At 58.9% G+C, this 108,779-nt stretch carries 115 protein-coding genes, 1 tRNA gene and 1 other RNA gene (2 of these 117 only partly in view); 65 read left to right on the top strand and 52 right to left on the bottom strand.

Annotated elements, in window-relative coordinates:
* The 3 genes in view from C8N31_RS01220 to C8N31_RS01210 are tightly spaced (each overlapping or abutting the next) and all read left to right on the top strand, a layout consistent with a single transcriptional unit that may run on beyond the window.
* Nucleotides 1-216: the end of a GNAT family N-acetyltransferase gene (locus tag C8N31_RS01220; protein ID WP_025047127.1), read on the top strand. The gene continues 255 nt to the left of window position 1, outside the view; the window shows 216 of its 471 coding nt (coding positions 256-471); its start codon lies off the left edge, out of view; the stop codon is at nt 214-216.
* Nucleotides 213-695: an RNA pyrophosphohydrolase gene (locus C8N31_RS01215; protein ID WP_025047126.1), complete on the top strand. Its 483-nt coding sequence runs from the start codon at nt 213-215 to the stop codon at nt 693-695. The genes C8N31_RS01220 and C8N31_RS01215 overlap by 4 nt, the downstream gene beginning before the upstream one ends.
* Nucleotides 692-1,168 (top strand): hypothetical protein, encoded by a 477-nt coding sequence (locus C8N31_RS01210; protein ID WP_025047125.1) that lies wholly within the window; start codon nt 692-694, stop codon nt 1,166-1,168. The genes C8N31_RS01215 and C8N31_RS01210 overlap by 4 nt, the downstream gene beginning before the upstream one ends.
* Here C8N31_RS01210 and C8N31_RS01205 read toward each other — a convergent pair.
* From C8N31_RS01205 to nth, 3 genes are read right to left on the bottom strand one after another with little or no spacing between them, the layout of a single operon-like run.
* The gene (locus C8N31_RS01205) at nt 1,165-1,758 is read right to left on the bottom strand and encodes a GNAT family protein (protein WP_025047124.1); all 594 of its coding nucleotides are present in this window, start codon (nt 1,756-1,758) and stop codon (nt 1,165-1,167) included. The genes C8N31_RS01210 and C8N31_RS01205 overlap by 4 nt on opposite strands.
* Nucleotides 1,755-2,750: an adenosine kinase gene (locus tag C8N31_RS01200; RefSeq protein ID WP_025047123.1), complete on the bottom strand. Its 996-nt coding sequence runs from the start codon at nt 2,748-2,750 to the stop codon at nt 1,755-1,757. The genes C8N31_RS01205 and C8N31_RS01200 overlap by 4 nt, the downstream gene beginning before the upstream one ends.
* Nucleotides 2,747-3,391, bottom strand: coding sequence for an endonuclease III (gene nth, locus C8N31_RS01195; RefSeq protein WP_025047122.1), 645 nt, complete (start codon nt 3,389-3,391; stop codon nt 2,747-2,749). Before nth ends, C8N31_RS01200 begins: the two co-directional genes overlap by 4 nt.
* A gap of 110 nt (nt 3,392-3,501) precedes the next feature.
* On the opposite strand from nth, the gene C8N31_RS01190 reads away from it, so the two are divergent.
* From C8N31_RS01190 to C8N31_RS01180, 3 genes are all read left to right on the top strand, one after another.
* Nucleotides 3,502-4,371 carry a bifunctional helix-turn-helix domain-containing protein/methylated-DNA--[protein]-cysteine S-methyltransferase gene (locus C8N31_RS01190; RefSeq protein ID WP_025047121.1) on the top strand — a complete coding sequence of 290 codons (870 nt, stop codon included), beginning with the start codon at nt 3,502-3,504 and terminating at the stop codon, nt 4,369-4,371.
* A 123-nt stretch (nt 4,372-4,494) separates the two neighbouring features.
* Nucleotides 4,495-5,163: a YiaD family glycine zipper/OmpA-like lipoprotein gene (locus C8N31_RS01185; RefSeq protein ID WP_025047120.1), complete on the top strand. Its 669-nt coding sequence runs from the start codon at nt 4,495-4,497 to the stop codon at nt 5,161-5,163.
* Between the two features lie 115 nt (nt 5,164-5,278).
* Complete coding sequence (locus C8N31_RS01180) at nt 5,279-5,815, top strand: NADPH-dependent FMN reductase (RefSeq protein WP_025047119.1); 537 nt, start codon at nt 5,279-5,281, stop codon at nt 5,813-5,815.
* On the opposite strand, the gene C8N31_RS01175 is transcribed toward C8N31_RS01180, so the two are convergent.
* Entirely contained in the window at nt 5,812-6,228 is a 417-nt protein-coding gene (locus C8N31_RS01175) for a VOC family protein (protein WP_025047118.1), read from the bottom strand. The two genes, C8N31_RS01180 and C8N31_RS01175, sit on opposite strands and share 4 nt — an antisense overlap.
* A gap of 26 nt (nt 6,229-6,254) precedes the next feature.
* On the opposite strand from C8N31_RS01175, the gene C8N31_RS01170 reads away from it, so the two are divergent.
* Nucleotides 6,255-7,052, top strand: a complete 798-nt coding sequence (locus C8N31_RS01170) for an HTD2 family dehydratase (RefSeq protein ID WP_025047117.1) — start codon at nt 6,255-6,257, stop codon at nt 7,050-7,052.
* 4 nt (nt 7,053-7,056) lie between these two features.
* Here the strand turns inward: C8N31_RS01170 and C8N31_RS01165 are convergent, their stop codons facing one another.
* Nucleotides 7,057-8,088, bottom strand: a complete 1,032-nt coding sequence (locus tag C8N31_RS01165; RefSeq protein WP_037917763.1) for an NAD(P)/FAD-dependent oxidoreductase — start codon at nt 8,086-8,088, stop codon at nt 7,057-7,059.
* Between the two features lie 61 nt (nt 8,089-8,149).
* Here C8N31_RS01165 and mnmC2 point away from each other — a divergent pair, with 61 nt between their 5' ends.
* A complete protein-coding gene (gene mnmC2, locus C8N31_RS01160) occupies nt 8,150-8,824 on the top strand; it encodes a tRNA (5-methylaminomethyl-2-thiouridine)(34)-methyltransferase MnmC2 (RefSeq protein ID WP_025047115.1) in 675 nt (224 codons plus the stop codon).
* Nucleotides 8,824-9,702, top strand: a complete 879-nt coding sequence (locus C8N31_RS01155; RefSeq protein WP_025047114.1) for a DMT family transporter — start codon at nt 8,824-8,826, stop codon at nt 9,700-9,702. Before mnmC2 ends, C8N31_RS01155 begins: the two co-directional genes overlap by 1 nt.
* On the opposite strand, the gene C8N31_RS01150 is transcribed toward C8N31_RS01155, so the two are convergent.
* The gene (locus C8N31_RS01150) at nt 9,658-11,631 is read right to left on the bottom strand and encodes a lytic transglycosylase domain-containing protein (RefSeq protein ID WP_025047113.1); all 1,974 of its coding nucleotides are present in this window, start codon (nt 11,629-11,631) and stop codon (nt 9,658-9,660) included. The two genes, C8N31_RS01155 and C8N31_RS01150, sit on opposite strands and share 45 nt — an antisense overlap.
* Nucleotides 11,632-11,759: 128 nt before the next feature.
* Here C8N31_RS01150 and dapA point away from each other — a divergent pair, with 128 nt between their 5' ends.
* Together dapA and C8N31_RS01140 are read left to right on the top strand one after the other, a co-directional pair.
* Complete coding sequence (gene dapA / locus C8N31_RS01145; RefSeq protein WP_025047112.1) at nt 11,760-12,635, top strand: 4-hydroxy-tetrahydrodipicolinate synthase; 876 nt, start codon at nt 11,760-11,762, stop codon at nt 12,633-12,635.
* Between the two features lie 100 nt (nt 12,636-12,735).
* Nucleotides 12,736-13,902, top strand: a complete 1,167-nt coding sequence (locus C8N31_RS01140) for a M20 aminoacylase family protein (RefSeq protein WP_025047111.1) — start codon at nt 12,736-12,738, stop codon at nt 13,900-13,902.
* Between the two features lie 29 nt (nt 13,903-13,931).
* Here C8N31_RS01140 and C8N31_RS01135 read toward each other — a convergent pair whose 3' ends face one another.
* The 9 genes from C8N31_RS01135 to C8N31_RS01095 form a co-directional block, all read right to left on the bottom strand.
* Nucleotides 13,932-14,405 carry a GNAT family N-acetyltransferase gene (locus C8N31_RS01135; RefSeq protein ID WP_037917756.1) on the bottom strand — a complete coding sequence of 158 codons (474 nt, stop codon included), beginning with the start codon at nt 14,403-14,405 and terminating at the stop codon, nt 13,932-13,934.
* 5 nt (nt 14,406-14,410) lie between these two features.
* A complete protein-coding gene (locus C8N31_RS01130; RefSeq protein WP_025047109.1) occupies nt 14,411-15,283 on the bottom strand; it encodes a dimethyl sulfoxide reductase anchor subunit family protein in 873 nt (290 codons plus the stop codon).
* A complete protein-coding gene (locus C8N31_RS01125) occupies nt 15,283-16,029 on the bottom strand; it encodes a 4Fe-4S dicluster domain-containing protein (RefSeq protein ID WP_025047108.1) in 747 nt (248 codons plus the stop codon). The genes C8N31_RS01130 and C8N31_RS01125 overlap by 1 nt, the downstream gene beginning before the upstream one ends.
* Nucleotides 16,030-16,108: 79 nt before the next feature.
* Nucleotides 16,109-18,928, bottom strand: a complete 2,820-nt coding sequence (locus tag C8N31_RS01120) for a molybdopterin oxidoreductase family protein (protein ID WP_025047107.1) — start codon at nt 18,926-18,928, stop codon at nt 16,109-16,111.
* An 18-nt stretch (nt 18,929-18,946) separates the two neighbouring features.
* Nucleotides 18,947-19,945: a phosphate acetyltransferase gene (gene pta, locus C8N31_RS01115; protein WP_025047106.1), complete on the bottom strand. Its 999-nt coding sequence runs from the start codon at nt 19,943-19,945 to the stop codon at nt 18,947-18,949.
* A 40-nt stretch (nt 19,946-19,985) separates the two neighbouring features.
* Complete coding sequence (xsc, locus tag C8N31_RS01110; RefSeq protein ID WP_025047105.1) at nt 19,986-21,764, bottom strand: sulfoacetaldehyde acetyltransferase; 1,779 nt, start codon at nt 21,762-21,764, stop codon at nt 19,986-19,988.
* Nucleotides 21,765-21,881: 117 nt separating this feature from the next.
* Entirely contained in the window at nt 21,882-23,345 is a 1,464-nt protein-coding gene (gene pdxR / locus C8N31_RS01105; protein WP_025047104.1) for a MocR-like pyridoxine biosynthesis transcription factor PdxR, read from the bottom strand.
* Between the two features lie 257 nt (nt 23,346-23,602).
* Nucleotides 23,603-23,866, bottom strand: a complete 264-nt coding sequence (locus tag C8N31_RS01100) for a YMGG-like glycine zipper-containing protein (protein ID WP_025047103.1) — start codon at nt 23,864-23,866, stop codon at nt 23,603-23,605.
* A gap of 138 nt (nt 23,867-24,004) precedes the next feature.
* Nucleotides 24,005-25,396, bottom strand: coding sequence for an aminotransferase family protein (locus tag C8N31_RS01095; RefSeq protein WP_025047102.1), 1,392 nt, complete (start codon nt 25,394-25,396; stop codon nt 24,005-24,007).
* Nucleotides 25,397-26,120: 724 nt separating this feature from the next.
* On the opposite strand from C8N31_RS01095, the gene C8N31_RS01090 reads away from it, so the two are divergent.
* The 3 genes from C8N31_RS01090 to C8N31_RS01080 all read left to right on the top strand — a co-directional run bounded on the left by C8N31_RS01090 (nt 26,121) and on the right by C8N31_RS01080 (nt 29,308).
* Nucleotides 26,121-27,122: a taurine ABC transporter substrate-binding protein gene (locus tag C8N31_RS01090; RefSeq protein WP_025047101.1), complete on the top strand. Its 1,002-nt coding sequence runs from the start codon at nt 26,121-26,123 to the stop codon at nt 27,120-27,122.
* A gap of 108 nt (nt 27,123-27,230) precedes the next feature.
* Nucleotides 27,231-28,037, top strand: a complete 807-nt coding sequence (locus tag C8N31_RS01085; RefSeq protein WP_025047100.1) for a taurine ABC transporter ATP-binding protein — start codon at nt 27,231-27,233, stop codon at nt 28,035-28,037.
* A gap of 5 nt (nt 28,038-28,042) precedes the next feature.
* Complete coding sequence (locus C8N31_RS01080; RefSeq protein ID WP_107992341.1) at nt 28,043-29,308, top strand: ABC transporter permease; 1,266 nt, start codon at nt 28,043-28,045, stop codon at nt 29,306-29,308.
* 175 nt (nt 29,309-29,483) lie between these two features.
* On the opposite strand, the gene C8N31_RS01075 is transcribed toward C8N31_RS01080, so the two are convergent.
* Nucleotides 29,484-31,541: a DEAD/DEAH box helicase gene (locus C8N31_RS01075; RefSeq protein ID WP_025047098.1), complete on the bottom strand. Its 2,058-nt coding sequence runs from the start codon at nt 31,539-31,541 to the stop codon at nt 29,484-29,486.
* A gap of 216 nt (nt 31,542-31,757) precedes the next feature.
* On the opposite strand from C8N31_RS01075, the gene C8N31_RS01070 reads away from it, so the two are divergent.
* The 5 genes from C8N31_RS01070 (at nt 31,758) to selD (ending at nt 40,412) form a co-directional block, all read left to right on the top strand.
* Nucleotides 31,758-32,300, top strand: a complete 543-nt coding sequence (locus tag C8N31_RS01070) for a MarR family winged helix-turn-helix transcriptional regulator (RefSeq protein WP_025047097.1) — start codon at nt 31,758-31,760, stop codon at nt 32,298-32,300.
* A 160-nt stretch (nt 32,301-32,460) separates the two neighbouring features.
* On the top strand, nt 32,461-33,192 hold the full coding sequence (locus C8N31_RS01065) for an ImuA family protein (RefSeq protein WP_025047096.1): 732 nt from the start codon (nt 32,461-32,463) through the stop codon (nt 33,190-33,192).
* Nucleotides 33,086-34,630, top strand: a complete 1,545-nt coding sequence (locus C8N31_RS01060; RefSeq protein WP_445515032.1) for a Y-family DNA polymerase — start codon at nt 33,086-33,088, stop codon at nt 34,628-34,630. Before C8N31_RS01065 ends, C8N31_RS01060 begins: the two co-directional genes overlap by 107 nt.
* Nucleotides 34,631-34,794: 164 nt before the next feature.
* Complete coding sequence (locus C8N31_RS01055) at nt 34,795-38,106, top strand: error-prone DNA polymerase (protein WP_025047094.1); 3,312 nt, start codon at nt 34,795-34,797, stop codon at nt 38,104-38,106.
* A 134-nt stretch (nt 38,107-38,240) separates the two neighbouring features.
* Nucleotides 38,241-40,412: a selenide, water dikinase SelD gene (gene selD / locus C8N31_RS01050; protein WP_231476714.1), complete on the top strand. Its 2,172-nt coding sequence runs from the start codon at nt 38,241-38,243 to the stop codon at nt 40,410-40,412.
* On the opposite strand, the gene mnmH is transcribed toward selD, so the two are convergent.
* From mnmH to C8N31_RS01035, 3 genes are read right to left on the bottom strand one after another with little or no spacing between them, the layout of a single operon-like run.
* The gene (gene mnmH, locus C8N31_RS01045) at nt 40,390-41,442 is read right to left on the bottom strand and encodes a tRNA 2-selenouridine(34) synthase MnmH (protein ID WP_051544566.1); all 1,053 of its coding nucleotides are present in this window, start codon (nt 41,440-41,442) and stop codon (nt 40,390-40,392) included. The two genes, selD and mnmH, sit on opposite strands and share 23 nt — an antisense overlap.
* 25 nt (nt 41,443-41,467) lie before the next feature.
* On the bottom strand, nt 41,468-42,445 hold the full coding sequence (locus tag C8N31_RS01040; RefSeq protein WP_025047091.1) for an ornithine cyclodeaminase family protein: 978 nt from the start codon (nt 42,443-42,445) through the stop codon (nt 41,468-41,470).
* Nucleotides 42,442-43,317 carry a PhzF family phenazine biosynthesis protein gene (locus tag C8N31_RS01035; protein WP_025047090.1) on the bottom strand — a complete coding sequence of 292 codons (876 nt, stop codon included), beginning with the start codon at nt 43,315-43,317 and terminating at the stop codon, nt 42,442-42,444. The genes C8N31_RS01040 and C8N31_RS01035 overlap by 4 nt, the downstream gene beginning before the upstream one ends.
* 31 nt (nt 43,318-43,348) lie before the next feature.
* Between C8N31_RS01035 and C8N31_RS01030 the strand changes: the two genes are divergently transcribed.
* A complete protein-coding gene (locus tag C8N31_RS01030) occupies nt 43,349-43,684 on the top strand; it encodes an ArsR/SmtB family transcription factor (protein WP_025047089.1) in 336 nt (111 codons plus the stop codon).
* A 12-nt stretch (nt 43,685-43,696) separates the two neighbouring features.
* Here the strand turns inward: C8N31_RS01030 and C8N31_RS01025 are convergent, their stop codons facing one another.
* The 3 genes from C8N31_RS01025 to C8N31_RS01015 all read right to left on the bottom strand — a co-directional run bounded on the left by C8N31_RS01025 (nt 43,697) and on the right by C8N31_RS01015 (nt 44,834).
* On the bottom strand, nt 43,697-44,083 hold the full coding sequence (locus C8N31_RS01025; protein WP_025047088.1) for a GFA family protein: 387 nt from the start codon (nt 44,081-44,083) through the stop codon (nt 43,697-43,699).
* Between the two features lie 258 nt (nt 44,084-44,341).
* Nucleotides 44,342-44,417, bottom strand: a tRNA-Ala gene (locus tag C8N31_RS01020).
* Nucleotides 44,418-44,507: 90 nt separating this feature from the next.
* On the bottom strand, nt 44,508-44,834 hold the full coding sequence (locus C8N31_RS01015) for a TIGR02300 family protein (protein WP_025047087.1): 327 nt from the start codon (nt 44,832-44,834) through the stop codon (nt 44,508-44,510).
* A gap of 111 nt (nt 44,835-44,945) precedes the next feature.
* Here C8N31_RS01015 and C8N31_RS01010 point away from each other — a divergent pair, with 111 nt between their 5' ends.
* On the top strand, nt 44,946-45,632 hold the full coding sequence (locus C8N31_RS01010) for a M48 family metallopeptidase (protein WP_025047086.1): 687 nt from the start codon (nt 44,946-44,948) through the stop codon (nt 45,630-45,632).
* 11 nt (nt 45,633-45,643) lie between these two features.
* Nucleotides 45,644-46,480: a GNAT family N-acetyltransferase gene (locus C8N31_RS01005; RefSeq protein WP_025047085.1), complete on the top strand. Its 837-nt coding sequence runs from the start codon at nt 45,644-45,646 to the stop codon at nt 46,478-46,480.
* Nucleotides 46,481-46,491: 11 nt separating this feature from the next.
* On the opposite strand, the gene C8N31_RS01000 is transcribed toward C8N31_RS01005, so the two are convergent.
* On the bottom strand, nt 46,492-46,809 hold the full coding sequence (locus tag C8N31_RS01000; protein WP_025047084.1) for a DMT family transporter: 318 nt from the start codon (nt 46,807-46,809) through the stop codon (nt 46,492-46,494).
* Between the two features lie 92 nt (nt 46,810-46,901).
* On the opposite strand from C8N31_RS01000, the gene C8N31_RS00995 reads away from it, so the two are divergent.
* A complete protein-coding gene (locus C8N31_RS00995; RefSeq protein WP_025047083.1) occupies nt 46,902-47,552 on the top strand; it encodes a GntR family transcriptional regulator in 651 nt (216 codons plus the stop codon).
* Here C8N31_RS00995 and C8N31_RS00990 read toward each other — a convergent pair.
* Nucleotides 47,549-47,860 carry a hypothetical protein gene (locus C8N31_RS00990; RefSeq protein WP_025047082.1) on the bottom strand — a complete coding sequence of 104 codons (312 nt, stop codon included), beginning with the start codon at nt 47,858-47,860 and terminating at the stop codon, nt 47,549-47,551. The two genes, C8N31_RS00995 and C8N31_RS00990, sit on opposite strands and share 4 nt — an antisense overlap.
* Nucleotides 47,861-48,168: 308 nt before the next feature.
* Here C8N31_RS00990 and C8N31_RS00980 point away from each other — a divergent pair, with 308 nt between their 5' ends.
* Nucleotides 48,169-48,624 carry a GNAT family N-acetyltransferase gene (locus C8N31_RS00980; RefSeq protein ID WP_025047080.1) on the top strand — a complete coding sequence of 152 codons (456 nt, stop codon included), beginning with the start codon at nt 48,169-48,171 and terminating at the stop codon, nt 48,622-48,624.
* Between the two features lie 3 nt (nt 48,625-48,627).
* On the opposite strand, the gene C8N31_RS00975 is transcribed toward C8N31_RS00980, so the two are convergent.
* Together C8N31_RS00975 and C8N31_RS00970 are read right to left on the bottom strand one after the other, a co-directional pair.
* The gene (locus tag C8N31_RS00975; protein ID WP_025047079.1) at nt 48,628-49,590 is read right to left on the bottom strand and encodes an acetyl-CoA carboxylase carboxyltransferase subunit alpha; all 963 of its coding nucleotides are present in this window, start codon (nt 49,588-49,590) and stop codon (nt 48,628-48,630) included.
* A gap of 72 nt (nt 49,591-49,662) precedes the next feature.
* The gene (locus C8N31_RS00970; protein ID WP_025047078.1) at nt 49,663-50,262 is read right to left on the bottom strand and encodes a LysE family translocator; all 600 of its coding nucleotides are present in this window, start codon (nt 50,260-50,262) and stop codon (nt 49,663-49,665) included.
* 73 nt (nt 50,263-50,335) lie between these two features.
* On the opposite strand from C8N31_RS00970, the gene C8N31_RS00965 reads away from it, so the two are divergent.
* A complete protein-coding gene (locus C8N31_RS00965; protein WP_025047077.1) occupies nt 50,336-50,788 on the top strand; it encodes an Lrp/AsnC family transcriptional regulator in 453 nt (150 codons plus the stop codon).
* Between the two features lie 173 nt (nt 50,789-50,961).
* On the opposite strand, the gene C8N31_RS00960 is transcribed toward C8N31_RS00965, so the two are convergent.
* A complete protein-coding gene (locus C8N31_RS00960; RefSeq protein WP_025047076.1) occupies nt 50,962-51,918 on the bottom strand; it encodes an L-malyl-CoA/beta-methylmalyl-CoA lyase in 957 nt (318 codons plus the stop codon).
* Between the two features lie 244 nt (nt 51,919-52,162).
* Here C8N31_RS00960 and dgcN point away from each other — a divergent pair, with 244 nt between their 5' ends.
* Genes dgcN through C8N31_RS00945 form a run of 3 tightly spaced genes read left to right on the top strand, consistent with a single transcriptional unit; the run spans nt 52,163 to nt 55,055 of the window.
* Nucleotides 52,163-53,164: an N-acetyltransferase DgcN gene (gene dgcN / locus C8N31_RS00955; RefSeq protein ID WP_025047075.1), complete on the top strand. Its 1,002-nt coding sequence runs from the start codon at nt 52,163-52,165 to the stop codon at nt 53,162-53,164.
* A 58-nt stretch (nt 53,165-53,222) separates the two neighbouring features.
* Nucleotides 53,223-54,188: an N-acetyl-D-Glu racemase DgcA gene (gene dgcA / locus C8N31_RS00950; protein ID WP_025047074.1), complete on the top strand. Its 966-nt coding sequence runs from the start codon at nt 53,223-53,225 to the stop codon at nt 54,186-54,188.
* A 6-nt stretch (nt 54,189-54,194) separates the two neighbouring features.
* Nucleotides 54,195-55,055, top strand: coding sequence for a D-amino-acid transaminase (locus C8N31_RS00945; protein ID WP_037917746.1), 861 nt, complete (start codon nt 54,195-54,197; stop codon nt 55,053-55,055).
* Here the strand turns inward: C8N31_RS00945 and C8N31_RS00940 are convergent.
* Nucleotides 55,052-55,495 (bottom strand): DMT family transporter, encoded by a 444-nt coding sequence (locus C8N31_RS00940; RefSeq protein WP_025047072.1) that lies wholly within the window; start codon nt 55,493-55,495, stop codon nt 55,052-55,054. The genes C8N31_RS00945 and C8N31_RS00940 overlap by 4 nt on opposite strands.
* A gap of 60 nt (nt 55,496-55,555) precedes the next feature.
* On the opposite strand from C8N31_RS00940, the gene C8N31_RS00935 reads away from it, so the two are divergent.
* A complete protein-coding gene (locus C8N31_RS00935) occupies nt 55,556-56,014 on the top strand; it encodes a MaoC family dehydratase (protein ID WP_025047071.1) in 459 nt (152 codons plus the stop codon).
* 23 nt (nt 56,015-56,037) lie between these two features.
* Here C8N31_RS00935 and C8N31_RS00930 read toward each other — a convergent pair whose 3' ends face one another.
* Genes C8N31_RS00930 through C8N31_RS00920 form a run of 3 tightly spaced genes read right to left on the bottom strand, consistent with a single transcriptional unit; the run spans nt 56,038 to nt 57,454 of the window.
* Nucleotides 56,038-56,349 carry a DUF1244 domain-containing protein gene (locus C8N31_RS00930; protein WP_025047070.1) on the bottom strand — a complete coding sequence of 104 codons (312 nt, stop codon included), beginning with the start codon at nt 56,347-56,349 and terminating at the stop codon, nt 56,038-56,040.
* Nucleotides 56,350-56,363: 14 nt separating this feature from the next.
* Nucleotides 56,364-56,705 carry a 5-carboxymethyl-2-hydroxymuconate Delta-isomerase gene (locus tag C8N31_RS00925; RefSeq protein ID WP_025047069.1) on the bottom strand — a complete coding sequence of 114 codons (342 nt, stop codon included), beginning with the start codon at nt 56,703-56,705 and terminating at the stop codon, nt 56,364-56,366.
* Between the two features lie 11 nt (nt 56,706-56,716).
* Nucleotides 56,717-57,454, bottom strand: a complete 738-nt coding sequence (locus C8N31_RS00920) for an N-formylglutamate amidohydrolase (RefSeq protein WP_025047068.1) — start codon at nt 57,452-57,454, stop codon at nt 56,717-56,719.
* 122 nt (nt 57,455-57,576) lie between these two features.
* Between C8N31_RS00920 and pyk the strand changes: the two genes are divergently transcribed.
* From pyk to rplT, 5 genes are all read left to right on the top strand, one after another.
* Entirely contained in the window at nt 57,577-59,022 is a 1,446-nt protein-coding gene (pyk, locus tag C8N31_RS00915; protein ID WP_025047067.1) for a pyruvate kinase, read from the top strand.
* 30 nt (nt 59,023-59,052) lie between these two features.
* On the top strand, nt 59,053-59,277 hold the full coding sequence (locus C8N31_RS00910) for a hypothetical protein (protein ID WP_025047066.1): 225 nt from the start codon (nt 59,053-59,055) through the stop codon (nt 59,275-59,277).
* Nucleotides 59,278-59,367: 90 nt separating this feature from the next.
* Nucleotides 59,368-61,002, top strand: a complete 1,635-nt coding sequence (locus tag C8N31_RS00905) for an EF-hand domain-containing protein (RefSeq protein ID WP_025047065.1) — start codon at nt 59,368-59,370, stop codon at nt 61,000-61,002.
* A gap of 119 nt (nt 61,003-61,121) precedes the next feature.
* Nucleotides 61,122-61,322, top strand: coding sequence for a 50S ribosomal protein L35 (gene rpmI / locus C8N31_RS00900; RefSeq protein WP_025047064.1), 201 nt, complete (start codon nt 61,122-61,124; stop codon nt 61,320-61,322).
* Between the two features lie 15 nt (nt 61,323-61,337).
* Nucleotides 61,338-61,703 (top strand): 50S ribosomal protein L20, encoded by a 366-nt coding sequence (rplT, locus tag C8N31_RS00895; protein ID WP_025047063.1) that lies wholly within the window; start codon nt 61,338-61,340, stop codon nt 61,701-61,703.
* 79 nt (nt 61,704-61,782) lie between these two features.
* Here rplT and C8N31_RS00890 read toward each other — a convergent pair whose 3' ends face one another.
* Nucleotides 61,783-62,370, bottom strand: coding sequence for an NAD(P)H-dependent oxidoreductase (locus tag C8N31_RS00890; RefSeq protein WP_025047062.1), 588 nt, complete (start codon nt 62,368-62,370; stop codon nt 61,783-61,785).
* Nucleotides 62,371-62,472: 102 nt separating this feature from the next.
* Here C8N31_RS00890 and C8N31_RS00885 point away from each other — a divergent pair, with 102 nt between their 5' ends.
* The 6 genes from C8N31_RS00885 (at nt 62,473) to C8N31_RS00860 (ending at nt 69,024) form a co-directional block, all read left to right on the top strand.
* Complete coding sequence (locus tag C8N31_RS00885; protein WP_025047061.1) at nt 62,473-63,051, top strand: TetR/AcrR family transcriptional regulator; 579 nt, start codon at nt 62,473-62,475, stop codon at nt 63,049-63,051.
* Between the two features lie 74 nt (nt 63,052-63,125).
* Nucleotides 63,126-64,199 (top strand): phenylalanine--tRNA ligase subunit alpha, encoded by a 1,074-nt coding sequence (gene pheS / locus C8N31_RS00880; RefSeq protein WP_025047060.1) that lies wholly within the window; start codon nt 63,126-63,128, stop codon nt 64,197-64,199.
* A 287-nt stretch (nt 64,200-64,486) separates the two neighbouring features.
* The gene (locus tag C8N31_RS00875; RefSeq protein WP_025047059.1) at nt 64,487-65,257 is read left to right on the top strand and encodes a type 1 glutamine amidotransferase; all 771 of its coding nucleotides are present in this window, start codon (nt 64,487-64,489) and stop codon (nt 65,255-65,257) included.
* A 36-nt stretch (nt 65,258-65,293) separates the two neighbouring features.
* Nucleotides 65,294-66,097 carry a CE1 family esterase gene (locus tag C8N31_RS00870; RefSeq protein WP_025047058.1) on the top strand — a complete coding sequence of 268 codons (804 nt, stop codon included), beginning with the start codon at nt 65,294-65,296 and terminating at the stop codon, nt 66,095-66,097.
* Nucleotides 66,098-66,162: 65 nt separating this feature from the next.
* The gene (gene pheT / locus C8N31_RS00865; RefSeq protein WP_025047057.1) at nt 66,163-68,562 is read left to right on the top strand and encodes a phenylalanine--tRNA ligase subunit beta; all 2,400 of its coding nucleotides are present in this window, start codon (nt 66,163-66,165) and stop codon (nt 68,560-68,562) included.
* 15 nt (nt 68,563-68,577) lie between these two features.
* The gene (locus C8N31_RS00860) at nt 68,578-69,024 is read left to right on the top strand and encodes a YtoQ family protein (RefSeq protein ID WP_025047056.1); all 447 of its coding nucleotides are present in this window, start codon (nt 68,578-68,580) and stop codon (nt 69,022-69,024) included.
* Nucleotides 69,025-69,026: 2 nt separating this feature from the next.
* Here C8N31_RS00860 and C8N31_RS00855 read toward each other — a convergent pair whose 3' ends face one another.
* The gene (locus C8N31_RS00855; protein WP_025047055.1) at nt 69,027-69,728 is read right to left on the bottom strand and encodes a glutathione S-transferase family protein; all 702 of its coding nucleotides are present in this window, start codon (nt 69,726-69,728) and stop codon (nt 69,027-69,029) included.
* A 147-nt stretch (nt 69,729-69,875) separates the two neighbouring features.
* Between C8N31_RS00855 and mscL the strand changes: the two genes are divergently transcribed.
* Nucleotides 69,876-70,310, top strand: a complete 435-nt coding sequence (mscL, locus tag C8N31_RS00850; RefSeq protein ID WP_025047054.1) for a large conductance mechanosensitive channel protein MscL — start codon at nt 69,876-69,878, stop codon at nt 70,308-70,310.
* A 64-nt stretch (nt 70,311-70,374) separates the two neighbouring features.
* Here mscL and C8N31_RS00845 read toward each other — a convergent pair whose 3' ends face one another.
* The gene (locus C8N31_RS00845) at nt 70,375-70,656 is read right to left on the bottom strand and encodes a DUF1330 domain-containing protein (RefSeq protein ID WP_025047053.1); all 282 of its coding nucleotides are present in this window, start codon (nt 70,654-70,656) and stop codon (nt 70,375-70,377) included.
* An 86-nt stretch (nt 70,657-70,742) separates the two neighbouring features.
* On the opposite strand from C8N31_RS00845, the gene C8N31_RS00840 reads away from it, so the two are divergent.
* A complete protein-coding gene (locus tag C8N31_RS00840) occupies nt 70,743-71,639 on the top strand; it encodes a LysR family transcriptional regulator (protein ID WP_051544565.1) in 897 nt (298 codons plus the stop codon).
* Here C8N31_RS00840 and ald read toward each other — a convergent pair whose 3' ends face one another.
* Nucleotides 71,640-72,758 (bottom strand): alanine dehydrogenase, encoded by a 1,119-nt coding sequence (gene ald / locus C8N31_RS00835; protein WP_025047051.1) that lies wholly within the window; start codon nt 72,756-72,758, stop codon nt 71,640-71,642.
* 139 nt (nt 72,759-72,897) lie between these two features.
* Between ald and C8N31_RS00830 the strand changes: the two genes are divergently transcribed.
* Together C8N31_RS00830 and C8N31_RS00825 are read left to right on the top strand one after the other, a co-directional pair.
* Nucleotides 72,898-73,356: an Lrp/AsnC family transcriptional regulator gene (locus C8N31_RS00830; RefSeq protein WP_025047050.1), complete on the top strand. Its 459-nt coding sequence runs from the start codon at nt 72,898-72,900 to the stop codon at nt 73,354-73,356.
* A gap of 146 nt (nt 73,357-73,502) precedes the next feature.
* Nucleotides 73,503-74,465: a PAS domain-containing protein gene (locus C8N31_RS00825; RefSeq protein ID WP_037917743.1), complete on the top strand. Its 963-nt coding sequence runs from the start codon at nt 73,503-73,505 to the stop codon at nt 74,463-74,465.
* Between the two features lie 88 nt (nt 74,466-74,553).
* Here C8N31_RS00825 and rpsU read toward each other — a convergent pair whose 3' ends face one another.
* Complete coding sequence (gene rpsU / locus C8N31_RS00820; RefSeq protein WP_007118112.1) at nt 74,554-74,760, bottom strand: 30S ribosomal protein S21; 207 nt, start codon at nt 74,758-74,760, stop codon at nt 74,554-74,556.
* Nucleotides 74,761-74,874: 114 nt separating this feature from the next.
* Between rpsU and C8N31_RS00815 the strand changes: the two genes are divergently transcribed.
* The 4 genes from C8N31_RS00815 (at nt 74,875) to C8N31_RS00800 (ending at nt 77,591) form a co-directional block, all read left to right on the top strand.
* Nucleotides 74,875-75,573: a COQ9 family protein gene (locus C8N31_RS00815; protein WP_025047048.1), complete on the top strand. Its 699-nt coding sequence runs from the start codon at nt 74,875-74,877 to the stop codon at nt 75,571-75,573.
* Between the two features lie 86 nt (nt 75,574-75,659).
* Nucleotides 75,660-76,394: an energy-coupling factor ABC transporter ATP-binding protein gene (locus tag C8N31_RS00810; RefSeq protein ID WP_025047047.1), complete on the top strand. Its 735-nt coding sequence runs from the start codon at nt 75,660-75,662 to the stop codon at nt 76,392-76,394.
* Nucleotides 76,369-76,965, top strand: a complete 597-nt coding sequence (locus C8N31_RS00805; RefSeq protein WP_025047046.1) for an energy-coupling factor transporter transmembrane component T family protein — start codon at nt 76,369-76,371, stop codon at nt 76,963-76,965. The genes C8N31_RS00810 and C8N31_RS00805 overlap by 26 nt, the downstream gene beginning before the upstream one ends.
* Nucleotides 76,966-77,045: 80 nt before the next feature.
* The gene (locus tag C8N31_RS00800) at nt 77,046-77,591 is read left to right on the top strand and encodes a biotin transporter BioY (protein ID WP_025047045.1); all 546 of its coding nucleotides are present in this window, start codon (nt 77,046-77,048) and stop codon (nt 77,589-77,591) included.
* Here the strand turns inward: C8N31_RS00800 and C8N31_RS00795 are convergent.
* Together C8N31_RS00795 and C8N31_RS00790 are read right to left on the bottom strand one after the other, a co-directional pair.
* Nucleotides 77,580-78,683, bottom strand: a complete 1,104-nt coding sequence (locus C8N31_RS00795; RefSeq protein WP_025047044.1) for a thiolase family protein — start codon at nt 78,681-78,683, stop codon at nt 77,580-77,582. The two genes, C8N31_RS00800 and C8N31_RS00795, sit on opposite strands and share 12 nt — an antisense overlap.
* Entirely contained in the window at nt 78,680-79,918 is a 1,239-nt protein-coding gene (locus tag C8N31_RS00790; RefSeq protein WP_170116150.1) for an AMP-binding protein, read from the bottom strand. Before C8N31_RS00790 ends, C8N31_RS00795 begins: the two co-directional genes overlap by 4 nt.
* A gap of 129 nt (nt 79,919-80,047) precedes the next feature.
* Here C8N31_RS00790 and C8N31_RS00785 point away from each other — a divergent pair, with 129 nt between their 5' ends.
* Nucleotides 80,048-81,034 carry an NAD(P)H-quinone oxidoreductase gene (locus C8N31_RS00785; protein ID WP_025047042.1) on the top strand — a complete coding sequence of 329 codons (987 nt, stop codon included), beginning with the start codon at nt 80,048-80,050 and terminating at the stop codon, nt 81,032-81,034.
* A gap of 280 nt (nt 81,035-81,314) precedes the next feature.
* On the opposite strand, the gene C8N31_RS00780 is transcribed toward C8N31_RS00785, so the two are convergent.
* A complete protein-coding gene (locus C8N31_RS00780) occupies nt 81,315-81,959 on the bottom strand; it encodes a ribonuclease T2 family protein (protein WP_025047041.1) in 645 nt (214 codons plus the stop codon).
* Nucleotides 81,960-82,086: 127 nt separating this feature from the next.
* Here C8N31_RS00780 and C8N31_RS00775 point away from each other — a divergent pair, with 127 nt between their 5' ends.
* The 3 genes from C8N31_RS00775 (at nt 82,087) to C8N31_RS00765 (ending at nt 85,509) form a co-directional block, all read left to right on the top strand.
* Nucleotides 82,087-82,860 (top strand): DUF1013 domain-containing protein, encoded by a 774-nt coding sequence (locus C8N31_RS00775; RefSeq protein WP_025047040.1) that lies wholly within the window; start codon nt 82,087-82,089, stop codon nt 82,858-82,860.
* A gap of 127 nt (nt 82,861-82,987) precedes the next feature.
* A complete protein-coding gene (locus tag C8N31_RS00770) occupies nt 82,988-84,085 on the top strand; it encodes an endonuclease/exonuclease/phosphatase family protein (RefSeq protein ID WP_025047039.1) in 1,098 nt (365 codons plus the stop codon).
* Nucleotides 84,086-84,330: 245 nt separating this feature from the next.
* The gene (locus C8N31_RS00765; RefSeq protein ID WP_025047038.1) at nt 84,331-85,509 is read left to right on the top strand and encodes a type III PLP-dependent enzyme; all 1,179 of its coding nucleotides are present in this window, start codon (nt 84,331-84,333) and stop codon (nt 85,507-85,509) included.
* Nucleotides 85,510-85,637: 128 nt separating this feature from the next.
* On the opposite strand, the gene recR is transcribed toward C8N31_RS00765, so the two are convergent.
* Nucleotides 85,638-86,231, bottom strand: coding sequence for a recombination mediator RecR (gene recR, locus C8N31_RS00760; protein WP_025047037.1), 594 nt, complete (start codon nt 86,229-86,231; stop codon nt 85,638-85,640).
* Nucleotides 86,232-86,298: 67 nt separating this feature from the next.
* On the bottom strand, nt 86,299-86,643 hold the full coding sequence (locus C8N31_RS00755) for a YbaB/EbfC family nucleoid-associated protein (RefSeq protein WP_025047036.1): 345 nt from the start codon (nt 86,641-86,643) through the stop codon (nt 86,299-86,301).
* Nucleotides 86,644-86,812: 169 nt separating this feature from the next.
* Here C8N31_RS00755 and C8N31_RS00750 point away from each other — a divergent pair, with 169 nt between their 5' ends.
* Nucleotides 86,813-87,418 (top strand): histidine phosphatase family protein, encoded by a 606-nt coding sequence (locus C8N31_RS00750; protein ID WP_025047035.1) that lies wholly within the window; start codon nt 86,813-86,815, stop codon nt 87,416-87,418.
* Between the two features lie 6 nt (nt 87,419-87,424).
* Here the strand turns inward: C8N31_RS00750 and C8N31_RS00745 are convergent, their stop codons facing one another.
* Nucleotides 87,425-89,170: a DNA polymerase III subunit gamma/tau gene (locus C8N31_RS00745; protein ID WP_025047034.1), complete on the bottom strand. Its 1,746-nt coding sequence runs from the start codon at nt 89,168-89,170 to the stop codon at nt 87,425-87,427.
* Nucleotides 89,171-89,237: 67 nt separating this feature from the next.
* Nucleotides 89,238-89,600 (bottom strand): YidH family protein, encoded by a 363-nt coding sequence (locus tag C8N31_RS00740; protein WP_025047033.1) that lies wholly within the window; start codon nt 89,598-89,600, stop codon nt 89,238-89,240.
* 63 nt (nt 89,601-89,663) lie between these two features.
* Between C8N31_RS00740 and ypfJ the strand changes: the two genes are divergently transcribed.
* Nucleotides 89,664-90,515, top strand: a complete 852-nt coding sequence (gene ypfJ, locus C8N31_RS00735) for a KPN_02809 family neutral zinc metallopeptidase (protein WP_025047032.1) — start codon at nt 89,664-89,666, stop codon at nt 90,513-90,515.
* Between the two features lie 10 nt (nt 90,516-90,525).
* Here ypfJ and C8N31_RS00730 read toward each other — a convergent pair whose 3' ends face one another.
* Nucleotides 90,526-91,080 (bottom strand): TetR/AcrR family transcriptional regulator, encoded by a 555-nt coding sequence (locus C8N31_RS00730; protein ID WP_025047031.1) that lies wholly within the window; start codon nt 91,078-91,080, stop codon nt 90,526-90,528.
* 87 nt (nt 91,081-91,167) lie between these two features.
* Between C8N31_RS00730 and C8N31_RS00725 the strand changes: the two genes are divergently transcribed.
* A complete protein-coding gene (locus tag C8N31_RS00725) occupies nt 91,168-92,046 on the top strand; it encodes an alpha/beta hydrolase family protein (protein WP_025047030.1) in 879 nt (292 codons plus the stop codon).
* Between the two features lie 33 nt (nt 92,047-92,079).
* Here the strand turns inward: C8N31_RS00725 and ffs are convergent.
* An RNA gene (gene ffs, locus C8N31_RS00720) (signal recognition particle sRNA small type) lies at nt 92,080-92,177 on the bottom strand.
* A gap of 37 nt (nt 92,178-92,214) precedes the next feature.
* Nucleotides 92,215-94,050 (bottom strand): bifunctional metallophosphatase/5'-nucleotidase, encoded by a 1,836-nt coding sequence (locus tag C8N31_RS00715; protein ID WP_025047029.1) that lies wholly within the window; start codon nt 94,048-94,050, stop codon nt 92,215-92,217.
* A 156-nt stretch (nt 94,051-94,206) separates the two neighbouring features.
* Between C8N31_RS00715 and nudC the strand changes: the two genes are divergently transcribed.
* Genes nudC through C8N31_RS00700 form a run of 3 tightly spaced genes read left to right on the top strand, consistent with a single transcriptional unit; the run spans nt 94,207 to nt 96,548 of the window.
* Nucleotides 94,207-95,175 carry an NAD(+) diphosphatase gene (gene nudC, locus C8N31_RS00710; RefSeq protein WP_025047028.1) on the top strand — a complete coding sequence of 323 codons (969 nt, stop codon included), beginning with the start codon at nt 94,207-94,209 and terminating at the stop codon, nt 95,173-95,175.
* Between the two features lie 59 nt (nt 95,176-95,234).
* Nucleotides 95,235-95,702, top strand: coding sequence for an SRPBCC family protein (locus tag C8N31_RS00705; protein ID WP_025047027.1), 468 nt, complete (start codon nt 95,235-95,237; stop codon nt 95,700-95,702).
* A gap of 45 nt (nt 95,703-95,747) precedes the next feature.
* Nucleotides 95,748-96,548 carry an endonuclease/exonuclease/phosphatase family protein gene (locus C8N31_RS00700; protein WP_025047026.1) on the top strand — a complete coding sequence of 267 codons (801 nt, stop codon included), beginning with the start codon at nt 95,748-95,750 and terminating at the stop codon, nt 96,546-96,548.
* 3 nt (nt 96,549-96,551) lie between these two features.
* Here the strand turns inward: C8N31_RS00700 and C8N31_RS00695 are convergent, their stop codons facing one another.
* Nucleotides 96,552-97,394, bottom strand: coding sequence for a prephenate dehydratase (locus tag C8N31_RS00695; RefSeq protein ID WP_025047025.1), 843 nt, complete (start codon nt 97,392-97,394; stop codon nt 96,552-96,554).
* A gap of 128 nt (nt 97,395-97,522) precedes the next feature.
* On the opposite strand from C8N31_RS00695, the gene C8N31_RS00690 reads away from it, so the two are divergent.
* From C8N31_RS00690 to C8N31_RS00665, 6 genes are all read left to right on the top strand, one after another.
* Complete coding sequence (locus C8N31_RS00690; protein WP_025047024.1) at nt 97,523-98,023, top strand: c-type cytochrome; 501 nt, start codon at nt 97,523-97,525, stop codon at nt 98,021-98,023.
* A 154-nt stretch (nt 98,024-98,177) separates the two neighbouring features.
* Nucleotides 98,178-100,106, top strand: a complete 1,929-nt coding sequence (locus C8N31_RS00685; RefSeq protein ID WP_025047023.1) for an extracellular solute-binding protein — start codon at nt 98,178-98,180, stop codon at nt 100,104-100,106.
* A gap of 9 nt (nt 100,107-100,115) precedes the next feature.
* On the top strand, nt 100,116-101,207 hold the full coding sequence (locus C8N31_RS00680; RefSeq protein WP_025047022.1) for a microcin C ABC transporter permease YejB: 1,092 nt from the start codon (nt 100,116-100,118) through the stop codon (nt 101,205-101,207).
* Nucleotides 101,207-102,313, top strand: a complete 1,107-nt coding sequence (locus tag C8N31_RS00675) for an ABC transporter permease (protein WP_025047021.1) — start codon at nt 101,207-101,209, stop codon at nt 102,311-102,313. The genes C8N31_RS00680 and C8N31_RS00675 overlap by 1 nt, the downstream gene beginning before the upstream one ends.
* Nucleotides 102,310-103,890, top strand: coding sequence for an ABC transporter ATP-binding protein (locus C8N31_RS00670; RefSeq protein WP_025047020.1), 1,581 nt, complete (start codon nt 102,310-102,312; stop codon nt 103,888-103,890). The genes C8N31_RS00675 and C8N31_RS00670 overlap by 4 nt, the downstream gene beginning before the upstream one ends.
* Nucleotides 103,891-103,941: 51 nt before the next feature.
* On the top strand, nt 103,942-104,715 hold the full coding sequence (locus tag C8N31_RS00665) for a DUF2189 domain-containing protein (protein WP_025047019.1): 774 nt from the start codon (nt 103,942-103,944) through the stop codon (nt 104,713-104,715).
* A 2-nt stretch (nt 104,716-104,717) separates the two neighbouring features.
* Here the strand turns inward: C8N31_RS00665 and C8N31_RS00660 are convergent, their stop codons facing one another.
* The 3 genes from C8N31_RS00660 to C8N31_RS20245 are packed head-to-tail and all read right to left on the bottom strand — an operon-like array spanning nt 104,718 to nt 105,658.
* Complete coding sequence (locus tag C8N31_RS00660; RefSeq protein WP_025047018.1) at nt 104,718-104,975, bottom strand: DUF6552 family protein; 258 nt, start codon at nt 104,973-104,975, stop codon at nt 104,718-104,720.
* 1 nt (nt 104,976) lies between these two features.
* Nucleotides 104,977-105,504, bottom strand: a complete 528-nt coding sequence (locus tag C8N31_RS00655) for a cysteine hydrolase family protein (RefSeq protein WP_037917728.1) — start codon at nt 105,502-105,504, stop codon at nt 104,977-104,979.
* Between the two features lie 7 nt (nt 105,505-105,511).
* Nucleotides 105,512-105,658 (bottom strand): hypothetical protein, encoded by a 147-nt coding sequence (locus C8N31_RS20245; protein ID WP_156026870.1) that lies wholly within the window; start codon nt 105,656-105,658, stop codon nt 105,512-105,514.
* A 100-nt stretch (nt 105,659-105,758) separates the two neighbouring features.
* Between C8N31_RS20245 and C8N31_RS00650 the strand changes: the two genes are divergently transcribed.
* On the top strand, nt 105,759-106,640 hold the full coding sequence (locus C8N31_RS00650; RefSeq protein WP_025047017.1) for a LysR family transcriptional regulator: 882 nt from the start codon (nt 105,759-105,761) through the stop codon (nt 106,638-106,640).
* A gap of 22 nt (nt 106,641-106,662) precedes the next feature.
* Here the strand turns inward: C8N31_RS00650 and C8N31_RS00645 are convergent, their stop codons facing one another.
* The gene (locus tag C8N31_RS00645; RefSeq protein WP_025047016.1) at nt 106,663-108,111 is read right to left on the bottom strand and encodes a D-alanyl-D-alanine carboxypeptidase family protein; all 1,449 of its coding nucleotides are present in this window, start codon (nt 108,109-108,111) and stop codon (nt 106,663-106,665) included.
* 264 nt (nt 108,112-108,375) lie between these two features.
* A protein-coding gene (locus tag C8N31_RS00640) for an HAD family hydrolase (RefSeq protein WP_025047015.1) crosses the window boundary here: on the bottom strand, nt 108,376-108,779 show its 3' portion. The gene runs 304 nt beyond the window's last position; only the last 404 of its 708 coding nucleotides appear in the window; the start codon falls outside the window, past its right edge; the stop codon is at nt 108,376-108,378.

Here is a 108,779-nt window from a genome sequence, read left to right as displayed (position 1 = left end):
CGCGGCGAGGCGCAGGGCCGGGGACTGTTCCGGCGCCTGTATCAGATGCTTGAGAAATCCGCGCAGGATGCCGGGCACGGGCGGCTTTGGACCCACGCCAGCCTGATGGCGCAGCCTGCCTTTCTGGCGGTTGGTTTTCGTGTTATCCGGCATGAAAGCGTGGCGCGGCTTGGTGAAACACTGGACCGCGCGGAGATGGAGAAAGCCCTGCAATGACACCCGATGAAATTGCCAAACTGCCCTATCGCCCCTGTGTGGGCGTGATGCTGATCAACGCGGATGGTGCCGCCTTTGTCGGACAGCGCAAAGACCGCGATCAGGATGCATGGCAGATGCCGCAGGGCGGTGTCGAAAAGGGCGAAGATCCCCGCGATGCCGCGTTGCGCGAGCTGGAAGAAGAAACCGGCGTGACCCGTGATCTGGTGCAGGTGGTGGCTGAAACCGCCGGTTGGGTGCCTTATGATCTGCCGCATGACATTGTTCCGCAGATCTGGAAAGGTCGGTTTCGGGGGCAGGAACAGAAATGGTTCCTGATGCGTTTTGAGGGCCGAGATGATCAGGTGAATATCAAGACTGAACATCCTGAGTTCTCGAAATGGCGCTGGTTGCCGATTGCTGATCTGGTGCCTCAAATCGTGCCGTTCAAACGTGCGGTCTACGAAACAGTTCTGGCTGAGTTTGAGCCGCATCTGTGATCCGCATTCTGGCATTTCTCGTTGCGATCTGTGCCCCTTGGCCCGCGCTTGCGCTGTCTTGTGCTGAACCTTCCGTCGCGCGCGGGTTCCACGCTGCCAGCGCCGCGCCCCAGACCTATGTTGTGGTGCACGGGCAGTTGTCTTTTGATGAGGGTGAATTGCCAAAAGGCATGACAGACCCCGCACCGCCCAAACAGACTGAGATACCGGCCCGGATCACCGGCCAATCCTTGTCGATGGCGGGGTTCATCCATCACTTTGACCGCGAGATCACGCTTGAGGTGCTTTGCTTTGGCCCCTGGTGCGGCGGTGCTGTGGATGGCATGGACGTGCTGGCCTTTGTCGAAAAGGCGGATGGCCGCTACACGATGTCAATCGATCCGTGCGGCGGCTTTGTTTTTCCCAACCCGAGCCCGGATCAGATCAAGGTGATCCAGCAGTGTTTTCGCGGTGAAAGTTGTCCGCTGGACTAGTCGAAAATCGGAACATGCGGTGCAGCACTGCGGGGCAGGATGCCGTCCAAACGGGGGTCATCGCGCACTTCGATCTGTTGGGCGCAGGGGGTAAATCCGCTGCGGATATAGAACGGCAGGGCTTGCGGGCTGTCCATCGTGCAGGTGTCGACGTGAAAGCGGGTGATGTCCTGCGCCCAAGCGAGCGAGATCGCTTGGTTCATCATGAACCGCCCTGCACCGCTGCCGATGAGATTGGCGGTCAGTCCAAAATAGGCCAGTTGACATGCGCCGTCTTGGCGAAAGTCCAGCTCCAGCAGAGCCTCGTCCTGACCATCCAGTCTGAGCGTATAAATAGCGACCTTTGGATCGGATAGGATCGCCTGTAGATCGGCCTCATTCATCTTGAGCCGCCCGTGCCAAAGCCAATCAAGGCTGCCAACACGGGTGAACAGATCACGGTATCGGTCCAGATCAGGTTTGATCTGCTCAAAAGAAACGCCCTCGGGCGCTGGCACAGGGCGTGCTGGCGCAGGGGCCAGCATTTCCAGATGGGTCGCAATTGTCGCGATCTTGCCGCGTGGAATATCGTACAGCCCGTCCTTAATCATGCGCCGATCAACCCTTCGGCGCGGAAGGCGGCCAACATATCTTGCTGTGGACGCGGGCCGATATGGCTGATCACTTCGCCTGCACAAAGATTGCCCATGCGTCCGCAGACTTCCAACTCGCAGCCACGCGACAGGCCAAACAGGAAACCGGCGGCAAATTGATCACCTGCGCCGGTGGCGTCTACCGGGGTCACGGATTGCACAGGCACGTCCACCCGTTGGCCATCGCGGATCAGGCTGACGCCATCGCCGGACCGGGTGCACACTACAATCGGGCACATGTCGGCGGTTTTGGACAGGGCCAATTCGGTGTCATCGGTTTCGAACAACGACTGCATCTCGGCCTCGTTGCCGATCACATAGTCCAGATCATGTTTGATCAGAGACAGGAAATCATCACGGTGACGTTCCACGCAAAACGGATCAGATATCGCGATACCTGCCTTGCCGCCGCCCGCTTTGGTGGCACGTGCGGCCTCGCGGAAGGCGGTTTTGCCCGCGTCGTGGTCAAACAGGTAACCTTCAAGGAACATCAATTTGGCATTGCCCGACACTTCGGTCGGCACATCGCCTGAATTGAGGCCCGTGGAAATGCCAAGGTAGGTGTTCAGCGACCGTTCCCCATCAGGCGTGACAAAGATCATGCACCGCGAAGTTGGCGTATCGCCATTCGCGACAGGCGGGTTCACAAAATCAATGCCGTGATCCGTCATTGCATCGGCATAGAAATGACCCAGCGCATCATCGCGCACCCGCCCGATAAAGGCGGTTTGCATGCCAAGCGCACCTGCGCCCGCAATTGTATTGGCAACCGCGCCGCCGGGTGTCTGAACACGTTCGTTCATCGCGGCATAAAGAACTTCGGCGCGTTCCTGTTCGATCAGCTGCATGATGCCTTTTTCGATGCCCATATGCCCCAGAAAGCTGTCGTCAGTTTGGGTGATCACATCAACAACGGCATTCCCGATGCCAACAAGTTCGTAGGTCTTCATTCAGTTTTGTCCTCAAATTGGCAAAGGTCACGGATGATGCAGGTGCGGCATTGCGGTTTGCGGGCCTTGCAGTGGTAACGGCCATGCAGGATGAGCCAGTGATGCGCGTGCAGCTGGAAATCAGCAGGAATGTTGTCTTCAATCGCACGCTCGACGGCGTCTACCGTTTTGCCCGGCGCAATGCCAGTGCGGTTTCCGACGCGGAAGATATGGGTATCAACGGCCTGTGCCGGTTGCTGCCACCACATGTTGAGCACCACATTGGCGGTCTTGCGGCCTACACCGGGCAGCGATTGCAGCGCTGCGCGGCTGTTTGGCACCTCGCCGCCATAATCATCCACCAAAATCTGGCTGAGTTTCATGACGTTCTTGGCTTTCTGGCGGAACAGACCAATGGTCTTGATATGTTCGGTCAGTCCCTCAAGCCCCAGATCCAACATCTTTTGCGGGGTATCCACGATCTGAAACAAGGCGCGGGTGGCTTTGTTAACCCCTGCATCGGTGGCCTGCGCCGACAATGCGACCGCCACGACAAGGGTGTAGACATTCACATGATCTAACTCGCCCTTTGGTTCGGCGTCTGCCTCCTGAAAGCGGGTGAAAATCTCGCGGATGGTATGATAATCAAGCTGTTTTGCCATGGTATCGGTATGCGCGGAATGGGGCCGGGGGGCAAGTCTTGGCCGCGCTTCAATCGCGAAGGCGCAAGTTTCGGGTCGCTTGGTGCGGCCTGTCTGCCTAGATTGGACGCATGACACAGATCACACCCATTCCCACGCCCGCCTCTGATGATGGCTATCATTTTCAAGTGATGCGTCGCGCCATTGACCTGATTGACGCCTCCGAAGACATGATGCCGCTTGAGCAGCTTGCGCAAAAGATGGGCATGTCGCCCGCGCATTTTCAGCGGATATTCTCGCGCTGGGTCGGCGTGTCGCCGAAGCGGTACCAGCAATATCTGATGCTGGGGCAGGCCAAAGAGATGCTGCGCAGCAATGCCACGACGTTGCAGGCCGCGCATGAGGTTGGCCTGTCCGGCACAGGGCGTTTGCATGATTTGTTCCTTCGTTGGGAATCGATGAGCCCCGGTGAATTTGCCCGCAAGGGGGATGGGCTGACGATCTATTGGGGTTGGTTTGACAGCCCCTTTGGGCTGGCACTGGTGATGGGCACGGAAAAGGGCATCTGCGGTTTGGCCCTGGCCTCAGAGATGGGCGAAGACGTTGCGATGCAGGATCTGACCTCGCGCTGGCCCAATGCGACCTTTGTCGAAGATCCGATGATGCTGCGTCCATGGGTGTTGACGGCCTTTGGCGCAAAGGACAGCGGGCTGGACAAGGCGCCCTTGTTCCTGATCGGTGCGCCGTTTCAGATCAAAGTTTGGGAGGCGTTGTTGAGCATTCCGTCTGGTGAAGTCACAACCTATTCCGACATTGCCGAAACCATCGGCAATCCGCGCGCGGTCCGGGCGGTGGGTACGGCGGTGGGGCGCAATCCGGTGTCGTGGCTGATCCCGTGTCATCGCGCATTGCGCAAATCCGGGGCGCTGGGCGGTTATCACTGGGGCTTGCCGGTCAAACGCGCGATGCTTGCATTCGAGGCCGCCCGCGCCGAGGCCTGAGCCGATGCGCGGGTTTGCGCCGACTTATTTTTCCCCCTGACTTTTTTCCGCTCAGCACCGTTATATATTGCCACATATCAAGATGCCCTGCCCGAACGGGGCCAGCAACATGAAGGCAGTAGTATGATTTCTTCCAAGCTCACATTGGCCAGCGTTTTGGCCGGCGCATTGGCGCTTTCCGCTTGTACCGATCCGGGCCGGTTCGGTGCGCAGCCCGGTGATCCCAATCAAAAGACAAAGAACGGCGCCTTGATTGGCGCGGGAGCAGGTGCCTTGCTGGGCGCGCTGTCCAAGGGTGACGGCAACCGCGGCGATGGTGCCCTTAAGGGTGCATTAATCGGTGGTGCATTGGGCGCGGGCGTTGGTTATGCGCTGGACAAGCAAGAGGCCGAGTTGCGCCAGCAGATGGGCAATGACGTGGTGATCACCAACACCGGTGATCGTTTGATCGTGACATTGCCGCAGGATATTCTCTTTGCTGTGGACAGCACTGCCGTCCAACCGGGGCTAATGGGTGATCTGCGGACCCTCGCGAACAGCCTGCAATCCTACCCCAACTCAACGGTTCAGGTGATCGGTCACACAGACAGCGATGGCGATGCCGCCTATAACCAACAGCTTTCCGAAGGGCGGGCCTATGCGGTGGCCAATGTGCTTTATGGCAATGGCGTGCCAACCGGCCGTGTACAGGCCTTTGGTCGGGGCGAAAGCCAGCCGATCGCAAGCAACCTGACCCCGGCTGGCAAGGCGCAAAACCGCCGGGTTGAGATTGTGATCTTGCCCAACGCCTGATCGGGCTCACCTCTGCAAATTCGCACAAAGCCCCTGCATTTCGCGGGGGCTTCTTGCATTTTTGCGAGGATGAACGAGATAAAGGGGACAGAGAAAACAAAATGGAATGTTTGATATGACCTCCCCCAAGTTGCTTGGCATCTCCGGCTCTTTGCGCCGAGAGGCGACAAATACCAAATTGCTGACCGAAGCGGCGCGGCTGTTTGGCAACAGCGAATACGCATTGGCCGACATCAATTTCCCACTGTATGACGGGGACGATGAGGCCAGCACAGGTGTGCCTGCCGCCGTGCAAAAGGTCGCCGATCAGATCGCGGCGGCGGATGCGGTGATCCTGTCGACCCCCGAGTATAATGCTGGCCCCTCAGGCGTTCTGAAAAACGCGCTGGACTGGATAAGCCGGGCCGAAGGCAACCCATGGAACGGCAAACCAGTGGCGGTCATGTCTGCGGCGGCGGGCCGTGCGGGCGGCGTGCGGGCGCAGATGGTTCTGCGCGGCTTCATGGTGCCGTTCCGCCCGATGATCCTGCAGGGGCCTGAAATTCATCTGGCGGATTCTTCCAATGCCTTTGATGAAAACGGCCATTTGATTGGCGAAATGTACGCCCGTGATCTAACGCAGCTGATGCAAAACCTGCGCGGCTTGATTTAGACTTGCGACACCGAAATCTCGATCAGGTTTTGGTCGGGGTCACGGATGTAGATCGAGACAAGCGGCCCTGCCGCCCCGGTGCGGGGGACGGGGCCGTCTTCTATTGTGACATCACGCGCGGCCAGATGGTTTTGCCAGTCTAGGATTGGGGTTTGGGTCAGGAAGCACAAATCTGCGCTGCCCGGAGTGGGGCGCTGTGCCTTTGGTTCAAATTCCTGCCCTTGCTGGTGCAGGTTGATTTTTGACGCGCCAAACTTCAACGCCTGCCGGATCTCGCCTGTCGAGGTTTCGAACTCTTCGGAACGCATGCCCAGTACATCTTGATAAAAGGCGACGGTTGCGGGAATGCTGGCCACGGTCAGAACCAGATGATCAAGCCTATCCAATGTGAATGTGGGTTCGGATTGCGACATGGGTTTTCCTTCGTTAGACCAATGCCATGAACCCTGCACAGCCCAAACAGACAAGTCAAAGCGATGTCATGGACAGTGCCCGCGCTGCTGCGATGCAAGTGGCGCTGGGGCAAAGGCCGACCATCAGTGCAGGCGATGCATTGCCGCCGTTCTTTCACCAACTCTATTTTTGGGATCCGCAGCCGCCTGAGGGGCTTGGCCGGGATGGTCATCCGCAGGTTGGCGGATTGATCCCCGATATGGGATTGCCGCGGCGGATGTGGGCCGGGGGACGGTTGCAGTTTCAAACCCCGCTGCGCACGGGTGTTGAAGCGATCAAAACATCACACTGCGAAAGCGCGACGCGCAAGGACGGGCGCACCGGGCCGCTGGCCTTTGTCACGATGCGCCATGACATTCATCAAAACAATGTGCTTTGCCTTACCGAATGGCAGGATCTGGTGTACCGCGAAGATCCCGCGCCGGATGCGATCAAACCTGTGCCGCCTGTCGCCCGGATGGATGAGGAAAGCCGAGTCGCGGCATCCTTTTCCTCCACTCTGCTTTTTCGCTATTCGGCGCTGACGTTCAACGGGCACCGCATACACTATGATCTGGACTATGCCCGCGAGATCGAAGGCTATGACGGATTGGTCGTACACGGCCCGCTTTTGGCGCAAAAACTGATGTTACTGGCAGAGGCCGAACTTGGCCCGCTGACCACGTTTCAGTTCCGGGCAACCGCCCCGCTGATGCATTTTGAGACGGCTGCGTTTTGCCGCGAGGGGCGCGATCTTTGGGTGCGTGGGCCGGATGGACGGCAATGTATGCAGGCCCGCGCGTAGTGCCTTAAAGGTTATCCTCAACGCGGAAGCCGTCCGGAATGGCGTCACGCCCCTCCAACATGAAATCGGCCATAACCTGTGCCACCTTTGGGGCCATGCCAAAGCCGATTTTGAAGCCACCATTGGCGATAAAATGACCGGGCCGGTCGGGCCAGGCGCCCAGCATCGGTGCGCGGCTGCGGGCGCGGGGGCGGACACCCGCCCAACGTTCCAGCACCGGGGCAACATGTAATGCAGGGATCGCTGCCCGCGCCGCATCAATCACGACATCCAGCTGCGCATCGGTCTGACCGGGCGTGTCATACTCCCGCTCGGAGGTGGAGCCGATTGCGACAGTGCCATCATAGTGCGGGATCACATGCACACCGCCTGCGAAAAGCTGCGGCAAACCCCGCGCATCATAGCGCAGCAATGCCGCCTGACCCTTGACGCCATTGCCGACACTGCGGTGGTGGTTCGAGGTCATCTCAAGCAAGCCCGCCATCCCGGTGGCCCATAGCACCTGCCCGCGATCAGGCGCATTGGTGGTGATCTCGGCCCCCTTGGCGGTGAGGGCTTTCACCAAGGCATCGCAAGCCTTACGAGGATGCGCCAAAGCGCTGAGCGTGTCGCGGATCAGCAGGCCGGACGGGGTTGTTGGCGCCCATTCGGTATCGCTGGCTGCAATGACCTCCCAGATGGCGTTGTCTTGCCAAAGAACCTTGGCTGTTTCGACGCGCCGCTGTGCCAAAGCCAGAGCGGCGTCATCGTTGATCGGCTGCAAACGGCCAGTGCGGGCGTAACCTGCCGATCCGCCACCTGCGGCCTCAACCTCCGACCAAAAGCCTTCGGCCATCAGAAGGCTGTCCAATTGGAATGCTTTCTTTGGGTTCCAGTTTTCGGGCACATGCGGGGCCAATGCGCCGACCAAGCCGCCGCTGCTGCCGGCCGCGGGGCCGCTTGGATCAACCACACAGACCTTGGCGCCGCGCTGTACGCAGGCCCAGGCCACCGAGAGGCCAAAAATCCCTGCTCCGCGCACTGTGATTTCAACCATTGCCAAGCTCCGTTCCTTTGCGCAGTGTCGGCGCGTTGTCCCTCCTTTACTTGGTGTCGCCGTGCAGAACCAGACAGATCAGATCCTTTGGCGCGATGGTGAGGTGCCGGTTTCGACCCGCTTTGATGATCCGTTCTTTAGCCTTGAGAATGGCGTGGCCGAGACAGAGCATGTGTTTCTGGCGGGCAATGACCTGCCGGAACGGTTTGTGGATGGCTTCCAGATTGCCGAGCTTGGCTTTGGTACAGGTTTGAACCTTCTGGTGGCATGGGATGCCTTCGCAGCCAGCGGCGTGGCGGGGCAGCTTTGTTTTACCAGTTTTGAAGCGTATCCGATGTCGCCGGAAGATATGGCGCGGGCCCATGCGGTCTTTCCCGAATTTGGCGGCAAACGTGACCTGCTAACCAAGGCGTGGACGGGGCAGGGCGGTGTGATTGACCTGCCGGGCGTGCGGGCAGAAGTGATCGTTGGGGACTCGCGTGAGACACTTCCGCGCTGGGATGGGATGGCCGATGCGTGGTTCCTTGACGGGTTCTCACCGGCCAAGAATCCTGAGCTCTGGTCGGCAGAATTGATGATGGTGGTGGGCGAGCATACGCAAGCGTATGGAACGGCTGCAACCTATACCGCCGCAGGCTTTGTGCGGCGCGGTTTGGCGGATGCTGGCTTTGCGGTCGAACGGGTTTCGGGGTACGGGCGCAAGCGGCATATGACCCGCGCAAAGATACAATCGTAATGAACCAATCCAACAACATTCCGCTGGGCATTGCCTTGATGGTGGCCACCACATTTGTGTTCGCGGTGCAGGATGGATTGTCGCAGCATCTGGCAGGCGAGTATAACGTTCTGATGGTGGTGATGATCCGCTATTGGTTCTTTGCGGCCTTTGTGATTGCCATTGCTCGGCGCAATCCGGGGGGCATGCGGGCCGCGGCGCGCACCCGGCAGCCGTTGCTGCAAACCCTACGCGGCGTTCTGCTTGCGGCGGAAATTTGTGTTATGGTGGAAGCGTTTACAATTCTTGGTCTGGTGGAAAGCCATGCGGTGTTCACCTGCTATCCATTGTTGGTTGCCGCGCTCTCTGGTCCGGTGCTGGGCGAACGGGTCGGCTGGCGCCGTTGGGCGGCGATTGGTGTAGGGTTCATTGGGGTGTTGATCATCTTGCAGCCGGGCATGTCGGTCTTTGATCCGGCGGCGGTGATCCCGTTGTTGTCTGCGACGATGTTCGCCGTTTACGGATTGCTCACCCGCTACGTGGCGCGGCGCGACAGCACCGCCACCAGCTTCTTTTGGACAGGGGTGACCGGTGCGATCGCCATGACATTCGCTGGCGTATGGTTTTGGGAGCCGATGGCCGCAACAGACTGGATGTTCATGGGATGTCTATGCGTAACAGGGGTCACTGGTCATTGGTTGTTGATCCGCTGTTACGAGGTTGCAGAGGCCAGCGCGGTGCAGCCCTTTGCCTATCTCCAACTGGTCTTTGCGGCCTTGATCGGGATCAGCTTTTTTGGGGAAACCATCCGCAGCAATGTCGCCATCGGGGTAGGATTGATCGTGGCGGCAGGGCTATTCACCTTTTGGCGCGAACGGCAAAAGGCTGCGGCCCACTAGTTCCTCAGAAAACGGGATCGGCAACGGATCTTTGCCCAGTCTCGCGCGATAGATCGGCAGGCTTTCCGTGACCCGCATGACGTAGTTTTGCGTTTCACGGAACGGGATCATTTCGACCCAATCGACGATATCAATCTGACCCTTGCGCGGATCACCATAGGTGGCCATCCAACGGTCCGGCCTGCTGGGCCCCGCGTTGTAAGCGGCGGCGATCATGGAGACATTGCCATCAAACCGCCCGGCCATCTGCGACAGATAGGTCGCCCCCAGCTGTGCGTTGTGGTCCGGATCAGCGGTCAGTCTGTCGGTGGTGTGCAGACCCGAAATGCCCAGATCAGAGGCGACATCGCGAGCGGTGGCGGGCATCAGTTGCATCAAGCCGCGTGCGCCCGCGTGGCTGACCACCACGGCATCAAATTCACTTTCGCGCCGGGCGATGGCGAGGTTCATCTCGGGCGCCATTGGCAGGTCAAGCTCCAACAGGGGATGCAGCGGATAGTACGGCGCGGCGATGGTCAGCCCGCGCCGCGCCGCCCGCTTGCCAATCATGACGGCAAGGTGCGGTTGGTCCAAATCAATGGCGGCTTGCCCCAACTGCGCCAACCCGGTTTCATCCAACCCATCTGCCAGATGCAACCAGAACCGTTCGGCAAGCGAGAGCTCGCCCGAGGCTTGCAGCAAGATGCCTGCCTCGAACCGCGGGTCCGAGGCAAAGGCAGCCGCACGCCAATCGGGTGACGGCTCCGTGCCGGCAAGTCTTGCGTCAAACGCCAATCCGCCCCGCTCTGCGGCCAACAGCCCGTAGAAGGATGTCTGGAACTTCGCGCCCTCGGCATAGGCCTTTTGAGCGCCGTCTTTGTCGCCCATCGCCTCAAGCGCCCGGCCCTGCCAGTATCCGGCACGGCCTTGTGAAATCGGCGATTGCACCACGCTATCGTGGTTGAGGAAATGCTGGTGTGCCGCTGTGGGGTCTTTGAGGAACCGCAACGCCAGATAGCCCGACAACCATTCAAGATCGGCATAGTCGGACCCTTCGATCAGGAAGTGTTGCGATGCCAATTGATAGGCCCGCTTGCCATTGCCTGCGCGCATCTCGGACCGGGCCAAGGCACGGCGGCGATTGCTCCATGCGGAGGGTTTTCCCAAGGCTTTAGCACTGGTGGATTGCGCAAGGAGCAGTTCTTTTGCCGATCCGCCGAGGCCCTTGCGAATGCGCCATTCGAAACGGTCGTGCTGCAACCCCGGGTCATTGGCATGCTGGGGTGGCAAGGCCTCGATCAGCGTGTTCACCTCACGCGACAGGCGTTGCAGCGCGATGCGGGTTTCGGCGAGGGCAACCAAATCGGTGCTGACCAGATCAAACAGCCGGCGTGCGGCGTCATGTTTGCGCTTCCACAACAGGGCCTCCAACCGGGCGGCGTGATGAGGTTTGAGCAAGGCGGCATGATCGGCGAGAAACAGGATTTGCGCAGGCCGGTCCATGTCCAAGCTGCGCCATGTGCGGATCACCAAATCATCCGCTTTGTCTTTCTGACCATCACGGCTCAGCGCGGCGGCGTAAGCCAGCACACCCAGTGGGGTTTGCGGCGGGTGGTCTTTGAAGAACCGCAGGATTTTGGGGTCGCCTTGCCCGATCACCACGGTTTCGGATTGTTTGCGCAGATATGCCTCTCCGGGCCAGTTGTTTCGGCGACTGAGAAACTCGGTGATCTCGGCGTAGCTGCCGCGCCCGGCACGCAGGTGATGCCATGTGACAATATCGGCGGCTATCTGCCCATCACGGGCCGCGATCCGGCTGGCGTTGTCCCAATTTCCGCTGCGCATCGCCTCCAACGCTTTGGCCAAGGGGCGGGGCCGTTCGGCCAAAGCGGGCACAGCAAGCATAAAAACAAGCGCGAAGAGCGTCAGAATGCGTGTCATTGCTTGCATTTCCCATGGGTCAGAGGCTAGAGCCTTGAAACATATACCGTAGCGCACCGTAATCAAATCACACCCGCGCCAATGGTCATTCAGAAGTTCGGCAATTCTGCCGACCAGCACAACAAAGGAGCGTGCACATGTTTACAGGTTCTATGCCTGCCCTCGTCACGCCGTTTCGCAACGGCGAGCTGGATCTGGAGACCTTGAAGAAACTTGTGGAGTGGCACATCGGTGAAGGCAGTGATGGCCTTGTGCCGGTTGGGACAACAGGCGAATCGCCAACCTTGACCCACCGCGAGCATGAGATTGTCGTGGAAGAGGTGGTCAAAGCCGCTGCTGGCCGGGTTCCGGTCATTGCCGGTGCTGGGTCCAACAATACTACGGAAAGCATCCGTTTGGCCCGTCACGCCGAATCTGTTGGCGCCGATGCGGTTTTGGTGGTGACGCCCTATTACAACAAGCCAACCCAGCGCGGTTTGATCGCGCATTTCACCGCTGTGCATGATTGCTGCGACCTGCCTGTGATCATCTACAATATTCCTGGCCGGTCCGTTGTGGATATGACGCCAGCGACCATGGGTGAATTGGCCAAGCTGCCGCGCATTGTGGGCGTGAAAGATGCCACCGGCGATCTGGCGCGGGTCTGCGATCAGCGCATGACATGCGGTCCCGATTTCATCCAATTGTCTGGCGAAGATGCCACTGCCCACGGGTTCAACGCCCAAGGCGGCACGGGCTGTATTTCGGTTACGGCCAATGTGGCCCCCGCGATGCTGGCCAAGATGCAGGCGGCTTGCGCCGCTGGCGATTATCGCGCCGCGCTTGATATTCAGGACCGTCTGATGCCGCTGCACAAAGCCATCTTTACCGAGCCGGGTTTGGTGGGTGTGAAATACGCCATGTCCAAGCTTGATCTGTGTTCTGATGAGGTGCGACTGCCCCTGACTGCCCTGTCGGACGAGACCAAAGTGATGGTTGATGACGCGATGCGTCATGCGGGTTTGACCAACTAATTCAGGCATATTGGCGGGGTAATCCCCGCCTTACGGTTCCGGGTTGCGGTTTGCTGGGCTTCGTCCCACCATGCGCGGAAAACAACCCGGAGCCTTTTTCATGAATATTCTGCCCACCATCGCCGACAGCGTCCCCGAGCTGGAGGACATTTTCCGTGACCTTCATGCGCATCCCGAGATCGGCTTTACCGAAGTGCGCACCAGCGGCATCGTTGCGGAAAAGCTGCGCAGTTATGGTGTGGACGAGGTGCATGAGGGTTTGGGCAAGACCGGTGTTGTCGGGATCATTCGCGGCAAGGGGCAGGGCAATCGCCGTGTGGGTCTGCGGGCCGATATGGATGCGCTGCCGATCCATGAAGCCACGGGCCTGCCTTACGCGTCAAAGAACGACGGTGTGATGCATGCATGTGGTCATGACAGCCACACCACGATGCTGCTGGGCGCTGCGAAACATCTGGCAGCAACGCGGGATTTTGACGGCACTGCAGTGGTGGTGTTTCAGCCTGCCGAAGAGGGGCTTGGCGGGGCCAAACAGATGCTGGCGGATGGCTTGTTTGAACATTTTCCCTGTGATGAGATTTTCGGGATGCACAACCATCCCAATGGCAAGCCCGGCAAGGTGGGGATTTGCAAGGGGCAGGCAATGGCAGGGGCGGCGTTCTTTGACATCCATATCAAAGGCAAAGGCAGCCATGCCGCCAAGCCAAACGATTCTCGCGATGCACTGATCATTGCCGCATCGCTGGCCAGCGAGATGCAAACCATCCTCAGCCGCAACATCCCCGCCCAAGAGGTTCTGGTGATGTCGATCACTCAGATCCATTCGGGATCGGCTTATAATGTGGTGCCAGAGACCGCGACATTGGCGGGCACGGTGCGCTATTTCGCGGATGAGATGTATGAACTGGCCGCGCAGCGGATGCAGGCCCTTTGTGACGGCTTTGCAATCGCACATGGGGTCGAGATCACGCTTGATCTGCGGTCCGTGTTCGACGTTTTGATCAACGATGATGAACTGTCGGATGTCTATATGCAGGCGGCGGGTGATATTGTCGGGGTTGAAAACCTTGATCCACAGGCGCCACCTGTCACTGGGTCAGAGGATTTTGCCGATATGCTGCGTGTGGTGCCGGGCGCTTATTGCACGGTTGGACATGGCGGCACTGCGCCTCTGCACAACCCTGAGTATGTTCTGGATACCTCAATCTTGCCCGTTGGCGCATCGATTATGGCGCGTGTGGTTGAGGTGCGTTTGCCGATGTCGTGATTTGTCGTGGTGGCGGGGTGAACCCCGCCCTACGCTACAGATGGCAGCGTCAATTCCATTTGCGGCAGAACCCGTCCGGGAATGGATCCTGATGGCACCTCGCGGACTGTTTCGAATCCCATCGCTTGGTAAAACGACACCGCTGCCGGATCAGCGTCCAGCTTGAGCAGGGACATTCCCTGCGACCTCGCGGCGGCTTGGACTTGGCCCCAAAGGGCGCGGCCAACGCCCTGCCGTTTGGCATCGGGATCAATAAAGAAGGTCGATATTGTGCCTTGGCCCGTGGCCCTGTCTGGATCGAGCGTGACGCAGCCGCACAGCGCGCCCTGTGCCACCGCCACCCAGAAATTGCCTGCGGCGATCCGTGCGGGCGTCACGCGCAACTCATCCGCACAGGCCGCCATAAAGGCGTCATCATAGCCGTTGGATTGCTTGGAACGCATCACCAGATCAGTGAGCGCCTCTGCCTCATCGGGGCGGGCCGGACGCAGGGTCAACTCCATCTCGATCAACGTTTGCCGTAGTAAAGACCAACCACGTGTTCAGCCTCGGCAAAGAACAACCAACGCGCCGCCAGGACGCCCGCCACATGGGCCAGCACCGCGACAACTGCCAACAGGTGATTGAACGGCAACAACAGCAGGACCACCGGCAACACCGCCATCAGAGAAATGGCGATCAGGCGCAGTTTTTGGGCGTGCTTGCGTCCGATCACATGCACAAATTCCCGTAGCAAATAGTTGGTGCCGGTGTGGGGCGGCTCAAACGCGCGGGGGGTGCCAATGTGGCCCAGCTGGGTTGCGCTGGCCAGATCACTGCCAGAGTTTCCAAAGGCCTTGTCGCCCATCACCCATGTTGCGGCCTGAATGATCCCCGAGACAATCAGCAGGCCAATCGCCCAAGTGACCTGTCCCGCCAAAAGGGCGCCGCCAGCAATACTGAGCGACAGGAAATTGGCCGGGGTCAGCGGCATATTCCAGCGCGGCACTGTCTTGAGTTGGGCATAGATCATCGAGGTTGTGAACACTGTGCCCAGGGCAAACAAGGCGCCGATCAGGCCCAGTACGGTCCAGCGGCTGTCAAAGAACACGAGGCCGATGCCATAGACCGCCAGAATGACCAGTGCCAGAACAGCGCACCAGCCTTCACGGCTGAGCCAACTACTGCGCCATTGGGTGAAGGCTTTGAGCGCCCGTTCGGGGTGCCCAAGGTGGAAGGTCGAGGAGATCAGCCCGCCCACCGCCAGCAGATAAGCGATGGTGAAAAAGGCAAAGGCAGAGAAGCCAGTGACGCCCGGTATGCCAAGGCCAAGCCAGAACAGCAGGCCAAAGCCAAGGCCGGAGAAGGTGGAGAAAAAGATAACAGAAGGGGCCGGATGCATCAGAGTTTCTCCAGTGTTTTGTCGAGCCAGCCAAGAAAGCCTTTGGGCTCTTGCGCCACGGGTTCAAGGAAGGGTGCCAGCACATCAAATTCGGGCAGCGCATCCTTGGGGCGTGGCGGTAGGTATTTGTTCACGGGTTTGGTGCCCTGTTCCGGCATCAGATCAACCCCGCCGCGTTCCGCAACCAATTGGCTGACGGTGCTGTCCGGATCGCCCAGATCGCCGAAATGGCGCGCGCCAGCGGGGCACGTGCGCACGCAAGATGGAACGCGGTCCACCTCGGGTAGGTTTTCATTATAGATCCGGTCCACGCAGAGGGTGCATTTTTTCATCACTTTCTCTTCCTGGTCCATTTCGCGGGCGCCGTATGGGCAGGCCCAAGCGCATAGGCCACAGCCGATACAATCGCTTTCGTTGACCAGAACGATGCCATCTTCGACACGTTTGTAGCTGGCGCCGGTCGGGCAAACTGTGACGCAAGGCGCGTCTTCGCAGTGTAGGCAGGACTTTGGAAAGTGGATCAGCTGGGCATGGCCTTCGGCCGGTTGGATCTCATAGGAATGCACGCGGTTGAGGAATGTGCCGGACGGATCCGCACCGTAAGGGTCTTGGTCCGACAGCGGTGCGCCGTAGTTTTCGGTGTTCCAGCCCTTGCAGGAAATCACACAAGCGTGGCAGCCGACACAGGTGTCCAGATCAATGACGAGGCCGAGTTTCTTGTCGGTTTGTTGAGGCAGGGTTGTCATATGCGGCGCTCCTGTTTGATGTCGGACCGGGGGCCAGCCCCCGGACCCCCGGAATATTTATAGCCAAAAAGGGAGAGGGTCATTTGCCCACCTTCCATGCCAGTTTGTCTGGTCCCTGACCTACGGGGGAATTGATCGGCGGATATTCAGGCCGTGATTGTTTTGGGGCTTCGGCCTTTTCGATGCGGACCTTAAGATCGAACCAAGCGGCCTGACCGGTGATTGGGTCGGAGTTGGCCCAGCGCATGCCGTCACCTTTGGGGGGCAGCAGTTCGTGGATCAAATGGTTGAGCAGGAAACCTTTGGTGGCCTCTGGTGCGTCTTTGTCCAGCGCCCATGCGCCTTTGCGTTTGCCAATGGCGTTCCAGGTCCAGACCGTGTTGTCGTTGAGCGCCGCCATTTCCATCACCGGCACGGTGATCTCGCCATGAGGGGAGGACACCCGCGCCCAATCGCCATCGGACAGGTCATGCTGGCGCATCAGTTTGGTAGGCAGGTACAGCGGGTTGTGGCCGTGCAGTTGGCGCAGCCAAGCGTTTTGCGACCCCCATGAGTGGTACATCGCCATGGGGCGTTGGGTCAGGGCGTTGACGGTATAGCCTTCGTTGCCTTGTTGGTCAGTCTCATACCAGATCGGCAGAGGCGACATGGTGTGTTTGATCCGTTCGCGCAGGTGGTCGGGCGGTTGAACGTCGCCGTGGCCTTCAGCGGCCAGCTGGAATTTGCGCATCGGCTCGACGTAGAGGTTGAACAGATAGGGTTGCGGCGCATCAAAAAGGCCCATACCCACAGCCCAGTCCTGATAGGCGCGGTTCCATGGTTTGTAGTAATTGGCGCCCTCGGGGATGTGTTCGACAAAGAAGCCGCCGTTTTCGATGTAGTTTTCGATCTGGCTTTCGTTGACGCCGCCGCGCCCCGATTGCAGGCCGTTTTCGCCCATGCGCCAGCCGGCCAGTGGGCCAATGCCGGGGCGGCGTTCGTGGTTGGTGATGTAGTCGGCATAGTCGGCGTATTTCTGACTGCCGTCATCGTTGACAAATCCGGGCAGGCCCAGTTTTGCGCCCAGATCACAAAGCGCCGATTGGAAGCCTTTGACGTTGCGGTCCGGTTCCACCACCGGCCAGCGGATCGCATCGGCCGCCGCGTCTGCCTCGCAGATCGGGCGATCCAGCAGCGAGATACAATCGTGCCGTTCCAGATAGGTGGTGTCGGGCAGGATCAGATCGGCATAGGCAACCATTTCGGAGGAATAGGCGTCGGAATAGATGATATGCGGGATCACGTAACCGCCGTTTTCATCCTTGTCCGTCAGCATCTCCATCACGCCGCCGGTGTTCATCGATGAGTTCCACGACATGTTCGCCATATACATAAACAGCGTGTCGATCTTGTATGGATCACCAGCGTGGGCGTTTGAGATCACCATATGCATCAGCCCGTGGGACGACATTGGGTTGTCCCAAGTGAAGGCCTTGTCGATGCGGGCGGCGGTGCCGTCGGGTTTCAGCGCGAGGTCTTCGGGACCGTGTACAAAGCCAAGGTGCGGACCATTCAGCGGTGCGCCGGGGGTCATGCCCACATGGGGTTTAGGGTGTGCTTTGGCGGGTTTTGGATAGGGCGGTTTGAAACGGAAACCGCCGGGGACTTCGACCGTGCCGAGGATGATTTGCAGGACATGCAAGGCGCGGCAGGTTTGGAAGCCGTTGGCATGGGCTGAAATCCCGCGCATGGCGTGGAAGGACACAGGGCGGCCTGTCATCGTCCGATGTTTTTCGCCGCGAAAATCGGTCCATTCGTGATCAAGCTCAAACGCATCTTCAAAGGCGACGCGGGCCAGTTCGGCGGCGAAGGCGCGGATACGCCCCGCGGGGATGCCCACGCGATCCGCAACCGCTTCGGGGGTGTAGTCGTCAGATAGGTATTGATCGGCCATCTGGTGGAACACAGGCCGGTGCGTCACACCTTTGGCGCGGTGGGTCGCGGCAAGATCAGGTTTCACACCGGGCTGGTCAAAGGGGGTGAGTTTGCCCGTGGTGCGGTCAATGACCAGTTCCTTGCCATTCTCATCGCGCAGGAAAAGGCCGAATTCGGGCGATTTCTCATCGCCATTCACCAGCACGGGGGCATCGGTGTATTGAGCCAGGTAATTCAGGTCGATCTTGCCCGCTTTCATCAGACAATGGATCATCGACAGGATAAATAGCCCATCGGTGCCCGGCGTGATGCCGACCCAATCATCGGCAACGGCGTTGTAGCCGGTGCGGATCGGGTTCACACCGATCACACGTGCGCCGCGTTTCTTGATCTTGCCCAGACCCATCTTGATTGGGTTGGAATCGTGGTCTTCGGCCACACCAAACAGCATGAACAGCTTGGTATGGTCCCAATCTGGCTGGCCAAACTCCCAGAACGCGCCGCCCATGGTGTAGATGCCCGCAGCGGCCATATTAACGGAACAGAATCCGCCGTGGGCCGCGTAATTCGGTGTGCCAAAGGCCTGCGCCCAGAGACTGGTGAAGGATTGCGACTGATCTCGGCCAGTGAAGAACGCCAGCTTTTCTGGGTTGTCCTTGCGGATCGGTTCAAGCCAATCGGCGGCGATCTGGTAGGCCTCGTCCCAACTGATTTCTTCGAACTCGCCAGAGCCGCGCGGGCCCACCCGCTTGAGCGGTGATTTGAGCCGTGATGGCGCGTTGTGCTGCATGATGCCAGCCGAACCTTTGGCGCAGAGCACACCTTGGTTCACCGGATGGTCGCGGTTGCCCTCGATATAGGCGACTTTGCCGTCTTTCATGTGCACATTGATACCGCAGCGGCAGGCGCACATATAACAGGTGGTTTTTCGAACCTCATCTGACACATGCGGGCTCAGGTCGATCACGGGCTGTTTCTGTGTCATGGAATTTCCTGTTTGATCTTAAGAGGATGCCTGAAGTGTAGTCACGGCAATCATGTTTGTAACGTCCTGTGCGGTGCATCCGCGTGACAAATCGTTGGCGGGTTTGGACAGGCCCTGCAGCACCGGCCCGATCGCATCTGCCCCGCCGATGCGTTGTGCGATTTTATAGCCGATGTTGCCTGCATCAAGGTTGGGGAAAATTATCACATTGGCGTGGCCCGCAACGGTTGAGCCCGGCGCCTTGGATGCGCCGACCTCCGGCACGAAGGCCGCATCGAACTGCAATTCGCCATCGGCGGGAAGGTCTGGATGATCCCGTTGCAAAATTTCGACGGCGTCACTGACCTTGCTCACGGCGGGATGGCGGGCGCTGCCCTTGGTGGAAAACGACAGTAGTGCAACCCTGGGGGCATCGCCGAGAAGCTGTTTGCATGAGGCCGCAGAGGCCACTGCGATCGCTGCAAGCTCTTCGGCGTTTGGATCAATGACCAGCCCGCAATCCCCGAAGATCATGGCGCTGCGGCCTGAGGGGTGCCCATCTGGCAGGGCCATCAGGAAGAAACTGGAAACCAGCGGGGCATCTTTGGCTTTTCCGATGATTTGCAGCGCTGCGCGGACAGTGTCCGACGTGGTTGCGACCGCCCCGCCGACAGTGCCATCCGCATGACCGTTGCGCACCATCATGGCGGCGAACACCAATGGATCGCGGGCCTGGATCGCGGCGATGTCTTCGCTGACGCCCTTGTGTTTGCGCAGATCAAAATAGGTTTGGGCGAACTCATCCGTAAGGGACGAAGTTTGTGGATCTTCGACAGCGATCATTGGGCCAATCGTTGCACCCATGTCGGCCAACTGCCGATGGACCTCATCCGTGGTGCCGACAAGTGTGATCCGCGCAATCCCGGCTTGCACCGCAGAAACGGCACCGGCCACAACCCGTGGGTCGTGGCCTTCGCTGAGCACGATATGGGCAGGCCGAGCGGCGGCGCGATCTTGTAGACCTTGCAGCACGCTCATGGCTTGCCCATCCGTGTATGGTGCCCTTTGGGCATCCGTTTTATGCGCCCGCCTGTGGGCGCATGTCGTCGCGGCTGATGCCAGCCACTGCAACGGGTTTCTTCATTGCATCGCGGCGGAATGGCTCACCCAATTCCTGGTTCAGCAACACTTCGATGAATGTGGTTTTGCCATCGTTCATCTGGGCCTTGATCGCCGCGTCCAATGCGTCGGTCAATTCGTCCATGCCGGTGACCTGAACACCAACAACACCGCAGGCCTTTGCAATGGCGGAGTAATCCACGTCTTGGGCGAGTTCAGTGCCGACAAAGTTGTCGTCGAACCAGAGGGTCGTGTTCCGCTTTTCCGCACCCCATTGGTAGTTGCGGAAGATCACCATTGTGATCGGTGGCCAGTCATCGCGGCTGACCGAAACCATTTCGTTCATCGAGATGCCGAATGCGCCGTCACCGGCAAAGCCGACAACCGGAACATCGGGGCAGCCGACTTTGGCGCCCGCAATTGCAGGAAAGCCGTATCCGCAAGGGCCAAAAAGACCCGGCGCGAGGTATTTGCGGCCTGCCTCAAAGGTTGGGTAGGCATTGCCGATGGCGCAGTTGTTGCCGATGTCGGAGGAGATGATCGCCTCTTTCGGCAGCGCTGATTGGATCGCACGCCATGCCATGCGCGGGGACATCTTGCCCGGCTCACGGTCGCGGGCGCGTTCGTTCCATGTGGTGCCCGGGTCGTCGTCTTCATGATCCATGGAGGTCAGTTCCTGCGCCCAAGCGGATTTGGTTGTGCTGATCAGGTTCTTGCGATCGGCGCGGCCTGCATCACCAGCATCATCCGCCAGTTTGGACAAGATGCTGTTCGCGACTTTCTTGGCATCGCCGACGATGCCCACGGTGACCTTTTTGGTCAGGCCGATGCGGTCTGGGTTGATATCGACCTGAATGATCTTGGCGTCTGTGGGCCAGTAATCAATGCCATAGCCGGGCAGGGTCGAGAACGGGTTGAGGCGTGTGCCAAGGGCCAATACCACGTCTGCTTTGGAGATCAGTTCCATCGCCGCCTTTGAACCGTTGTAGCCCAATGGACCAACCGACAGCGGGTGTGAGCCGGGGAAGGCGTCGTTGTGTTGATAGCCGCAGCACACAGGCGCATCCAATTGCTCGGCCAGTGCCTTGGAGGCGTCAATCGCGCCACCAATCACCACGCCCGCACCGTTCAGGATGACCGGGAACTTGGCTTCGGACAGCAGCTTGGCTGCGTCGTCGATGGCCTGCTCGCCGCCGGAGGGGCGTTCAAACTCAACAATCGCGGGCAGGTCGATGTCGATCACTTGGGTCCAGAAATCGCGCGGGATGTTGATCTGGGCCGGGGCGCTGGCGCGTTTGGCTTGGATGATCACGCGGTTCAGGGTCTCGGCGATGCGGGAAGGATCGCGGACCTCTTCTTGATAGGCGACCATATCTTCGAACAGCGCCATCTGTTCGACTTCCTGGAAACCGCCCTGTCCGATGGTCTTGTTCGCGGCTTGTGGTGTGACCAGCAGCAGCGGCGTGTGGTTCCAATAGGCTGTTTTCACCGGCGTGACAAAGTTGGTGATGCCGGGGCCGTTCTGGGCGACCATCATCGAAACTTTGCCAGTGGCGCGGGTGTATCCATCGGCCATCATGCCAGCGTTGCATTCGTGGGCACAGTCAAAGAACTTGATGCCCGCAGCCGGGAACAGGTCGGAAATGGGCATCATGGCAGAGCCGATGATCCCAAAGGCATTGTCGATGCCGTGCATCTGAAGGACTTTTACAAATGCTTCTTCGGTGGTCATTTTCATGGCGGTTCATCCTTAGGATTGGAGGAGCGGGGCGAATCCCGTAAATTGGCTGATTGCAAACTAAAGTTTGCGCGATGGCGGCGTTAGGTCCAGTCCCGAAAGGGGGATAACGCCAGCCTAGTGAATGTGCTTCATTTCCTGTGCGATCAAATTGACCCCTTCGGTGATCCGGGCGGTCGGGATGGAGGAGTAGGCGAGACGGTAGTAGTTTTGCGGTTGATGATCACCGGCAAAAAAGGCGCGGCCCGGTTCGATCAAAACGCCCTTGGGGTGCAATCGGCGGGCCAGTTCATCCGTGTTGATCCTGTCCGGCGCGCGCATCCAAAAAGACGAGCCACCATAAGCGCCCCGGCCCGAGATTTGCAGGTCATGGGCGGCCAGCGCCTCTTCCATGACACGGCGGCGTTCATGCATCGCGGTGCCCATCCGGCGGATCAGGGCATCGTAATGGCCAAGCGACAGGAAATAGGCGGCGGTGCGTTGAATATGGCCGGGCGGGTGGCGCAGCACGCTGGCCCTGAGGGCGCGTGCCTCTCGAATGAAGGGTTCAGATCCCACCAGATAACCCAGCCGTAGCCCCGGAAACAGGGATTTGGAGAAACTGCCGACATAAACAACTCGGCCATCCGTATCGAGGGATTTGAGTGCTGGCGAAGGAGATTTGAGAAAGGACATCTCGAACTCGTAGTCATCCTCGACGATGATGGCCTCCAGCTCTCGGGCGCGTTCAAGCAAGGCACGGCGGCGGTCCATCGGCATGGTGGCATTGGTCGGGCATTGATGGCTGGGCGTGCTGAAAATCACATCGGTATCGGGCGGGATGGCATCGGGTGGCAGACCGTCTTGATCCACGCGCACAGGGGTTACATGGCAACGTGATTGCGACAGGATATCGCGCAACGCCGGATAACAGGGATCTTCCAACGCGGCGCGGCGACGTTGGGTCAGCAAAACCTGAGTTGTCAGCCAAAGAGCATTCTGTGCACCAAGGGTGATCAGGATCTGCTCGGGACGCGCGGATATGCCCCGGCGCGGCAAGGTGTGGCGGGCGATAAATTCGATCAGCTGCGGATCATCCTGATCAAAATAATCCGCCGTCAGAGCGGAGAAATCTCGTTGCCCCAAAGCTTGCAACGCACAAAGCCGCCAATTGGCGTGATCAAACAGATTTGGATCGGCCTGACCATAGATGAAAGGATACCGGAATTTGGCCCAATCCTGCGGTTTGCCCGGCACGACACTGGCCCCGAAACGCCGCCCGATGGCGCGGTTCCAATCGACGGCTTCCTGATTTTCCGTGGTGGGGCTGAAGTTCGGCGGAGAGGGCGCGTTTTCGGAAACAAAGTAGCCTGAGCGCCCTTTCGAGGTCAGGTAGTCATTTGCCAAAAGTTCTGTGTAAGCAATCGTGACTGTGATCCGGCTAACCCCGAGGTGCAGTGCCAGTTTGCGGGTGGAGGGCAGTTTTTCGCCCTGCTGAAACCGGCCAGACAGAATGCCTTGGGCGATCATCTGTTGGATTTGCTGTTGCAGGGTGCCGTGGGATTCCGGGTGCAGAAAGAATGTTTCGACCGGAAGAGCCATCTGAATCCTTTAAACTGGCATTACGTTGGGCCAGATTTGGTATTACGGTTGCGCGAAATTGAACCTCTAGTGGCGTAAAATTTGCCGATAATCAATAGTCATGTGCTGCAAATCGAGACATTTGGTATTGAAAAACGGAAAAATGGTCGCGAAGCGGAAATCTCTTTGCCGCTCTTCGACCTCTTGAAATTTGAATATTGTGAATGTGAAAACCCCCGGATCAACCGGGGGTTTTTGACGTTTCGAACCGGGCCGTTTTAGGGGCAGGCAGCGGTATAGCGCTGGCCGGCAGAATTCTCATATACGCATTGGCCCGATTGCGTCTTGCCGATGTAGTTGCCCGCAGCGGCACCTGCTGCGCCGCCGATCAATGCGCCCACGACCTTGTCGTCGTCATTTGATACAGCCGCGCCCGCCGCCGCGCCGAGGGCTGCACCGGTCAATGCGCCTTGGTTGGCGGATGTTCCGCTACAGGCAGCCAAAGCGGCGATCATCGGTACGGTCATCAGAAACTTTTTCATCGTTACTCTCCCAAATGGTTACGGGAGCCAACGTCTACCGGTCGGAAGAGTTCCGGTTTTGGTAGGTGAGAACGGGCAGGGCAGCAAAAAACCGCCGGACTGCACCGGCGGTTTTGAGTGGTCTACAGCCCGTGCTTTTTAGCCAAAGACACGGCCCAGCGCACCGTCAACGGCGCTGACGATCTGATTGATGTCGTCCTTTGTAGCGATCAAGGCAGGCGAGAAACACAATGTGTTGTTCTTGCCCGGCAGTGACCGGTTGGTCGCACCGATAATCACACCTTGTTGCATGCAGTCCCCTACGACCTGCTGCACGAGGCCTTCGGCTACAGGGGTGCGGCTGTCGCGGTCCTCGACCAGTTCGGCGCCAAGGAACAGGCCCTTGCCGCGCACTTGGCCGATCACGGCGTGCTTGTCCGCCAGCGCATTGAGTTCATCCAACATATGGTGGCCCATGTCGGTGGTGTTTTGCAGCAGGTTTTCATCCTCGATGATCGCCATGTTTTCGATACCTGCGGTTGGCCCGGCCGTGCAGCCCCCAAAAGTCGAAATATCGCGGAAGTAGTTCATTGGGTCAGAGGCATCGTCCTTGAACATGTTGAACACCTCTTCGGTGGTCACAAGACAGGCGATCGCGGCATATCCAGAGGCCACACCTTTGGCCATGGTCACCATATCGGGCTTGATGCCGTAATGCTGATACCCGAACCATGTGCCTGTCCGGCCAACGCCGCAGACCACTTCGTCGATGTGCAGCAGGATGTCATATTTCTTGCAGATTTCCTGCACGCGGTCCCAATAGCCTTCGGGCGGGGTGATCACGCCGCCGCCAGCGGTCACCGGCTCAAGGCAAAGGGCGCCGACGGTGTCTGGCCCTTCGGCAAGGATTACTTTTTCGATCTGATCCGCCGCCCAGACGCCGTAGTTTTCCTGCGGTGCACCGTCTTGTTCAAAGGCACGGTATTCAAGGCAATGTGGCACCCGCACAAACCCGTCGGTGAAAGGCCCGTATTGTGCATTGCGCTCATCCTGACCGCCAGCGGACAGACAGGCGATGGTGGTGCCGTGATAATCACGGTCGCGATAGAGGATCTTGTGCTTCTTGCCGCCATACCGCTTGTGTGCAATCTGGCGGACCATCTTAAAGCCCTTCTCGTTCGCTTCGGAGCCCGAGTTGCAATAGTAGACACGGCTCATGCCGGGCATCTTGTCGATCAGCATCTCGGCAAAGTTTGAGCCGGGGATAGAGCCCGCGGATCCGGCGAAATAGTTCAGTTTGATAAGCTGATCGCGCACGGCATTGGCGATGCGTTCGCGGCCATAGCCGACATTAACGGTCCAGACACCACCGGACACAGCATCAAGGTGCTCTTTGCCCTTTTGGTCCCAGACGCGCATGCCTTTGCCTTCGACAATGATGCGCGGATCGGTGGTTTCATAGGGTTTGTGCTGGCTCAGGTGATGCCAGATATGCGCGCGGTCTGCTTCGACAACGCGGGAAATGTCGTTTTCATTGAAGTTGCCGTCCATGGTGCCAGACCTTTCGTTGCGCGGGTTAAGTGGATGAAATCAAGACGCACTGCGCCTGTCTAGGTCAATCTTTGCTGTTTGAATGCAGAATCAAGTAGGGCCAGATCATTCGTATTGTTAGCGCCAGAAATCAAGGCTGTCCAATATGATGGTTGGGGTGTCCGGCCTTGCAAGGTTGTTGTGAGATCCAGCTTTGACTTCGGCAGTGTTGGCTGACTTCAACCACATCAGGGCATTGGTCTTTGCGCCAGTAAATGAAGGGGGCCTGCCATCTATTGAGGCCGTACTGCAGCGGGCGGGTGTATCCTTCCGCGCCGCTTTGCCATGATCCCCTGTATCGGGCCAGTTCCTGACCCTGCGGCATTTCAATGGTTTGTTTTGGCGCAACTGGACTCATGCAGGGGTGGGAAGTGGACGTTTATTATTGGCCTCGATTCCCGCCAAAATTTTAGCAGGTCAGATATTCTCGCTTGAGCAGCCGTCTTTTGGATTACTCAAATGGGAGATGTGACAAAACGCAAGTTCGGCAGAGAAGGTTGCCCAATTCGCAGATAAAATACATGCTGGTGTCGCACACCAACTGACATCGTCGCAGATTTTCCACATAGTGCTAAGGTACATGTGGGCACATGCATCACAAAATGAGACCGGCAAAACATGCCGGCGTACTTAACCAACAAACCGGCTCGGACAGGCCGGACAAAAGATCAACAGGGAGATTGTTATGATCAAGAAGACAGCAACAGGATTTGTAGCGGGCGCCGTAATGGCGATGACCGGTCAGGCCGCGATGGCCGATGGTCACGGTGAAATCACCGTCGGTTACTTCCTCGAATGGCCAATGCCATTCCTCGCAGCAAAAGCATCGGGCGCCTACGACGAAGCGCTGGGTATGAAAGTAAACTGGGTTTCTTTCGAAACCGGTACAGCAATGTCTGCGGCGATGGCCTCGGGTGATGTACAGATTTCCGTCTCGCAGGGTGTTCCACCTTTCGTTGTCGCCACATCTGGCGGTCAGGATCTTCAGATCATCGACGTTGCGGTGTCCTATTCAGAAAACGACAACTGCGTTGTCCGCTCTGATCTGGAAATCGACAAAGACAGCGCTGGCGAACTGGCCGGGAAAAAAGTCGCCGTGCCGCTGGGCACTGCTGCGCACTACGGCTTCCTGCGCCAGATGGGCCACTTCGGTGTTGATGTCTCTTCCTTGCAGGTTGTGGACATGGCGCCACCAGAAGGCGCAGCGGCACTCAGCCAGGGCGCAGTGGACTTTGCTTGCGGTTGGGGCGGTGGCCTCGCGCGGATGAAAGAATACGGCAACATCCTTTTGACCGGTGCTGAAAAGCAGGAACTGGGCATTCTGGTGTTTGACGTGACTTCCGCACCCGCGGCTTTCCTTGCTGAAAACGGCGATACAGCTGCCAAGTTTGCCGCTGTAACAGCCGCTGCAAACGCAGACTGGAAAGCAAACCAGAGCGACGAAATGCTCGCTGTGATCGCGAAAGAATCCGGCATGGACGTTGATGCGACCAAAGCATCCATCTCCACGTTTGAATTCCCATCCGTAGAAGAGCAGCTGTCAGCCGCATGGTTTGGTGGCAACGCGGCGTCCTTCATGAAGGGTGTGGCAGACGTGTTTGTCGAAGCAGGGTCCATCGACTCCGCGCTCGACAGCTATGAAGGCACAGTAAACACTGGTCCACTCGAAGCTGCCAAAGACATGTAATCTAGAAGGGGCGGTGTGGCCGTGAGGGCCGCACCGCCCTTTTTCCAATGAAACAGAGGTGGGGAAAACCCTGCCCTTTGATCCCTGACGGGGGTGGGACGCGGAATTATGACCGGACTCTCCATTGATAAACTGTCGATGCGCTTTGATCTGCCGGATGGCGGACACGTGCAAGCGCTGCAAGATGTGTCGATTGACCTCAAAGCGGGCGAACTGCTGAGTGTGCTGGGGCCATCGGGCTGCGGTAAGACAACGCTGCTCAATATCGTTGCGGGTTTTCTCGCGCCGACCTCCGGTGTGATGACCCTGAATGGTCACACGATCACCGGCCCTGACGCCGAGCGCGGCATGGTGTTTCAGCAAGGCGCGTTGTTCGAATGGATGAGCGTGCGTGAGAACGTGGGTTTTGGCCCGTCGATGAAAAGCATGCCCAAGAACGACAAAGCCGAGATCGTTGACCATCTGCTGGATGTGGTCGGCTTGCAGGATTTTAAAGAGAAAGCCGTTTACGAGCTTTCGGGCGGGATGCAGCAGCGTGTGGCTTTGGCCCGCTGTTTGGCCAATGACCCTGATGTGATCTTGATGGACGAACCGCTGGGCGCGCTTGATGCCTTGACCCGTGAAAAAATGCAAAGTCTCGTTTTGAAACTTTGGAAAGAGACCGGAAAAACGATCATCCTGATCACTCACTCCGTCGAAGAGGCACTGCTACTGGGAGAGCGTTTGATCGTGATGGCCCCGCGGCCGGGGCGCATCCACAAGGAATACCGCCTGCCGTTTGCAGAGCTGGGCGTGAATGCCGACCTGCGAGAAGTCAAGAAACATGAGGATTTCGGTCCCAAGCGCGAAGAGATCCTCAACATGATCTGGGACATGGAAGAAGAGATCATGGGCACCAAGGAGGACGCGGCATGACCGGCATTTTCTTTCTGATCATCTATGTCGCGATCTTTGTCGGCAGCGCCTTTGTGGTGACCAAACTGCTGCAAAAAGGCATTCGCGATTACACGTCTTTGAAAACTGTAACTTTCGGTGACGAAAGCGCGGTCACACCGAACCGCGCGGCGGGGGTCATTTCGATCCTGACGATTTTCCTGATGTGGGGCGTCTTCACCGGGTCCAGTCTGTTGCCATCTTTCCTGCACGCGCCGGGCCCGTTTAAGGGGACCACCAACTTTACCTATACCGCGCAAGTCGAAGGGCAGGCCCCTGATGATGCGGAGGTGACAATTCTTGTGCATCCGCGCAGTGAACCGGCTGAGGCGCCCGAAGTTGCGCCGGGTGACGGTTTTGCCAAGAACGATTCCATAGCTATCGCGCAGTGGCGCACGGGTCTGGTGCGGGTCGATAAAAATGACGAGCTGACCAAAAAGGACGGCGCCAAGGTGATTGCCATCAACGGCCAGAAGATTGCGCCGGGCGAAACTGTGAAAACCGCAGATGGTGCTGTGACATTGTCCGATAAGGGCACGCCTAACTTTGAGCCTGCAAAAGGCTGGCAGATGGAGCCGCTTTATTTGCCTGCACCCGAACAGGTTTGGTCGCGTTCGATCCAGATCCTGCAAGAGGGCTTCCGCAATTTCACCCTGCTTGAGCACCTCGGCTTTTCGCTGTTCCGGGTTGTTGTTGGGTTTATCCTTGGTGCAATCGTGGGCATTCCGCTGGGCTATGCCATGGGGCTGAGCAACTGGTTCCGGGGCTGGTTTGATCCGATTGTGGAATTCATGCGTCCTGTGCCGCCACTTGCCTTGATCCCGCTTGTGATCATCTGGGCCGGTATTGGTGAGGCAGGCAAGATTATCCTGCTGTTCCTTGCGGCGCTTTGGATCATGGCGATTGCGGCGCGGTCCGGTGTGTCTGGTGTGAAAATCTCCAAGGTGCATGCGGCCTATTCACTGGGCGCCAGCAAATGGCAGATCATGCGTCACGTGATTGTGCCGAACTCGCTGCCAGAGATCTTTACCGGTGCGCGGGTTGCGATGGGGGTTTGTTGGGGCACGGTTGTGGCCGCCGAACTGGTCGCAGCGGAGCAAGGTGCGGGTATGATGATCATGACCGCGTCAAAGTTCCAGAACACCGACATCGTGATCATGGGGATTATCCTGATTGGCGTTATCGGCTTTGGCATTGATATGCTGATGCGGGCCGCTGAGAAGTATCTCGTGCCATGGAAAGGCAAGGGCTGACCCGAGCCCGCGAAATACACCGGAGTTTTTGAAAGCTCCGGTGACAGAACACCAAAAGCGCCGGAGGCTTTCCTCCGGCGCTTTTTCTTTGATGTGTGCTTTCTTAATGCAGGCGCGTTTTACTTAAGGAAAGCAGTGCGGACTTTTGAAAAGCCCGCCACCGGTTGGAACATCCTTATTTCCCGCGCTTTGGTCCGGCCTTGCCGCCCTGCTTGCCAACCTTGTTGGGCGGGGAGAAACGCTTGGACGGATCGCTTGCGCGCTTGTAGCTGTTTGGCTCCGCCGCTGCTTTCTTGGGTGCACCCTTGGGTTTGCGCGGCGCGTCGGATGCTGGCTTCTCTTTCTTCCAAACGGCCTTGGCCTTGGGCTTGCCGGGGGCCTCGCCGTTTGATTTGGGCTTTGGCTTTGCGCCGGGCTTCATCGGGCTGCGGTCGGTCTTGTGAGACTTCGGCGGGCGTTCGCCCTTGGGGCCGCGCGGCTTTTCGAAACGTGGCTTGTCACTGCGTTCAGCGCGAACCTCGGCAACCGGATCTTCGCGGTAGGGCTTGCGCGGTTTGCGTGGCTCGGACGGCGCGTCGGAATCGTAGGATTTGCGATGCGGTTTGCCGCCCGGTTTGGGGCCGCGTTTCGGGCCTCCGGGCTTTGGGCCGCGCGGCAGGTCCGGAGGGCTGTCGAGCTGGGTGACAACAGCGCCGCCTTCAGCTTTCATGTCCGGCCCCAAGGCGTTGACAAACTTGGTCGCGGAGGATGCCAGAATTTCAACAAAGCTGTGGCTTGGCTGAACGCGGATCGCGCCGATGTCGTCTTTGGTCAGATCGCCCAAGCGGCACAGCATTGGCAGCAGGGTGCGCGGCTCTGCGCCATCATTGCGACCTGCGGAGACCGAAAACCACACAGACGGCCCAAAGGCAGGGCGCGGTTTGTCATCGCCGCGTGCGCCCGGATCGGTCAGATCTTCGGGGGCAGAGGCACGTGCGCGGTAAAGGTTCACAAATGCAGTCGCCAGTTGCTCGGGGCTGAATTGTTCCACCAGATTGGCCACAAAGGCTTCGGCGTCTTCGGGGATCGGGGCAGACCATGCATCATCGCTCAGCAGTCGTGCTTCGTCCGCGGCGTTCACCTCAGCGGCGGTTGGCGCTGCGGCCCATTCTGCCTTGAGCTTGGCCCACCCGAGGAGGCGATTGGCCTTGGTCTTCATCTTGGGTGGTACGATCAAGGCCGATACGCCCTTGCGCCCCGCACGGCCCGTCCGGCCAGAACGGTGCAACAGCGTGTCCGAATTGGACGGCAGATCAGCGTGGATCACCAGCTCCAGATTGGGCAGGTCGATCCCGCGTGCGGCAACATCGGTGGCAATGCAGACCCGCGCCCGGCCATCGCGCAGGGCTTGCAGGGCGTTGGTGCGTTCGGATTGCGTCAGTTCCCCCGACAGGGCAACGACGGAAAAGCCGCGGTTGGTGAATTTGGCGGTCAACCGCGCTACGGCGGCGCGGGTGTTGCAAAAGACGATGGCATTCTTGGCCTCGTAGAACCGCAGCACGTTGATGATTGCGTTTTCGGTGTCACGCGGGTGTACGTTCAGGGCGCGATATTCGATGTCCGCGTGTTGCTTGGCCTCGCCAACGGTGCTGATGCGTTGTGCATCACGTTGGTAGGATTGCGCCAGCTTCGCAATCGCGGCGGGCACTGTGGCGGAAAACAGCAGGGTGCGGCGGTCTTCGGGCGCTTCGGACAGGATGAACTCAAGCTCGTCGCGGAACCCGAGGTCCAGCATTTCGTCGGCCTCGTCCAGCACAACGGCGCGCAGATCGCCCAGGTCGATGTTGCCTCGCTTGATGTGATCACACAGACGCCCCGGTGTGGCGACCACAACATGTGCGCCCCGGTCCAATGCGCGGCGTTCGGTGCGCTGGTCCATACCGCCAACGCAGGTGGTGACAATCGCACCCGCCTTGCCATAGAGCCAGCTAAGCTCGCGGCTGACCTGCATGGCCAATTCGCGGGTGGGCGCGATCACCAGTGCCAGCGGCGCGGCGGCCGGACCGAAATGTTCGGCCTCTTCCAGAAGGGTCGGCGCGATGGCCAGGCCAAATCCGACAGTTTTGCCAGAGCCGGTCTGTGCCGAGACCAAAAGGTCGGCCTGCGCAAGCGCGGGGTCGGTCACGGCCTGCTGAACGGCGGTAAGAGTTTCATAGCCCTGTTGGGCTAGCGCATCTGCGATGGTCTGGATCAAGGGATCATCCTGTTCTGAAAGCATAGCCTGCAGTGCAGGCGGCCAGAGGCAGAGAGCCCCGGCGCAAGGTTGGGGCGTCGGTAAGGGTTTGCAGGGTGATTGTACATGGTGTTTATGTTTCGTGGGGTAAATGTGACCCTTGTTTTGTGGATTTTAAGAACGGTTTTGGGTATTTTGCCGTAATTTTATCTCGCAGACCTGTGGGAAAGGTTTTTTATGTCTGATGATTTTAACGCGGCGCGGGGTGATTCCGTGCCAAATGGCGGCGGGATGCTGCGGTCGGGCGGCAAGCATCCAGACGTTCTGACGATTGAGGACGTGATCACCTTCAAGCTGCGGCGGCTGGTGTTGATTGGCGAACGCGAAGGCCATCTTTGGTCCGAGGATATGTTTGATCTTAGTCTGAACGAATGGCGGCTTTTGGCGCTGATCAAGGCGCGGATGCCGGCGCGGGCGGGCGATATTGCCGATTTTATCCTGATGGACAAAAGTCAGGCCAGCCGCCTGATCAAATCCCTGCAATCCAAAGGGCTGGTTGTCACGGGCGAAGATCCAGATGATGGCCGTGCGCTGATGCTGGAGCTGACGGCTGAGGGCGACAAGGTATACAACAGCATGATGGCTGAGGTGCTGCGCAGCAATGAAGAAGTGCTTGCGCCCCTGTCCGCAGAAGAGATCGTATTGTTCAGCGATATGCTGCAACGGTTGATTGATCACAGTTATGATCATCTCGAAGGACAGATCCGCCGCGGGAACTGATCGGGGCAGCCCTGTTGGGTTTTTCAGGGCCAGGCGGCAGTGCCGTAATATTTCACTTTGGCTGCGCAGGTTTAGCGGAAAATGGGCGGAAAATGGCTTGGCCCTCTCGCCAAATGCTGTCTTTTCAATTAGAACAAATAGTGAACATATGGAGGAATGTATGCTGCCCGATTCCCCTTTTGGACAGGTGATTTCCCTGTCTCACAAACATTTGGTTCAGGATGTCCCGCGCCCCGGCGATGCCGCCGCGCCGGGGGCTGCGGTGTTGCGCGATGTGCTGGCGGGTGGTCCGTTCGATGCGGCGGCGGCGGGGTTTGTGCTGGCCGCTTTGCCCGACAGTGCCGCGCCGGTGCTTTGGGTCAGCGACCGCATGTCGCGGCGCGAAAACGGGCGGCTTTATGGGCCGGCGCTGGCGCAGTTTGGCCTCAAGGGGCCGATCCTGCGGGTCGAGGTGAGCCATCCGCGCGATGTGCTTTGGGCGATGGAAGAGGGCGCAGGCTGTGCCGGATTGGCGGCGGTGGTGGGCGAAATTCATGGCGCCCCCGAGGTGCTGAGCTTTACCGCGACCAAGCGGTTGGCACTCAGGGCCGAAACGGCGCAATTGCCGGTCTGGCTGATCCGGTCTGCCGATCATGGGGCGCTGTCGGCGGCCCGCGAACGCTGGCGGTTGTCGTCCCTGCCGTCGCAGATGCATCCGGACAATCCACAAGCGCCGGGCTTGCCGCAATGGGAGGCCGAGCTGTTTCGCGCCCGTGGTCGTGCGCCGGGGGTCTGGAGCGCGGGCTATGACTGCAGCGCCCGCACAGTCGCGGATCGTCTCCGTCTGGTTTCCCGATCTGGCGATGGACCGCTGGCGGAGGATCACCGCGCAGCAGCGGACGTTGCCGGATGAAACCGTGCCCGTGGTGCTGGCGCAGGCGGGCCGTCATGGGCCGGTGGTCTATGCGGTGAGTGTGGCGGCGCAGGCGCGAGGGATATCGGAAGGCGCACGGATCGTTGATGTGCAGGCGATCCACCCTGATCTGCATGTGGAACAGGCCGATGCACCGGGGGATCGCAAGCTGTTGGACAGGGTCGCCCATTGGGCGCGGCGCTGGTGCCCGTGGACGGTGCGCGATGGCGCGGATGGTATTGTGATGGATGTGACCGGCGCGGATCATTTGTTTGGCGGAGAGACCGCGATGCTGCGTGATATAGGCACCAGATTTCAGATGCAGGGGCTGACCGCGCGGTTGGCGATGGCGCCCACGCGCGGAGCGGCGCAGATGTTGGCGCGGTTTGGCGCGGGTCGGGTGATTTGTGATGTCGAAGATCTTGAGATGTGCCTTGCGCCGTTGCCGGTGGCGGCGCTGCGGATCGGGGCGGATACAGATCGTTTGCTACAGCGGCTGGGCCTCAAGACGCTGGGCGCCTTGATGCAGGTGCCGCGTGTGGCGTTGATGCGGCGCTTTGATCGGTTGGCCGAAGAGATCAATCCGCTGGTGTTGCTGGACCGCGCCCTTGGCCGGACGGCGGATCCGCTGAATGCGCCTGCGGATGCGCGGCATTGGCTGGCACGGGTGCGCTTGCCCGAGCCGGTGATTGATCCGTTGCCGCATCTTGAGGCACTGGCGCAGGATTTATGCGTGCAACTGGCCGAGGCGGAGCAGGGCGCGCGGCAGCTGCGGCTGACGATCTACCGCGTGGATGGCGAATGGCGCAGCCGCGATGTGGCCACGGCCAGTGCCAGCCGCGATCCGGCGCATCTGTTGCGGTTGTTGGCGGGCAAGCTGGACGGGATCGACCCCGGCTTTGGCTTTGATCTGCTGACACTTGAGGCATTGCGGGTTGAGCCGTTGGCGTTGCAACAGGACCATCTGGAGGGCCGCCGCGATGCGCAGCGGGATGTTGCGGCGTTGCTGGACCGGCTGACCGCCCGTTTGGGGCCGGACAAGATCACCTGGTCCGCCTGGGTGCAAAGCCATCTGCCCGAACGGGTGGAACATGCCCTGCCTGCGCTGGGTCATGTGGCGGGGCAAGCGCCGGTGCTGGACCGGGCGCGCCCCTTGCGCCTTCTTGATCCACCCGAAGAGATTGCGGTGCTGTACGCCGTGCCCGAAGGCCCGCCCGCCCGGTTTCGCTGGCGGCGGGTGGCCTATCTGACGCGCCGCCACGAGGGGCCGGAACGGATCGCCCCCGAATGGTGGCGCGACCGCCCCGGTACGCGGTTGCGGGATTACTACAAGGTCGAGGTCGGCGACGGACGGCGGTTCTGGATCTACCGCGAGGGGATCTTGGGCGACGGGCGCGGCGGCGATCCGCGCTGGTTCATGCAGGGGATTTTTGCGTGAGGGGCGGGCCGGCCTGCGCCTCACCAGAATGTGCGATTGGCACGGACCCAAGGCTGCTTTGCAGCCTTGGGTCCGTGCCGAGTGTAAACATTTTTGATTTGCCCCTCTGTGGATCATCCGCGCGTGAAAATCACGGGCGGGGCCCTATCGCTTTGTAATCGACCATGCCCCAGCAAGACGGACATAAACGCCGCACGCTGGATCCTGAGGATCCGTTTCAGTGGCACGCCCCCAGCCCCTATGTGGAGCTGGGTCTGGCCAGTTGTTTTTCGTTTCTGCGGGCGGCCTCTGACGCGGTGGATCTGACAGCGACGGCCAATCTGCTGGGCTATGATGCCATGGGCATTGCCGATCATAACACACTGGCCGGGGTGGTGCGTATCCATACCGAGGCACAGAAGGCCAAGCTGCGCCCACTGATCGGGACGCGGCTGGTTTTGCTGTGCGGTACGGAACTGCTGGCCTATCCAAAAGATCGTGCCGCCTATGCGCGGCTGTCCACATTGCTGAGCCGGGGTAAGATGTCGGATGTGGAGGGCGGCTGGCAGGAAAAAGGCGAAACCCATCTGACGCTTGAGATGCTGGCCACCCATGCCGAGGGGCTGCAACTGATCGTGATGCCGCCTGCGCAACTGGATGTGTTTGAGGCCGGATTGCCCCGGCTGGTGCGGGCGCTGCCGCAGTTGCGCCATATCGGCGCGGCCTATCTTTATCGCGGCGATGATGTGGCGCGGATCAACCGGTTAGATGGGATGGCGAGGGCGCAGGGCTTGGGCATTCTGGCCACCAATGATGTGCTGTATCATACGCCCCAGCGCCGCCCCCTGCAGGATGTGATGACCTGCATCCGCGAGAGCTGTACGATCGACAAGGCCGGTTTCCTGCTGGAGGCCAACGCAGAGCGGCATCTGAAATCTCCTGCCGAGATGTGCCGTTTGTTCGGTGCCTGGCCCCATGCCATCCGGGCCACGCGTGAGGTGGCGGATGCCTGCGCATTTTCGCTGAGCGATCTGAAATACGAATACCCCCATGAGATCGTGCCGGAAGGGCGCGGGGCGCAGGAGGAGTTGGAACATCTGACTTGGGAAGGTGCAGCGCGGCGTTATCCCGATGGAGTATCGGCGCGGATCAGGGGGATCATCGAAAAGGAATTTGCGCTGATCCGCTCCAAAAAGATCGCCCGCTATTTTCTGACCATCAATGACATCGTCCGCTTTGCCCGCGAGGTGGCAGAACCGCCGATCCTGTGTCAGGGGCGCGGGTCTGCGGCCAATTCGGCGGTCTGTTTCTGCCTTGGCATCACCGCGGTGGACCCCGAAGAACATGACGTGCTGTTTGAACGGTTTCTCAGCGAAGAGCGGGACGAGCCGCCCGACATTGACGTGGATTTCGAACATGAGCGGCGCGAGGAAGTGATCCAGTACATGTATGAAAAATACGGGCGCGAACGGGCCGGGCTCTGTGCCACGGTGATCCATTACCGGCCGCGATCCGCGATCCGCGAGGTTGGCAAGGCGATGGGCCTCTCCGAGGATGTGACGGCCAAATTGGCCAGCACGGTCTGGGGCAGTTTTGAGGGGCAGATGGGCGATGAACGGGTCAAGGACGCGGGCATGGACCTGTCTGACCCCTATCTGCGCCGGGTGATCGCGCTGGCGCGCGAGATGACCGGCATGCCGCGCCACCTAAGCCAGCATGTGGGCGGATTTATCCTGACCGAACGGCCCCTGACCGAGATGGTGCCGATTGGAAACGGCGCGATGCCCGAGCGTAGTTTTATCGAATGGGACAAGGATGACATTGATGCCTTGGGCATCTTCAAGGTGGATATTCTGGCGTTGGGGATGCTGACCTGTATCGCCAAATGTTTTGACCTGCTGCGGGCGCATTACGGCGTGGATCACGATCTGGCCAGCGTTCCGGCGGATGATGCGGCGACCTATGACATGCTGTGTGCGGGGGACAGCCTTGGGGTGTTTCAGGTGGAAAGCCGGGCGCAGATGGCGATGCTGCCGAAACTACGCCCTCGGGTGTTTTACGATCTGGTGATCGAGGTGGCGATTGTGCGCCCCGGCCCCATTCAGGGCGATATGGTGCATCCGTTCCTGCGCCGGCGTCAGGGGCTCGAAGGGGTCAGCTATCCCGCGCCGGGGCCGGAACATCCGCAGGATGAACTGCTCAAGATCCTGGGGCGGACGCTGGGCGTGCCGATCTTTCAGGAACAGGCGATGAAGATCGCCATTGATGCGGCGCGGTTTACGCCCAAGGAGGCCAATGAGCTGCGCAAGGCGATGGCCACCTTCCGCTCGCGCGGGACCATTGAAACGCTGCAAAACAAGATGGTGGGCCGGATGACCGATCGCGGCTATTCGGAAGATTTTGCGCGGCGGTGTTTTGATCAGATCAAAGGCTTTGGTGATTATGGCTTTCCCGAAAGCCACGCGGCCAGCTTTGCCAAGCTGGTTTATGTGTCCTCCTGGATGAAGTGCCACTATCCGGCGGCCTTTGCCTGTGCACTGCTCAATTCCCAGCCCATGGGGTTCTATGCGCCGGCACAGATCGTGCGGGATGCGCGGGAACATGGTGTGGAGTTGCGCGGGGTGGATGCCAATTATTCCGATTGGAACAGCACGCTGGAGCCCTGCGAGACCGGATTTGCACTGCGGCTTGGCCTGCGGCAGGTGGATGGCATGCGCGAGGATGCCGCGGCGCGGATCATGGCAGCGCGGGATGTGCCGTTTGTTGATGTGGCCGATCTCAAGGCGCGGGCGCGGCTGGATCGGGGGGCGGTGCGCCGGCTGGCGGCGGCGGATGCGATGCGGTCCATGGGGATCGACCGGCGTCAGGCGCTGTGGCAGGGGCAGGCTTTGAAAGATGCGCCGGATCTGCCGATCTTTACCCACGCCGAAGCGGGGGACGAGGGGGCGGAGCCCGCTGTATCGTTGCCCGCCATGCCTCAGGCGGAACATGTGGTTGCCGATTATCAGACATTGCGATTGTCGCTGAAGGCGCATCCGGTCAGCTTTTTCCGCGCCAGCCTGCGGCGTCAGGGGTTTGCGGTGACCGATCAACTGCCGGGGATGCGGAACGGGGCAGGGGTGTCATTGGCGGGGCTGGTGTTGGTGCGGCAAAAACCGGGCAGTGCCAAGGGCGTGTGTTTTATCACGCTGGAGGATGAGGCGGGGGTGGCCAATCTGGTGATCTGGCCCAAGCTGTTTGAACATTTTAGGCCCATCATCATGGGCGCCCGGCTTTTGGTGGTGCATGGGCGCATTCAAAGTGACGGGCGGGTTATTCACGTGGTGGCGGACCGGCTTGAGAACCGCACCGACCGGCTTGATGATCTGGCCGTAGACCGGGTGCCGCAGACGCAGGCGCGGGGGGATCATCCAACCCATCCGATTGCCGGACAGGTCAGCGCCCGGCGGCATCCACGTGATGTGCGCGTGATCCCGAAGTCGCGGGATTTTCATTAGCGGTGTGTTTCTGGCACTGATAGGCAGAGGCGCGGCCCCCTTTGGGGCCCGCAAGCGATTTTGTTTTGGTGATGAGGGACGCTGTCCCTCAAACTCCCTGGAATATTTGGGGCCAAAAAGGGAAGTGGGCAGTGATGCAAAGCAATGTGCCTTTGACGCGGGATCTGGTGTTGGTCGGGGGCGGGCATGCCCATGCGCTGGTGTTGCGGTCCTGGGGGATGACCCCCTTGCCGGGGGTGCGGTTGACGGTGATCAACCCCGGTCCGACGGCGCCTTATACGGGCATGTTGCCGGGGCATGTGGCGGGGCATTACGGACGCGATACCCTTGAGATAGATCTGGTGCGGTTGTGCCGTCATGCCGGTGCGCGGCTTATTCTGGACAAGGCCTGCGGGATCGATCGGGCCGCGCGGCAGATCTTGATGGAGGGGCGGATGCCGGTGGCTTATGATGTGGCTTCCATTGATGTGGGGATCACCGCGCAGATGGATCTGCCGGGATTTGCTGAGCACGGGGTCGGGGCCAAGCCGCTGGATGTTTATGCCTCCCGCTGGCGGGATTTTCTGGCGCAGGTGCAGGCCGGGCAGGCCGCGCCGGAGGTTGCGGTGATCGGCGGCGGCGTGGCGGGGTGCGAGTTGGCCTTGGCGATGGCCCATGCCTTGCGGCAGGTTGGCGTTGTGCCTGATGTCACGGTGATTGAGGCCGCTGCCGAGATTTCCGGTGTGGGCGCGTCGGCCCGGCGGCGGCTGTTGGCGCAGATGAAGCAGCTTGGCGTGGCAGTGCGGTGCGGCGCGCAGGTGACCAGGGTCGGGGCACAGCGGGTTGAAATAGCTGGGCAAGAGGCGGTTGCCGCAGCGCTCTGTGTGGGGGCTGCAGGTGCCTTTGCCCATGGATGGGTTGGCGAGACTGATCTGCCGCTTCAGGATGGCTTTATACGGGTTGATGAAACATTGGCCGTGGAGGATGACCCCGCCTTGTTTGCCGTGGGGGATTGCGCACATATGCCTTTCGCGCCGCGACCAAAGGCCGGGGTGTATGCCGTGCGAGCCGCGCCGGTTCTGCATCACAATTTGCGAGCCGCCTTGGGCGTTGGCCATCGCCGCAGGTTCAAACCGCAAGCGCATTATCTCAAGCTGATCTCGCTGGGTGGTAAATCCGCGATGGCGGAGAAGTTCGGGATGAGCCTGTCTGGCCCATTGCTGTGGCGGTGGAAAGATCGGATTGATCGGGCCTTTATGGAGAAATTCACCAACCTGCCGGTGATGCAGGCAGAGCCGCCGCGCGGCCCTGTGGCGGCAGGCGTTGCCGAGATGCTGGAAGCTGCGCCGCTTTGTGGTGGTTGCGGAGCGAAAGTGGGTGGCGGTGTTTTGGGCAACGCTTTGGATCACTTGAAGCTGGTCAGCGGCGCCGTTCTGACCGGAGCAGGGGATGATGCGGCGGTATTGCGCCAGCCTGGCGGTGGTTTTCAGGTGATCAGTACGGATCATCTGAGGGCGATGATTGCAGACCCCGTGTGCATGACACAGGTGGCGGCGGTTCATGCGCTCGGTGATATCTGGGCAATGGGGGCCAAGCCGCAGGTGGCGCTGGCGCATTTGATCCTGCCGCAGATGGCACCTGATTTGCAGGCACGGACTTTGGCCGAGATCACCCAAGCGGCGTCTGCTGTGATGGGTGCAGCTGGGGCGCAATTGGTGGGCGGGCATACCACCATGGGGGCTGAATTGACGGTCGGGTTCACGGTTACAGGGGTGCGCGACGAGATGCCGATCACCGTTTCAGGAGCGCAGGATGGTGATCTGCTGGTGTTGACCCGGCCCATTGGTACGGGGGTGATCTTTGCGGCGGATATGCAAGGCAAGGCGGATGGGCGTGATGTGGCCGCTGCCTTACAAACCATGCAAAAGCCGCAGGATATTGCGGCGGCGGCGCTGGCCAATGCGCATGCGATGACCGATGTGACGGGGTTTGGCCTTGCCGGGCATGTTCGGGCGATCTGCCGGGCGTCTATGATGGATGCGGATCTGTGGCAGGATCAGATACCGGTTTATGGCGGTGCGCGGGCCTTGTCGGACAGGGGCTTCGCGTCAAGCTTGATGCCTGCCAATCGCCGCGATGCGCAGGTCGCGGGGGTGGATGATCCATTGCTTTATGATCCGCAGACGGCGGGGGGATTGTTGGCTGCTTTGCCGCCCGATGCCGCGGCCAAGGCGGTCGCGCAGATGCAGGCAATGGGCATCACGGCAGCGGTGATCGGCACGCTGTCTGCCGGGCAGGGAGCGGTCACGCTGGCGCAGCGCCGCTGAGCAATGTTTGCGCGGTCTGCTGCAATGTGTCGTCAGACAGATCAGGCAATTCCAACCTCCGCAGCGGGGTGGTGGTGCGGGCGGCGGATTTGGCATATCGCGGGTCGTAGTGGTCACGGATCAGGTCTGCCGCGAGGGTGTTCCATTCACCGGTTTTGGCCAGATCATGCCAGTGTCCGATCCGGTCTGCGGGATGAAAGGACCGCATTTGATCTATTTGTGTCCCGAATTGTGCCGGATCAGAGGTTAAATCCTCGTAGGCGCGGCATAGGAAATCGGCGCGGGCGGCCAAAGGGGCAGATACTTCGACCCTCGGCGCGGCGCACATGCGGGTCCATAGCGCGGGCGGCACGACACGGTCGCCGATCTTGCTGCTTTCGGCCTCGACCCAAGTCAACTTGTTCGGATCAAGCTGTGCGCAAGCCGCTGCCAAACGAGACTCGAACATTTTCTGTTTGGGTTGTCCTTCTGCCATCGCCCCAAAGATCGAACCGCGATGTCCGGCCAGCGCTTCGAGGTCCAGTATTTGTCCGCCAGCGTTTGCAAGATGTTGAAGCAGGCGGGTTTTGGCAGTGCCGGTGCCCCCTGACACCAGGATCATTTGGTGCGGCAGCGGACCATCATAGAGCATCTTGCTGACCAGACGGCGATAGCTGCGATAACCACCGCTGAGCAGCCGCACCCGCCAACCAACTTGATCTAGGATCGTGGCAAAGGCACCGGATCGCTGGCCACCGCGCCAGCAATAGACCAACGGCTGCCAATCGCCACCTTTGCCGGCCAGCGGACCTTGCAGATGGGCGGCGGTGTTTTGTGCCACAAGGGCGGCGCCGATCTTGCGGGCGTTGAAGGGGCTGTCCTGTTTGTAGATCGTGCCAACCTCGGCCCGCTGCACATCATCAAGCACCGGCAGGTTGATCGCGCCGGGCAGGTGGTCTTCGGCAAATTCGGACGGTGCGCGGACATCAATGATCGTGTCCACGGCCAGATCGGTCAGATCGCTATAGGTGGAAAGGGTGCAGGGGATCATCAGGTGCCTCGGATCGGAACCTTCCCTATGTAACGGCTTTGCCGGTGAGGTCCAGTTGCGCGGCGGGTTGGAGCTTTTGCCAAAGGTGACGCACGGCAGTGAGATCCTGAATGCCAAGACCGCTGAGACAAGCGAGGGTGATATCCTCAGGTTCGCGTGCGATGCCTTGGGTCAAACAGGTGCCGATCTCGGTCAGGTCGCTTGTCGCGATGATCCCTTGCGCGATTGCCCTGCGGGGTGATCCGAACGCCTCACCTGAAGTGCGGGCATCTACAAAGACCTTGGCCTGTGCCATCGCTTGCGGGTCAATCTCGCATTTGGTTGCGTCATCGGAGCCAACGGAGGTGATGTGTTGGCCGGGCCGCAGCCAGCTTGCGTCGACCACCGGGTCTTTGGCGGCAGTGGCGGTGAGGATCACATCGGCAAGCGGCACGGCATCTGCGAGATCGCCAGCCAGTGAAAATTCTGTTCTAGGGTGGATTTTGGCCAGGTCATCGCGCAGTTGCGCGGTCTTTTGTGGATCGCGCCCCCATACAGCGATTTGTGGCACGCGGCGCGACAATAGCAATGCCTCGACCTGCAACCGCGCCTGCATTCCAGTGCCGACGACCAATGCACTGGCGACATCCCGCGGAGCGAGCAGATCGGCAACCAAAGCGCCTGCAGCCGCAGTGCGATAATCCGAGATCAGATGATTGTCCTGCAAAATCGCGATAGGTTTGCAGGTGATGCTGTCAAACACAACGATCAATCCGCTGGAGGCCGGTTCGCCGCGATCGACAAGCACCTGCGACCAGCCCGCCATCTTGACGGTGAAGATCGGGCAATCTGGCAGGCAGGCGGATTTGACGTGAATGTCAGCCATGTCATTGGGGTGCAACACATAGACGGGCGCTTGCGCACTGCCATCCGAGAGGGCGCGAAAGGCGTCTTTTGCAGCGGGCAACAGGGCGGCAATGTCCAGATGCGGGGCAATATCTTCGGGTTGAAACATGGGGATCATGGGGCAACAACCTTTCCTTCACCGACAAAGGCAACCTGCCCTGCAACGGAGATATTTGCGATGCTATCAGGGGTGCCATAGGCCGTCACCTGCAACCGGCTGGGGCGACCCATGAAATGCCCTTGTTTAAGGGTCACTGGATCACCCGCTTTGATCAGCCCGTGTTTCAGCGCAAAGGCTCCGACCACCCCGGCCGCACTGCCGGTGGCGATGTCCTCGACGATGCCATCGTTGTTCCAATGCCGTCCTTCAAAGGTGTTTACATCAAACAGATAGGCAAATTCGGCCCCGACATCCGCCAGTTTTTGATCAAGATCAGCGATGGTGATCCGCGCATTCTCCAGCCCGGAGGTCAAAGGGATGACGAGATATTTTAGCCCGGTGGAAATCACCTCAAGCGGCAGATCGGCGATCTGTGCGGTGGTCAGATTGAACGCCTTGGCAAAGCCCGGTTTGGCGGTGGCGGGCAAGGCCGCGATGAAATCCGGGGTGCCTTGATCCAGCGTGCCGATGTATCTGCCATCTTCGACCTCGGTGGCAATTTTGACCACGCGTCCGCCGTTCAATCTGATTTTCCAGCTTTGCGGTGTGAGGCTGCCACTGGCGCGGTGCAACGTACAGGCCGCGCCGATCAGTGGGTGTCCGGCGAAGGGCAATTCTTCGATCAGATCAAAAACCCGTGCGGTGATTTGTCCTTGGTCTTGGCTGAGAAAAATAGATTCGAAATGCCGCATTTCCTGCGTCATACGCAGCATCTGTTCGGCGCTTAGCCCGGCGCAATCGGTAAAAACCGCAAGGCTGTTGCCCGCATAAGGGCGGTTTGCGAACACATCGCAATGCACAAAGTTGTAGTGGTCGGACGTCTGTGGCATAGCATACCTGCATAGTGGAGAATCTATATAGATGAATGACTATACGACTGCTGAAATCGAGTCAATCGCTGGCCCGTTGAAGGCCTTGGCGAATGAAAACCGCTTGCAGATCCTGCATTGGCTGGCCGATCCCGAGCGGTTTTTCCCGCCGCAAGTGGATGGCGATTTGGTGCAGGATGGCGTTTGTGTCGGTTTCATCACCGAGAAGATTGGCCTAAAACAGCCGACGGTGACCAATCATATGAAAATCCTGCAAGATGCCGGCCTTGTACGCAGCAAACGCATCAAGAACTGGGTGTTTTATCAATTGATCCAAGGCGCGGTTGCAAGCTGCCTTGAGGATGTCAGGCAGCTTGCCAAGGTGTAATACGCCGAGGGCTTAACCCTCTGCGGATGGGTCTTTGGGGTCGCAAATCTCGTACCAGGAGGGCTTTTCATTCACATGTTCATGAAAGCCATTTTTGATCGGCAGCTCATCATCAAACGCATTGGCCGAGATGGGAAAGCTGTCCTCCTCTGACAGGATTTCGCCAAGAGAGGTCCCGCAGGTTTTGCAAAAGCATCTGGGGTATTTATACGGCGCCTCAGGGACAAAAGCCTGAACGTTGTCTTTGCCTTTGATCCAGCTCAGGGTGTCTTTCTTCACAAAAACAATCGCGCTGGCCCCGGCCTTGCGGCACCGCGAACAATGGCAGGTGCCCATCATCGTCGGCGGCGAGTCCAATGCAAACTCGATGGCCCCGCAATAACAACTTCCTTTTAGCATCGCCTCTAATCCTATTCCAATGGCTGCAATGTGAGAACATTACGTGAACATTTATGATGCAGCAATATCAAACCGGAGAGGGAGAGGGCGTCAGTCAGCCGATCAGATGTGCGGGCCGTAGCAAGATGCTGGAAAGGGAATGGTTTGGTGGAGCATAGCGGGATCGAACCGCTGTCTCAGACTGTCCGCGCAGCGGACGGGCGTCAGTCAGCCGATCAGGTGTGCGGGCCGTAGCAAGATGCTGGAAAGGGAAGGGTTTGGTGGAGCATAGCGGGATCGAACCGCTGACCTCCTGCATGCCATGCAGGCGCTCTCCCAGCTGAGCTAATGCCCCATTCAGGTCAGTGACCTTAGTGGATGAGCCGGTAACTAGGCGCAAGCGAAGGCGGGATCAAGTGGAAAATCCACCTCCCGCCTTCGAATTTTAGGAATCGTCGTCGTCCGATGCCACGTCCGCAATATCGTCCAGCGGAACAGTGTCGCTATCGTCGTCGTCATCGTCCAGAATATCGTCATCCAGTTCCACATCGACGTCGTCATCATCGAGGATTGCATCCTCTTCGACTTCGGCTTCTTTGGCCTTGGCTGTAACGGCATCTTCGGCGTCTGCCGCGATCATCCGGGATTTGGATGCATCTACTTCCAGCGCCTCGCCGGTGTAGGGGCTGACGATCGGGTTCTTGTTCAGGTCATAGAAGCGCTTGCCCGTTGTGGGGCACAGGCGCTTCGTTCCCCATTCTTCTTTGGGCATGGAACACCCCTCTTCGAAATTTCGGTTGCGTATAGATGATTCCGGCCAAGTGCCATATGAGGGTGGGACTGTCAAAGGCTTTAGCCGACTGTTGCCAATTGGACCCTGTTGATGACCGACCCAATTCTGCCCGGCAATCCGCCAATTGTGCTGCTGATGCGGCGTTCTGCACAGGCAAAACGGATCTCGTTGCGGATTTCCCAATTGGACGGCCGGGTGACATTGACGATGCCCGCCAAGCTCGCGGAGGCAGAAGCGATGGCCTTTGCCCGCAGCAAAGAGGCATGGATTCGCAAACATCTTGAGGCTCGGGGCGAGGATGTACCTGTGGCACTGGGTGCTGAGGTGCCGGTGGGCGGACAGATGTTGCGAATCGTGTCGGGGCAGGGCCGGAGGGTGCAGATCGGACAAGCGGAGATCGCCGTGCCGGGTGCCCCTGATCGGGTCGCGGTGCGGCTTGGCGCGTATCTCAAAGAAGTGGCACGTGATCGGCTGGCAGGTGCATGCGATGACTATGCCGCCTTGCTGGGCAAAAGATATGGCCGGATCACCATGCGCGATACGCGGTCCCGTTGGGGCAGTTGCACCAGCGATGGTGCGTTGATGTTTTCGTGGCGCTTGATTATGGCGCCGCCAGAGGTGCTTGACTATGTCGCCGCACATGAGGTCGCGCATTTGGCCGAGATGAACCATTCTACCGCATTTTGGACGGGTGTTGAGCGGATCTATGGTGATTACCAAGCGCCGCGCAAATGGTTGCGACAACATGGCAGCGATCTGCACCGCTATCAGTTTTAAAGGACGCTATTTTGCCTGAAATTCGATCCGCCGCCGAGTATTCAACCGCCCAATTGCTTGACGTCACCAACGATGCCTTTTCGGACTACGCGGTTCCGATGAAGCAAACTCTGCAGGGGTTTGAAACGTTTCTGCGTCAGCGTGGCGTGGTCTTGCCCAGATCTTTTGTGATGGTTGAGGGTGATGAAATAGTGGCGCTTTGGCTTATCTCGGTGCGCGGCAAACGTGGATATTTAGCCAGCAGCGGCACCCGCCCTGCGTTTCGCGGGCGTGGGGTTGCGCGGGCCTTGGCGGAGCATTCCATGGCGGATCTTGCAGCCAATAGCGTAAACCATCTGCAGACAGAGGTTTTGCAAAGCAACACAGCGGCCTTCGCGCTTTATCAAAGCCTGGGGATGGTGATCCGGCGGCAATTGAACTGTTTTACCATTCCTGAGACACCTCTGGTCGAAGCGGGTCTGGCTGCTTTTGTGCCGGTGCAATGGTCCGATATTGCGCCAGATGCTGCTGCGCTGCACGATTGGCCGCCGTCATGGCAAAATGCGGCAGGCTCGCTCGTGGCGGCGGGGGAAAATTTGATGTGTCTGGCGCATTACGATGCGGGGCGGTTGGTGGCCTACGCTGCAGTCTATCGCGACACTGCTACCTTGGCACAGTTTGCCGTTGCGCCGGATCACCGCCGTCTGGGACTTGGACGGGCGATCATTGGCACGGTGCAGCGCGCGCTGCCGGATCGCGCCCTTCGGGTGATCAACGCACAACAAGACGATCTGGGGTTCGATACCTTTATGCAAGCGCTGAACGCCGAGCCGATCGTTCAGCAATTTGAGCTTTGCCGGGAGCTTTGACCTTTGCGGGATCAAGCGATTTTGAGCGCGGTGATCCCGGCAATGATCAGTGCAATCCCCGCCACCCGGATTGGAGTAAGCTGATCGCCAAACATGGCAACACCCAAAACCGCTGCGCCGACAACACCGATGCCGACCCAAACCGCATAGGCCGTGCCAAGCGGCAGATCCTTCATCGCAAGCGCCAGCAGCCAGAAACTGATCGCGGCGGCGATGGCTGTAATGGCGGAGGGCAAAATCACGGTAAATCCGTTTGATGCCTTAAGCGCGGCGGCCCAGACCACCTCAAAGAGGCCTGCAATCACCAGCAACAGCCATGCATTTCCCATCCCGCAATCTCCTTTGACTGAAAAACATGTTTGAGGCAAAGCTTAGTCAGGTGAACCTTGACCTACCAGCGCATTTGTGATCACAAATGCCAATGACCCTGACCGCCCGCCCTTCCGATGCAACTTCACCTGCCCATGACCGCCTGTATCGCGGTTTGCGGAGCCGGATCATGCATGGCGACTTGCCGCCCGGTCATGCGTTGACCCTGCGCGGGATTGGCAAGGAATATGAGGTCTCGATGACACCGGCCCGTGAGGCGGTGCGAAGGCTTGCGGCGGAGGGGGCGCTGACCATGTCAACTTCCGGACGGATCAGCACGCCAGAGCTTTCCAATGAACGCATCGAAGAGCTGGCCGCGTTGCGGGCGTTGATCGAGGTTGAGCTGGCCAGCCGCGCCTTGCCGCGTGCCCATATGGCGCTGATTGACCGAATGCAAACCATCAACAACGCCATCTCAGAGGCCGTCGCCCACCGCGATGCGGTCAGCTACATTCGCACCAATCTGGAATTTCACCGCACACTTTATCTGCGGGCGCAGGCCCCGGCGATGCTGGCGATGGCCGAAACGGTCTGGCTCCAGATGGGGCCAACGATGCGTGCGCTATATGGCCGTTTGCGCCGTACCGACCCGCCACAATTTCACCGTTTGATCATTGCGGCGCTCAAGGCTGGGGACGAACCTGGCTTGCGGCTCGCTGTGCGGTCTGACGTGACGCAGGGTCTGCGGATGCTGGCCAGTTAGCCAGCCACGCCTTTCTTGTCCGGCGGGGGCTTTGGCGTGATAGCGGTCCAGTTCTTGCCAGCAGACACAACGCAACTGATCCCATTTGGATGGCTGACCAATATGGTAAAGCTGTTCCCGCCTGGCGACGCCCAAACCTCAATCAATGAACGGGCATTCTGAAGGCCGGTTGCGGTGAGAGCCTCGTTAAACTGGGTGGTCAAACGGTCCACCAGATCGACACGCGGCGCACAGGTCATCGCCGCTGCTGGCGGGCCGGTTGCGACCATCCCGAACAGCAGGGCAGAGGTGAGAATACGTTTGTACATGATTTGCTCCTTTTCGCAGGCGAAGGAAGGAGCGCAGATCGCAAGAAGGGGTCTATGCTCCTTCACCTATTGATATGGGGGTCAGATAGGCCTGGTTCAAATCAAATGTGATCACAAATTTGAAACGCGGTGCAGGTCCGTCCACTTGACCACCCCCGCGCCATCGCGCAGTGTGCAGCCATGCGCATGTTCAGACATATCACCTATTATCGCCGCCCCATTTGATAGCGGCCCCTTTTCTTGCATTTTCAATATTTTGGCCGCCTTGTGCGGCTTTGTGCCGTGCAGGCCGCCCTTAGGAACAACAGATGTCATCCATCACCATCAGACCCGTGGCCGCCCCCGACCTTCCGGCTGTCCTTGAGATGATCAATGGGCTTGCGGCGCATCACGATGATACCGCCGCAGTGACCCTCGCCAGCCTTGAACGTGACGTGATGGGCGCCGCGCCCTGGCTTACCTTGCTGGTTGCCGAGCGGGACAAGGTGTTGCTGGGTTATGCCGCCCTATGCCCGATGGCGCAGTTGCAATTCGGGGTGCGCGGCATGGATTTGCATCATTTGTTTGTCAGCCCGCAGGCACGCGGTCTCGGGCTGAGCAAGCAATTGATTGATGCCAGTATGGCCGCAGCGAAGGATCAGGAGTGCCGCTATATGACCGTCGGCACCCATCCCGACAACGTCACCGCGCAGGGCATTTATCTGGCCGCCGGGTTTGAGCCGCTTGACGGGATCGGGCCACGCTTTCGGATCAAATTTGACTAACGGTCAAGCCGCCAGCCCTTTGCCGCCAATATCAAGATACTTGCGCCGCCGGTCCGCGATCAACGCCTTGCCATCCTTGCCGTCCAGCTCTTTGAGCATTTCGGTGATGGCGCCGCGCACCGCTTCGATGGTCTTTTCCGCATCGCGGTGCGCACCACCTTTGGGCTCTGGAATGATCCGGTCTGTCACGCCCAGCTTTTTGAGATCACTCGCCGTGAGCCGCATCGCCTCTGCCGCTTCGCGCATCTTTTCGCTGTCTTTCCACAGGATCGAGGCACAGCCTTCAGGGGTGATGACAGAATAGACCGAGTGTTCCAACATCGCGACCCGGTTCGCCGTGGCAAAGGCCACCGCGCCGCCAGAACCACCCTCGCCAATGATTACGCTGACCAATGGCACGCCGATCTGAAGACATTTCTCTGTGGATCGGGCAATCGCCTCAGACTGCCCGCGCTCTTCCGCACCTTTGCCGGGATAGGCGCCGGGGGTATCCACCAATGTCACCACTGGCAGGCCAAAGCGCCCTGCCAGTTCCAAGAGCCGCACAGCTTTGCGATATCCCTCGGGGCGGGCCATGCCGAAATTCCGTTCAATCCGGGATTTGGTATCATTGCCCTTTTCGTGACCGATCACCATCACCGGTTGGTCATTGAACCGCGCCAAACCGCCCATCACCGCCAGATCATCGGCAAAATTCCGGTCGCCTGCCAGCGGTGTGAACTCGGTGAACAACGCCTCGACGTAGTCCTTGCAATGGGGCCGCTCGGGGTGCCGCGCCACCTGGCATTTCCGCCAAGGGGTCAGATCGCTGTAAAGCTCCTCCAGAAGGGCGGCGGCCTTGGTATCAAGGGCCTTGGCCTCTTCGGTGATGTCCATCTCTTCATTCGCCCGCGCCAATGCGCGCAGTTCTTCCGCCTTGCCTTCAATTTCGGCCAAGGGTTTTTCGAAATCCAGATATTGGGTCATTGGGTGCTCCGGCTGTTTGCCATGATATATGGCGGGCATTTGGAGCATTTGCAACGCGCCGCGATGTGTTGATCACCCGCCAAGGCCCAGAACAGGATAAAGAGAGGCAATGAGCAAAGCCGCCATGGTCCAGTTAAATGCCCTGAGCCGCCCCGGATTGGTCAAGAACCGCGCCATCTGCTGGCCCAGAATGGTCCAGACGCCAACCGACGGCAGGTTAACCGTGGAAAAACACACTGCCGCTGCCAGCAACATCCAAGCGCCTTGATCGGCCACATAAACGGTAATCGCGGTCAGCGCCATCGCCCATGCTTTCGGGTTCACCCATTGGAAGGCAGCAGCCTGCAAAAACGTCATGGGCCGCCCCGCCGCGTTGCGCTTTTCAATGGGTGCAGCGTTGGCAATCTTCCACGCCAGATAGATCATATAGACCACGCTGGCGATCTTCAGCACGGTATAGCTGATTGGGTAAAGGTCAAATATTTGCACCAGCCCCATGCCCGTCAACAGCATCAGGATCAGAAACCCGATCGAAATGCCCAGCATATGAGGAATGGTCCGCAAAAATCCGTAGTTGGCCCCTGAAGCCATCAACATCAGGTTATTCGGTCCCGGCGTGGCGGAACTGACAAAGGCGAAAAGCGCGAGCGCGGGAATGACTTCGATATTCATAACGCAATGTTTGACAGATATTCCGCGCCGCGTAATTGTGAATTGAAGTTTTTCTCCGAAAGTTGAGCAATATATGTCGAAACTTGACCGTATATCCGACCAAATATTGCAAGAGCTGTCTCGCAATGGCCGGATCAGCAATATCGAACTCGCAGACAAAGTGGGCCTGTCACCCTCTGCCTGTCTGCGCCGAGTGCAGGATCTGGAAAAGCGCGGCGTGATCACCGGCTACCGCGCTGTTCTGGATCGCGCCGCACTGGGGGCAGGGTTTGTGGCCTATGTCGGAGTGGGTCTGAAAGACCATTCCAAAGCCAGCCAAGAGGCCTTTGAACGTGCGATTTCGCATGCCCCGGAAGTGCGCGAATGCCACAACATCACCGGCACAATCGAATACCTGCTGCGCGTCGAATGCGCGGACCTCAAAGCCTACAAAAGCTTCCACACCGACATGCTGGGCGCCTTGCCGCAAGTGAACGGAATCACATCCTATGTTGTGATGGGGTCTCCCAAAGACGAACGCGCCTGACCCCTCTTCATTTGGCCAGAAAACCTCCACGGGGGTCTGGGGGTGTGAAACCCCAGTAGCGACGTCGGGTCTGGGGCGTGAGTCCCATCATCAACTGCCAAAATCACCCGCGCCTGACAAAAAAGGCGGGGCAACGCCCCGCCTCGGTCGGATCGCTCAGGCGATCCGATGTATCAGCCTGCAATCATCTCGGACTGACGCACAATGACTTCGGCCTGCTTGATGCTGGCGATGTCGACCAAACGCCCCTTATAGACCGTCGCGCCCTCGCCATTGGCCTTGGCCTGTTCCATCGCAGCCAGAATTTCCCGCGCTTCGGCCACGGCTTCTTCGGATGGGGTAAACACTTCGTTGGCGATGCCGATCTGCTTTGGGTGAATGGCCCATTTGCCAACCATGCCCAGGGTCGCAGAACGGCGGGCCTGTGCGCGGTAGCCTTCATCATCCGAGAAATCGCCAAACGGGCCGTCCACGGGCAGCACGCCATGGGTCCGGCAGGCGGCAACAATCGCGGCTTGGGCCCAATGCCAGGGATCAGACCAATGCTTTTCGCCTTCCCGCAGCATGTAATAGTTTTCCTGCGTGCCGCCGATACCGGTGGTCTGCATCCCCATCGAGGCGGCAAAATCAGCGGCGCCAAGGCTCATCGCCTGCAAACGCGGTGAGCTGGCGGCAATTTCTTCGACATGCGCCACGCCCGCTGCGGATTCGATGATCACCTCAAAGGAGATCCGCTTGCTGCGCCCTTTGGCTGCTTCGATTGCGGTCACCAGGGCATCAACCGCATAGATGTCCGCCGCACAGCCGACCTTGGGGATCATGATCTGGTCAAGCCGTTCGCCGGCCTGTTCCATCAAATCCACAACATCGCGGTACCAATACGGCGTATCCAAACCGTTGATCCGCACTGAAAGCGTCTTGGTGCCCCAATCGTGCTCGCTGATCGCGGCAATCACGTTGGCCCGTGCGCTGTCTTTGTCCGAAGGGGCGACGCTGTCTTCGAGGTCAAGGTTGATAACATCCGCAGCAGAACTGGCCATCTTTTCAAAGATCGCCGGGCGTGATCCGGGGCCAAAAAGCTGGCAGCGGTTTGGGCGGGCCGGGGCGGCAGGTTGCAGGCGGAAAGACATGGGCGATTCCTTGCGGTAATATTGTTGCGTTTTCTCTGGGTTTAGCTGGTATTAAATTGCGCTGCGAGCTGCAAGAGTGTTTTCGCACGTGCAGCATTTGCAGCTGCGGCATGCAAAAATCTCGCGCCTGATCGTAGATGTGTGAGAGATTATCGCGCAGTTTTTGAAATTGACCGCAGACTCGCAAAGGATTTGCGGCAATCGTGCTTCAATATGTGCTGAAACTCAACGCTAGGAGACCGCCATGATCGAAACACCATATCTTCTTTTCCTCGGCGATGCACCGGACCAACTTGCCGCGAAAGTGGCACAGGGCATCAAAGACTGGCGGCCAGACAATGCCGTGGGCCAGTTCCGCATGGCGGGCTGCAAGGCGGATGTGGGTCTGAAAGATCTGACACTGGAAGAGGCCAAGGCCGCCGGTGCCAAGACGCTGGTGATCGGCGTGGCCAACCGGGGCGGCGTGATCTCTCAGGCTTGGAAAGAGGTGCTGATCGAGGCGCTGGGGATGGGTTTTGATCTGGCGTCCGGGCTGCACAATATGCTGCATGACGAAGGCGATCTTGTTGCGGCCTCGCAGGTGAACGGTTGCACCCTGCACGATGTGCGGGTGCCAAATGTGCAATATCCGATTGCCAACGGCATCAAGCGCAGTGGCAAACGGGTGCTCGCTGTTGGCACCGATTGTTCGGTCGGAAAAATGTACACGGCGCTGGCGCTGGATGAAGCGTTGCAGGAGCGCGGTGTGAACAGCACCTTCCGTGCCACAGGCCAGACCGGCATTCTGATCACAGGATCGGGTGTGCCGCTGGATGCAGTGATTGCCGACTTCATGGCCGGTGCGGTGGAGTATTTGACCCCTGACAATGACGAAGACCATTGGGACATCATCGAAGGGCAAGGCAGCCTGTTCCACGTTAGCTATTCCGGCGTAACCATGGCCCTTATCCATGGCGGTCAACCGGACGCTTTGATCATTTGCCATGAGCCCACACGCGAACACATGCGCGGTCTGCCGGAATACCAGCTGCCGACCATGCAAGCGGTGTCGGACATGGCGTTGACCTTGGCCAAAGTGGCCAATCCGGCCTGTAAGGTCGTGGGCATCTCCGTGAATACCCAACATATGCCCGAAGACGAGGCCAACGCCTATCTGGCGAAAGTCGAGGCAGACATGGGCCTGCCTGCGGTCGATCCATTCCGCCACGGGGCGGCGCGGCTGGCCGAAGCGCTGGAGGCATTGTAAGTCTGCATCAAGCCCCGCGCGGGGAATTGAGTTTTTTTGGCCAAATGAAGGAGCGGGTATGCGCATCGAAGTGACGCGGGACGTGTTTAAACTGGCGGAGGTGTTCACCATCTCGCGCGGATCGCGGACCGAGGCCAAGGTGCTGACCGTGCGATTGCATGCGGGCGGCGTGACAGGCTGGGGCGAATGTGTGCCCTATGCCCGTTACGGGGAAACCCTGGAAAGCGTCACCGCAGAGATCGAGGCGCTGCCTGGCGATATCACCCGTAGATCGCTTTACGATCTGTTGCCTGCGGGCGCGGCGCGCAATGCGGTGGATTGTGCGCTGTGGGATCTGGAGGCCAAGCAAGCCGGCAAGCGGGTTTGGGAATTGGCCGGTTTGGCGCAGCCGGGCCCGGAGATCACCGCCTATACGCTATCCTTGGCCAGCCCTGCGGAGATGCAGGTGCAGGCGGCCAAACATGCGCATCGGCCCTTGCTGAAGATCAAGCTGGGCACGCCCGATGACATGCCCCGGCTTGAGGCAGTGCGGGCCGGTGCGCCCAAATCAACCATTATCGTGGATGCCAATGAAGGTTGGTCCGCCGAGGTCTATGCCGATCTGGCACCGCATCTGGTCCGCCTTGGTGTGGCTTTGGTAGAGCAACCTTTGCCCGCGGGCGAGGATGACGCGCTCATTGGTCTGGACCGGCCTGTGCCGGTTTGCGCCGATGAAAGCGCCCATGATCGTGCCAGCCTGCCCAAGTTGAAGGGCAAATATGATGTGGTGAACGTCAAACTGGACAAAACCGGTGGCTTGACCGAGGCGCTGGCGCTGCGGGATGCCGCCCGCGCCGAAGGCTATGATGTGATGGTGGGGTGCATGGTTGGTTCATCGCTTGCCATGGCGCCCGCGACCCTCGTGGCGAAGGGCGCAACGATTGTAGACCTTGACGGCCCGCTTCTGTTGGCCGAAGACCGCGATGAACCTTTGATTTTTGACAAGGCCGGGGTGCATCCACCCGTGGCCGGACTTTGGGGCTAAGACATCATGCGGACAGTTTATGTAAACGGCGAATACCTGCCAGAGACCGAAGCCAGCATCTCCATCTTTGACCGCGGCTTCTTGATGGCGGACGGCGTTTATGAAGTGACGTCGGTGCTGGATGGCAAATTGATTGATTTTGACGGTCACGCCGTGCGGCTGAGCCGGTCCCTGAACGAGCTGGAGATGAACAACCCGATCAGCAAGGCGGATCTGCTGGAGGTGCACCGCGAATTGGTGCGTTTGAACGAGATTGAAGAGGGTTTGATCTATTTGCAGATCACGCGCGGATCGGATGGCGATCGGGATTTTGCTTTCCCTGACCCTGAAACAACCGTGCCGACCATTGTTTTGTTCACCCAGAACAAACCGGGTCTGGCCGACAGCCCTGCGGCCAAGCGTGGTGCCAAGATCATTTCGATTGATGACATCCGTTGGGGTCGCCGCGACATCAAAACAGTGCAGCTGCTTTATCCGTCGATGGGCAAGATGATGGCCAAGAAAGCGGGCTGTGATGATGCCTGGATGGTTGAGGACGGCTTTGTCACCGAAGGCACATCCAACAACGCCTATATCGTGAAGGGCAACAAAATCATCACCCGCGCCCTGAGCAATGACATCCTGCACGGGATCACCCGCGCGGCGGTTTTGCGATTTGCCCGAGAGGCGCAGATGGAAGTGGAAGAGCGTAACTTTACCATAGACGAGGCGAAGCAGGCGGATGAGGCGTTTACCACCTCGGCCAGTGCTTTTGTCATGCCGGTGGTCGAGATCGACGGTGTTGCACTGGGCGATGGTGCGCCGGGGCGTGTGGCGCCGCGTCTGCGTGAGATCTACCTTGATGAGATGCGCAAAGCTGCGATCTAAAACCGCGACAGAACAACCCCTGCCCCGACCAATGCCGCTGCGGCGAGGCGGGTCGGGGTGATGGCCTGCACGGCCAGACCAAAAAATCCGGCGGCGTCGATCAACAACGCCGCCGACAATTGCCCGAGGATCAATGCGGTGATCGTGGTCAATGCGCCAAGGGTTGGGATCGCCCAAAGTACCGTCCAGACATAAAATGCCCCCAGCGCCCCGCCGATGAGCAATACCGGTGGGGCCATTGTGATCCGTCCAAGCGATCCGATGTCGCCCGAAAGGCTCAGAACAGCGAGCAGCACCAGAAAGCCGACACCGAAAGATACGGCTGCGGCGGCGACACCGCTGCCGATGCTGCGGCCGAGGGCGGCGTTGATCGGGGTTTGCAAAGCAACTGCACAACCGGCGAGCGCGACAAGGCCAAGGGCAATCAGAGGGGTGTTCATAACGGGGTCTTTCGGTCAAAGAAGAAGGATCTGTCCCACTGAACCCCAAGAGGCCACCCAATGGCAAATCCCATCGACCGCGAGGCTTTGACCGCGATGACCGGCCAGATCTTGGCGCAATCAGAGTGGACCTTGGTCGATCAGGCGCGGATTGATGCCTTTGCTGAAGTGAGCGGGGATAGGCAGTTCCTGCACGTTGATCCGGCGCAGGCGGCGCAGACCGAATTTGGCGGCACGATTGCCCATGGCATGCTGACCCTGTCGATGATGTCTGGCATGGCGTTCGAGGCAATGCCGAAAGTCAAAGGGCAAAGCGCCTGCGTGAGTTACGGGTTTGATAAAGTGCGGTTTCTGGCGCCCGTGCCGGTTGGTGCGATGATCCGCGGGCAATTTACAGTGCAGGATGCCAAGGTCCGGGGGCGGGGCGATCTGATGGTGCGGGTCGGCGCGGAGGTGCAGGTGCAGGGGATGGACCGCCCCGCGCTGCGGGCGGAGTGGTTGTTGCTGTATTCGTTTTGAAAGGTGGCGGGGTGAACCCCGCCCTAGGCCTTGCCGACGTTTTCTGCGAATGCGGTTTTGAAGGCCTCTTGTTTTTCGGGTGATGCGTCGGTCTGATAGTTGGCCTTCCATTCTGCCATTGTCATCCCGTAATAGGTTTCCCGCGCCTCATCCTTGGTCATTTCGATGCCGCGCTCATTGGCCGCTTCCTGATACCAGCGGGACAGGCAGTTGCGGCAGAATCCGGCGAGATTCATCATGTCGATATTCTGCACATCGGTGCGGTCTTGCATCAGATGCTGCTGCAACCGGCGAAAGGCGGCGGCTTCAATTTCGAGCTTGGTTTGGTCGTCCATGACGGCTCCTAACTTCAGAGAATGCGTTTGGCGTAAGTGTCGCGTGCCATATCGCGGGGGTCAACGGTGAGCTGGCCGACCTGCGGCAATTGCGCGTCCAAGACCATTAGCATGTCCTGCGCCAAGGCCGCTTTGGTTGGGGTGTCGCGCCCGGTCAGCAGTTTGATTGTCAGATGGGCAAAGCTGTGGACCTTTCCCGCCATCCGTTGCTGGGCGCAGGGCAGGGCGCGCATTTTGATCGCCGCGGGGTCGGGAAATTCCGGATGATCGCTGGCGGCGGCAAAGAGCGCATCAAGCGTGTCAGAGATTTGATCGCCAGGAATGTCTGGTGAATGTTCAAGAATAAAATGCGGCATCTGTATTTCCTTTAAAGACCGGTGGCATCAAGGACTTCGGTCAGCATCGGGGCCAACCGTTTGGCCCAATGGTTTTGTCCGTCAGCATCCGAGACCAGATCATTGCGCAGCTCGATCAGGACATTTGGCCGCCCGTGTTGCAGCGCATGGCGGTCCACGGCATCGCCGGGCAAATGGCCTGAGTAGGGTTCATTGTCGCCCACGGTCAGGTCCGCCTCTTGACGGAGCCGATCCAGAAACGGATGCGCAAGCCGCGTGTCGCGGGCATAAAGGACACCGATTTCCCAAGGGCGTGGCGGGCGGCCGCGCAGTTGCGGGGTAAAGCTGTGCAAGGACAGGATCACCGTTCCGGGCCGCGCGGCAAGGCGGGTCAGGGCATCGTGATAGGGGCGGTAACACAGATCCAGCCGCCGTTCCCGTTCGTCCAGATCCGCGTGACGGTTGGCGGGAATGATCGTGCCGTCATAGAGCTTCATCAGCAAGGTTGGGTCGTCTTCACCGCGGTTCGGATCAATCACCAAACGCGAGAAGTTGGACATGATCACAGGCGCATTCAGCAACTTGCCAAGCGCCTTGCCAACTCCTGCGGTGCCCGGATCAAAGGCGATGTGGCGCGCCATATCCGCTGGATCAAGCCCCAGAGAACCACCGTTGATTTGGGGCGGCACAGTGTTGGCCGCATGGTCACAGGTGATCAGCCAGCGGGCGGGTCTGTCCTCTCCCTCGATGTGAAAAGGTTGATAGGTCATATTTGTGAAACCTTTGACTTGCATGACGGCATTCTATAAGCGCCTAAGCGACGTATTGTTATCGCTAACGAATTTTCTTTCTGTTGGCGGCTCTGCCAACCAACCAAATGAGGACGCACCATATGAAACGCCTGCGCAATGTAAAGATCGTGGCGACGCTGGGACCAGCATCAGACACTTACGACATGATCGAAACGCTGCACAAGGCGGGGGCGGATGTGTTCCGGCTCAATATGAGCCACGGCAGCCACGAAGAGATCCGCGAGAAACACACGATCATTCGCAAGGTTGAGGAAACAACCGGTAGCACCATCGGCATTCTGGCCGATTTGCAGGGGCCAAAGTTGCGTGTGGGCGTGTTTGCAGGTGACAGCGAACAATTGGACGAGGGCGCCAGCTTCCGACTGGACCTTGATCCGGCGGATGGGGATGCTTCACGGGTTTGCCTGCCGCATCCCGAGATTTTTGCCGCGCTTGAACCGGGTGCAAGCCTTTTGGTCAATGACGGCAAGATCCGCCTCAAGGTCACCGATTGCGGGGCCGATTATGCCAATTGCGAGGTGATCACCGGCGGTGTGATCTCTAACCGCAAAGGTGTGAACGTGCCGGATGTGGTGCTGCCGCTGGCGGCACTATCGGACAAGGATCGCGCGGATCTGGAATTTGTTTGCGGTCTGGGTGTGGATTGGCTTGCGCTCAGCTTTGTACAGCGCCCTGAAGATGTGGACGAAGCACGGGCTTTGGCACAGGGCCGCGCGGCGATTCTGTCGAAGATCGAGAAACCCTCTGCCGTGGACCGATTTGATGACATTCTCGCTGTAAGCGACGGCATCATGGTGGCGCGGGGCGATCTGGGTGTGGAACTGCCGGTGCAGAATGTGCCGCCGATCCAGAAACGTCTGGTGCGCAAATGCCGTGCGGCGGCCAAACCGGTGATCGTGGCCACGCAGATGCTGGAAAGCATGATCGAAAGCCCGATGCCGACCCGCGCCGAAGTGTCCGATGTGGCCACCGCAATCTATGAAGGCGCGGACGCCGTGATGTTGAGCGCGGAATCCGCAGCAGGGGATTATCCTGTGCAAGCGGTCCAGACGATGGACAACGTTGCAACCGAGGTTGAGCAAGACCCGACCTATACCCAGATCATCGAGGCCTCGCGCAAGGCCGACAGGATGACCGTCGCGGATGGCATTGTAGCCGCCGCCCGCGAGATCGCTGAAACCACCGATATCAAGGCGATCTGCTGTTTTACGCAAAGCGGGACAACCGCGTTGCTGACCGCCCGCGAGCGGCCCCGTGTGCCGATCATCGCTTTGACCCCGCTGGTGGGAACCGCGCGGCGTCTGGCGCTCAGCTGGGGCACCAATTGCGTGATCACCGGCGAATTGGAGCGCTTCAAAAGTGCGGTGGTGTCTGCCGCCAAAGCCGCCCGCAGCGAAGGCTTTGCCGGGCCGGAGGATCACATCGTGGTCACGGCGGGTGTGCCTTTCAACGTGCCGGGCAGCACAAACATCCTGCGCGTGGCACCTTGTGACGAAAGATTGATTTTTTCCTCTGATCCGGAGTAACCTACCCGCACAACGGGAGGAGAGGATGTCATGGAGCCGGATCTCGCACTTGTTTTGGGTGTAATCATCGCAGGTTTTTCTATCCCCTCTATTCTTTCGGCCATGTCTGACAGACGCGCACCGCGTGCCTCTGCGTTGACCATCCTGATCGGTGGCGGGCTGATCCTGTTTGCGGTCCAGTCACAGCCGGGCGGATATTCTCTGGGTGACGTGCCAGAGGTATTTAACAGGGTCTTCAACCGCTATTTGATCTGACCGTCGATACATGTCGGCGCGGTTGACATAGTCTTGCCTTGTTTGCGCTTTACGCGTTCTGCAATTGGTTGCAGTACAGGCGTAAATTACATGCATAGGTTATTTTGGTTTCTGGTTTTTTCGGTTCTGTCTGGTCCCACTGTTGCGGACCAAATATCAGGCGATCAACAGCGCGGGCTTGCCAAACTGGACAATGGGTCATTGATGCAGGCACAAACCAACCCCGCAACTTTGGTGAAAAGAACGTTGAACGCGTTTTTCAGTTTTGCGGTGAACGATGTCTTGACCCGGGATATTCTGGAGCAGCGTCACCGCGCCGAAATTTTGCGCCGCCGTGCGCATGTTCGGTCCGCCCTCTTTCGGTTTGATCTGGATGGCGACCATCTGGTGAGTGCTGCCGAGATCACGCAACAAGAGCCGGCGCTGAACCCGAGGGACCGGGCAGAGCTGGTCTGGCTCCGGTATGCCTTTGACGCCAACAAAGATGGGAATCTGTCCCAACCAGAGCTGATGGCGGCCGTTGACGCAGAAGTTGGGCAATTGAACATAGCCCGACTGCCCGGATCGCAGCTTTTACAATTTGACCTCAACGACGATGGGACGCTCACCGCGGAGGAAATCATTTCTGTGGTGGATCTGCTGCGCAGTGATGCCAAAGGCGAGCCAAAGGGAAAGAGCAACGACGCAAAGAAACCCAAGGTGCTGACTGCGGGCCAAAAGGAACGGGCCCGGCGCAGAGCGGAATATGACGCGCAGTTCGAAGCCAAGCGGGTTGCGCTGGCAGAAGCCGGTTTGCCTGAGATCTGCGGCTATCCGGCCAAGTCCGAAGAGGCGAGCTTGCATTGGTTGTCGGCGTTGCGCGGTGGCGCGATTTCGACAATTGCGATTGACGGTTTGCATCAGGGCACCACAGTTGTGCGGCTGCATGTCGAAAAGGGTGAGCAACCTCTCTACCTGATCGCAGGTGCGCAAACCCCTGTTATCTGGCAGTTCACCGGCGCGGTTGACCGGATTGAGCGGGTGATCACACGAAAGGGCAATGCGGTTTCCGGCCTTGACGGCAAACAGGTCCATTTTGCGCCTTCCGGCGTCTGCGTGCCCGGCCCATCAGATTTGGGGCAGGCGGTTGCACAACGGACGTTCCGAAGCACGCTTGAGATTGCCTTTGATCGGCAGCGGTTTGATGGAAAAACTTCCGAGTGGATGGGCAGCCGCACCTTTCCCAGTCATGAACGGATCATCCGCAAGGACCAGCTTGATACAGTGGACAAACCGATCCGCCGCAATGGCAAGGTCTATGAAATGGTGGATGGCACATTGCACGAGTTGGAGAATGACGAGGCCGCGCGGCGGCAGGTTCAGTACCAGTTCAATCGTGACTACCCTTATGGCGTGGTAGATATCGACCCGGAAAAGCTTGTTTTGCAGGGCAAAGCGCAGGCTTACTCGGTGCTCCCGCTTGAGGCAGGGCTGCTGCAGCTGTTGGATCAGGGGGTGCTGCGGGGGGATGCGGTGAATGTATTGGTGATTACCCGCCCGGTTGAAATGCTGCCCTCTGGGTTCAGGACGAATGGAGCCGATGGCAAGGGCCGCCGTTTCAATGTTGATCCTGAGGTTACGTTGAACATTGAGGCTGGCAATCTGAGTGATTATAACTATGAAAACCTGGAGACAGGTCGATGTGTGGACGGGGTGCCATGTGAAATGCTGCCCTCGTTGGAATGATCCGCCCGCCACCTCTTGCCAAAGCCGATACATGGGCCTATACGCCCCTCTCATCCCGTGCGACCGGCCCAAGAGGCATGCCGAGTCGCGCGATAACCGACCTAAGATAGGAGACGGAAATGCCCAAGATGAAGACGAAATCGAGCGCAAAAAAGCGCTTTAAGATCTCGGCGACCGGCAAGGTCATCGGCAGCCAGGCTGGCAAACAGCACGGCATGATCAAGCGGAGCAACAAATTCATCCGTAACGCACGTGGCACAACAGCTTTGTCTGAGCCCGATGCAAAGATCATCAAGGGCTTTATGCCCTACGCCCGCTGATAGAGGAGAGCTGAGATGTCCCGAGTTAAAGGTGGTACAGTAACCCACGCCCGTCACAAGAAGATCATCAAAGCCGCCAAAGGCTATTATGGTCGTCGTTCCAATGTCTTTAAGGTTGCCACGCAGGCGGTCGATAAGGCCAACCAATACGCCACGCGTGACCGTAAGAATCGCAAGCGGAATTTCCGCGCATTGTGGATCCAGCGGATCAACGCCGCCGTGCGTTCACATGACGAAGCGCTGACATACAGCCGTTTCATCAATGGCCTGAACATGGCCGGTATCGAAGTGGACCGTAAGGTTCTGGCCGATCTGGCCGTACATGAGCCCGAAGCCTTCGGTGCGATTGTAAAGCAAGCACAGGCTGCGCTGGCTGCCTAAGCTGGTTCAGATCTAGAATTGGAAAAGCCGCTCCGTTTGGAGCGGCTTTTTTTTTGTTTGTGCAAGTGGGCGTGTCTGGTCACGCCGCTTGACCGCCCAATGTGCCAGCCTGCCTGAGCCACTTTTCCGGCTGGCCCGGCTTGGGGTGGCTGGCCCCTGCAAAATAGCTGATCTTGGCCGGTTTGATGCCGATAAATTTCAAGATCTGGCCGCGCAGTTGGTGCAGCATGGCACCCCGGTACATCAGGCTCAAAAACCACTTTGGCGAATCCGAAGTGAGCAAAACCCGCCCCGTGCGCCCGCCAAGCATTGGCTTTGGCATGCTGCCCGGGGGCACGCGGGTGTCAAAGGCGCGGCCGGGCAGCAGAGTGCGGTCGAACAGGCCTTTCAGTTTGGCAGGCAGGCTGCCCCACCACATCGGGGTGGCAAGGACGAAGTGTTCGCACCATTCAAGATCGCTCATCACGGTTTCGAGGGCTGGTTCCAGCGGTTTGGACTTTTTGTAGCCTGCAAACTCGTAATCCATATCAAAGCTCAGGTCGTGCAGATGCGTCAGGCGAACGTCATGGCCTGCGGCGCGGGCCGCTTTGACATAGCTATCGGCAAGCGCGTGGTTCAGTGAATTGTCAGCGGGGTGTCCGTTGAGGACAAAAATGCGTTTGGGCATGAGATTCTCCAATAAATGACCGTGGTCAATTTGTTAGATTTAAAAATGACCATGGTCAATAACTAATTTGACCACGGTCAAAAACCATGCCAAACAGACCCCATGAAAGACGCCATCCAACCCCGCACCCTGAAAACCCGTGCCAAACTGACCGGCGCTGCCGAAGCCCTGATCGCTGATCACGGCTATGATGCCCTGCGTGTGGACGAGGTGGTAAAGGCCGCCGGTGTTGCCAAGGGCACCTTCTTTGCGCATTTCAAGGACAAGGATGCGCTAATGGATCTGTTGATCGGGGCCAAGATTGACGGGCTTCTGGATGACCTGGAACGCCAGCCCGTGCCAGGCTCTACCGCAGATCTGATCGCGGCAATGGATCCGATGATGCGGTTCATGACCTGCGAGCGCTATGTGTTCGATGTGATCCTGCGCCACTCCGGGGCGGCGATGTCTGACCAAATCGGACCGATTGCAAACACCTTTGGCCGGCATCTGACCGTGGTCGCGGAATGGCTGCGTGACGGGCCGTTTCGGCGTGACATCTCCGCCCTGTTGATGGCCGAGGGGGTGCAGGCGTTTCTGGTGCAGGTGATGGCCCTGCATTTCTGTGCCATCCATTCGGATGTGGATATGCAGGACCGTTTGCAGGTCTATCTCGATGCCTGGCTGATGCCCAAAGGCTAATCCGGCGCTGCTCTCCCTTGTAATCAGCCGCGTATCTGCTAGCACGTCAGCGGACTTTGAAGGACGGGCGGACCATGGACGATCTCAAGCAAAAATACCTGAGCCAGATTGCAGATGCTGCGAATGAAGCGGCGCTTGAAGATATCCGGCTTGCTGCGGTTGGCAAAAAGGGCGAAGTGGCGCTGAAAATGCGCGAGTTGGGCAAGATGACTCCGGAAGAACGGCAAGTGGCCGGTCCCGCGCTGAACGCCCTCAAGGATGAGATCAACAGCGCCCTTGCCGCCAAAAAGGCCGCGCTGGGCGATGCCGCGCTGGATGAGCGTCTGCGCAGTGAATGGCTGGATGTGACATTGCCAACTCGCGCCCGCCGCGAAGGCAGCATTCACCCGGTCAGCCAGGTCACCGAAGAGTTGACCGCGATTTTTGCTGAAATGGGGTTCTCTGTCGCCGAAGGGCCGCGCATTGACACCGATTGGTACAACTTCGATGCGCTGAACATCCCCGGCCATCATCCGGCCCGCGCTGAGATGGACACGTTTTACATGAGCCGTGCCGAAGGCGACGACCGCCCGCCGCATGTCCTGCGCACCCACACCAGCCCCGTACAGATCCGCACGATGGAGGCCGAAGGCGCCCCGCTGCGCATTATTTGCCCCGGCGGTGTGTACCGTGCCGATTATGACCAGACCCACACACCGATGTTCCATCAGGTCGAAGGGCTGGCGATCGACAAAGATATTTCCATGGCCAACCTTAAATGGGTCTTGGAAGAATTCTTTGCTGCCTTCTTTGAGATTGACGGCATCAAGACCCGCTTTCGTGCATCGCATTTTCCCTTCACGGAGCCTTCTGCCGAGGTGGATATCCAGTGTTCCTGGGTCGATGGACAGCTGCGCATCGGCGAAGGCGACGGCTGGCTAGAGGTTCTGGGTTCCGGCATGGTGCATCCCAAGGTGCTGGCCGCTGGCGGGATTGATCCGAATGAATGGCAGGGCTTTGCCTTTGGTATGGGGATCGACCGGATTGCGATGCTGAAATACGGCATCCCCGATCTGCGGGCGTTCTTTGACAGCGATCTGCGCTGGCTGCGACACTACGGGTTCGCGAGTTTGGATCAGCCGAATCTGCACGGTGGGTTGTCTCGCTAAGGAAGGGCTTGTTGATCAGGCCTGCACGGAACCAAGGCTGCTTGCAGCCGCCGTGCCATCGCCTGCCGCACCACCGGGCTGGCGATTTGGTGAGGCTGGGCCCACCCTCGACAGGTTCCAGCAAAGCCGAAACATAAATTGTCAGAGACCGGCTGTTGCTTAACCGTCCTGCGGGCAGGCGATAGCACCGCTGGGCGGGCGACTTGCGCCTTTACAAATGTCTGTGCTTGATTTCGATCCAATAGGTGATGAAGAGTGATCGCGCACCCCAACGCGCGAGTCACAACATGCCCAATATTCTCATTGTCGATTCCAACCCCGCCGCCGCCAATGCCCCGATGAAAGAGGCGCAGGGCATGACCGTTGGCGAAAACTATGCGGCGGCACTGAGCGATTGTCGGGACGATCTGAGTTTCACGATTGTCGCCCCCTATGACGGAGCGGACTTACCGTCGCTGGATGGATTTGATGGCGTGGTTTTCACGGGCTCCAGCGTGGAGTTGAACACCGACGATGACCGCGCGGCACCGGTGGCCGATGCGATGCGCAAGGTGTTTGCTCAAGGTCTGCCGACGCTTGGCTCGTGCAACGGAATGCAACTGGCGGCAAGCGTGCTGGGGGGTACTTCCGATGCATCGCCAAATGGCCGCGAGGATGGGCTGGCCAAAGGGGTTTGCATGACCGAAGCAGGACGGGATCATCCGCTGCTCAAGGGGCGCGAGGATGGTTTTGCCGTGCCCTGTGTGCATCGCGATGAGGTCAGACAACTGCCCGAGGGGGCGGTTTTGTTGGCGGGCAATGATCATTCCGGCGTGCAGGCCTTTGCCTATGAGCGGAACGGCGTGAAATTCTGGGGGATGCAGTATCACCCCGAGCTTGATCCGCAAAACCTCGGGCCAAGTCTGGGTCGGATGGACCTGCTTTCGACGCAGGAAGCGCAAGATCTGGAAATGGCTGAGCGGGATCCCGCAGCGGCAGAGCGCCTTGGCGTGCGGGTCAGCGACATGAACCCACAAACGCGCATGACGGAACTGCGCAATTGGCTGGCGTCATTGTGAAGTGACATTCCGGCGCAGGCGGCGTTCCTTGGCAGGATGATTTTGCGCCTTTTGTTGTTTCTCAATACCGTGTTGTTCACCGCCGCCATGGGCCCGTGGCAGGACTGCGAAGGCGCAAAGGCCTGCGATCTGGACGGGCGATCCTATCACATCCGTGTGCCGGATGATTGGGACGGCGATACTGCGCTGCCGGTGCTGCTGCATTTTCACGGCTGGGGACGGCAGGGCGATTTGATTGTCAAACATCAACGGATTTCTGGCCATACCCGCAGACGCGGCGTGTTGCTGATTGCACCCAATGGCCAGGGCCGCACATGGGATTTCTGGGATCAAGGCAGCGCCGATGTGCCGTTTGCCGCCGCCGTGATCGAAGATGTGGCCAAGCGGTTTCCGATAGATCGCGATCAGATATTTGTCTCGGGCTATTCCTACGGCGCTGCGATGGCGTGGCGCTATGCCTGTGAGAACGGTGATGGAGTGGCCGGTCTTTTGGCGGTGTCTGGCACGTTGCGCCAAACCGAGCATTGCCCGCAGGCCCCCAAACATATCCGCCATGTACATGGGTTTGCCGATACGGTGATGGATTTCCCGATGGGGGCGGGCGGGGATGTGACCTATCCGGTGGCCCTGTGGCGCAGGGCGCTGGGCTGCGGTGCGGGCCGCCGCTTACCCGAGTGGCAGGTTGTCAGCTTTCTGAGCTTTGAACGTTGGCACTGGGACAACTGTGATGGCGGCCATACCGTGACGCTGGATCTGCATTCGGGTGGGCATTTCATCCCCCATGGCTGGATTGGCTGGCAATTGGATCAATTGATGGGGCGTGTGCCGCAGTATCCTTAGATGCATTGAAACCTTGCGCATTTGACGATACCGAAGCCACAAGCGTTTGCACGAGGAACTGACCGATGAAATTCACCCTGTCCTGGCTGAAAGAACATCTCGATACCACCGCTTCGGTGGATGAAATCACCTATGCCCTGACCGATCTGGGCCTTGAGGTCGAAGGCGTTGAGGATCGCGGTGCGCGGCTGGCCGAATTTACACTGGGTTTTGTGAAGTCAGCGGAAAAGCATCCCGATGCGGATCGCCTGCGTGTATGTCAGGTCGAGACCGACGAAGGTGTGCAACAGATCATCTGCGGTGCGCCCAACGCCCGCGAAGGCATCACCGTGGTGATCGCCAAGCCGGGCGTCTATGTGCCGGGCATCGACACGACCATCGGCGTTGGCAAAATTCGCGGCATCGAAAGCTTTGGCATGATGGCCTCCGAACGGGAGCTGGAGCTGAGCGAAGAACATGATGGCATCATCGAACTGCCGTCCGGTGCGGTGGGTGATCGGTTTGTGGATTGGCTGGCCGAGAATGACCCGGCCAAAGTTGATCCGGTGATCGAAATTGCGATTACCCCGAACCGCCCTGATGCGCTGGGCGTGCGCGGCATTGCCCGCGATCTGGCGGCCCGCGGTCTTGGCACGCTGAGGCCCCGCGAGGTGCCCGCTGTCGAAGGGCAGTTCCCCTGCCCAATCTCCGTGACCATTGATGACGACACGCTGGACGCTTGCCCGGTCTTTTATGGCCGTCTGATCAAAGGCGTGAAAAACGGGCCAAGCCCGGCATGGCTGCAAGACAAATTGCGGGCCATTGGCTTACGTCCGATCTCGTTTCTCGTCGATGTGACCAACTATTTCACCTATGATCGCAATCGCCCGCTGCACGTGTTTGATGCCGATAAGGTTTCAGGCGGCACCTTGCGTATTCACCGCGCCAAGGGCGGCGAAACACTGGTTGCGCTGGATGAAAAAGAATACACCCTTGAGCCGGAGATGATCGTCATCTCAGACGCCGAAGGTGTAGAAAGCCTTGGCGGGATCATGGGTGGCGCGGCGTCCGGCTGTTCCGAAGAGACCGTCAATGTGTTCCTTGAAGCGGCCTATTTCGATCCGATCCGCACCGCCTATACGGGCCGGGCGCTTAAGATCAATTCGGACGCACGTTACCGGTTTGAGCGCGGGATTGACCCTGAGTGGACCCCTTACGGCATAGAACACGCCACGCAGTTGATCCTTGATCACGCGGGCGGCGAAGCCTCCGACGTGGTGGTCGCAGGCAAGATCCCCGACACCGCACGCGCCTATAAACTGGATGCCGCGCGGGTGCAGTCGCTGGTTGGCATGACCATCCCCGAAAGTGATCAGCGCCAGACGCTGACAGCGCTTGGTTTCCGCCTTGAGGGCAATATGGCCCATGTGCCAAGCTGGCGCCCCGATGTGCAGGGCGAGGCCGATTTGGTGGAAGAAGTGGCACGGATCGCCTCTCTGACCCAGCTTGAAGGCCGGCCATTGCCGCGTTTGTCCGAAGGTGTGCCACGTCCGATCCTGTCGCCGATGCAGCGCCGGATTGGCGCGGCCCGGCGGACATGCGCCGCGCTCGGGTTCAATGAATGCATCAGCTACAGCTTTATTGATCAGGCTTCTGCCGCGCTCTTTGGTGGCGGGACTGATGACACCCGTCTGGAAAACCCGATCTCTTCGGACATGAGCCACATGCGCCCCGCCTTGTTGCCCGGTCTGTTGCAGGCCGCAGCCCGCAATCAGGCGCGTGGTTTTGCCGATATGGCCCTCTTTGAGGTTGGACCGGCCTTTCACGGCGGTGAGCCGGGAGAGCAACATATGCTGGTTTCCGGTCTGATCGTCGGGCGCACTGGGCCCAAGGATGTGCATGGCGCCTCGCGTCCCGTGGATGTGTTCGACGTCAAAGCAGATGCCGAGGCGGTTCTGGCTGCAATGGGGGCGCCTGCCAAAGTGCAGATCATGAGAGGCGCGGCGGACTGGTGGCATCCGGGACGGCACGGCAAGATATGCCTTGGCCCGAAAAAGGTGCTTGGGGTTTATGGGGAACTGCACCCGCGTGTTCTGGCCGCGATGGATGTCAAAGGCCCTGCAATGGCCTTTACGCTTTGGCCGGGCGAAGTGCCTTTGCCCCGCAAATCCGGCGCGACACGGGCCGCCCTCCAGATCAGTGATCTGCAAGCGGTTGAACGTGATTTTGCCTTTGTCGTGGACGCGGATGTAGAGGCGCTGACGCTGGTCAACGCTGCCAAAGGGGCGGACAAGGCACTGATCGAAGAGGTCCGTGTCTTTGATGAATTCATCGGCGGTAGCCTCGGTGAGGGTAAAAAATCGCTGGCCATCACAGTGCGCCTGCAACCCAGCGACAAAACGTTGAAGGACGCAGACATCGAAGCGGTGGGTGCCAAGGTGATCGAAAAGGTCACCAAGGCGACCGGCGGCGTGCTGCGCGGCTGAACAGGAGGGGCTTAGATGCTCAAGGTTTATCTTTCCGGCGAAATCCACACCGACTGGCGCGAGCAGATCATCGCTGGGGCGCAGGGGCTGGACGTCAGTTTTGACAGCCCGGTCACCGATCACGCGGCCAGCGATGATTGCGGTGTTGCGATCCTGGGCGCAGAGCCGGACAAGTTTTGGCATGACCGCAAAGGCGCACAGATCAACGCAATCCGCACCCGCAAGGGCATTGCAGATGCGGATGTTGTCGTCGTGCGCTTTGGCGATCAGTACAAACAGTGGAACGCAGCATTTGATGCGGGCTATGCCGCTGCTTTGGGTAAATCACTGATCATCCTGCATGGCCCGGATCACGCCCATGCGTTGAAAGAGGTTGACGCTGCGGCCTTGGCCGTGACGCAGGAGCCGGAACAGGTTGTCCAGATCCTGCGCTATGTTTTGACGGGCGCTTTGCCCGGCTAGGCTCAGTCGCGCGGCGGTGTGACCAATCCGGTTTGCACCGCTGGACGCGCCTCAAACCGTTTGAGGTAATCAACCAGATTGCCGTGCTCTTCCCAGCCGATGGCCTCTTTCGCGCCGTAGAAATCCAGCGCCCGCAGCCATGGGGCGATGGCGATATCGGCGATTGAAAATTCTGATCCGGTGATCCATTCCTTGCCAGCCAGCTCAAGGTTCAGCACGTTGAGCAGCCGCTTGCCCTCGTTCAGGTAGCGTTCCATCGGGCGTTTGTCTTCCCATTCGGAACCGGCGAATTTGTAGAAGAATCCAAGCTGTCCAAGCATCGGGCCAAGGCCGCCCATCTGGAACATCACCCATTGGATGATCTGCGCCCGCTCAGTGGCGTTGTTCCCCAGCAGCTTGCCGGATTTCTCGGCCAGATAGATCAGGATCGCACCGGATTCGAATAGGCCAATCGGCGTGCCATCCGGGCCGTTTGGATCAATAATCGCGGGGATTTTGTTGTTGGGGTTCAGCGACAGAAATTCCGGGCTTTTGACATCTGCATCGGCAAGCGTGACCAGGTGCGCCTCATAAGGGATACCCATTTCCTCAAGTGCGATGGACGCTTTGACACCGTTTGGTGTGGGAAAGGAATAAAGCTGCAGCACATCGGGGTTCTGCGCAGGCCATTTCTTGGTGATCGGGAAGGCGGAGAGATCGGTCATGAGAGGTTCCTTTTTTGGTATGGGTAAGAGGTAGGGATTTTTCCCCGCAAATACAGAGTTTGGTCTGTGCATGTTTGTGATAACAATTGTGCAGCGGTGAACCGTTTGGTGCGAATATCAAGCCGCATATGAAAAAAGGGACGGAAAATGCTTCAAGAATTCAAAGACTTCATTGCCAAAGGCAATGTTATGGACATGGCGGTTGGTATCATCATCGGTGCTGCCTTTACCGCGATTGTCAAATCCTTGGTCAGTGATCTGATCAACCCGATCATCGGTTTGTTCACCGGCGGTGTGGATTTCACCAACAAATACGCTGTGCTGGCGGGCGAGGTTGCTCAAGGCGCATCGCTTGAGGCCGCACGAGAAGCGGGCGCGTCAGTGTTTGCTTATGGTTCCTTCATCATGGCTGTGATCAACTTCCTGATCATCGCTTATGTGGTATTCCTGTTGGTCAAATCCGTGAACAAGGCCAAAGCGGCAGCAGAAAAGCCCGAAGAGGTTGCGCCCGAGGTGCCGACAGGCCCATCCGAGCTGGATGTCTTGCTTGAGATCCGGGATTCCTTGGCCAAAGCCAAGTAATCAACCTGTCCAACCAAAACAGAAAGGCCCGCCGTTTGGCGGGCCTTTTTTCGTTGGTGCGGGCCTAGAGCAGAAAAATATTGGATTCGCCCGCATTCTGGCGCATCGCACGCACATCCGCGATCTCAGGGTCGGTGTTCCAGGCCTCGGCGGCTTCGCAGCTGGGGAAGGTCAGCAGCACGATAATCTGCGGAACAGGGCCATCGCCTTCAATCTGTTTGGGGGCGGGGCTGACGTGCAGGGCAGTGACCCCATGCTTTTCCATCGCGGGGCCTGCGGCCTCGCGGTAGCGGGCCATCATATCGGGGTTGGTGACGTTCAGGGTGACAACGGCGTAGGCGGTCATGGTCTTTCTCCTTTGTTGATAGTCGAAAAATAGGCGTTGCATGGGTGTGCGAAAACCGCGCAAGGTTGCGGAATGGATGTGCGATAATGATCGGATTGCCTATGCCCCTAGATTGGAACGATTTGAGGTTTGTACTGGAAACCGTGCGCCAAGGCGGGATCAGCGGCGCGGCGCGGGCGTTGCGGGTCAATCATGCGACAGTTGCGCGGCGGATTACCGCGGCGGAGGCGGCAATGGGTACACGCCTGTTTGACCGTCATGCCAGTGGCTATCGGCCGACCGAGGCAGGATTGGAAGCGGCCCGCAGTGCCGAGCAAATGGAAGCAGCCAGCCATGATCTGGGCCGCAGGATCGGGGCCAAAGATCAGGCGCTCAGCGGATCATTGACCATCACCGCGCCGCAGCTGTTGTTTGAGCGGGCGCTTGCCCCGATCCTGCGCCAGTTTGCAGATCGTTATCCGGCGATTGAACTCAAGGTGCTGGCGGCAAACCGCGAATTGAACCTATCGCGGATGGAGGCAGACGTCGCCTTTCGCATCTCTGACACGCCGGGCGATACGCTTGTGGGCCGCCGGGTTACGGCGCAGAACGCGACGGTTTATGTAGGCAGGGACCAGGCGGCGCGCCTCCGCGATGATCCGGCTTTGCCGCTGGATTGGGTGCGTTTTGCCCATTGGCCGGGACCACCCGAGGTGATCAAACAGAACTGGCCGAACCGGCGGGTGCGGATGACGGTTGATGATATGTACGCGGCGATTGCAGCGGTGCGCGAGAATATCGGGGCGACGCGGATGCCCTGTTTTCTGGGCGATCCTGATCCGCTGATGGAGCGGCTGCCAAATGTGCCCTTGCTGCCCTATCGGTCGCTTTGGGTGCTGGCGCATCCGGATCTGGCAAAATCAGCGAAAGTGTCCGCCTTTACCGATTTTGCTGCACGTGAGTTTGCGGCGCTGCGCCCCCTGTTTGAGGGCGCAGCAGCCTGATCAGCTGGCGATGGCTTCATCGGCTGTGATGCAATCCATGCCAAGCGCCTCGCCCACGGCGGCATAGGTCAATTGACCGGCATGCACGTTCAGTCCTGCCTTGAGATGGGCATCATCCTTGCAGGCCTGACGCCAGCCTTTGTTGGCCAGGTTCAGCATGAAGGGCATCGTGGCATTGCCAAGGGCGATGGTCGATGTGCGTGCCACGGCGCCGGGCATGTTGGCCACGCAGTAGTGCATGATCCCGTCCACGTCATAGACCGGATCTTGGTGCGTGGTTGCCTTGGAGGTTTCAAAGCAACCGCCTTGGTCAATTGCAACGTCAACGAGCGCTGCGCCGGGCTTGAGCTCGGACAGCTGGGCGCGGCTGATCAGCTTGGGTGCAGCTGCGCCCGGGATCAGGACTGCACCGATGATCATATCCGCCTCACGGGCCAGTTCGATGGTGTTCTGCGCTGAGGCATAAGACGTTTTGAAAGTGCCACCATAGACATCATCCAAATAACGCATCCGGGGCAGGGATCGGTCCAACACGGTCACATCCGCGCCCATACCGGCCGCGATGCGGGCCGCATGGGTGCCAACAACACCGCCGCCGATGACCATGACCCGCGCCGGGCCAACACCGGGCACGCCGCCCATCAACACGCCGCGACCGCCATTGGCCTTTTGCAACGTCCATGCACCAACCTGCGGTGCAAGGCGGCCTGCGACTTCTGACATCGGGGCAAGCAGGGGCAGACCGCCATTGCGGTCGGTCACGGTTTCATAGGCAATAGCCGTACAGCCGGAGGCAAGCAGATCTTTGGTTTGCTCTGGGTCGGGCGCAAGGTGCAGATAGGTGAACAGCAACTGACCTTCGCGCAGCATCTTGCGTTCGCCAGCCTGCGGCTCCTTGACCTTTACGATCATGTCCGCTTGGGCAAAGACCTCTTCTGCGGTGGCGATGATCTTGGCGCCTGCGGCCTCATAGGCAGCATCGTCAAAGCCTGCGCCAATGCCAGCGCCGGATTGCACGATCACATCGTGGCCGTTGTTCACGGCTTCCAAAGCCGCGCTTGGCGTCAGACCGACGCGGAATTCCTGGGGTTTGATCTCTGTTGGGCAGCCGATTTTCATGGTGATGACCTCTTGTTTGTAAATTGCCCGATATTTAGGCGATCTGCCGTGCAAAGAGGCACGAATAACCATGGCCAGAATGGTGTGAGATGGGATAGTCTTGCGCAGATTGCCACGCATACGCGAAAGTTTTGCGCAAATGAGCCTTGATGAGATTGATCGACGTATCCTAAAGGCGCTTCAGCGCAATGGACGGATGTCCAACGCAGAGCTGTCCGAAGACGTGCATCTGTCCCCCTCTGCCTGCCACCGCCGGGTGCAGCGGATGGAGAAGGAGGGATATATCCGTGATTATGTCGCCTTACTGGACCCACGTAAACTGGGTGTACCGACAACCGTCTTTGTCGAAATTACTCTGCGCGGCCAGGCGGACGAGATTTTGGACGCTTTTGAGAAATCCGTGGCCCGTATTCCCGATGTTCTGGAATGCCATTTGATGGCGGGGTCGGCGGATTACCTGCTTAAGGTTGTTGCAGAGAACACAGAGGATTTTGCCCGCATCCACAGGCAATATCTGGCCCGGCTGCCCGGTGTCGGGCAAATGCAATCAAGCTTTGCCTTGAGGACGGTGTGTAAAACCACCGCTTTGCCTGTCTAACTGCCTGACCCTAGGTCTCCTCCGCTTATTTCGGTAGCCAAGGGATTTGGAGGGCGGTAAATACGTCTTTGGACGTACCATGCTGACCCGTTGAACATGTCATGCGCCAAGTCGGTCGTCCGCTCCGGATAACAAGGACAGTGCGAATGCCCCTGAACTTCGAAGCAATTTTGATGGATGCGCCCGTACCAATGATGGTGCTGGACCGGCAGTTGAAATTTGTCATGGCCAACGATGCCTATCTTGCGATGGTGTCAAAGGCTAAGGACGAATTGATAGGCCGATACGTTTTTGACGTCTTCCCGGAAGAGCCTGACCGCGTTGAAGCCATGGTTGAGATTTTCCAGAAAGTCTTTGAAGGCGAGCGGCCCGTGTTCAAGGAAATACCTTTCACGCTTGAGGTGGATGGTAAGCAGGTCGAGCATTGGTGGACGGCCTCCCATGCGCCTGTGCCGGGGGCGGACGGGTCCATCAAATATCTTGTCCAATACAGCGAGAACGTCACCGAACAGGTGCAATTGCGTGCGTTAAAAGACGCGATGCTGGGAGAAATGCAGCACCGCATTGGCAACTTCTTTGCCGTGGTGGGCGCAATTGGTCGGCAGGTGGCTCGTAGTGCGGCGGATGTGCCTGACTTTATGGATCGCTTCAGCAGCCGGCTTGAGTCGTTCTTTACCATTCAAAAACAGTTGATGCCCGGTAGTGATCAACGGGATAGCCTGCACTCGGTGATCGACGAACAGCTTGAGGTTTATGCCGCTTCGGCCAGTGACCGGATTGCGAAATCCGGCCCCGCCGTGCCGCTTTCTCCGGTCGAGGCGCAGGCAATTTCGATGGCGGTGCATGAGCTGAGCACAAATTCGCTTAAATACGGCGCGATCCGTAATCCTGATGGCAAGCTTGAGATTTCATGGGCGGTGGATGCGCAAAACAATGTCGCGCTCACATGGTACGAGATCGGTGTCGGCACGTCAGATGGCACTGCGCAAACCGGTTATGGCACGATGCTTTTGACGACCATCCTGCCACGGCAATTGCATGGCGTAGGCAAACGGCATTTTGACGGTGATACCTTCCGCTATGAGCTGACGATCAACCGACCTGATTGAAGCGAACCTCTGCCTGAGCGGACAAAGAAAAACCCCCGCAACCACAAAGGCGCGGGGGTTCTAATTCTCAGCCAATGCTGAGGATGACTTACATCATCCCTTCGCGTTGTGCTTTTTTGCGTGCCAGTTTACGGGCACGACGGATCGCTTCAGCTTTCTCGCGCGCTTTTTTCTCGGACGGCTTCTCGAAATGTTGCTTGAGCTTCATTTCACGGAAAACGCCTTCGCGCTGGAGCTTTTTCTTCAGAGCCCGAAGGGCCTGATCGACATTGTTGTCGCGAACACTAACCTGCATGTGGTTGTCACCACCTTTCTAGGATAAAGTTGCAATGATTTGCAGGAAACCGGCCTATAGCAAGCTCATCTGGGTTTGTCGAGTCTTTCATCCCTGCACAAAAAGGAGCCCGCAATGACCGATCCACAGCCAGAGCCAAAGACCCAATTGTTAAATGCTGCCCTTGATCATGTGCCCTTTGATGGTTGGTCAGAAGCGTCATTTGCCGCTGCCGTGAAAGACAGCGGTGTTGATCCGACCGTGGCGCGGGCGATCTGTCCGCGCGGTGCAGTTGATCTGGCGGTGGCCTATCATCATCGCGGTGATGCGGTGATGTTGGAGCGTTTGCAAAACGAAGATCTGGATGCCCTGCGGTTTCGCGACCGGATCGCGCGTGCAGTGCAGTTGCGGCTGGAGGTGGCCACCGACAAAGAGGTCGTGCGCCGTGGCACCACGCTGTTTTCGCTGCCGCATCATGCACCCGAAGGGGCCAAACTGGTCTGGGGGACATGTGATGCGATCTGGACCGCGCTGGGCGACACGTCCGAAGATGTGAATTGGTACACCAAGCGGGCCACGCTGTCGGGGGTCTATTCCTCGACATTGCTGTTCTGGCTGGGCGACACCAGTGAGGGGCATCAGGCCACTTGGGATTTCCTTGACCGGCGCATCGACAACGTCATGCAGATCGAAAAGGTCAAAGCACAGGTGCGGAAAAGTCCGACACTCAGCAAATTGTTGGCCGGTCCAAACTGGGTTCTGGGCCAGATCAAAGCGCCCACACGGTTTCCCAAGGGCGATTTGCCCGGATCATGGACCGCGCCGCGCGATTAGGCCCCGACCCATGGCGCGTGGCCCGCTTTACTTCGGGCCGCGACCTGTTAGGCAGTGCGCCAGTGAACAGCCGGCCCTAGATCCCTATGACTGACCCCAGCGCGCATCTGATAGATATGCAGGCCATCGGCTTTACCCCCGAAGGCAAGCCGGTGTTGGCGGATATTGATCTGCGCAGCAACGCCCGCCGCATTGGCGTGGTTGGGCGCAACGGGTCTGGCAAGACCACTTTGGCGCGGATCATGGCCGGATTGATCGAGCCAGACGCAGGGCAGGTGCGTGTTGCAGGCATTCAGGTGGCCAAGGACCGCAAGGCGGCGCTGGGTGTGATTGGGATATTGTTCCAGAACCCCGACCACCAGATTATTTTTCCCACGGTCGAAGAAGAGCTTGCCTTTGGTCTGCTTCAGCAAGGCCATCCCAAAGAAGAGGCTGGTCGGATCGTGGCGGATACCCTTTCCAGTTTCGGCAAAAGCCATTGGGCCAAGGCCGCAATCCATCAGTTGTCGCAGGGCCAAAGGCAGCTTGTGTGCCTGATGTCCGTGCTGGCCATGCGCCCCAAGGTGATTATTCTCGATGAGCCGTTTGCCGGTCTAGACATCCCGACAACCTTGCAATTGCAGCGGACCTTGGATGCCATTGATCTGACGCTGGTCCACATCACCCACGATCCCGCCGTGCTGGCCGGATACGACGAGGTGCTTTGGATTGATCAAGGCAAAACCGAAATGATTGGTGGTGCCGCGCAGGTGTTGCCTGCCTTTCAGGACCGTATGACCCAGATCGGAGCGGGTGATGATCTCTCTGACCTCACCGGTTGAAACGCGGGCACATGGCTGGCCTGCAGGGGCCAAGCTGGCCGGGCTATGCGGCGCGACGATGGTGCTTTTTGCGATCAAGGGGCTGAATTGGCACCTTGGGTTTCTTGTGGCGACGTTGGTCATATATGCGATGCCGGGGCGGCAATTCTTTCAAGGCGGCATGCGGCGTTTGCGGGTGCTCTGGCCGTTTGCAGCGATTATCCTGCTTTGGCACTTATTCACGAATGATTTGGCCAGCGGCGCGGTGATCGTATTGCGGATGATCACTGCCGTTGGTTTGGCAAACCTGGTCACAATGACCACCAAACTCAGCGATATGATTGTGGTTGTGCGCTGGCTCTGCGCTCCTCTGCGCCGGTTTGGTGTGCAAACACGCAGTGTCGAACTTGCCATTGCCTTGGTCGTCCGCTTCACGCCGATACTGGCGCAAAAAGGCCAGACACTTGCGCTGGCTTGGAAGGCCCGCGCCGCACGGCGTTTGGGCTGGCGTGTGATCACACCCTTTGCGGTTCTGGCCATTGATGATGCCGAACATGTCGCCGAAGCCCTGCGGGCGCGGGGCGGGCTATGACGCAATAGCGGTTGACCTTACCGGGCCAGCGCCCTACCGCTGCGCCCAACATGCACTAAAATGCAAATGACAGGATTGATATGGAACGTTCCCTCACGCTTATCGCCCTTTTCGCCGCGCTGATCGCGGCCCTGGGCCTGGTCCCGAAATTCGACCTCGCCTTTGGTGTGCCGATCACAGCCCAAAGCATGGGCGTCATGCTATGTGGTACGGTATTGGGGGCAAAGCGTGGCGGTTTGGCGGCGCTTTTGTTCGTTGGCCTGGTCGCGCTGGGTCTGCCGCTTTTGGCGGGGGCGCGTGGCGGTTTGGGTGTCTTCGCAAGCCCCACAGCCGGTTTTGTCATCGGCTTTCCGATTGCGGCCTTCGTCACTGGTCTGGCCATGCAACAGTTCCGCGCTTTGCCAATCGGCTGGGCCGCTGGCGTTGCGGCGATCCTTGGCGGTGTTGTGGTGCTTTATGCCTTTGGAATTGGTGGCCTGATGATCATGCTGAACAAAGGTCTGCTTGAAGCCTCGGGGCTGGTGCTGGCGTTTGTGCCGGGTGATCTGATCAAGGCCGTTCTGGCCGGGTTCATCACCGCAGGTCTGGCCAAGGCGCGCCCCGCAAGCCTGCTTTCACGTTCTTAAAAGCAGTGCCGTACCAAGGCCACCGGCCGCTGCAATCGCGGCAAGGCCGGTGCCGCCGCCGGATTGGATCAACTCGTGGTAAAGACGCACTGCATTGATCGCGCCTGACGCGCCAATGGGATGTCCCCGCGCCAAGGCCCCGCCGCCACGGTTGACCTGCGCTGGATCCAGACCTGCTCCTTGCACGCAGGCGATGGCCTGCACGGCGTAGGCCTCCATGATCTCGGCGGTGTTGATCTCTGCGGCGCTGAGGCCATGGCGGGCGAGAGATGTCTGGATTGCAGCCACAGGTGCAAGGCCGGGGCACTCTGGCGTTCCGCCGCGTGTGGCCCCGCCAATCACCCGTACCAAGGGCGACGTCAGCCGCGCCGCAACTTTCTGCGAAACCACCACACAGAACGCTGCGCCATCCGCGGCGACAGCCGCATTGGCCGCTGTGATGTCACCCGAGATCACCTTGGCCCGCATGCACAGGGCCGGGCTCAGGGCGCGGGCAAAACTGTCGGACTGCAGCCCGGCGATAGAGATCACTTCAGATGATCGCGCCGGTCGCGCCAACGCCTTGGCATGGCTGGCCACGGCCCAATCGTCTTGGGCCTGCTTGCTGATGCCATGAGATCTGGCCAATGCCGCCGCTGCAACTGCCATGTCGGGGTCGCGGTCCGGCCAAGGGGTGAAGGGCGCCTGATCATAGGGTTCAGGTGCGCGGCCATCGGCAAAGGTCTGGTGCCGTAAAGGGCGGCGCGAATAGCTTTCTGCTCCGCCTGCGACAACCACATCGGCATGGCCGCTTTGCACCATCATCGCGGCCAGCAGGATCGCGTCGAGGCCACCGGCACATTGCCGGTCCGTGCTGAGCCCTGCGACTTTTTCCGGCAGGCCTGCCGCCAGCGCCGCGATGCGAGCGGGGTTGCCGCCGCCGCCCAAGGCGTTGCTCAAGATCACCTCGTCTACGTCTTGTGGGGACAATCCAGCCTCGCGCAGGGCGGCATTGATCACTGGGGCGGCCAGTTCGTGTAATGCCAATGCGGACAATGCGCCGCCGCGCGGGGCAACTGGGCTGCGGCAGGCGGAGGCGATAAAACCGGTCATGCCTGATCCTCAACCCATTTCGACAGTTTCGGCAAATCAATTTTCCCCGAGGCAAGCAGCGGCAGCGCGGGGTGAAACAAGACCTGCTTGGGCGCAATCAACGGGCCAAACCGCTCGCGGCACAGCTGTTGCGCTTCGGCGGCCAGGTCTGCATTGGCCGGGCCTTCGAGCACTGCAATCAAACGGTGGCCGCGTACAGGATCAGGACGTGGCAGGATGGCACAGGCGGCAATTGGGGTCGCTGCGCAGATCTGCGCCTCGATCTCTTCGGGAAAGATGGTCTGATCCGCGATTTGCAGCATCCGTGTCTTGCGGCCCATCAGGTATAGATTGCCGGTGCGATCAAAACGGCCCATTTCCCCAACACTGAGGAAGCCATCGCGGAGCTGTGTGTCATCGGCATGGCCCAAGGCGTAACGCTCAAACAGATAGGGGCTGCGCACCCAAACCTCGCCAATCTGCGTGGTTTCTCGCCCAGTCTCATCGCAAATTTGGATCGTCACACCGGGGTAGGCCTGGCCGACAGATGCAAGCGGTGTGTCCGGACCGGAAAGCGTAATAAAGCTGGTCTCGGCTGCGCCATAGAACACCCGTATCGCGGCATTGGGGCAGAGGTTCTGGACGGTCTGTGCCGTGCTGTCATCCAATGCACCGCCGCCACAAAGGATCAACCGGATCTGAGGCAACGGCTCGTCTGACGCGCCAAGCACCAACAAGCGCAATTGGGTTGGCGTTGCGTAAAGGATGCTGATGCGCTCTGCGGCCAAGACGGAGGCTTGTCGGCGGATCGGCACGGGGTCGAGTGCAAATGCATCAAGGCCAAGATGCAAGGCTTCCAACACGCCATAAAGCGCGAGCGAATGGCTGAGCCTGCCCAAGACCGCGATACGGTCCTGCGCGGTGTAGCCAAAAAGCCGGCGGTTGGTGTCAAAACTGTCGATCCAACTGGATTGCCGGCGCAAGATGCCCTTCGGCTGGCCGGAAGAGCCACCCGAAAGCGTTATGAATTGATCTGGCTCAGAGGTAAGCCCGGCCGGGTCGATACCCTCATAAAGACAAAACCCCCGACCGCTTTGCAATGCCGACCCAAGGGCGGGCAAGGCGTCAGCCGTGTTGGCGGCATGTACGGCGCAAAAACGCGATGTGACGGGCAAAACGGAGCGCGGCACAGGCTCGGCCCCGGCAAAGAGCTGCGCATCGGGATGCCAGCGAAAACCTTGCTGTTTATGTGTCATTGCGCCGCCTGTGCCTATCGCTGGGGTTCCTATCAAATTGCCGGGGGAAAGGCCAAGTGTGACAATCGGGGTGTGCATCGCCTGTTTGCGCATTATGTTGACCGCAACCCAAGACCCAAAGGATAGCTGATGCCCGAAACCATGCGCGCGATTGAGATCACCCAACCCGGCGGACCGGATGTTTTACAACCCACTGAGCGCCCGATGCCGCAGGCAGGCCCAGGTCAGGTGGTGCTGAAGGTGGCCTTTGCCGGCGTGAACCGTCCCGATGCCCTGCAACGGGCAGGGATGTATGCGCCGCCCCCAACGGCAAGCGATTTGCCGGGGCTTGAGGCCTCCGGCGAGGTGGTTGCGCTGGGGGCTGGCGTGTCTGATCTGCGCATTGGCGATCTGGTCTGCGCGTTGCTTCCGGGTGGCGGCTATGCCGAATATGTCGCGACCCCGGCGGCGCATTGCCTGCCCTTGCCAAAGGGCATGGGGATGAAAGAGGCGGCTTGCTTGCCCGAGACGTTTTTCACGGTCTGGTCCAACGTGTTTATGCGCGGCGGGCTGAAGGCAGGTGAACGGTTTTTGGTGCATGGTGGATCATCCGGGATTGGCACGACTGCGATCCAGCTGGCGCATGTGAAGGGCGCGCGCGTGTTTGCGACCGCTGGAACGGATGCCAAATGCGCGGCCTGCGCTGAGCTGGGGGCGGAAGCCGCGATCAATTACCGCGATATGGATTTTGTGGACGTGATGCAGGCCGAAGGCGGCGCCGATCTGATCCTTGATATGGTCGGCGGCGGGTACATTCCGCGCAACCTCAAGGCCTTGGCCGAAGATGGGCGTCTGGTGCAGATTGCGTTCCTGCAAGGCCCGAAAGCAGAGGTGAATTTTGCCACCCTGATGACGCGGCGGTTGACGATGACGGGATCGACCTTGCGCCCGCAGAGCGATCTGGCCAAGGCGCGGATTGCACAAGAATTGCGCCGCGAAGTGTGGCCTTTGTTGGAAAGTGGTCAGGTCGCGCCGGTGATGGACAGTTCTTACACGCTGGATCAGGCATCGGAGGCGCACGCCCGGATGGAAACCAGCGGCCATATTGGCAAGATCGTTCTCAGCGTCGGCGGTTGAGCAAAGGTCGCGCTGCGCGCGGCATGATGTTTGGATTTGCGCAGGGCGCAAATCGTGCCTCCGGCGGGAATATTTAAGAGCCAAAAAGGGAGGAATGGCACATGTCCTTCCCTCCCTATGGATGAAAGCATCGCTTCCTTTCCGGCGCGGTCATCGGCGCTCCCGCCTGTACCGCATCGGGAATTGACCACATTAAGGTTAAGAGTTTCTTACGCCTTTTTGGCAAATAAATATTCCCCGCGGAGCGTCCCGCAAAATGCACCGGGCGGCGCGTCAGTGTTCATTGCAGAGGTGCGAAAAGCGCGTCTTTCTTTTTGCAGTCACGCACCACGTCTTGGCCGCATGGCACAGGGTTCAGGCTGCGGGACAGGCAAATGCGCACCTCCTGGATTTGGGCGGCTTTGCAGGTCACGGTGACGCCATCGGGTTCCATTCCAGGATTGGCCTTGAGGAACGCCTCCTCGACCACTGAGGCGGGGAGTTTGACCGTGCGTGTCAATTTGCGAAACACCGGTGGGCGGTTGACCCTGGCGTAGGCACGGCGGGAGAGGGCGTAGTAGTCCGCCGCATTCAGCCCGGTGCAGACGCCGTGTTTCTTCCATTGGTGCCAGGCCAGGCCGCTGGTGCCCATGATGTCGGCCATATCTGCGGTCATGCCGCGTGAGGGTGGCTTTTTTGCGGTCCGGCAGAACGCAGGATAGCCGCGATGATATTGCGGCCAGAGGCCATGCAGGATCCAGCCGTGGCCGCTGTTTTGGACACATTGGGGGGATTTGCGGGCATGGCCTGTCCGGACACACCAATTGGGGGACCAGCTGAGTGCGAGCACGTAGTAATCGAATTCGCCTGCTTTGTTTGTCTCGCTGCTGGCGGGGAGAGCGGCCATTGTCAGCCAGATCAAAAGCGGCAAAAGCAGCTTGCGCATTGGGTCTTTCCTTATTTGCTATGGCTCAGTATAAGGCGTGCAAGTTCCCCGACAATGGAAACCGTTTCGGCCCGCCGAGACAGCCTTTTCAGGCGACGGGACAGTTGCGACTTTAGGAGAGATCACAATGGCAAAACCGATTATGGCCAAAGCCACCGCAGTTTGGCTGGTGGACAACACAACGATCAGCTTTAAACAAATTGCTGATTTTGTCGGTATGCACGAATTGGAAGTGCAAGGTATCGCCGATGGCGATGTGGCGCAGGGTGTCAAAGGGTTTGATCCCATTGCCAACAACCAGTTGACCCAAGAAGAGATTGATGAGGCGCAAGCCAGCCCGCTGCACAAGCTGTCGTTGAAATTCAACGCCGCCGCGCAGGGCGAGGAAAAGCGCCGCGGCCCGCGGTATACACCATTGTCCAAGCGGCAGGACCGTCCGGCGTCGATCCTGTGGTTGGTCAAGTTCCATCCGGAGCTGAGCGATGGTCAGATCAGCAAGCTGGTTGGCACCACCAAGCCGACCATTCAGGCGATTCGCGAGCGGACCCATTGGAACATTTCCAATATTCAGCCGATTGATCCGGTTGCCTTGGGTCTGTGTAAGCAATCCGAGCTGGACGCGGCTGTGCAAAAAGCGGCGGCGAAGAAAGCTGCGGATGGTGAAGTGATGAGCGATGATGAGCGCCGCAAGCTGGTGAGCACCGAGCAGAGCCTTGGTATGGACGCCGAGCCGAAGATCCCGACTGCGATTGAGGGGCTCGAGACCTTTACCTTGTCCGGCACCGATGCCGATGACGAGGATGAAGATGATGCAAGCAAGGGCGACTATTCTGATGCTGACAGCTTCTTCTCCCTGCCCGAAGGCGGTTCGGATGACGATGAGGATGACGCCAAGGCGTGATCTCGGCCTGGCCGCAGCGGAACCAAATGGGCCGCTGTGTGTTTGGATAGAGGGGTGTGAGGCATTGGCCTTGCACCCTTTTTCGTTTGTGATGCAGTGACAGAGGCTGTTGGCGGGGAGTGACAGGATGATCAGCGCAATCGTGCTTTGGGGTTTGACGGGCTTCTTGGTCGTAGCCAGCCTGCTGCCGCTGAGCAAAATCCCTTTTGGCACCATTCGCGGGTTGGCCTTTCCGCGTGAGCAGTTTTTTGCCTTGGCGATTGTCTTGTTGCCCTTTATGTCCCTTGGGCCGCCGGTGCCTTGGGCCAGTGTGAGTGTGGCCCTGTTGCTGGGTGTCGCGGTTATCCAGCTGATCTACATCGCGAAATTTACGCCCATTTGGAAAAAACAATCTATTGATGCATCGCCGGCAGAGCTTGCGAACAAGGGCGGCCAGATCAGCCTTTTGGCGGCCAATGTTAAACAATCCAACCGTGCTTATGATCGTCTGATCGCGTTGGTGCAGCAGAAAACGCCAGATATCTTGATGGCGATTGAAGTGGATGAGGAGTGGATCGCGGCCTTGCGCGGAGCGCTTGGCGGAATGTTTCCGCATTGGGTCGAGGTGCCGCTGGGCAACAGCTATGGCCTGTGCCTGATGTCGCGGCTGCCGCTGGCAGAGACCGAGGTGCGCGAGTTGGTCACCGAAGGGGTGCCGTCCATCCGCACAAAGGTGACTTTGCCAGACGGACAGCAGACCCGGCTTTACGTCGTACACCCGGAGCCGCCGATTATCTCGCATGACACCAAGGGCCGGGACAGCGAGATTGCGTTGATCGGCCTTGAGGCGGCTGAGGATTTTCTGCCCGCTATCGTTACGGGCGATCTGAACGATGTGGCGTGGTCCACCACAACGCGGCGGTTTCAGCGGCTTTCAGGCTTGTTGGACCCAAGGGTTGGGCGAGGGTTCTATAATACGTTCAGCGCGACGATGCCCTGGATGCGCTGGCCACTGGACCACCTGTTTCACGACGCGCGGTTTCGCCTGATTGAGATGGCACGGCTTGGCAAAATCGGATCGGATCACTTTCCGATGTGGTTTGTTCTGGCGTTGACGGGGGATGCCCTGCCGGACACCTTGCCGGAGCAAGCGGACGCGCATGAGGAACGGGAGGTCAAAGAAATGATCGCCGAAGAGAAAAAGCGTGACCGCGAAGCGATCGGGAGCGATTGGGAAGACGGGTAAGCGCCGCCAGTTGCGCCGCGGCTTTTGAGGCGCAGTTTTTTCCGGCGCCAGAAAAAATGCAACGCCGTGCATTTTCTATATTGTGCGAATCCGAAATCGGCGTAAATGGCGGCGTACAGACGCCAACGCACGCGCCTCTGGCCGGTCAGCTTTCCCAATCTGGGCCTGACTGACCCGCGTTTATGCAGCGACGGTAACGTCTCTTGAAACGACTTATGGGGTTTCCCCCCACTTGCTCTTTGGAGATGACCATGAACGCTGCCCTCCCCGGCGCCCTGCGCGCCGCAACCCCTGTCTATTCCGATCCTGCTGTTGCATTCATCGCGGCAAATGATTTTGACCGCCCAACACTGGTGATCAGCCGTGACCGCGTTGCTGCACAATATGATGCGCTGCACGCGGGTTTGGGCCGCGCTCATATCCACTATGCTGTCAAGGCCAACCCAGCGCCGGAAATCATTCGCCTGTTGGTCAAAAAGGGCTCTGGTTTTGATGCCGCATCTCGCGCCGAAATCGAACTGTGCCTGTCACAGGGGGCCAAGCCGGGCAATATCTCCTTTGGCAATACAATCAAACGTGCCTCTGACATTGCCTTCGCGCATTCCGCTGGTGTGACCCTGTTCGCCGCTGATTCAGAGGCAGAGCTGGACAAGATTGCGACCCATGCGCCCGGTGCGCGTGTTTATATCCGCCTGATTGTGGAAAATTCGCTGGCCGATTGGCCGCTGAGCCGAAAGTTTGGCTGCGCCGGTTCTGCGCTGCCTGCATTGCTGGATCATGCCAAGGCGGTTGGGCTGGTGCCATTTGGCCTGTCTTTCCACGTTGGCTCGCAGACCCGTAAGGCAGAGTTCTGGAATCCGGTTCTGGATCAGATTGCCCCTCTGTGGAAAGCGGCGATTGCGGCAGGTCACGATCTCCAGCTTTTGAACCTTGGCGGCGGTTTTCCTGCGTTCTACGGAGAGCATGTCGAAGCGCCGCGCATCTATGCCGCGTCAGTTATGCGTGCGGTTGCTGCGCGGTTCGGAGACGTGCCACAGGTGATGGCAGAGCCGGGTCGCGGTCTGGTCGCCGAGGCGGGGCATATCGCAGCGGAAGTTCTGCTGGTGTCGCGGAAGTCGGCGGATGATATGCACCGCTGGGTTTATCTCGACATCGGACGGTTCTCCGGTCTGGCCGAAACCGAAGGCGAGGCGATCCGTTACCAGTTCGTGACCAAACATGACGGCGGCGACACCGGCCCCTGCATTCTGGCCGGGCCATCCTGTGACAGCGCGGACATCCTGTACGAAAAGCGCCCCATCAATCTGCCCTTGGCGCTTGGGTGTGGAGATAAGGTCGTCATTCGCAACTGCGGGGCTTATACCAGCTCTTACAGTTCGGTTGGGTTCAATGGTTTTCCGCCGCTGGATGTGATTGTCCTCTGACAATTGATATCGCGCGGAATGGCCGTCTGCCTTGGGAGGGGCAGGCGGCCAATTTTGTTAGATGGTGTTTGCTGGGGGCGGGCGGAATTTTTCAAAAATTCCGGGGCAGATTATTTGAAAAAATCTGGTTACAGGCTTTTGCGCGCGCGCATAGCGGCCGTGATGGTCCCATCATCGAGGTAATCCAGTTCTCCGCCGATAGGTACGCCCTGCGCCAATGAGGTCAGAGTGACTTGCCCGTCAAGTTGATCAGCGATGTAATGGGCGGTGGTCTGGCCGTCGATTGTGGCATTGAGGGCGAGGATCACTTCGCTGATCGCTTCGGTCGCGACGCGGTCAATGAGGCGGGGAATGCGCAATTCTTGCGGGCCGATGGCATCCAGCGCAGACAGCGTGCCGCCCAGCACATGATAGCGCCCCTTGAACACGCCCGACCGTTCCATCGCCCAAAGGTCGGCCACGTCTTCAACCACACAAAGCTCACCATTGGCGCGTTTTTCCGAGGTGCAGATGTCGCAGACATCTTCGGTGCCGACATTACCGCAATTCAAACACTCCCGTGCGGTGGCCGCGACGGTTTGCATCAGGTCCGACAGGGGTGTCAGCAGCAGCGCCCGTTTGCGGATCAGATGCAGCACCGCCCGCCGCGCCGAGCGCGGCCCAAGCCCTGGCAGCTTGGCCATCATCTCGATCAGGTTGTCGATGTCGCGGGTTGAGCTCAAAGGGAGGCACCTGTTGCGCGGGAGGGGTTGAGTTCATTTTGCCAAATGAAGCAGCGAGGGCACTGGATCAGAACGGCAGCTTCATATCGGCGGGGAGGCCCATGCCTTCGGTCAGTTTGGCCATTTCGGCCTGCGCCTTGTCAGAGGCTTTGGCCTGGGCGTCTTTGATGGCCGCGAGGATCAGGTCTTCGACCACCTCTTTTTCGTCGCCGTTAAAGATCGACGGATCAATATCGAGCGATTTCAGCTCGCCCTTGGCAGAGCAGACCGCCTTGACCAGCCCGGCACCACTTTCGCCAGTGACCATGATGTTGTGCATGTCGTCTTGCAGTTGGGCCATTTTGCCCTGCATTTCTTGCGCCTTTTTCATCATCCCGGCCATATCGCCAAGTGCGCCAAGTCCTTTGAGCATTTCAGTCTCCTTGAGAATATCAGTTTCTATCTTGTTACGCGCATGGCGGTGCGTGCTCAAGCGGGGGATGTGCATCGAATTTAACTTAGTAAAATAGTCAGATACAATGTTGACAAAAATACTAAGGTAAATTCATATCCGCCATGTTGATTTTGCTAGGAGAGTTAAGATGAAATCACTGACATCAGGATTGTTGGGCATTTGCGGATTGTTTGCTGCACCAGTTGCGGCGGATGAATTGCCGAGCGACGCGTTGATTGAGGCGCTGCAATCGGGCGGGCATGTGATCTATTTGCGCCATACATCAACCGAAAATGATTATGCAGATCAGGTCACTGCCGATCCGGCCAATTGTGCCACGCAGCGGGTCTTAAGCGAATTGGGGTGGGCGCAGGCCAGAGACATTGGGAAGGCGGTGCAGGCTCTGCATATCCCAGTGAGCGAAGTGATCAGCAGCGAATATTGCCGTGCTTGGCAAACCGCCGATCTGGCGTTTGGCGGATATCGCAAAGAGTCTGCGCTGAACTTTGAGCCGTCAGAGGCCTATACCGATGCACAGGTGTCCGCGATGCGGGACCGTGTTGCCCCTTTGATCACTGCGCCATTGCCAAAGGCCGCCGGCAACCGCGTGATTGTGGGCCATGACGATCCGTTCGAAGCCGTGACAGGCATCTATCCCGAACCGCAGGGCGTGGCCTATGTGCTTAAGCCTAACGGGTCAGGTGGATTTGCCGTTCTTGGTCACATCGACCCAGATGCCTGGCCAAATAGCTAAGGCCCATCATTCTTCCTCGAAGGGATCCCATTCGTCTTCGACTTCCGGCAATGCCTCCTGAACGGCGGCGGCTGCGATGTCTTCGGGGGTGCGGATCGCGGTGATCTTTGCCTTGGGAAACTGTGCCAGAACGGCCTGCATCAGGGGGTGATCTTCGGCTTCTTGGCGCAGGGCAAGGTCTTTGGCGTCTCGAACTTCGGCGATGGTCTCGCTGTCGCCGTCGTTCACCACAGTCACAGCCCAGCGGTTGCCTGTCCATTGTTGCAGCTTTGCGCCGAGACGCTGTGCCAGATCGCGCGGGGCGTTGTCCGTGGGGGTAAATTCGATACGTCCGGGTTGGTAGGCCACCAGCCGCAGCGAGGTTTCCACCTCGACCAGCAGTTTTACATCGCGGTTGGTGCGGATCAGTTCGACAACATGGTGAAAGGTGGGAAAACGCGCCAATGCCGTGTCGGCATCCGTTGCCAAGGCTGTAACGGGATTGCCGCCGCCACCACCGCTTGGCGCGGTCCGGCCTGATTGGGCCATGGGCGCACCGCCTGAGGGGGCCATGCCGCCGCCATGTCCGCCACCAGATGGGGCGGGGGGCGGCGTGGTGTTTTGCAGCTTGCGTACCAGTTCCTCGGGGGAGGGCAGGTCGGCGACATGGGTCAGCCGGATGATCGCCATTTCTGCCGCCATCATCGCGTTGGGGGCCGCCGCGACCTCATCCAACGCCTTGAGCAACATTTGCCACAGCCGCGTCAGCACGCGCATCGGCAGCGCCTCCGCCATCTGGGTGCCGCGATTGCGTTCCTCGGGGGATACGGTTGGGTCTTCGGCGGCTTCGGGGGTGATTTTCACCACCGAAATCCAATGGGTGATCTCGGCCAGATCGCGCAGCACCGCCATCGGGTCGGCGCCATCGGCATATTGACCGCTGAGTTCGGTGAGGGCGGCGGCGGCATCGCCGCGCAGGACCATGTCAAACAGGTCGAGCACCCGCCCGCGGTCAGCCAAACCCAGCATTGCACGCACCTGATCGGCGGTGGTTTCGCCCGCGCCATGGCTGATAGCCTGATCCAGCAGGGAGGTTGCATCGCGGGCCGACCCTTCGGCGGCGCGGGTGATCAGCGCCAGCGCGTCATCTGCGATCTCGGCGTCTTCGCCCGTTGCAATCCGGCGCAGCATCGCGATCATCTCTTCGGGTTCGATCCGGCGCAGATCAAACCGCTGACAACGCGACAGCACCGTGACCGGCACTTTGCGAATTTCGGTGGTGGCAAAGATGAATTTGACGTGCTCGGGCGGCTCTTCCAGCGTCTTGAGCAGGGCGTTGAACGCGCCTGTGGACAGCATGTGCACTTCGTCGATGATGTAAACTTTGTAGCGGGCCGATGCGGCGCGGTAATGCACGGAATCGATGATTTCACGAATGTTGGCCACACCGGTGTTAGAGGCGGCATCCATTTCCATCACGTCAACGTGCCGGCCTTCCATGATGGCGGTGCAATGTTCGCATACGCCGCAGGGTTCGGTGGTGGGGCCGCCGGTGCCATCAGGGCCGATACAGTTCATGCCCTTGGCGATGATCCGCGCGGTGGTGGTTTTGCCGGTGCCACGAATGCCTGTCATTACAAAGGCTTGGGCGATACGGTCCGCCTCGAAGGCGTTCTTTAGGGTGCGCACCATCGCGTCCTGGCCGACCAGATCAACAAAGGTTTCGGGCCGGTATTTGCGGGCCAGCACGCGGTAGGCTGTAGGTGCGGTCATGGTGTTCCTGCGGCGGATTCGGTCAGGGTGTCAAACTAGGCGTTCCGCCGCGCGGCGTCCACCACCCTCACAATGTCCAGAGGATCGCGCCCGTCGCAATCGACCCGCCAATGAAGGCAATGGCAAGGTTGCGCATCCGGCTATGGGGTTGCGAGGCCGCCTGATGTTCGCTGAGCCGGTCAAGGGTGCGGCGGCTTTGCTGTTGGGCGGCCCAGAAAATGTAGATCGCAATCAGGACAAACACCGACGCAACGGCCTTGGCCAGCCATGTGGGATCAAATGCGCCAAACACCGCCTTGAGGCCCACCGCGATGGCCAAGGATGCCATGCCTGTGCGCATCCATCCTGCAAAGGTGCGCTCATTGGCCAGAATGGTGCGGTCTTCGGCCCAATCCGTCCGGTCTTTTGCCATTTCATTGCTATCGTTCATTGAACTATTGTGTGGCTGATGCGTTCGGCTGACAATAGTGCCGTTGCAAAAAGGGGTGGTGTGATGCGGTTAAGAGGTATTCGGCGCAGCAAGAATGTTGAAGTGCGCGGGGGTGGTCGTGGCGGTCGTGGACGCGGTGGCCGCGCTGGCGGGCTGGGCCTTGTGGGCGTGATTGCGGTGTTGGCAATCGGGTATTTCACCGGCATTGATGTCAGCCCGCTGTTGCAGGGGGGCGGCCCTGTTCAGACCCAGCAGTCTGCGCCGGTGTCTGAGGCCGACAGCCGCGCAACCCAGTTTTCAGCGCAGGTTCTGGCCACCACCGAAGATGTCTGGACCAATATTTTTGCACAGCAGCTCAACCGCCAATACCAACCACCCAAACTGGTTGTTTTCTCTGGCGTCACGCAAAGCCCGTGCGACGGTGCATCGGGTGCCACGGGGCCGTTTTATTGCCCGGCGGACCGCAAGGCCTACCTCGATACCAGCTTTTTTGCGATGCTGGATCAGCGGATGGGCGCGGGGGGTGATTTTGCGGCGGCCTATGTGATTGCCCATGAGGTCGCGCATCATGTGCAGAACGAACTAGGCATTCTGCCCAAGGTCAACGCAGCGCGGCAGCAAGCCAGCAAGGTCGAGGCCAACGCCCTGACTGTTCGGCTAGAGCTGATGGCCGATTGTCTCTCGGGTATTTGGGCCACCAATGTGCAGGGGTTGATGGAAAAGGGCGATTTGCAAGAGGCGCTGAATGCCGCGCGCAAGATCGGCGATGATCATTTGCAACGTCAGGCCGGGCGCGTGCCGCAGCCGCATACCTTTACCCATGGCACATCAGAACAGAGGGCGCGTTGGTTTGCGCGGGGTTATGAAAGTGGCGATGTCGGGCAATGTGATACCTTTGCTGCCGCACGGCTTTAGGGGCCTGAACCTAGGTCAATAACCTCGGCAATTCGCGCAGAACATCAGAGGACCGGCGGGCGCGGGCCAGCGTCCAGCCGCCCTGCACCATGATGAACATGCGTTCGGATTTGCGGCGGGCCTCGTCCGGCGCATCGCCCAAACGTTCGGCGGCTTCTGCACCCTCGGCGATCCAGCCATTGAACAACTGCTCTGCACAGGCGCGAAAATCTTCGTTGTCGGGCCCTTCGAACAGGGTGGATGAGATCGGACAACCATCCCATCTGCCTGCGAGGTCAAAAAGTTTCGCCAATTTGTGGCACAGCGTTGTCATGCCGTCCTCAAATGTTTTTGCCTCCTCAAAACTCACCGCGATCAGCCGCAGCATTCCATCGGAGGCCCAAACCGCGGCAGCTTTTGCAAGGTCCGGTTTTCCATCGGGAAAATGATGATAAAGCGATCCCTTGGGCGCATTGGCATGGGCCAGGAGATCGTTCAGCCCGACGCCGTGGTAGCCACGCACCCGAAACAGATTGGCGGCAGAGCGGATCAATCGATCCTTGGTTGAGAGGACGCGCTTGTTCATTTTTCTTTCTTGACAGAACTAGACCGATTGGTCCAGATGGAATCAATTGGACCGATTGGTCTAGCGGTTATTTTGTGGAGAAACAGCATGGCAGACGGCGCGACCTATGCCCATTCGCGGGGCCCTCTCAAGAAGGCCGAAGTCTTCAAAACCACGGATGGAGCGGAACTGGTTGGTGAGTTTTTCTTGCCCGTAGGTGCCGCACACGGGGCGATAGTGATCAATGGCGCAACGGGCGTGCCGCAAACCTTTTATCGGGCCTTTGCCGAATATGCCGCGCAAGAGCATGGGTTTGTTGTTTTCACCTATGATTATCGCGATATGGGCCGGTCCGGTCGCGGATCTGTGCGCAGATCAACCGCTTCGATGGCCGATTGGGGGTTGCAGGATCAGCAAGCCGCCCGCGCCTATGTGCGGCGGAATTTCCCCGAACTGGCGTTTTGGACAATTGGTCATTCTCTTGGGGCAATGACGCTGCCGCTACAGCAGGACACGGATGGCATTGACCGGGTGATCTGTGTTGCATCGGGCAATGTCAGTCACTCCGATCATCCGTGGCCTTACCGCGCACAGGCGCTCATGTTCTGGTTCGGTCTGGGTCCGGTGGTGGCGGGGTTGTTTGGCTACGTTCCGGGCAAGCTGCTTGGTATTGGGGCGGATTTGCCGGGACCGGCCTATTGGCAGTGGCGCCGCTGGTGCACGTCAAAAAACACCTTTGGCGATGAGGCCGGGCGCAGTTTGCCTGCGATCCATTGGGACCAACCAGAGACGCAGGTCAAATTCATCGCCTTTGACGATGACGTTATGATGCCGCCGCATTGTGTGAAGCGGCTGGCCCGGGATTACGGGAAAACCGATGCGGATGTGACCGTGATCACGCCAGAGGCGCATGGTCTCAAGGCCGTCGGACACCTCAGCGCGGTTTCGCGCAAGAATCGCGCGATTTGGGATCAAATTCTGGCATGAGCGGTAGATGCACGGCCATTGGGCCGGGGCATCTGGTGAGAGATTGATAACGACCCAAGCGGGACTCGTTACGGCTGCTTCCTTCCGGATCTGACCGGGTTGGCGAGGCGCCTGCCCGCACCAACCTCTCAACGCCCATATAGGACGCCGCCGCAGCAAGCGCAAGCGTCAGAGCGACAGGCGTATTTGCAAAAAGCCCTCTTCCGATATGCCGCATTCCGTCGGGTTCAGATGCGCGATCTCATGCAGGTATGGTTTTGCCCGTGGCGCGGTTTGCAAAATCGCCTTTGCAGGGACTGATGTTTTTAACGCCCAAGGGCGTTTCCACGGATCACGTGCGAGACCATCATGGCTGGTCATGTTTTCCACGGCGCTATGTAGTGACACGTCATGGCGGACAAGCACGCTTTGCGCATCAAAAGCAGGGTATCCACCGCCGCCGCCCGCACGGAACTGGTCTGTGACCAGAACAACAGCATCCGATGCCAGCAAAGGGCCGTGATCACAGCGCAGCTTGCTGATCCGATTGCCGACAGGCTTTGCCGGATCAATCGCGTAGTGCAGGCCGAACATTGTGAGAAAATGAAAGGGGGCGGTGCCGGGATGCAGCAACATCTGATCCGGCTTGTCCGGTTGCAAGGTCCGAAACACCGTTGCTGCGTGTTCAAGCCACCCGCGAATATCGCGGCCTGTCGCACGCAGCGCCCAGATCTCATTGTCATGTGGGCAAAGCGCGGTCAGATCGCGCCGGAGAAATGGGCCGGGCGCAATATCCACAAAGTTTTCGGCGCCGTTGCGCCCGCCAGCGGTTTGGGCCGAAACGGCAACAACCAAGGGCAATTCAGCATTTGCGCTGCCGCGCAACTGATCCGTGATGGCGGCCCGTTTGGCCTTGGCAAGCAAGGCGCAGGTCTGCGTGGGCGCGGCAAAGGAAAAGTAGTTGTGTACCCGGTGATCTAGCTGCCCAATCGGCTCTTCCTGATGGCGCCGGACCAAGCCATGCATCTGCGCTGAGGCGGACAACAGGTTCTTGCAGGGCGCTGATTTGTTCTCCCGCAATTCGGCTTGATGGGCGCAGACGCGCCAACGATGATCGGTGCCTGATTGCAGCGTGATGTCCAGCACCCCCAGATGTGATCCGTGATGCCCGGGCATGATCGCTGGGCGCCCGCCGATCCGGCCTGCGGGGCTGTTTTGGTCGCATGCGCTTGGTGACGGTGGGAATGTTTCATGGGTATGGCCCAAAACCACAGCATCGATTCCGGGAATCGAGGCAATGGCAAGGTTTGCCCCAGTTTCGGAGTGAAATTCGGCACTACCCAGGTGCGCCAATAGGACAATCACATCTGCACCGGCGCTGCGCAGGGCAGGGACCGCGCGGTGGATGATCTTGTGATAATCTTGTACCGTCGCATGTCCTGACAGGACATTGGCGTTCCATTGATCCGTGCCGCGCGGCAAGATAGAGATTGCGCCTACCTTAAGTGGAACGGCAGGATTTGACCCGCATGAGGGCGCGGTCACATTTATGATTGCACTGCGTTGAATGGTCGATGCCGCCGATCCTCGCAGATTGCTGGCGATCATTGGCATTTCCAGATGATCAGCAATTGCATTGAGATAGGGCAGGCCAAAATCCAGATCGTGATTGCCAACCCCGATGGCATCGTAGCCGATGGTGTTCAGGGCTTGGACCAGTGGATGTTTGTCCGTGACAGGCTGCGCCGCGAGGAAAGCGCCCAATGCACCACCTTGCAAGACATCGCCGTTGTCAAACAGGAGGCAGGCCATCCCCTTTCGCTGTGCCTCGGCGCGGGCCTCGCGGATCTGAGGCGCAAGTCCGGCCAAGCCAAAATGCCGCCCTTGGGTGTTGGCGTTGTAGTCATAGCCGTGCAATTGCAGATGCAGGTCCGTGGTGGCCAGAATCCGAAGACCGACTGTCGGAGCCCTGTGGTCATCCGGGCCGAGGGGCGGCGCGGAGAATGCTGTGTCAAAAGCGGTCATACACGCCCACCGGTAAAACAAGTTGATTTAATCCACTAAAGATTGAGTTGTGCATAGCTCTCACAACTTCGTCAAGTGACAGCATCCGATTGCCCTTGGGCTGACCATGGTGCATTCCTATGCATTGAGCAGAGTGATTGTCAGCGGGAGCACGGGATGAAGAATGCAGAGAAGGTGACCTTTGGCGGGTCTGCCTTGGACCGTGCTGGTGAAATTCGCAGCGATCCCAAAGCTTTGACCGAGGCGCGCCAGCATCCAGATGCCCGCGCGATCCTGTTTTGGCGGGGTAAGGTGTTGATCTCGCCAGAACGACCTTCGCAACTGGTTCGGTTACCGATGGATCACGCGGTTTTGACCGAAGCAGAGGCCGATCCGATCCTTTTGGGCCGCGAAGATGGCGGGCCGCGGTTTGCATTCGATCTGTCGCCTTGGGTACCTGAGGGCCTTGATGAGGCATCCCTGGGCGCCTTCCTTGACCCCTCCGAACAGCGCCACCCGACCCTGCCCGACAGCATGGGGTTTTACGAATTGCGGCGCGTTATGACATGGCTATCGCCCCGTGATGCGGAACTGGCCGCGACCGGTAAGGCGATCATTGGCTGGCATGACATTCACGGGTTCTGCGCGGTTTGCGGTGTGGCTTCTGACATCACACATGGCGGCTGGCAGCGGACTTGCCCGGCCTGCAACGCCTCGCATTTCCCGCGCACGGACCCTGTTGTGATCATGCTGATCACCCATGGCAATTCGGTGCTCATGGGCCGCTCGCCGGGTTGGCCGGAGGGGATGTATTCCTTGCTGGCAGGATTTGTGGAACCGGGTGAGACGCTTGAAGCGGCCGTGCGCCGCGAAGTGTTCGAAGAGGCAGGCGTGCCGGTGGGGGCAGTCAGTTATCTTGCCAGCCAACCCTGGCCTTTTCCGGCTTCGTTAATGTTTGGCTGCCAAGGTGAAGCTCTTGATGACAAGATCACCATTGATCCGGTGGAAATTGAGGATGCGCTTTGGGTGAGCCGCGAAGATATGATGGATGTTTTCGCCGGAAACCACCCCAAGCTCTTGCCTGCACGCAAGGGGGCAATCGCACATTTCCTACTGGAAAATTGGCTTGCGGATACGCTGGATTGAGGTGAATGTGTTAAACGAACGTTAACGCAGACAAGTTGGCGAAGAGACAAGGCAGACCGATGAAGTTTTCAACACGAGAAGACGTCGAAGCTCCGATTGATGCGGTTTTTGCGATGTTGTGCGACTTTGAAAACTTTGAACGGGCAGCGATGCGGCGCGGTGCGGACGTGCGGCGCGTGGATCGTTTGGATGAGCCCGGCATCGGGATGCAATGGCACGCTGTGTTTGAGTTGCGCGGAAAACGCCGCGAAATGCAGGTTGAAATGGTGCAGTTTGATCGCCCCAATGAGATGGTCGTTCACAGCACCTCGCCGGGGCTGACCGGGGAAATGCGCTTTGAACTGATTGCATTGTCGCGCTCCAGGACCCGGATCAGGGTTGAACTTGAGATCAAGCCAAAGAACCTCAGCGCACGTTTGTTTGTGCAATCGCTCAAGTTGGCCAAATCGTCACTGACAAAGAAATACAAACTGAGGGTGGCCGGATATGCCACCACTATGGAAGAGCGGTATCTCAAGCAGGCCTGAGATCTGGCCACCGCAATCTGTGCCGTTGATCCGAGGGCAAAACCGATGAAAATCATCTGTCTGAATGGTTGGGGCGGCAAGATGCATGATGCGCTTTTGCCTTATCTAACACATGAACAGCCAGACATCTTGTGTCTGCAAGAGGTGGTGCACAGCCCGGCAACCTCAGAGCCAGAGTTGACCTACCGTGACGGCGATCATGTCTTGCCGCAGCGGGCGAATTTCTTTGCTGATGTTTATGCTGTTCTGCCCTCCCATGCTGCCAGCTTTTGCCCCGCCGCGCAGGGCGTTCTGTGGGATGGTGATACATCTGTGCCGTCCCAATGGGGGCTGGCAACCTTCGTCAGCCGTGATTTGCCTGTGATCGGTCAGGCGCAAGGTTTTGTGCACAAGACCTACGGCACAGACGGCTACGGCGATCACCCGCGATCGCGCAGTGCCCATGTGGTGCGGGTTCATGACCATGAAATGGGCCGCAGCGTGACGGTCGGGCATATGCACGGGTTGCGCGATTTGCGGGGCAAGATGGATACGGCGGAACGCAAAGCGCAGGCGCAGGCTATGCTGGCGCTGTTTGACAGCGTCGTGCAGGCGGATGACATCGCTGTGATCGGCGGCGATTTCAACGTTGAGCCGGAAAGCGAAACGCTGGCCTTGATGCGGCAAGCCGGGTTTGAAGAATTGGTGACATCCCGCAGTTTTCCCGGCACCCGCACCGCGCAGTATCTCAAACCGGGCCGGTTTGCGGATTACATGTTGGTGCGCGGTTATGACGGGACCGCGGAATTTGACGTGATCTACACACCGGAAGTCTCAGACCATTGTCCGCTTGTGCTGACCCTCTGACGATCAGCCGCGATCTGCATCAGCAGGGTATACCCCAAGGATCTCAAGCATGTTGGTGAAGTAATCCAATTCCTCAAGCGCCCGCTGCACGGGTGGGTCTTCTGGATGGCCTTCAATGTCTGCATAAAACTGCGTCGCGGTGAAAGACCCGCCGACCATATAGCTTTCCAGCTTGGTCATGTTCACGCCGTTGGTCGCAAACCCGCCCATACCTTTGTACAAAGCAGCAGGAATGTTGCGGACCTCAAAGATGAAGGTCGTCAGCATTTTGTCACCTCGGCGGCTTTCGTCGATTTCGGGCGACATCAGCAAAAAACGCGTGGTGTTGTGGTCAAGATCTTCAATATCCCGCGCCAGAACCTCAAGCCCGTGAATGTCTGCTGCGACCTCGCTGGCCAACACGCCTTCGGTCATGCAGTCCGAGGCTGCCAGATCTGCCGCTGCGCCTGCGCTGTCGGCAGCCGGTTCAGAGGTGATGCCATGGGCATTTAGGAACGTCCGGGCTTGAGGCAGCAAGACCAGATGGGCGCGGACATGTTTGATGTCCTCCAGCTTCACTCCCGGCTTGGCCATCAGCGCAATGCGCACGCGGACAAAGGCCTCTCCGACAATGTGCAGGCCGCTTTCCGGCAGCAACCTGTGAATATCGGCAACCCGTCCATAGGTCGTGTTCTCCACCGGCAGCATCGCCAGATCGGCATGGCCTTCTTTCACTGCGCGGATCACCTCTTCGAATGTGAGGCATGGCACGGGAATCATCTCGGGCCGGGCCTGCTGGCAGGCCTCGTGGCTGTAGGCACCCAAGGCACCTTGAAAGGCGATACGGGGGGTGGTTTTGGCACTCATGAACGCAATCCGTTGTAAAATATCGGAGGATGGGCGAATGGTCGCGGTAACTACACCTTGCTTGCGACAAGGGAAAGCAATAGATACGCGCAAAACGACGCTTGATACCAAAACACTGGACCTATGCCATGTTCGATACAATGACACTGACCAAAATTGCCGGCGGCCTGTTTGGCGCGTGGCTGATCCTGCTTCTGGGCAAATGGGCGGCCGAAGAGATTTATCATGCCGAAGCGCATGGCGAACAGTCCTATGTGATTGAAGTTGCCGGTGGCGAGGCAGAGCCAGAAGAAGAAATCGACTTTGCCGCCATGATGGCCGAAGCCGATGTCGACAAGGGCGCCAAAGTGTTCAAGAAATGCACAGCCTGTCACAAAGTCGAAGACGGTGTGAATGCAGTTGGTCCGCACCTTTATGCTGTTGTCGACCGCGACATCGCAGCTGTTGATGGGTTTGGTTATTCCGGCGCTTTGACCGGTTTGGAAGGCGCTTGGACCCCAGAAAACCTGAGCGGTTTCCTTGAGAGCCCAAAAAACTATGCGCCGGGCACCACAATGGGTTTCGCCGGTCTGAAAAAACCAACAGACCGCGCAAACGTGATTGCCTATTTGCAAAGCATCGCAAACTGATTTGATCCCTTTTGGGGACGAGAGGCCGCCCATTGGGCGGCCTTTTTTGTGCGAGGGGCAGCCAGTCACATAATCGCAACTTGTAACTTGGCATGGCCGCACTTTAGCTTACATCAAGCGACAAACGTGATTTGCGATCAAGAGGATGCGCCTGATGACCAGACCCAAGACCCGCACCGCCGCCCGAACCCTGCCCATGAAAAGCTGGATGAACTGGACTGCGCTGTTGTCACTTGGGGTTGGGGCCATCATGGCCGGGGCGGTCCGGGCGCAGGATGCAGATACCACCGTCAGCCATGGCTATTCCTTTTATGGCGATCTGTCTTATCCGGCCGACTATCCGCATTTTGACTATGTGAACCCAGACGCCCCTAAGGGTGGCGACCTGGCCATTGCCTTTGTTGGATCGCTGGATTCGATGAACCCCTATTCCGGCAAAGGCCGGGCGCATCTGTTCTCAATCTTTGGCTATGAAAGCCTGTTGGGCGAGGCCCCCTCTGATGGACTGCCTGCGGATCAATATTCCGAAGCTTACTGCTTGCTGTGTGAAACGGTCGAATATCCCGAAGACAAATCATGGGTCATTTTCCGCATGCGGCCCGAGGCGCGGTTTTCCGATGGGGCGCCGGTGACAGCGCACGACATCGCATTTTCCCACAACCTGCTGCTCGACGAGGGGCTGAAATCCTATGCTGATGCGGTGCGCAAACGCATTCCCAAGGTTGAGGTGATCGACGACCACACCATCAAATTTTACTTCGCCGACGGTATCTCGCGCCGCAGTCTGATCGAGCAGGTCGGCGGTGTGCCAGCATGGCCCAAGGAATGGATGGAAAAGAATGGTGTTGGCCTCAAGGATTCCTGGCTTACATCGCCGCCCGGCTCTGGCCCCTATGTGATCAAGGACGTGGATCTGACCCGCCGGATCGTGCTTGAACGGAACCCCGATTATTGGGGCAAAGACCTGCCGATCAATCAGGGCCGAAACAATTTTGACACCATCCGCCTTGAGATCTTCAGCGATGACACCGCGTCGTTTGAGGCATTCAAGGCGGGCGAATACACATTCCGCCGCGAATCTGATTCCAAGAAATGGGCGGCGGGCTATGATTTCCCCAAGGTCGAACGCGGGCAGGTGGTCAAGAAAGAGCTGCCAGACGGGCAACCGCCGACTTCCACTGGCATCGTCTTCAATTTGGCAAGCGAGAATTTGTTGGATAAGCGCGTGCGCGAGGCGGTCTCATTGGCGTTCAATTTTGAATGGACCAATGAATCGCTGCAATACGGGTTGTTCAAACAGCGCGCCTCTTTCACGCAGGACACGCCCCTGATGGCCAAAGGCACCCCGGAGGGGGCCGAACTGGCATTGCTGCAAGAACTGGGCGATCTGGTTCCGCCAGAGATGCTAAGTGAGGACGTGCGCCTGCCGCATACCTCCAAGGCGGACCGTTTGTTTGACCGCCGCAACGCCCGCCGGGCTGGTAAGCTGCTGGAAGAGGCCGGCTGGACGGTCACAGATGGCAAACGGGTCAACGCGCAAGGTGAGCCGCTGTCGCTCAACTTCCTGTTCAATTCTGCCAGTTCCGCCACCATCACTGCCGTGATCGAGAATTTTGTGTCTAACCTTCAGGCCTTTGGCATCGACGCCAAACTGGAGAAAGTCGATAGCTCGCAATTCACCGCACGTCGGCGGGATCGTGACTATGACCTGATTTATGAAAACTACCCTGCGTTTCTTGGCACTGGGACAGGGCTGGCGCAGTATTTCGGCTCCGAGGCTGCAAGCTATTCCCTGTTTAACCCGGCAGGCGTGGCCAGCAAACTGGTGGATGAATTGATCGAGGTGTCGCTGGCGGCCCAAACCCGCGAGGAAGAAACCGCTGCGGTGATGGCAATTGATCGCGCATTGCGGCACGAACTGATCATGATCCCGGTCTGGTACAACGACAGCCATTGGGTGGCCTATTACGACCAGTATGAACATCCAGAAGAGATCCCTGCCTATGGTTTGGGTTACCTCGACTTTTGGTGGTACAATCCAGAAAAAGCCGCTGCATTGCGCACCTCTGGTGCATTGAGGTAAGCCGCAGCCATGGGCGCATATATTCTTCGACGGTTGCTTTTGATCATCCCGACCTTGCTGGGGATCATGCTGATCAACTTTACACTGGCGCAGTTTGTGCCGGGCGGTCCGGTTGAACAGGCCATTGCCCGTGCGCAGGGCGGCGGTGATGTGTTTGGCGGGTTTGCCGGGTCAAACTCCGACGCTGGTGCCGATCCGATAGATAATGCGTCTGACAGTACCTATGTGGGTGCGCGCGGCCTGCCGCCGGAATTTATCGCGGAACTGGAAAAAGAGTTCGGTTTCGACAAACCGCCCGTCGAACGCTTTATCAATATGATGTGGAACTACATGCGCTTTGATTTTGGCGAGAGTTATTTCCGATCCATCAGTGTGATTGACCTGATCAAGGAAAAGCTGCCGGTGTCGATCACGCTGGGCCTATGGTCTACACTCATTGCTTACATGATCTCGATTCCGCTGGGCATCCGCAAAGCGGTGCGCGACGGCAGCCGGTTTGATACTTGGACGTCCGGCGCGATCATCGCGGCCTATGCGATCCCCGGTTTTCTGTTCGCGATCCTGCTGCTGGTGCTCTTTGCTGGCGGATCGTATTGGCAAATCTTCCCATTGCGCGGCCTGACCTCAGACAATTTTGATCAGCTCAGCCTGCTGGGCAAGATTGGTGATTATTTCTGGCACATCACCTTGCCGGTGCTGGCCTCGACCATCAGCGCCTTTGCCACGCTGACGCTGCTGACCAAGAACAGCTTTCTCGACGAGATCAAGAAACACTATGTCATGACGGCGCGGGCCAAGGGCCTGAGCGAAAGCAAGGTGTTGTATGGCCATGTGTTCCGCAATGCGATGTTGATTGTGATCGCGGGTTTTCCGGCGGTGTTCATCGGGGTGTTCTTTGGCAGTTCTCTGATCATCGAAACGATCTTTAGCCTTGATGGGCTTGGCCGTCTTGCGTTCGAGGCGACGGTGGCGCGGGATTATCCGATTGTGTTCGGATCATTGTTTATCTTTGGGCTTATCGGGCTGTTGGTCGGAATCCTGTCTGATCTGATGTATGTGCTGGTTGATCCACGCATTGATTTTGAGCGGAGGGAAGGCTGATGGCCCTGTCCCCCCTGAACCAACGCCGCTGGCGCAACTTCACCCGCAACCGCCGCGCCTATTGGTCGCTCTGGATCTTTGCGGTGCTGTTCGGGATCTCCCTGTTTGCCGAGTTTGTCGCCAACGACAAACCGATCCTCGTGAATTATCGCGGCGACTACTACACGCCGATCTTCAATTTTTATCCCGAGACAGAGTTTGGCGGCGATTTCCAGACCGAGGCGATCTATCGCGACCCCGAGGTGAAATGCCTGATCGAAACGGGCGGACTTGAGGCCTGTTTTGATGATCCCGATACCCTAATCGAAGACGCCCAGGATGGGGTGATCGATGGGGAAGAGATCGCGAAAGGCTGGGCGATCTGGCCAATTATTCCCTATTCGTTCAACACCGCTGTCGATCGCCCCGGCGCAGCGCCTTTGCCGCCGAATGAACAAAACTGGCTGGGCACGGATGGCACAAAGCGCGATGTGCTGGCGCGGGTGATCCATGGTTTCCGCCTGTCGATCCTGTTCACTCTGATTGTGACCGGGCTGGCCTCTGTCATTGGGGTGATTGCAGGGGCGGTTCAGGGTTTCTTTGGCGGTTGGGTCGATCTGATCTTTCAACGGATCATCGAGATTTGGTCCTCCACCCCGCAGATCTACGTGATCATCATCATGTTCGCCATTCTGGGGCGCAGTTTCTGGCTGTTGGTGTTCCTGATGGTGCTGTTCGGCTGGATGTCCCTTGTGGGCGTGGTGCGGGCCGAGTTTTTGCGGGCGCGGAACCTTGAATACGTGCGCGCGGCGCGGGCGCTGGGTGTCGGGAATGTTACGATCATGTTCCGCCACATGTTGCCCAATGCGATGGTCGCAACGCTGACGATGCTGCCCTTTATCATCACGGGCACCATCAGCACGCTGGCGGTTCTGGATTTCCTCGGCTTTGGCCTGCCCTCCTCCGCCCCGTCGTTGGGCGAGCTGACCTTGCAGGCCAAACAGAACCTGCAAGCGCCTTGGTTGGCCTTCACCGCGTTCTTTACCTTTGCGATCATGCTGTCGCTGTTGGTGTTCATTTTTGAAGGCATCCGCGATGCTTTTGATCCAAGAAAGACGTTCTCGTGACTGCACTGCTTGATGTCAAAGACCTGAGCGTATCCTTCCGGCAGGACGGGGCGCTGACCCATGCGGTCAAGGGTGTTTCCTTCCACGTGGAGCGGGGCGAGACGGTCGCGCTCGTCGGGGAGAGCGGTTCGGGCAAGTCGGTCTCGGCGCTGTCCACTGTGGCCCTGTTGGGCAGCAGTGCAGAGGTGTCCGGCTCTGTCACCTATGACGGCCAGCAGATGATCGGCGCGGATGAGGCATTGCTGCGCAAGGTGCGCGGCAACGACATCAGCTTTATTTTTCAGGAGCCGATGACCTCGCTCAACCCGCTGCATACGGTTGAAAAGCAATTGGCGGAATCGCTGGCCTTGCATCAGGGGCTGGTGGGGGCTGACGCGCGGGACCGCATTCTTGAGCTGCTGGACAAGGTCGGCATCAACGATGCGCAAAGCCGTCTGGGCGCTTATCCGCACCAGTTGTCGGGTGGGCAGCGCCAGCGTGTGATGATCGCAATGGCCTTGGCCAACAAACCCGACGTGTTGATTGCAGATGAACCAACAACCGCGCTGGATGTGACCATTCAGGCGCAGATTCTCGACCTGTTGAAAGACCTCAAAGACAGCGAAGGCATGGGGCTTTTGTTCATCACCCACGATCTGGGCATCGTGCGGCGCATCGCGGACCGCGTTTGTGTGATGCAGCACGGCGAGATTGTCGAGCAAGGCCCCACCAAAGAGATTTTCGATGCACCACAGCATCCCTATACGATCAAATTGCTCAGCGCCGAACCAACAGGCGCACCCGAACCTGTGGCGCCCGAGGCCGAAGAGATCGTCAACACTGAACACCTCAAGGTGTGGTTCCCGATCCAGCAAGGGCTGCTGCGCCGCACTGTGGGCCATGTGAAGGCCGTGAATGACGCGACCCTATCTGTGCGTGCCGGTGAAACGCTTGGTATTGTTGGCGAAAGCGGATCGGGCAAAACCACGCTGGCGCTGGCGATCATGCGGCTGATTTCCTCGGAAGGGGGGATCACCTTTATGGGGCAGGACGTGCGCAAATGGTCAACGCGTGAGTTGCGGCGGTTGCGCAAGGACATGCAGATCGTGTTTCAGGATCCGTTCGGGTCACTCAGCCCGCGAATGACTTGCTTTCAGATCATTGCCGAGGGGCTCGACATCCACAAAGTGGACCCAAACCGCGATCAGCGCGAACTGGTCCATGAGGTGATGGTCGAAGTGGGCCTCGACCCCGCCACGATGGACCGTTATCCGCATGAGTTTTCCGGCGGCCAACGCCAGCGGATCGCGATTGCCCGCGCCATGGTTTTGCGGCCGCGCCTGTTGGTGCTGGATGAGCCAACCTCGGCGCTTGATATGACAGTGCAGGTTCAGATTGTTGAGCTGCTGCGCGACCTACAGGTCAAATACGGCTTGGCCTATCTGTTCATCAGTCACGATCTCAAAGTGGTCCGGGCGATGTCGCACAAGGTGCTGGTGATGAAGCGTGGTGATGTGGTCGAATACGGCGCGGCTGAGGATCTCTATGACCGCCCGCAAAGCGACTACACCCGCACCCTGTTGCAGGCCGCAACCTGAGAAACAAAAGCAAGAATTTGCATTTCTGAATTTCTTGGCAATACTGCCGATATGAACACAAGACCCGAAGGCGCACCAACCGTGCGCAGACCCACCGTTGCAGACTTTAGATCCAGCCTAGGCTTGGGCCTTCGCGATTTCCTTGCCAACCCTGTCACGGACCTGTTTTTCGCCAGTTTCTTTGTCATCGTCGGGTTGATCATGGGCTGGATCACCTATGCCACCGGACAGACATTCTGGCTGATCCTTGCGGTGCTGGGCTTTCCCTTGGTCGGGGCGCTGGCGGCGTTGGGGTTCTACGAGACCAGCCGTTTGAGGGCCGCGGGCGAGCCGATCCATTTCCCCGATGTGCTGCGCGTCGTCTGGACCAGCAAATCAGGCCAGTTGCCATGGCTGGCCACCATCATCGTGGTGATCTTCCTGTTCTGGTTTTTCCTCGGACACATGATTTTTGCGCTGTTCCTCGGTCTTTCCCCGATGACGAATGTGTCCACCTCGCTTGAGGTGTTTCTGCGTCCTGATGGCTTGATGATGCTGGGCTTTGGCACTGTTATCGGTGCGATCTTTGCAACGGTGGTGTTCTCGCTCAGCGTGCTGGGCATGCCGATGCTGCTGGACCGTGATGTGGACTTTATGACCGCGATGCTGCGTTCCATGTCCGCGGTGCGGGACAGCTTCGCGCTTTATATCCTCTGGGGGATATTTATCGGCGTTGTGACCCTTGCCGCGATGATCCCGCTGTTTCTGGGGTTGTTCATCGCCATGCCGGTGCTGGGGCACGCCACATGGCATCTTTACCGGCGGGTGACAGGCCAGGGGGCCTGACCCTAACCGCTGATCAGGCCCACCACCATTGCACCCAAGGCCACGACATGAATCAACATGATCGCCTTGTCACGCCACAAGATGCCAACCGTGAACCAGCCGATGAGACCGATTAGGAACAGATAGATATTAAGCGGCGTCAGGCCAAATGCCGTGGCGCTGTAGCCCATGATCTGCACAATCGAGGCCGCCCATTTGAGGATCATGATGCCGCGTTCCCGCTGCATCAGGCCAAGGCGGGGAAGGGGGAGTGACGTCATCTTAGATTACCTTTGCATAAGACATGGCAAGCGGGCCGAGAAACGCCGCCTGAACTTCGGCGGCCCCAAGGTGTACACCATTGAAGGAAAGCGCCTTGGCTCCGCAGGCATCTGATACCAACGTCACGTCATACCCCAGATCCCGTGCCGCACGGGTGGTGGCATCAATGCACATCTGCGTCATAGCGCCGATGATCGTCATATGGGTGATCCCTGCCGACTGAAGCTGTGTGTGCAGATCTGTTTCATGAAAGCTGTTTGGCCGGTGTTTGAGGATCACCGCCTCACCTTTAAGGGGGGCAACCGAGGCATGGATTTGCGCACCGAGCGTGCCGGGGCGAAAGAACGGGGCGCTGTCGCTGGCAGCCTCGTGATAGACATGCACGATCATCTCACCCGCGGTCCGGGCGTCATGCAACACTTCGGCTGCCTGAGACGCGACACGGTCCATATCCTCGACGGGCCACAGGCCGCCGGTGAAATAATCATTCTGGATGTCCACAAGGATCAGGGCATTCGCATTGCTCATATCAGCCTCACAGGTCCAGCGGGTTGATCTGGATCGTCTTGCCACGCCGGAACCAGCGGCGGCGGGCAGTTTTGTTCTTGCCGGGATGTTCGCGCATTTCCACCTTGTCGGTGCGGGTCGCGGTCATGAAGGCTTGCGCATAAATATTTAACATGTCGGTTCCTTTCCTTTGCATGTTTCTGCTGTTGAATATGTTTGAAACGGTGACATACTGCGAGTCACCGATGTTCGCCTTATGTAAGCTGGAGTTTAATATGGATTGGCGCCACCTTCCGCCACTGTCGGCGCTCAGGGCCTTTGCCGCCTTTGCCCAGACCCGCAATGTGGTCGCGGCAGGTGAGGCGCTTGGGGTCAGTCACGCGGCGATCAGCCAGCAATTGCGGGCGCTGGAGGCGCATCTGGATGTGGCGTTGCTTGATCGGTCCGGGCGCGGTTTGCAACTGACGCAACCGGGCGAGACATTGGCCAAAGCGCTGCATGCCGGCTTTGCCGCGATGATCGAAGCGGCACAGGAAATCACCGGCGCACGGGATGATAAGCCGCTTCATATTTCTGTCACGCCGACCTTTGCCGCCTCATGGCTGATGCCGCGCATGCCAAAGTTTCGGGCACGGCATCCCGAAGTGGATCTGATGATCGACCCCACACCAGAGATTGTTGCGCTGTCCTCAGATGGGATCGACGTGGCGCTGCGGTACGGCGTAGGGCCGTGGCCTGGGCTGGATGCGGAAATGCTGCTGCGCTCGCCCATGGTGGTGGTGGCAGCGCCTTGTCTGGTCGGAGATGGACCGGGGCCGGACATCAACGCCCTTGCGGATCTGCCATGGCTCGAAGAGTTTGGCACATCGGAAAGCACCCGCTGGCTGGACCGCCACGGCATGTCCGGCGCGCGTAAGCATGGTATGGTGCAGGTGCCCGGCAATCTGTTGCTTGATGGGGCGCGGGACGGGCAGGGGGTGATCGTGACCGTGCGCGAATTTGTAGCGCGGGACATCGCGGCAGGGCGTTTGCGCGAGTTGCATATCGAGCCGGACGATGACGCCGGCTATCATCTGGTCAAACGGCCCGGCGTGATGCGGCCCGTTCTGAAATCATTTGTAACGTGGATCCGGCGCGAGGCGCGTGAGACTGTTTAAAAAGGAAAGTATCGCCTGAGGGTTAGCTTGGGCCGATCATAAAGCAGCTGATCTTGCGCGCGGCCAAGCGGCGACAGGCCAGATCGGCAGTTTCACGGGTCATCCCGAGGAAGTTGGCATCAAAGCCCTGCGGCCGCCGCACCACTTTGCGCAGGCTGCCATCCAAGGTGGCCATTTCCGCCAAAGCTGTTTTTAACAACACTTTTTCTGCTGCAAACTTGCTGGGGTAGCGACCCACGTTCACGCCCCAATGGCGACCGCCGGATGTCGAAACACGGGTCACGACCTCTTGCGGGCGAGCGACCTTTTTGGTGGCAGCCTTGGCCAGCTTGGTTGGCCGGGCCGCAGGTCTGATCGACACGGCGGCAGAGGCCAAAGTCACAGTCGGGGCAGCTTCGGCTGGTTTCGTTTCGGCGGCCTCGGCCACGGGTTTGACCGGCGGTTTGGCTTCCTCTGCTGGCTTGGCCTCGGCGACCAGGACCGGCGCTTGATGGCCCGGACGCAGGACGGGACGCTTTGATTTCTTGACAGCGCCGTTCACGCGGATGGTCTTGCCCGCGCCACCTGCGGTGGAGCCGGGCACAACAGATTTTTTGGTTTCGACGGCTGCATAAACCGGTTTGGCCGGTTTGCGCAGCGGCGCACGTGAGGGCGCACGGCGGAAACCCAGATCCATCAGCTCGGCTACTTTGGCATTGCGCGACGAGGTGGATTTGCCACCAAAGACGGTCACGATAATACGCTCATTGCCCCGCTCGGCAGAGGCCGTGAGGTTAAAGCCGGAGGCACGTGTGTACCCCGTCTTGATCCCGTCCGCACCGCGATAGCTGTTGAGGAAACGGCGGTTGGTGTGGGTCACTTTACGCACGCCCGCATCGGCGGTGATGCGCGAGAACAGGTTGTAATACTGCGGGAAGTCATAGAGCAGATGCCGCCCCGCGATGGTCATGTCGCGAGCGGTGGACAGATGCCCCGCTTCGGTCAGGCCGTGCATGTTCTTGAATGTGGTTCGCGTCATCCCCAGCGCCTTGGCGGTACGGTTCATTCGGCGGGCAAACTTGGCCTCTGAGCCCGAGATTGCCTCGCCAATCGCCGTGGCGGCATCATTGGCGGATTTGACGGCGGCGGCGCGGATCAGATAACGCAGTGCAATGCGCTGGCCGGGGCGCAGGCCCAGCTTGCTGGGCGGCTCCGCTGCGGCCTTTTTGGAAATCTTGACCTTGGTATCAAGCGAGATCTCACCGCGCTGGATCGCCTCGAAGGCCACATAGAGGGTCATCATCTTGGTCAGGGAGGCCGGATGTAGGCGGGTGTCGGCGTTGCGGGCATGCAGCACCTTACCGGTGCGCGCGTCGATCACATAAGCGGCATAGGGCGCAGCCATCCCGCTCAGCGGAAGCACCACCAAAAGCCAGAAAGCCGTGATAAAAAATAGCCCCAAACGGGCCGGCTGAACGCGCCGCGCCTTCATGATGAACTGCCTTTGTCTGCCTCAAGCCGCCGATTTATTCGACTGGCCATGTATTATTATCGTTCGACACTAGCATAAGGTGTATTCAAAATAAACCCATTCATTCAAAGGATTAACGGGAAATTAACGTTTCCGTTTGTCAACATGTTGGGTTTGTTGTGCGTCGATCCCCCATCAGAGCCATTGTGGCGGGAATAAGGCAAGAACTTGGCGCCGTGCCATGTTTCATTTGCGCCAGATTTGCGAGGGCAGGAATCGTCCAAATCAGCCTTGCGTGAGACCGCGCACAAATTCGGGCAGGGCGCCGAGACCGGCCAGCTCTGCAAACCGTGGGGCGTGGTTGGGGGCATTGGCGTGTTCAATCGCCCAAGTTAACCCATGCGGGATCAACACGCCCCAACCGCCGGCATCAATCATAGGCACCACATCCGACGCCATTGAATTGCCCGCCATCAGGCCTTGATCGGCGCCGGTGCCCAGCCGGGTAAAGATCTCGTGGTATTCGGCTACGGTCTTGTGCGAGACGATTTCAATCGCATCAAAATGGTCACGCAACCCTGATTGCGCCAGCTTGCGCGACTGGTCCAAAAGATCGCCTTTGGTGATCAGGATCAATTTGAAATCATCGCGCAGTGCGTCCAGCGTTGCTTCGACATGGGGCAGCAATT

It is taken from the genome of Sulfitobacter mediterraneus (assembly GCF_003054325.1).
GTDB lineage: Bacteria > Pseudomonadota > Alphaproteobacteria > Rhodobacterales > Rhodobacteraceae > Sulfitobacter > Sulfitobacter mediterraneus.
This window is presented reverse-complemented; position numbering and strand designations above follow the sequence as displayed.

What these genes read in the sequence shown, in the direction of transcription:
- C8N31_RS00725 (WP_025047030.1), top strand. Translation starts at nt 91,168, where the DNA reads ATGGCAGACGGCGCGACCTATGCCCATTCGCGGGGCCCTCTCAAGAAG.
- C8N31_RS01165 (WP_037917763.1), bottom strand. Translation starts at nt 8,088, where the DNA reads ATGGTTGAAATCACAGTGCGCGGAGCAGGGATTTTTGGCCTCTCGGTG.
- C8N31_RS01205 (WP_025047124.1), bottom strand. Translation starts at nt 1,758, where the DNA reads ATGATTAAGGACGGGCTGTACGATATTCCACGCGGCAAGATCGCGACA.
- C8N31_RS01120 (WP_025047107.1), bottom strand. Translation starts at nt 18,928, where the DNA reads ATGACACAGAAACAGCCCGTGATCGACCTGAGCCCGCATGTGTCAGAT.
- pta (WP_025047106.1), bottom strand. Translation starts at nt 19,945, where the DNA reads ATGAGCGTGCTGCAAGGTCTACAAGATCGCGCCGCCGCTCGGCCTGCC.
- C8N31_RS00715 (WP_025047029.1), bottom strand. Translation starts at nt 94,050, where the DNA reads ATGACCGCTTTTGACACAGCATTCTCCGCGCCGCCCCTCGGCCCGGAT.
- C8N31_RS00775 (WP_025047040.1), top strand. Translation starts at nt 82,087, where the DNA reads ATGGCAAAACCGATTATGGCCAAAGCCACCGCAGTTTGGCTGGTGGAC.
- C8N31_RS01200 (WP_025047123.1), bottom strand. Translation starts at nt 2,750, where the DNA reads ATGAAGACCTACGAACTTGTTGGCATCGGGAATGCCGTTGTTGATGTG.
- C8N31_RS00660 (WP_025047018.1), bottom strand. Translation starts at nt 104,975, where the DNA reads ATGACGTCACTCCCCCTTCCCCGCCTTGGCCTGATGCAGCGGGAACGC.
- C8N31_RS01055 (WP_025047094.1), top strand. Translation starts at nt 34,795, where the DNA reads ATGCCCCAGCAAGACGGACATAAACGCCGCACGCTGGATCCTGAGGAT.
- C8N31_RS01170 (WP_025047117.1), top strand. Translation starts at nt 6,255, where the DNA reads ATGAACCCTGCACAGCCCAAACAGACAAGTCAAAGCGATGTCATGGAC.
- C8N31_RS00740 (WP_025047033.1), bottom strand. Translation starts at nt 89,600, where the DNA reads ATGAACGATAGCAATGAAATGGCAAAAGACCGGACGGATTGGGCCGAA.
- selD (WP_231476714.1), top strand. Translation starts at nt 38,241, where the DNA reads ATGCAAAGCAATGTGCCTTTGACGCGGGATCTGGTGTTGGTCGGGGGC.
- C8N31_RS00795 (WP_025047044.1), bottom strand. Translation starts at nt 78,683, where the DNA reads ATGACCGGTTTTATCGCCTCCGCCTGCCGCAGCCCAGTTGCCCCGCGC.
- rplT (WP_025047063.1), top strand. Translation starts at nt 61,338, where the DNA reads ATGTCCCGAGTTAAAGGTGGTACAGTAACCCACGCCCGTCACAAGAAG.
- nudC (WP_025047028.1), top strand. Translation starts at nt 94,207, where the DNA reads ATGAAGAATGCAGAGAAGGTGACCTTTGGCGGGTCTGCCTTGGACCGT.
- C8N31_RS00800 (WP_025047045.1), top strand. Translation starts at nt 77,046, where the DNA reads ATGGAACGTTCCCTCACGCTTATCGCCCTTTTCGCCGCGCTGATCGCG.
- C8N31_RS01095 (WP_025047102.1), bottom strand. Translation starts at nt 25,396, where the DNA reads ATGGACGGCAACTTCAATGAAAACGACATTTCCCGCGTTGTCGAAGCA.
- C8N31_RS00840 (WP_051544565.1), top strand. Translation starts at nt 70,743, where the DNA reads ATGATCGGATTGCCTATGCCCCTAGATTGGAACGATTTGAGGTTTGTA.
- C8N31_RS00905 (WP_025047065.1), top strand. Translation starts at nt 59,368, where the DNA reads ATGCATAGGTTATTTTGGTTTCTGGTTTTTTCGGTTCTGTCTGGTCCC.
- C8N31_RS00705 (WP_025047027.1), top strand. Translation starts at nt 95,235, where the DNA reads ATGAAGTTTTCAACACGAGAAGACGTCGAAGCTCCGATTGATGCGGTT.
- C8N31_RS00910 (WP_025047066.1), top strand. Translation starts at nt 59,053, where the DNA reads ATGGAGCCGGATCTCGCACTTGTTTTGGGTGTAATCATCGCAGGTTTT.
- C8N31_RS00755 (WP_025047036.1), bottom strand. Translation starts at nt 86,643, where the DNA reads ATGCTCAAAGGACTTGGCGCACTTGGCGATATGGCCGGGATGATGAAA.
- rpsU (WP_007118112.1), bottom strand. Translation starts at nt 74,760, where the DNA reads ATGCAGGTTAGTGTTCGCGACAACAATGTCGATCAGGCCCTTCGGGCT.
- dgcA (WP_025047074.1), top strand. Translation starts at nt 53,223, where the DNA reads ATGCGCATCGAAGTGACGCGGGACGTGTTTAAACTGGCGGAGGTGTTC.
- pheS (WP_025047060.1), top strand. Translation starts at nt 63,126, where the DNA reads ATGGACGATCTCAAGCAAAAATACCTGAGCCAGATTGCAGATGCTGCG.
- C8N31_RS20245 (WP_156026870.1), bottom strand. Translation starts at nt 105,658, where the DNA reads ATGTTAAATATTTATGCGCAAGCCTTCATGACCGCGACCCGCACCGAC.
- mscL (WP_025047054.1), top strand. Translation starts at nt 69,876, where the DNA reads ATGCTTCAAGAATTCAAAGACTTCATTGCCAAAGGCAATGTTATGGAC.
- nth (WP_025047122.1), bottom strand. Translation starts at nt 3,391, where the DNA reads ATGGCAAAACAGCTTGATTATCATACCATCCGCGAGATTTTCACCCGC.
- C8N31_RS01030 (WP_025047089.1), top strand. Translation starts at nt 43,349, where the DNA reads ATGAATGACTATACGACTGCTGAAATCGAGTCAATCGCTGGCCCGTTG.
- C8N31_RS00940 (WP_025047072.1), bottom strand. Translation starts at nt 55,495, where the DNA reads ATGAACACCCCTCTGATTGCCCTTGGCCTTGTCGCGCTCGCCGGTTGT.
- dgcN (WP_025047075.1), top strand. Translation starts at nt 52,163, where the DNA reads ATGATCGAAACACCATATCTTCTTTTCCTCGGCGATGCACCGGACCAA.
- C8N31_RS01130 (WP_025047109.1), bottom strand. Translation starts at nt 15,283, where the DNA reads ATGCATCCGGCCCCTTCTGTTATCTTTTTCTCCACCTTCTCCGGCCTT.
- C8N31_RS00945 (WP_037917746.1), top strand. Translation starts at nt 54,195, where the DNA reads ATGCGGACAGTTTATGTAAACGGCGAATACCTGCCAGAGACCGAAGCC.
- C8N31_RS00825 (WP_037917743.1), top strand. Translation starts at nt 73,503, where the DNA reads ATGCCCCTGAACTTCGAAGCAATTTTGATGGATGCGCCCGTACCAATG.
- C8N31_RS01085 (WP_025047100.1), top strand. Translation starts at nt 27,231, where the DNA reads ATGACCGGACTCTCCATTGATAAACTGTCGATGCGCTTTGATCTGCCG.
- C8N31_RS00690 (WP_025047024.1), top strand. Translation starts at nt 97,523, where the DNA reads ATGTTCGATACAATGACACTGACCAAAATTGCCGGCGGCCTGTTTGGC.
- C8N31_RS00860 (WP_025047056.1), top strand. Translation starts at nt 68,578, where the DNA reads ATGCTCAAGGTTTATCTTTCCGGCGAAATCCACACCGACTGGCGCGAG.
- C8N31_RS01185 (WP_025047120.1), top strand. Translation starts at nt 4,495, where the DNA reads ATGATTTCTTCCAAGCTCACATTGGCCAGCGTTTTGGCCGGCGCATTG.
- C8N31_RS00780 (WP_025047041.1), bottom strand. Translation starts at nt 81,959, where the DNA reads ATGCGCAAGCTGCTTTTGCCGCTTTTGATCTGGCTGACAATGGCCGCT.
- xsc (WP_025047105.1), bottom strand. Translation starts at nt 21,764, where the DNA reads ATGAAAATGACCACCGAAGAAGCATTTGTAAAAGTCCTTCAGATGCAC.
- C8N31_RS00805 (WP_025047046.1), top strand. Translation starts at nt 76,369, where the DNA reads ATGATCTCTCTGACCTCACCGGTTGAAACGCGGGCACATGGCTGGCCT.
- C8N31_RS00965 (WP_025047077.1), top strand. Translation starts at nt 50,336, where the DNA reads ATGTCGAAACTTGACCGTATATCCGACCAAATATTGCAAGAGCTGTCT.
- C8N31_RS00695 (WP_025047025.1), bottom strand. Translation starts at nt 97,394, where the DNA reads ATGAGTGCCAAAACCACCCCCCGTATCGCCTTTCAAGGTGCCTTGGGT.
- dapA (WP_025047112.1), top strand. Translation starts at nt 11,760, where the DNA reads ATGTTTACAGGTTCTATGCCTGCCCTCGTCACGCCGTTTCGCAACGGC.
- C8N31_RS00700 (WP_025047026.1), top strand. Translation starts at nt 95,748, where the DNA reads ATGAAAATCATCTGTCTGAATGGTTGGGGCGGCAAGATGCATGATGCG.
- C8N31_RS01090 (WP_025047101.1), top strand. Translation starts at nt 26,121, where the DNA reads ATGATCAAGAAGACAGCAACAGGATTTGTAGCGGGCGCCGTAATGGCG.
- C8N31_RS00885 (WP_025047061.1), top strand. Translation starts at nt 62,473, where the DNA reads ATGAAAGACGCCATCCAACCCCGCACCCTGAAAACCCGTGCCAAACTG.
- pdxR (WP_025047104.1), bottom strand. Translation starts at nt 23,345, where the DNA reads ATGGCTCTTCCGGTCGAAACATTCTTTCTGCACCCGGAATCCCACGGC.
- C8N31_RS01175 (WP_025047118.1), bottom strand. Translation starts at nt 6,228, where the DNA reads ATGTCGCAATCCGAACCCACATTCACATTGGATAGGCTTGATCATCTG.
- C8N31_RS00680 (WP_025047022.1), top strand. Translation starts at nt 100,116, where the DNA reads ATGGGCGCATATATTCTTCGACGGTTGCTTTTGATCATCCCGACCTTG.
- C8N31_RS00730 (WP_025047031.1), bottom strand. Translation starts at nt 91,080, where the DNA reads ATGAACAAGCGCGTCCTCTCAACCAAGGATCGATTGATCCGCTCTGCC.
- C8N31_RS00980 (WP_025047080.1), top strand. Translation starts at nt 48,169, where the DNA reads ATGTCATCCATCACCATCAGACCCGTGGCCGCCCCCGACCTTCCGGCT.
- C8N31_RS01140 (WP_025047111.1), top strand. Translation starts at nt 12,736, where the DNA reads ATGAATATTCTGCCCACCATCGCCGACAGCGTCCCCGAGCTGGAGGAC.
- C8N31_RS00920 (WP_025047068.1), bottom strand. Translation starts at nt 57,454, where the DNA reads ATGACCTATCAACCTTTTCACATCGAGGGAGAGGACAGACCCGCCCGC.
- C8N31_RS00875 (WP_025047059.1), top strand. Translation starts at nt 64,487, where the DNA reads ATGCCCAATATTCTCATTGTCGATTCCAACCCCGCCGCCGCCAATGCC.
- C8N31_RS00645 (WP_025047016.1), bottom strand. Translation starts at nt 108,111, where the DNA reads ATGAAGGCGCGGCGCGTTCAGCCGGCCCGTTTGGGGCTATTTTTTATC.
- mnmH (WP_051544566.1), bottom strand. Translation starts at nt 41,442, where the DNA reads ATGATCCCCTGCACCCTTTCCACCTATAGCGATCTGACCGATCTGGCC.
- C8N31_RS01070 (WP_025047097.1), top strand. Translation starts at nt 31,758, where the DNA reads ATGTCTGATGATTTTAACGCGGCGCGGGGTGATTCCGTGCCAAATGGC.
- C8N31_RS01150 (WP_025047113.1), bottom strand. Translation starts at nt 11,631, where the DNA reads ATGCAAGCAATGACACGCATTCTGACGCTCTTCGCGCTTGTTTTTATG.
- C8N31_RS01155 (WP_025047114.1), top strand. Translation starts at nt 8,824, where the DNA reads ATGAACCAATCCAACAACATTCCGCTGGGCATTGCCTTGATGGTGGCC.
- C8N31_RS00745 (WP_025047034.1), bottom strand. Translation starts at nt 89,170, where the DNA reads ATGACCGCACCTACAGCCTACCGCGTGCTGGCCCGCAAATACCGGCCC.
- C8N31_RS01180 (WP_025047119.1), top strand. Translation starts at nt 5,279, where the DNA reads ATGACCTCCCCCAAGTTGCTTGGCATCTCCGGCTCTTTGCGCCGAGAG.
- C8N31_RS00935 (WP_025047071.1), top strand. Translation starts at nt 55,556, where the DNA reads ATGGCAAATCCCATCGACCGCGAGGCTTTGACCGCGATGACCGGCCAG.
- C8N31_RS01190 (WP_025047121.1), top strand. Translation starts at nt 3,502, where the DNA reads ATGACACAGATCACACCCATTCCCACGCCCGCCTCTGATGATGGCTAT.
- C8N31_RS00845 (WP_025047053.1), bottom strand. Translation starts at nt 70,656, where the DNA reads ATGACCGCCTACGCCGTTGTCACCCTGAACGTCACCAACCCCGATATG.
- C8N31_RS00995 (WP_025047083.1), top strand. Translation starts at nt 46,902, where the DNA reads ATGACCCTGACCGCCCGCCCTTCCGATGCAACTTCACCTGCCCATGAC.
- ypfJ (WP_025047032.1), top strand. Translation starts at nt 89,664, where the DNA reads ATGCGGTTAAGAGGTATTCGGCGCAGCAAGAATGTTGAAGTGCGCGGG.
- C8N31_RS01010 (WP_025047086.1), top strand. Translation starts at nt 44,946, where the DNA reads ATGACCGACCCAATTCTGCCCGGCAATCCGCCAATTGTGCTGCTGATG.
- C8N31_RS00675 (WP_025047021.1), top strand. Translation starts at nt 101,207, where the DNA reads ATGGCCCTGTCCCCCCTGAACCAACGCCGCTGGCGCAACTTCACCCGC.
- C8N31_RS00975 (WP_025047079.1), bottom strand. Translation starts at nt 49,590, where the DNA reads ATGACCCAATATCTGGATTTCGAAAAACCCTTGGCCGAAATTGAAGGC.
- C8N31_RS01040 (WP_025047091.1), bottom strand. Translation starts at nt 42,445, where the DNA reads ATGATCCCCATGTTTCAACCCGAAGATATTGCCCCGCATCTGGACATT.
- C8N31_RS00930 (WP_025047070.1), bottom strand. Translation starts at nt 56,349, where the DNA reads ATGGACGACCAAACCAAGCTCGAAATTGAAGCCGCCGCCTTTCGCCGG.
- C8N31_RS00830 (WP_025047050.1), top strand. Translation starts at nt 72,898, where the DNA reads ATGAGCCTTGATGAGATTGATCGACGTATCCTAAAGGCGCTTCAGCGC.
- C8N31_RS00785 (WP_025047042.1), top strand. Translation starts at nt 80,048, where the DNA reads ATGCCCGAAACCATGCGCGCGATTGAGATCACCCAACCCGGCGGACCG.
- C8N31_RS00650 (WP_025047017.1), top strand. Translation starts at nt 105,759, where the DNA reads ATGGATTGGCGCCACCTTCCGCCACTGTCGGCGCTCAGGGCCTTTGCC.
- C8N31_RS00870 (WP_025047058.1), top strand. Translation starts at nt 65,294, where the DNA reads ATGATTTTGCGCCTTTTGTTGTTTCTCAATACCGTGTTGTTCACCGCC.
- rpmI (WP_025047064.1), top strand. Translation starts at nt 61,122, where the DNA reads ATGCCCAAGATGAAGACGAAATCGAGCGCAAAAAAGCGCTTTAAGATC.
- C8N31_RS01035 (WP_025047090.1), bottom strand. Translation starts at nt 43,317, where the DNA reads ATGCCACAGACGTCCGACCACTACAACTTTGTGCATTGCGATGTGTTC.
- ald (WP_025047051.1), bottom strand. Translation starts at nt 72,758, where the DNA reads ATGAAAATCGGCTGCCCAACAGAGATCAAACCCCAGGAATTCCGCGTC.
- C8N31_RS01025 (WP_025047088.1), bottom strand. Translation starts at nt 44,083, where the DNA reads ATGCTAAAAGGAAGTTGTTATTGCGGGGCCATCGAGTTTGCATTGGAC.
- C8N31_RS00665 (WP_025047019.1), top strand. Translation starts at nt 103,942, where the DNA reads ATGAACACAAGACCCGAAGGCGCACCAACCGTGCGCAGACCCACCGTT.
- C8N31_RS00770 (WP_025047039.1), top strand. Translation starts at nt 82,988, where the DNA reads ATGATCAGCGCAATCGTGCTTTGGGGTTTGACGGGCTTCTTGGTCGTA.
- C8N31_RS00765 (WP_025047038.1), top strand. Translation starts at nt 84,331, where the DNA reads ATGACCATGAACGCTGCCCTCCCCGGCGCCCTGCGCGCCGCAACCCCT.
- C8N31_RS00685 (WP_025047023.1), top strand. Translation starts at nt 98,178, where the DNA reads ATGACCAGACCCAAGACCCGCACCGCCGCCCGAACCCTGCCCATGAAA.
- pheT (WP_025047057.1), top strand. Translation starts at nt 66,163, where the DNA reads ATGAAATTCACCCTGTCCTGGCTGAAAGAACATCTCGATACCACCGCT.
- C8N31_RS00790 (WP_170116150.1), bottom strand. Translation starts at nt 79,918, where the DNA reads ATGACACATAAACAGCAAGGTTTTCGCTGGCATCCCGATGCGCAGCTC.
- C8N31_RS01060 (WP_445515032.1), top strand. Translation starts at nt 33,086, where the DNA reads ATGACTGCAGCGCCCGCACAGTCGCGGATCGTCTCCGTCTGGTTTCCC.
- C8N31_RS01135 (WP_037917756.1), bottom strand. Translation starts at nt 14,405, where the DNA reads ATGGAGTTGACCCTGCGTCCGGCCCGCCCCGATGAGGCAGAGGCGCTC.
- C8N31_RS00990 (WP_025047082.1), bottom strand. Translation starts at nt 47,860, where the DNA reads ATGTACAAACGTATTCTCACCTCTGCCCTGCTGTTCGGGATGGTCGCA.
- C8N31_RS00970 (WP_025047078.1), bottom strand. Translation starts at nt 50,262, where the DNA reads ATGAATATCGAAGTCATTCCCGCGCTCGCGCTTTTCGCCTTTGTCAGT.
- C8N31_RS01015 (WP_025047087.1), bottom strand. Translation starts at nt 44,834, where the DNA reads ATGCCCAAAGAAGAATGGGGAACGAAGCGCCTGTGCCCCACAACGGGC.
- C8N31_RS00655 (WP_037917728.1), bottom strand. Translation starts at nt 105,504, where the DNA reads ATGAGCAATGCGAATGCCCTGATCCTTGTGGACATCCAGAATGATTAT.
- C8N31_RS00815 (WP_025047048.1), top strand. Translation starts at nt 74,875, where the DNA reads ATGACCGATCCACAGCCAGAGCCAAAGACCCAATTGTTAAATGCTGCC.
- C8N31_RS00960 (WP_025047076.1), bottom strand. Translation starts at nt 51,918, where the DNA reads ATGTCTTTCCGCCTGCAACCTGCCGCCCCGGCCCGCCCAAACCGCTGC.
- C8N31_RS01065 (WP_025047096.1), top strand. Translation starts at nt 32,461, where the DNA reads ATGCTGCCCGATTCCCCTTTTGGACAGGTGATTTCCCTGTCTCACAAA.
- C8N31_RS01000 (WP_025047084.1), bottom strand. Translation starts at nt 46,809, where the DNA reads ATGGGAAATGCATGGCTGTTGCTGGTGATTGCAGGCCTCTTTGAGGTG.
- C8N31_RS01125 (WP_025047108.1), bottom strand. Translation starts at nt 16,029, where the DNA reads ATGACAACCCTGCCTCAACAAACCGACAAGAAACTCGGCCTCGTCATT.
- pyk (WP_025047067.1), top strand. Translation starts at nt 57,577, where the DNA reads ATGAAACGCCTGCGCAATGTAAAGATCGTGGCGACGCTGGGACCAGCA.
- C8N31_RS01100 (WP_025047103.1), bottom strand. Translation starts at nt 23,866, where the DNA reads ATGAAAAAGTTTCTGATGACCGTACCGATGATCGCCGCTTTGGCTGCC.
- C8N31_RS00890 (WP_025047062.1), bottom strand. Translation starts at nt 62,370, where the DNA reads ATGCCCAAACGCATTTTTGTCCTCAACGGACACCCCGCTGACAATTCA.
- C8N31_RS00810 (WP_025047047.1), top strand. Translation starts at nt 75,660, where the DNA reads ATGACTGACCCCAGCGCGCATCTGATAGATATGCAGGCCATCGGCTTT.
- C8N31_RS00925 (WP_025047069.1), bottom strand. Translation starts at nt 56,705, where the DNA reads ATGCCGCATTTTATTCTTGAACATTCACCAGACATTCCTGGCGATCAA.
- C8N31_RS00750 (WP_025047035.1), top strand. Translation starts at nt 86,813, where the DNA reads ATGAAATCACTGACATCAGGATTGTTGGGCATTTGCGGATTGTTTGCT.
- C8N31_RS00855 (WP_025047055.1), bottom strand. Translation starts at nt 69,728, where the DNA reads ATGACCGATCTCTCCGCCTTCCCGATCACCAAGAAATGGCCTGCGCAG.
- C8N31_RS01215 (WP_025047126.1), top strand. Translation starts at nt 213, where the DNA reads ATGACACCCGATGAAATTGCCAAACTGCCCTATCGCCCCTGTGTGGGC.